Below are 115,343 nucleotides of genomic sequence, written 5' to 3' on the forward strand. Positions count from 1 at the left end.
GAAACCTCCCTTTATGTTGCTTCTTATTTTTGCGCTTGGTGAAAGCCAACTTTGAGGCATCAAACCCTTTTTAAGTTATGTTAATTCGTATACAATGAAGGTAGATTATAAATCGAAAAAAAGCAGGTAATAATGATGATACCAAATAAAATAGATAAAGATGATCATAGAGTAGCGGATGAAATTTATGCAATAATGAAGTCGGATGTGCTAAACGGGAAATACAAAATCGGCCAAGTGATTAAAGTGCAGTCTGTAGCGGCTTTATTTGGCGTGTCTGGCAATATTGCAGAACAAGCCTTACAACTAGTATGCCAACGCGGTTTGTTGACCCCGGTAGCCGAAGACGCGTTTGTCGTGAAGGAAACGCACAGCCAAGAGTTTTATTATTCTGGCAGATTTCAAGTCATTTTTTTGAATATGGAATACATTATTCAGAAGTTGAAATCTGAGAGTATTATGATTGCTAGGGAGCCACTAATCGCTTATGTAGAGGCAATGAGAGCCAATGTAGCACAGTGTCGTTATGCCGGCTATGTTGCTGGATGTGAAGGTTTTTACTGCGAATTATGTAATCAGGCAAAGATGAGCATCCTTGGAGAAACGTTAAGAAAGATGAATCATCAACTAAATGAGTTGGATGATGGTTTTGGTAAGGAGTTCATTTGGTCATCTGCGACACAAACGCTTGAATCTGTAGAACTATTACTAACCGCTTTAGAAGAACGCAATTACGATCAAGCGAAAGAAATTGTCCAGCAATTACATAAACATTATATTTCACGTCTAACCGACTAACGCATAGCTATCTTTATATTAGTCTTTTCTAGCCAATAATGCTATTAAAATATAGTGAAAGGTCCATTTTTTTATACCGGGTACAAGGAAATAACGAAAAAAAGCCAAGAAGAGAAGTCTTATTTCGAAAAAACGAAACGGGACTCTCTATCTGGGCTTTTTTAGTTTGTTTCATTAATGAGGAGGACACGCGTATTGAAAAGAACGCGATCTTCTTCGGCTAGTCTTTGTAAATGCGTTGTTAATGTACTAAGACTCACACCTGCATAGTTGGCAATCATTTTACGTGTAAAATATCTTGGTAGCTCAATCATACTTTGATTATCGAAATTTGGATTGAAACGAGATGCTAGTGTATGAATGAGTGATGCAATCATTTCTTTCGTATCAAGTGAAGCTGCCTTTTGCTTCTGTTCTAAACGACGCTGGATTGCTTGTAGCATGTGATAATGTTGGATTTGGATGTCTTGATTTTGTGCAATCATGTTAAATACTTCCGCTTGTTCGAATCTCCAAATAGTTACCTCATCTGTCAAAGCTTTACCGAAAAGTTGACTTGAGTAGACATTGTAATCTAATAAATCGCCTTCACCTGCAAAGTCAATCGCCACATTTGTTGTAGAAAAAATACCAGTAACGCCAGATACAATAACAAAGATGTAAGGCGTGTTATTCGTTGATGTCAATTCGATTTTATCATTTTTCTTTAGAGTCAATCTTTCGCGGGAAATCGTTGAGTCAAGTAATGATGTAAGGAATTTGCTGACCTGAATCTTTGTATCTAATGTATTTGTACTCATATTTTTTTCCTCCTAGTTTTTTTTCGGGCGACTGGTTAACTGCCTCTATAACTATTAAACCATGGATTCGTTTTTGGCGAAAATCAATATTGTCACGGAGAAGGACAAAAATAAAATAGAGACATAGTTGCGGCGGAAAACGGGTATTATAGAAACATGAAACTCTCTTAAAATTCTCATCGAATTCTTAAGTTTGTTTGATACAATGCGAGCAATACATACAATGATAGCGGTGTTTTAGGATGGCAATTCGCCGTATCATTTGTTATCTTTAAATTAGCGAGACTCTAAATCGAAAAGGATCTGTTAATATGGAAAATAAAACACGAATTCCGCCAGGTTTAACGAATGAGGAAGTTGCTGAGCGGGTTAAAAATGGACAGGTCAATCATGCGTTAAAACCATTGACGCGCAGTGTGTTAGGGATTATACGAGACAATACGTTTACCCTTTTTAATATGATAAATGTCGTTATCGCGAGCTTTATTATTCTCGTGGGAAGTTATAAAAATCTGCTGTTTCTTGGTGTTGCGCTCTGTAACACGGCGATGGGGATTTTTCAGGAGATTCGGGCGAAGCGAAATATTGATAAATTGACGATTTTAACGCAAGCAAAAGTGAAGGTTATGCGAAACGGCGAGCTTTGTGAGCTGGAGCAGGACGAGCTTGTGCTTGGAGATATAATGGTTTTGAATCGGGAAGATCAGATTTGTGCGGATGGAATGATTTTTCAAACGGATGGTTTGGAAGTCGATGAATCGCAGTTGACAGGGGAAGCAGAACCTGTTGTGAAACGGGCGGATGATTACGTGATGTCGGGTAGCTATATCGTGAGTGGCCAGGCGTACGTGAAGGTTTCGGCTGTTGGAGAGCATAGCTTTGTTTCAAAAATTTCGATGGAAGTGAAGCAGGAGAAGCGGCCTGATAGCGAGTTAATCCGCTCGATTAAGAAAATTATTAAAGTATTGACGTTTATCATTATTCCGATTGGTTTAGCTTTGTTTTTCTCGAAGTATTTGCAAGGGTTGCCGTTAAAGGAATCAGTGTTAGGTACGGCGGCGGCTATGATTGGGATGATTCCGGAAGGGCTTGTGCTGCTTACAAGTATTGCGCTTGCTGTCGGGGTTATTAATTTAGCCAAGCAAAAAGTGCTCGTGAAATCGATGCCGTGTATTGAGACGTTGGCGCGTGTGGATGTGCTTTGTTTGGATAAGACAGGGACGATTACAGATGGCAAATTGGATGTGACGGACATTGTTTTGAAACATCCTCATGTGACGCCTTCGCAAATTACGGCTAGTGTTGGCGCCATTGTTGGTTCGCTGGATGATAATAATGCAACGAGTATTGCACTTGGCAAACACTTTACGGAAAATCCAGATTGGCAAATCGAGAAGCGTATACCGTTTTCTTCTGCGCGTAAATGGAGCGGTTGCAGTTTTGCGGAAAAAGGAACGTTTTTGATTGGGGCGCCGGAATTTATTTTTAGAGATTTATCTGCAGAAAATCGGCAGGAGTTAGATGACTACGCGAATCAAGGTTTCCGTGTTTTGGCGGTGGCACATTCACGGGAGATGCTATCGGAGAGCGTTTTGCCAGAGCAATGTGTACTTTTAGCATTTATTTTAATTGCCGATAATATTCGCGCAGAGGCTCCTGACACATTTACATTTTTTGCGAATGAAGGCGTTTCGATTAAAGTGATTTCGGGTGATAATCCGGTGACGGTGTCAAATGTTGCGGTTCGCGCGGGTATTGCGGATGGCGATAAATATGTAGACATGAGTGAAGTTGGCGAGGACGCGGATATGTTGCGACTCATCGAAGCTTACACCGTGTTTGGACGAGTGACACCACATCAAAAGAAAGATTTGATTCAAGCGTATAAAAAAGAAGGCCACACCGTTGCGATGACTGGCGATGGCGTCAACGATGTTCTGGCTTTAAAAGAAGCGAATTGTAGTATTGCGATGGCTGAGGGAAGTGATGCGGCGCGCAGTGTTTCAGATTTTGTTTTGCTATCTAATAATTTTGATTCGATGGTAAATGTGTTGCGTGAAGGGCGTCGTGTGGTGAATAATATTGAACGCGTGGCGTCGCTGTATTTGATTAAAACGATGTATTCAACGGTTTTAGCGCTTGCTTTTATTTTTCTCGCCGGGGCGTATCCATTCCAGCCGATTCAACTTAGTCCGATTTCTTCGTTGACCGTTGGGATTCCGTCGTTCTTCCTAGCTTTGAAACCAAATTATGAGCGGATTAAAGGACAATTTTTGCATAAAGTATTGCAAACTTCGGTGCCTGCTGCGACTTGCGTTATTACGTATATCATGTTGATTTTAGGATTCGGAAATATGCTTGGCTTGAACTTCGCACAAACGTCGACGATGAATGTCATGCTTACCGGTGCCACATGTTTCGTCGCTTTGATTAGCGTTGGACACCCATTTGGACGCAAAACAAAACTGCTTGTTGGAACATTAATGGCAGCTTTCGTTTGTTTATTCTTATTCGGCGGCAGAATCTTCTCGTTAGTATCGATTTTCGATTGGCAAATGATGCTGATTTATGTACCACTACTCGTGTCATGTGGCCCGCTTTACTGGTTCATCAGACACTTAATTATGCGTTTCACATGGGCCGGTGCGAAAGACTAACAAAAAGGATTGGCGTAGGAATTCCTGCACCAATCCTTTTTGTTAATTGAAAAACTCATTGTATAATGCGCGTACGGCTTTCTTTTCTTCTTCTTCTTTCACGCCGAACATAATGCTGACTTCAGAGGAGCCTTGGTTGATCATCTCGATGTTTACTTTTGCGTCGGAAAGGGCTTTGGAGGCACGGGCGGTGATGCCGACATTGTGTTTCATTGCTTCGCCAACGACCATGACGAGCGCGATTTTATGTTCAATGACGACTTCATCGGATGATAACTCGTTTTTTAGGCGATCCAAAACGGTGTCTTCGGTATGGCGATCCATTTGATTTTCCCGAAGAATAATCGTTAAATCATCAATTCCAGACGGCATATGCTCATACGTCAAACCGGCATCTTCTAAAATTTCTAACACGCGACGACCAAAACCAATTTCGCGGTTCATCAAATATTTCGTAATGTAAATACTGCAGAAACCGCCATCACTTGCAATCCCAACAACCGGGCCGTTCGTTGTTTCACGGCGGTGAATCACGCGCGTTCCTGGTAATTCTGGACGATTCGTGTTTTTAATTTGTACAGGAATGCCTGCTTGGAAGGCTGGAACAAGTGCTTCGTCATGGAAAACCGAGAAACCAGCGTAGGACAGCTCTCGCATTTCGCGGTAAGTCAGTTCAATAATTTCATTCGGTTTATGTACAATGGCGGGATTGACCGCGTACACTGCATCGACATCCGTAAAATTCTCATATACCTCGGCTTTGACGCCATTAGCAACGATCGCTCCCGTAATATCCGAACCACTGCGCGAAAACGTACTGATTTCTCCATCTTTCGTATAGCCAAAGAAGCCAGGAAAAACAACGATGCCATCACGTTCTTGCAAACGATACAAGTTCTCATAGCTTTCAGGCAAAACTTGCGCATTTCCAGGTTCATCGGTTACAAAAAGCCCGGCATCTCGCGGGTTTACATAGTGTGCTTCCGTTCCTTGACTGCGGAAAAATGCAGCGATTAGTTTGGCGTTGTTATCTTCACCACTTGCTTTAATCCGGTCCATGTAGCGATCAGGATTTGTTTTGTCAGAGCTAAGAAGTTCCCTGAAATCTCGCTCAATTCGTCCCATCACTTCATGACCAAGCCCGAGTTCATCGGCAATCGACGCGTAACGAGCTAACACGGCTTGCTCTAATTCTGTCGCCGTTTCGCCTAAAAGATGCTTCGCGCCACAGTCAATTAATAAATCCGTTACTTTTACATCTTCTGCAAAACGTTTCCCAGGAGCTGATACAACAACGAACTTTCGCTTCGGATCATCTACCACGATTTTGTATACTTTTTTGAGTTGCGTAGCCGAGGCCAGCGAACTTCCGCCGAATTTAATAACTTTCATATCTCACACTCCTGTTAGGTTTTATTTTATATCTATCCATTATGAACGTTTTTGCCAGAAAAGACAATATGTATTTAGAATAATTGAAATAACCAGAATGAAGCATGAGATTCAATTTTAGATTCTCATGCTCCATCATATTTAATGCTGTTCTTTAATCAGGCCTTGACGATACGCGCTCAGCAGGCATTTTAGTTCGTCAACTTGTTGTAAAAGTTCTTTTCCGATGTCTGTGTCGCGAACTAATTTGCGTTCGGTTTCGGTTTCGATGACTTGGCGTGTGGATAAAATATCGGTTTCTTGGGTGATGGCGTCTTCGGTGGATGTGAACGGTTGATGCGAGACGAGTTGTAAGCCGAATGAGTTGTAGAGGAGCGTATAGCCCGCCAGTCCTGTTGTTTTTTGATAGGCCGGAGAGAAGCCACCGTCGATTACGAGCATTTTGCCGTTTGCTTTGATTGGGCTTTCGCCTTTTCCTTCTTTGACAGGTGTGTGGCCATTTATGATATGACCGCTGCTATCTAAATCGAATTCCGCTAAAATTTTCTGGCATGTTTCTTCTTCGTTGCGTAGTCGGTAATAGGCGTTTTTTTGCTCGACGTGGGTTTCTTTGTCTGCTACAAAATAACGTTCAAACGTGGTCATTTCGCTTTTTCCAAATAAGGATGAGGCGGCTCCTGTCCATAAATACCAAACGATGTCTAGGGCGTATTTCTTTTCTGGGGTGCCGCTTGGTCGGAAATAGCCTTCGCGTGCGATTTGCTCGAATTGGTTTAACAAGGCGCGTCCGGCATATTTTTCTCCTTTTAACGTCATTTCCATAAAACTGCCATCTTCATTTAGCGGAATACAGCCATGGTATAGCAAATTGTTGTTGTACGTGAGGACCATGCTTCCTTTCGAATATAAAAAGGAGACATGACGCTGTAATTTCTCGCAATTTTTGAAAGAGGCGGTGAGTTTGTCGATAAGTTCTTTTTCATCGGTTGTTAGTTCGTAAGGGTTCGCGGGATCGATGGTTGGGAAATGGGCATCTTTTAGCGGATAGGTTTTGCCTTTCATTGTCACAGTTCCGGCTTTATAATCAATCATATCTAGCAAAAGTCGGTGTTCCATCTCAAATTCGGGGTGGCGCGCGATGATTTCTCCTTCGAGCTTGAACTGGATGACGGCAATCGCTTTATGCATCCGCGCAATTTGGTTAATCTCCGTCGTGCTTTGCGGTGCTTGTTCATACTGTTGCGGCAAAAAGGCAGTACACGGATCGTCGCCGTAGTGCGCTTCGGCAAACAAGGCAAGCGGCCGGATTGAAATGCCATAACTATCTTCAATAATATCTAAATTCAAATACCTGCTGGAAATGCGGAGAACGTTCGCAAGGCAGACACGGGAACCACTCGCAGCACCCATCCAAAGCATGTCGTGGTTGCCCCACTGGAAATCAAGAGAATGATATGCCATCAATGTGTCCATAATTTTGTCAGGATAAGGGCCGCGGTCATAAACATCGCCAACGATATGTAAATGATCGACAACTAGGCGCTGAATAAGCCGAGCAAGCGCACCAATGAATTCAGCCGCGCGATCTAATGTAATAATACTTGTAATAATTTCCTGATAATAAAGCGATTTGTCCATCAAATGATGATTTTCATGCAGTAATTCTTGCAAAATATATTCAAAATCAGCAGGCATCGCTTTGCGAACTTTCGAACGGGTATACTTAGAAGAGACGTGAACGGCAAGCTCAATCAACTGAAAAAGCGTATTTCGATACCAAAAGTCCAAATTTTCTTCGGTTTCTAAGACGATATCCATTTTTTGTTCGGGATAATAAATCAGTGTTGCAAGTCCGTTTATTTCTGCGTCGGTTAGTCGGTCGCCGAACAGATCATGAATTTTGCGTTTGACAACACCAGAACCGTTGCGAATTACTTGTTCAAAAGCTTCATATTCGCCGTGCAAATCACTTAAAAAATGCTCGGTTCCTTTCGGTAAATTTAAAATAGCCTCAAGATTAATAATTTCCGTGGCAGTGCTGGCGATAGTAGGATAATTACGGGATAACAAACGTAAATACTTAAATTGGTCTGTATTCATAAATATAATTCCTCCTTTTATAAAGCCAAATATTTTTAATTGGTATGGTTTATTATAAAGAAGCGGGTACGAATTCGCAAGGCAGATGATTCGAATTTTGAAAAAGGGTTATGTACTATAAGGTAGGTAGCTCAAACTTGGAGACAGTCAAAGTAGAGAGGATGCGGTAAATCATGTCAGCAATTATTGGGATTTCTGGAACGCTTCGTAGTATGGAGTTTCCACAAAATATTTTCGAACCACGGGCAACTGTGAATGATACGTATGTGAAGGCGATTGCGAAGGCTGGTGGAGCTCCGCTTATCTTGCCGGTAACAGCGACGGCATATGCAGAGGAGATTGTAAGTCGTATTGACGGACTGGTGTTGACGGGGGGCGATGATATTTCGCCGTTCTTATATGGCGAGGAGCCACTGGCGCAACTTAGCTCGACGTTGCCAGAACGTGATTTGTACGAGATGGCGTTATTAAAAGCGACTTTAGCGCAAAACAAACCGGTACTCGCGATTTGTCGTGGGGTGCAATTAATGAACGTGGCGTTTGGCGGGACGTTATATCAAGATATTAGTTACGCGCCCAATATTGAACGCCAACATTTGCAACGCACAGATCCGGTTTTTCCGATTCATTCGATTACGACCCAACCAGAATCTGAATTACACGCGATTTTTGGCGAAAAAGCAATGGTGAATTCGTTGCATCATCAAGTCATTCGCGATGTGGCTGACGGGTTTCAGGCAACAGCTTGGGCGTCAGACGGTGTCATTGAAGGGATGGAACGAGAAGGCGATTTATTCGTTGTCGGCGTGCAATGGCATCCTGAAATTATGGTGAAACAAGACGACGAAATGTGCCCGTTATTTGAAACATTCGTTCAAAAGGTTGCTAAAAATAATAAATAAGACAAAAGCTGTATGTGTGTCGCGAAATAAAAGTGATGCATGATACAGCTTTTGACGTAGCTACTCTAAAACATGAAATTCAGCCTAGAATCTGGTACAATAAAGAACACCTGAAAGGAGATGCAACGTGAATTTTATTAAGAAATGGTCGGATAAGACACCGAAAATATTACAAGCTGTATTGAATGTAGCGTTGATTCTTGTTGCAATAACATTGGTTATTTCGATGTTTAAAGAAACGTGGGAGATTTTCCATAGTGTGTTTTATGACACTTCGGAGAACTTTTATCAAATAACAGAAGAAATTCTTGTTTTCTTTCTTTATTTTGAATTTTTGGCGTTGATTATTAAATATTTTGAGAAGGGATATCATTTCCCGTTACGTTATTTTATTTATATTGGGATTACGGCGATTGTGCGCTATATCATCATTGATCATAAGAGCGCGATGACGACACTGCTTTTATCAGGAGCGATTCTGGTACTACTCTTGTCATTGCTCGTTGCTAATACGAAAACGGTGAGACGTGATTTGAATTAGTAGAGGAGGAAGTGAAATGAAAATAGTTGTCGTTGGTGCGACGGGAACCATTGGTAAGGCGGTAGTTGGTAAACTTACGGATGCGGGGCATACGATTGTGACGGCGAGTAGAAAAGGTGCAGATGTCACGCTTGATATGACCTCACCAGAAAGCATTCGCGCGATGTACGAGGAATTGGGGCACATCGATGCGCTAGTTGTCGCGGCAGGTGCGGCTTATTTTGGACCATTGGAAACGATGACGCCAGAGCAGAATCAACAATCCATCGACGGCAAGTTAAAAGGTCAGATGAATCTTGTTCTGCTTGGTTTGGATTATGTGAACGATGGCGGCAGTTTTACGCTAGTGACAGGGATTATGATGGATGACCCGATTAAACAGGGGGCTTCTGCTGCGATGGTCAATGGCGGAATTCGTGCTTTTGTAAAATCAGCGGCAATCGAAATGCCTCGAGGAATTCGAATCAATAGTGTGAGCCCGAACGTTTTGGAGGAATCTTGGGAGAAATACAAAGACTTTTTCGTAGGTTTCAACCCAGTGCCCGCAGAAAAAGTGGCCCAAGCATTTGTGAAAAGCGTATCTGGCGGTCAAACAGGTCAGAATTATGAAGTATATTAGGAGGAATAAATAAATGGATTTAGTTAGAGGTACGAATGGTTTTGAAGTGATTCACGAAAATGGTAATTGGCAATTAAATCGCGACACAGGTTTTTCACCAACACAAGCAACGGTCGCGGCAGTCGCAGCATGTAGCGGTTATGTTTACGACACAATTTTGGAAAAGAAACGCATTGCATATACAATCGAAGGTATAAACGTGACATTCGAACAAGACCAAGAAGCAGTCATCCACGTTCTGAAAAAAATCGAGGTAACATTCACTTTAAAAGTAGCCCAAGAAGACCGTGAAAAAGCAGAGAAGGCATTGCATCTCGTGAAGAAATCATGTCCAGTAGCGATGTCTCTTGATCCGAAAATCGAGATCATCGAGAAAGTTGTGTTTTCTTAAATAAAGACGCAAGAACGATAAAAAATCAAACCACAGGCCTAGGCAATTTATGCCGTATTGGTGCATAATGAAGTATAGTTATAAACGAGCGGCAAAAAACCAAAAAGAAAAACAATTCTTTTCACTAAATTTTTGTTATAATAAGGATGAATGAATTTTTGCTAAGATAAAATAGCTTTATATAAGCAAAAACCTGTCCGTGCTTCCAAACCCCAGCGTGTCGACCAATGCCTAGTTTCTAGGCAAAAGCGAGTACCGAAGCGGAGCGTACTTGAGTACGTGAGCATCGGAACGGAGCTTTTAACGACGAAAATGGGCGTTGGTCGACACGCTGGGCTATAGCAAAGGCACGATGGTAACGTATCATGGTGTGGAGGGAAGGCGAAAACAGTGAACATAGGTATTTTTACAGATACTTTTTTTCCGCAAATTAGCGGTGTTGCAACATCAATTAAAACGATGGAAAAAGAGTTAACAAAACGAGGACACAATGTATATATATTTACGACCTCAGATCCACAGGCTGACTTGGTGGCGGAAGAAGGCAAGGTATTCCGTTTCTCAAGCATTCCGTTTGTGTTTTTTCCTGAACGGCGAATCGCGATTGCAGGAACACAGAAAGTGGCGCATTTGATTAAGCGATTGGAGATTGATGTCATTCATACCCATACGGAATTTTCGATGGGGCTAATTGGAAAGAAAATGGCGAAGAAATTCCATCTTCCTGTTTTGCATACGTACCACACGATGTATGAGGATTACTTGCACTATATCGGCAAAGGGAAATTGATTACGCAAGGTGTTGTACAGCGGCTTAGTCGGGCTTTTTGCGAATCGATGGACACCGTTATTGTACCGACAGAGAAGGTGCAGTCTTCTTTACGCCGTTACGGGGTGACAAATCATATCCGGATTATCCCAACTGGAACGGAATTCAAGTCCTTCCAAGCAGATCGTTTTAGCAAACAAGAAGTAGCCGAAACAAAGGCGCAGCTTGGCATTGCTGAGACGGATAAAGTGATTGTATCGATTGGTCGTGTTGCCCAAGAAAAAGGCATTGATATTATTGTACGCGCGTTTCCAAGTGTTTTGGAGCGGGTGCCGAATGCGAAACTGCTTATCGTGGGCGATGGTCCAGCACGCAAAGATTTGGAGGAATTGGCGTTTACAGAAGGCGTTTCAAAATCGGTTATCTTTGCGGGGGAACAAGATTGGGAAACGATTGGTCGTTTTTATCGGTTAGGACAGGTGTTTGTGAGTGCTTCGACATCGGAGACACAAGGCATGACATACATTGAGGCAATGGCTTCGGGTATTCCAGTCATCGCAAAAGCAGATCGTAGTAATGAGGATTTGATTTTGGATCGGCAAACGGGGCGTCGTTTTACGTCGGATTGGGAGTTGCCAGCGATGGTAGTCGATCTGTTGGAGCAGCCGGAAGTGGCCCGCGAATTAGTAAGCAATGCGTATCAACATATTGAGAAATTTTCAGCGGAGCAGTTTGGTGCGAATATTGAGCAATTGTATTCGGAAACGTGCGTGAATTATGGTTGGACAGAAGAGCGGATGTATGGCAGATTGGATCGTGAATATCCAATGAGCAATTACGTGTTAAGCATCCCGACGGAAGTACTTCAAAAACGTGATAAGAAAGTGAGAAAATACCATGAATAGAATTACGATGCTATCCTCTGCGGAGAAAGTGAAAGGCCAGGGGGTAGCTTCTGCTTATAGAGAATTAGTGAATTTAATGACGACGCATCATGCGGATAAGTACGATATTGCTATCAATACATATCGCGAGTCGGAGATTACGCATTACCACACGATTGATTTTCCGTTCTTTTTATCGACGTTTGCGAAGAAGAAACGCGGCGTGAAGGTTGGTTATGTCCATTTCTTGCCGGAGACGTTGGATGAGAGTTTGGAACTTCCTTGGATTGCGAAGAAGGTTTTTTATAAGTATGTGATCTGGTTTTATAAGCGGATGGACGTGCTTGTAGTGGTGAATCCGTCGTTTATTCCACAACTGGTGGCGTACGGAATTCCAGAGGAGAAAATTAAATACATACCGAATTTTGTGTCGGCAAAAACGTTTTATCCGATGGCGACAGATGAGAAAAAAGCGCTGCGCAAAGCTCACGGCATAGAGGAAGATGCGTTTATTGCGATCGGTGTTGGGCAAGTGCAACATCGTAAAGGCGTGCTTGATTTTATTGATGTGGCGAAACAGTTACCTGACATGCAATTCATTTGGGCTGGCGGCTTTTCTTTTGGTAAAATTACGGCGGGTTATAAGGAATTGAAGGAGATTTATGACCATCCACCGGCCAATGTGACATTCCCAGGTATCGTAGAGCGCGCGGATATGAATACGTATTATAATATGGCAGATGTGCTGTTTTTACCGTCTTTTAATGAGCTGTTTCCGATGGCGATTTTAGAAGGGATGAGTAGCGGGCTTCCTGTGTTGTTGCGTGATTTGGAACTGTACGAAGGCATTCTTGCGGGAAATTATTTGCAAGCGTCTGACGTGGCAGGCTTTAAGGCACAATTGGAGCGGATGGCAACAGATCATGCTTATTTACAAGACGCCAAAGAGGCAGCCGAGAAGGGTGCAGCCTATTATTCGGAAGCTAGACTAATCGGGTTATGGCAACAGTTTTATGATGGGCTTTTGAAAGGATAGAGGACAATGGGTAAAAATACAAGCCGACACGTTCTCAGTATTTTACTTGTTGTTGCGATAAGTGTTGGGTTTATTTTTTTCCAATTTCGTAATGTCAAATGGAATGTTGTTTTCGATGTGTTGAAAAATGTGAATTTAATCTATATTGGGCTGGCTTGTCTGGCGATGTTTTTATATTGGTGGTTGGAAGCTGTTGTTTTGCAACGTTTTGGGAAGCAGGCAGATCCTACGCTGAAAATGGGGACGTCATTTCGGATTACAATGATTGGCCAGTTTTTTAATTCGGTGACGCCGTTTGCGAGTGGTGGTCAGCCGGCGCAGCTTTATTTGTTAACGCGTCGTGGTATCGATATTGGTTTGGCGAGCTCGGTGTTGTTGATTAAATTTATTATTTATCAAGCGATGATTGTAGCAACGTTTATTTTCTTTTTGATTGTTGGTTTTCCGTTATTGGGACATACGACTTTTGAAATTAAGTATTTGATTTTGATTGGCTTTGTGATTAACTTAGGTGTGATCATAGGGCTAGTGACCGTTGCAAAAAGTGAGCGGGTGGCTGCGGCGATTGTGCATGTTTTGCTGAAGCCGGTCTTGCTTTTTGTGAAGAAAGAGCGTCGGGAAGGTATTCGTGAAAATGCGGATAGCAAAATTGCGTCGTTTCATGAAGAAAGTGTGCGTTTTAGTGGAAATACGCGTTTGATTTGGGAATGTGTTTTCTACACGACAGTGCAGTTATTATTTTATTTGAGTATTCCGTATTTTGTCTTGCTTAGCTTGGAAGTAACGGATGTTAGTTTAATGACGACGATGACGTATCACGCGTTTGTGATGAAGCTGTCTTCTTCTATTCCAACGCCTGGCGGGACTGGTGGCGCGGAGTATAGCTTTACATCGTTTTTTGAGATGGTGTTAAGTCCTGAGAAGCTTGTGATGGCATTGATTTTATGGCGGTTAATTACGTATTATAGCTGTACGATTTTTGGAGCGATTGCAATGATTCCGTTTAAACGTAAGAAGAGTAAGAAAAGCATTGCGTAAAAACGCAATGCTTTTCTGATATCAAGAAGTAGTGAAGTAATCGGACTGCCATCTAGCAATCAGGTTTCGCGAATCGTCGTTGGATAGTGATTTATAGCCGATGATGTGTTCTTTTGCGATTTCTAGGCTTTCAAAGTGGTCGATTAATCGTTGCGCCGTGTTGTTAATGTGGACGTCTCCGAGTAAGATGGATTGTTTTTTTTCGTCGTTTGCTAATTTGGAACCTACGATATAACCGGCTGCTGTGATGAGGAGGACATGGTTCGGGTTCATAGTTCTTCACTTCCTTTTAAATGTTTTGTCGCGGCGATTGAAAAATACATATAGACAAAAACGCAAGCTAGAGCGATGATTCCTGCTAGGATATACAGACCTTGGAAAGATAGGGCGTGATGGATTTCTCCCATGATGTAAGGTCCGATTCCTAAGCCTAAATCGAGTCCGATAAAGTAGGTAGATAAGGCAATGCCAATTCGGTGTGGTTCGCATGATTTCAAACTAACTGCTTGTCCGTTCGACATAAAAGTACCGTAGCCTAAGCCGATGAGACCGCCGGATAGAAGCAAGATAAAGCTTGTCGACGCTGTACTTAAAACAAATAGACCCACGGCTAAAAAGATGTAACTTGGATACATTACAAATTTTTCCCCTTTGGCGTCGAATATTTTTCCGGACATCGGTCTTGTGAAAGTGATGACTAGTGCGTATACGACGAAGAAGAAGGTGCTGGCGCTGACCAAGTTGATTTCTCTAGCGTAGGAAGCCAAAAAAGTAAGTACGGTGGAATAAGAGATGCCCATCAAAAAGGCGACAAAGGCGATTGGCAATACTTTAAATTCTACAAAGCTGGATAGTGTCCATGTTTTCAATGCTTTTCGATGTTCGGGTGTTAAAACGATATTTTTCACTGGGAGATAGAAACAAAGGATGGTTGTTAGGAATACAAGGATGGTAGAAAAAATGATGATGGTATAAAAACTTGTCGTGCTTAATAAAATCATACCGATAAATGGCCCGATTGCTGCTGCTAAACTGGTGCTGAGTCCGTAATAATTAATGCCTTCGCCGTTTCTTGATTTTGGGATGTAGGACGTGACGATGGCGTTTGTGGCGGTGGAAGTAGTTCCGTACGCAAACCCGTTTAAAAAGCGAATGAGGAACATGACGGAGATGGAAGGCATGTATATGTAAGCCATTGTTGTGACTAGAAAGAACAGAATGCCATATCGCAACACGCGTTTTCGACCGAATAATTCTAATTTTTTGCCCATGTAGAGTCTAGCTAGAAGTGTACCGAGGATGTAAATACCGGAGGCAAAACCTGCGGCGCCTAGTGAGGCGTTTAGTTCTTCTTGGGCGATGACGGCGATGATAACCATTAGTAAATAGTAGACAAGGTATACAACGAAGTTAATGAGTGTGATTAAAACAAAGCCTTGATTAAATAATTTTTCTTTCATACGATATAATCCCTTTCTTCTTGTAATTTGTGCTAATAACAAGCATTATTATAGGGGTATTTTCATCGGGATACTTTTTGATTTGCTAAACTGGTATGATATAAACAAAAATGTATAACAAATGTTGCGAATAAATGAGGTATAATTTTGTATGATAAATAAACAGGTGTGAAAGTTGCGAGAAAGGGAGGATGGAAAATGAATCATGATATTCTTAGTGAGTATGTGAGTGCCAATGATTTTCCAGTAGTTACGCGGGGGAAACGGAAATATTTAACCTACGAGGGATTGGAAGATTCGTATGTGTACATATTAAAAAATGGGATTATTAAGACGAGCATTATTTCAAGGGATGGCCGGGAATTTAACTTGGCGTATATTAATAAAATGGACATTGTGTCGTTGTTAAAGGATGAGTATTCTCAGTTTGCGAATGCGCCTTTTAATATTCGTGTGGAGTCAGATCGTGCGGAATTGTATCGGATTGATCGGGTTCGGTTTTGGAAAGATGTGAATGGGAATGCGGATTTGCAAATTTATGTGAAGGATTATTATCGTACGCGGTTGCTCGAGTCGATTAAGAAGATGCAGCAAATGTTGATGAATGGTAAATTGGGTGCGATTTGTACGCAACTCTATGAATTGTATAAATTATTTGGTGTGGAGATCGAGAAGGACGCGTTTTTGATTGATTTTTTGGTGAGTAATGAGGAGATTGGGCACTTTTGTGGGATTAATTCGGCGAGTAGTGTGAATCGGATTTTTCAGCAGTTGAAGGCGGAAGGTGTTATCGCGATGAAGCGGCGGTACATTATTATTAAAAAGTTAGATGTGATTCAGGAAAATGTTATTTTTTAATTGAGAACGGCTCTCAACTAGGCAGGGATGATTTTATTTGTTATAATGGTATTTCTGTGAGGAAAGGGGAGTTTTGGATGTTAAAACGGTTTTTTAGTTATTATAAGCCTTACAAGCTTTTATTTATAATCGACTTTGGTTGTGCGGTTATTGCGGCACTGCTTGAGCTTGCGTTTCCGGTGGCGGTGAATCAGGTGATTGATAAGTTGTTGCCTGACCGTGATTGGGGTTTGATTGTGACGGCGGCTTTGGCGCTTTTATTCTTTTATTTCTTGAATATGTTTATGCAGTATATTGTGACTTACTGGGGGCATATGTTGGGACTTAATATTGAGACGGATATGCGGCGGGATTTGTTTGCGCATTTGCAAAAGCAGCCGTTTGAGTATTATGACAATCAGAAAACAGGGAAGTTGATGTCGCGGATGACGACGGATTTATTTGAGATTGGCGAGGTGGCGCATCACGGGCCGGAGGATATTTTTATTTCGATTATGTCGCTTGTCGGAGCGTTCTTGTTGATGATGACAATTAATGTGAAACTCGCGGTGATGACGATTATTTTGGTGCCAATTTTGACGGTGCTAATTATTTTCTTTAATAAAAAAATGACTGGTGTGAATACGCAGATTTTCAAGGATTTGGGCAGTTTTAATGCTGGTGTGGAAAATGCGATTAGTGGTGTGCGTGTGGTGCAGGCGTTTGCGAATGAGGATTTTGAGCGTAAGCGTTTTGGCAAGTTGAATCAGACGTATCGTAAGTCGAAATTGATGTTTTATAAGGTGATGGGATTTAGTTTTTCGTTTAACTACTTTCTGATGCGCTTGATCACGTTGTTTGCGTTGTTCTTTGGGTCTTATTTTGTTATTAACGATGGGATTACATATGGGCAGTTTGTGAGTTTTATTTTGCTGACGAACGTGTTTATGCGGCCGATCGAGAAGATTAATTCGGTGATTGAGAGTTATCCGAAGGGGATTGCTGGGTTTAAGCGGTTTATTGAAGTGATTGATACGGAGCCGGCGATTAAGGATAAGGATGGTGCTGTGAATGTTGGGGCGTTGCGTGGGGACATTGTTTATGACCATGTGTCGTTTCAATATGATTCTGGCAAAACGGTGCTAGATGGGATTAATCTTCGTGTGAAGGCTGGCGAGACGGTTGCTTTTGTGGGGCCATCTGGTGCTGGAAAGACGACGATTTGTAATTTATTGCCGCGGTTTTATGATGTGACGGATGGTGCGATTACGATTGACGGGATTAATATTCAGGCGATGACGCTGGATTCTTTACGCACGCAAATTGGCGTGGTGCAGCAGGATGTGTTCTTGTTTTCTGGGACGATTCGTGAAAATATTGCCTACGGAAAACTGGATGCGACGGAAGAAGAGATTTGGTACGTTGTAAAATTAGCGCATCTGGAAAAAGTCGTGCAGGAAATGCCGAACGGTTTGGATACGATTATTGGTGAGCGCGGCGTGAAACTTTCTGGTGGTCAGAAACAGCGGCTGGCAATTGCACGGATGTTCTTGAAAAATCCGCCAATCTTGATTTTGGATGAGGCGACTTCAGCGCTTGATACGGAGACGGAATTAGTGATTCAACAGTCGCTAGATGATCTTGCAAAAGGCCGTACGACGATGATTATCGCGCATCGCTTGGCGACGATTAAACATGCGGACCGGATTATCGTGGTGAATGAGTCAGGAATCGCCGAACAGGGAACGCATGATGAATTAATGGCAAAACAAGGCGCGTATCGCAATTTGCATGATGCGCAGTTTGCTAGAAATCAATAATAATAGACACATTACATTTTTTACAAAGTGTAGTGTGTTTTTTTTGTTTTAAAAATTTTTTTCGGGGTTCAATAGTGAGCAAAAAAGTACAGTTTTACTAGTTTTATTCGGCTTATTATGATTAAAATTTACCAATTAACTAGTAGTATCGTGTTTTAAAACAAGAATAAGTGGTAATTAATGATTTCAAGGTGTTTGTAATATAAGACACAAAAGACACATATAAATGCTCAAAATTTTACAATTCATAAATAGACATTGTTAGCTTTAAGCAAGCATATTCGAAAGGGGAAAAAAGTGATGAAAAAGGTGTTAGCGGCAGTTCTTACTGTTATGCTCGTGGCTTTCACCGTTTTAACAGCTGTGCCAGCGCAATCTGAGAATTTAGAAACGGCGAAACAGGATTTCTTTACACAAGTAACAGTGGGGGACGTGGAAGGGAACGTTATAACGGAGAAGTCTAAGCCGGTTGTTTTACAGGAAAGTAAGCTAAATGTGCGATATAACTGGAAAATTGCGAGTGAGGAGAGTTTGGCAGGCAAAGAGATTTTAGTGACACTCCCAGAAGCGCTACATATGGAGGGCGACTTGCAAGCAGATTTCAAAATTGGTGATGTAGTTTACGGGAAATGGTCTGTGGATAATGAAAAGCATGTATTGCAAGTACAGTTGAATGAGGATGTGCCTGTGTTTGATGAAGATCAGGTTGGGGATATCGTGTTACGGGCAACGTTACAAAGTGATACGAAAGAGAAGCTGTTGCCACTGAACTTTGATCTTGGTTCGCAGTTGGTGACGTTGCAAGTTCCGCTACAACAAGAGGTGACGCCAGTTGCTGAGCCGGAGGTACCGACGGAAAAAGAGGCGGTGAAAGAGGATACTGTGAAGAAAGATGCGACGAAGGCTGTGACGCCAAAAGCGAAGGCGTCGGTTGCAACGGTGAATGGGGTCATTGATGAAAATATTTTGACGAATGTTATTTTTACGGATAGTGATGGGAACCCGTATACGGATGAGAATCGCCCAACGGTGGATTCGTCTGCCAAAATTCAGTTTGAATGGGCGCTTCCTGATGCGCTTAATGTGAAGAATGGGGATACGTATACGTTTGCGATACCTACTATTTTTGCGATTAATTCGCCGATTACGGGGACGCTTGGGGAGTATGGGACGTTTGTTGTGAATACGGATCATACGGTGACATTGACGTTTAATGAAAATGCGGAGACATCATCGGAGGTTCACGGGGAATTGCATTTTAATACGTATTTTGATAAGCAGCATTTGATTGGGATTACGACGAAAACAATTACGTTTCCGGTAGATGAGGGTACGATGTTTACGCTGGATTTCTTACCGACTGGTGGGACGGCGATTACGAAGACGGGTGCGGCAAATGCCACGTATAATCCTACTTCGGTTAGCTGGAAGGTGCAGGTGAATGGGAATCAGAAACTGCTTAAGAATGCGGTTTTGAAAGATCCGATGCAGGCTGGTTTATCGCTTGATCCAACGTCGATTCAAGTGTATAAGCTGAATGTGTTTATGGATGGGACGAATAGTGTGGGGGAACTGGCGGACCCGTCGGAGTACACGATTGTACCGAACGCGAATAATACGCTTGAAATTGATTTTGCGGATAGCATGATTCAGGCGTATGAGGTGCGATACACGACGACGATTACGGATTTGACGAAAACGAGTTTCACGAATAAGGCGACGTTGACTAGTACGGGGAATACAGCGGTTTCGGCTTCTTCGACGGTGAATATTAATCGTGGGAAGCGTTTGAACAAGTCAAGTACGTATGATTCGAAGACGCAAAAAATTTCTTGGACGATTAATTATAATTATGATACGGCAACGATTACGCAGGCCAATGCGATTATTCGGGATTTGTTTTCGAATACGTATGGGCTTGTGCCAGGCTCGATTGTTGTGAAAAATGTGAGCATTGATGGGACTGGTGCGGCAACGATTGGTAGCACGGTGCCTTCTACGGCTTATACAGTGACGCCGACGTCTAATGGGACGCAGAACGGGTTTAATTTGCAGTTTAATCAGGGGATTAGTGGGGCGTATGTGATTACGTATGATACGGTGCCGACTGGACTGATTACGAGTAATATTAATGTGGTCAATCAGGTGAGTTCGCCGAATACAACGACGGTGAGTTCGACGCGTGGTGTGACTCAGGGCAATATTAGTAAACGAACGACGAGCATTAATTATAATACGAAAGTGATGCAGTGGGAGCAGATTATTAATAACAACAACTATATTATGAATCATGTTTTTATTAAGGATCGTTTCACTTCGGACGGTTTAACATTGGTGCAAAATTCGGTGAAAATAGTAGACATGAATAATGCGAATAGTGTGTTGGTTCTCGGGACGGATTACGAGTTGGAGCTGAACTCGGATGGGCAAGGGTTTGTGGTGACGCTCATTGGGGCTTATGGGGAGAACATGACGCATACGTTGAAGTTGACATATGCGACGACGTTTAATTATTCGGAAGTGACGGCGCCAAATAATTTTGAAAATGTGGCTTCGATTTTCTGGACGGAGATTAATGGGGACGATACGAGTTCGGTGATTGTGAATGTGAACCCGGGAGATTATACGAAGAACAATGGGTTTAAGTCGGGGAGTTATAATGCGCAGCGGAAGGAGCTGACGTGGACGGTTGGCATGAACTATAATTTGCTGACTGTGACGGATCCAATTTTTACGGATGCTATTCCGGCGAATCAGAAGTTGTTGCCAAATACGATTGAAGTGCATAAGATGACGCTTGGTTCTGGGCAGAATGCGTATTCGGACGGCGGGATTGTGCCGAGTAGTGAGTATACGCTGGATACGACGGGAAATGTGATTACGGTGCATTTTAATCATAGTATTCAGACGGCGTATTATATTACGTATAAGACGAGCATTGCGGATACGTTGATCGTGGCTTCTTACCAAAATACGGGGACGTTAAAAGATGGCGCGCAGAATTTTGCTTCGTGGACGGGAACGGTGAACATTCCGAGTGGTGGAAGCTATGTTACGAAGTCGGGAACGCAAAATGGTAAAAATATTGATTGGACGGCGAACATTAATGCTGGGCAGTCAACGATTTCAAACGCAACGATTATCGATACGCCGACAAGTAATCAAGTGCTGATTCCATCCTCGTTCCACTTGTATAAGACGGTGGTAGCTGCCAACGGAACCTTTACGCAAGGCGCCGAGATGGTGCAAGGGACGGATTATACGCTTGAAATCACGACGGATAATGTGACGGGTGCGCAGAAATTTAAAATAACGTTTGCGAATACGATTTCGACGGCCTATATTTTGAAATATAGTTCGTTCATTGACGCGAATGATAAAGAAACGATTAGTAATGCTATCAAACTTGCTGGTAGCAACATTACGACGGAGCTAGTGGAGACGGCGTATGATGTCGTTGTTAAGGTCACAGACGGCGGAGGTAGCGCGACGGGAGTTCGTGGCACAATTACGCTAACGAAGACGAATATAGGTACTACGCCACTTGCTGGAGCTAGTATGGCATTGTATGATGCGACGGGAACTGTTGTGTTGCGTTCAGGCGTGACGGATAGCACTGGTAAAGTCGTTTTCGGAGCTTTGCGCTACGGGAATTATATTTTGAAGGAACTGGCCGCGCCGACGGGGTATGTCATTTCGGACGCTTTGGAAGTTGGTACGACGGTGAATATTGCTCAAACGGCTAAAGATGTGACGGTTAAAAATAGCTTATATGTCGGCGAAGTTACGTTGACAAAATATGAAACAAATACGACCAACGCATTGTCAGGCGCAGTTTTTCAATTGAAGAAAGGTGGCACAGTCGTTCAAGATAATCTTACAACCGACGCGAACGGAAAAATCCATTTGACGAATTTGGAGCCAGGAAGTTATTCTTTCGTGGAAGTCACTGCGCCACAAGGATATCAGCTAAATGCAACGCCATACAATTTTACAATAGGTGCAAAACAAACAACGCCAATTACTGTGACGGCGTATGATGCGCTTATTTTAGGAACGATTTCCCTGACAAAAGAAGATAGCGTGACGCACATGCCGTTATCTGGAGCAGTTTTCAAATTATTAAATAGTTCTGGGGCAACGCTGCAATCGAATTTAACGACAGATCTGCAAGGAAAACTCGTCATTCCGAACTTACCGCTTGGCAACTACTCACTCGTCGAAACAGTGGCACCAGCGGATTACAAACTAGACACCACGCCAATTCCAATTACGATTTCAAAAGCAACAACAAGCACAAACATCGTCTCCAAAACAATGACAAACACACTAAAAACAGGCGGAGTCAAGCTCACCAAGAAAGATAAGAAGTCCAAATTAGCACTTTCCGGAGCTGTCTTCTCTTTACAAAAAGCAAATGGTGATGTCGTGCAAGCCAACTTGACGAGTGATGAAAACGGCGAAATTCACGTGACCAATTTAGCACCTGGAAACTACCAATTTGTCGAAACGGCCGCACCGACAGGTTACTATTTAGATGACACAGCGATTCCGTTTACGATTGTGAAGTCGCAACAACAAGAAGTCGCCTTGACAGCGCTCGACACAGTCGTTCCAGGGACGGTTATTTTAACAAAACAAGATCACGTTTCCAAAGAGGGGCTGGCAGGAGCAACATTCCAACTACTAGACGCTGATGAGCAAGTTTTACAAACGGATTTGGAGACTGACGAATTCGGTAAGTTAACAATTGAAAACCTTGACCCAGGCGATTATTTCTTAGTTGAAACCAGCGCACCAGAGGCTTATCAGCTTGATAGCACACCGATTCCGTTCCATATCGCGCTTGCCCAACAAGAAGCATTGACAATGACACATGACAACACCTTAAAAACTGGCGGATTTACACTACACAAAGTCGACAGCGTGAACGTTCTACAAAAATTAACTGGCGCTAAGTTTGATTTAAAAGCAAGCGATACTGGTGAAATCGTTCGTAGCGACCTAGAAGTTGACGAAAATGGCGACCTCTCTATCGATGGCTTGGCTCCAGGCGATTACGATCTTACCGAAACGAAAGCACCGCAAGATTACGAGCTACCAACGAGCGATTACCATTTTACAATTACTAAAAATCAAACGAGGGCACTAGACATCAACTATTCCAACGAACTTATCAAAGGCAAGGCCAAACTAATCAAACAAGATAGCGTAAACCCGCTACAACACATTGCAGGCGCCACTTTTGACGTTCAAAATGATCAAGGGGAAGTCGTGCAATCCGGTTTAGTAACAAATAACGATGGCGAAATTACAACACAAGACTTGGCACCAGGCGATTACAGTTTTGTCGAAACAAGCGCAGCATTCGGCTATATTCTAGACGCAACCCCAGTGCCATTCACGATCGCCAAATCCCAACAAGAAACAACAGTCGTCGAAAAAACAAACATATTAACACCGGGCAGCGTTATTCTAGAAAAACTAGACAAAAAAACCAAGACACCGATTGCAGGGGCTACATTTAAACTGCTAAACAAAGACGGTGACGTCATACAAGACAATCTCGTTGGTGGTTCCGACGGTCTGATTAGCGTTAACGATTTACCACCCGGCGACTATCAATTCATCGAAACAGCTGCGCCAACAGGCTACTACCTAGACTCGACTCCAGTACTTTTTACAATCGTTAAAGGGCAGCAAGCACCGATTTCAGTAGAAGCATTCAACACGATTATTCCGGGAACTGTATCTTTATCCAAAACAGACAGTGCCTCAGGAGAAGCTTTGGCTGGAGCAGTTTATCGATTAACAGACGCCGAGGGTAGCACGATACAAGAAGACTTAACAACTGACGTATTCGGAAAAATAGTTATTCCAGGCCTTGATCCAGGCGACTATATGCTACAAGAAACAACCGCGCCGCAATATTATCAGTTAGATAGCAGTTTTATCAAATTTACGATTACAAAAGCGCAAGACAAAGCGTTACAACTAGAGGCGACGAATACACTACTCACCGGCTCCGTGCGCATTCATAAAGTGGACAGCATCAACCGCGGAGAGGCATTAAAAGGCGCTAAATTCAGCTTGAAATCGCTCCAACTAGGCGGCAAAATAGGTACCACTTTTACAACGGACGAAACAGGCGACATCCACATTGATAACCTAGTTCCAGGCGACTATGAATTGATGGAAACCGAAGCGCCAACCAACTACAAACTACCAATCACGCCACTATCATTCACCATCGAAAAAGGCCAAGAACGAACACTATTAATCAACTACGTAAACGAACTCATTCGCGGCAAAGCAATGCTTACAAAAGCAGATAGTGTGAACAAAGACAATCATTTATTCGGCGCCATTTTCAAAGTCACAGATAAAGACGGCACCACAGTACAAGAAAATTTAACAACCAATGAAGATGGCAAAATTGAAACCATAGAACTGCCTCCTGGCGACTATCAGTTCATCGAAACCCAAGCACCAATCGGCTACGAAATCGATACAACACCAGTACCATTCAATATCGTACCATCACAACAAGATGAAGTAGAAGTGGACATGCCAAACACCATGATTCCAGGATCTGTGAAGCTAACCAAAACAGATGCAGAAACAAAAGCACGATTAGCCGGTGCCATTTTTGACCTATATAATGTCAATGGTAGCATTGTAAAAGAAAATCTGGTGAGCAACGAACTAGGCGAGCTCGGCGCAACCAACTTAACACCTGGCGATTACTACTTCCAAGAGAAAACCGCGCCAAAAGGCTACTTGTTAGACACAGCACAAATTCCGTTCACCATTACATTCAATCAAACAGAAGTAAAAGAAGTCACATTCACCAACCAAAAAGACTACGGCAGCATCATCGTGCATAAAGTAGACCGCGACGATCAGAATATCTCACTAAAAGGAGCAACGTACAGCATTCTAAACAGCGACAAGAAAATAGTGAGTAAAGGAAACACAAGTACCGATGGCAAAGTACATTTTCCAAAACTAGTTCCAGGTGTGTACTACGTCAAAGAAATCAGCCCACCAAAAGGCTACACTGTTGACCCGACACCGAAGCAAGTAGCCATCCCAGAACGCAGCACAGAACCAGTAACAGTCGTCGTAACCGATGCAAAAATAGTCATACCACCAACCAAACCGACGATTCCGCCAACAAAACCAGTCATTACACCAACGACGCATCCGACAAAACCAGTGAAGCCAACAACCGTAAACACCGTCAAACCAACGCCTACAAAACTAACAGCGATTAAAACTAACCAGCAAACCCTTCCGCATACAGGCGATCTAAATGAACTGCGCTACTTACTCGCAGGAGCAATTATCATTTTTGGTACAACGTTCGCAACGGTTTGGTATGGTCGCAGGAAAAAATAGATAATTTGGGTGTTTGTTAGACACGTACAGGTTTTATAGACTTAGAAGCCCCCTCATGCCAGTTTCCATGGGCATGAGGGGGCTTCCTAGTTTATTTATTATTTACTTAGTTTCACGAGCTCAATTCCGGCTCGGTCCCACATTTCATTCATCATGTCATAATATTTATCATCCATGGCGACATCTACGAACATTTTTGTTTGGTTGCCAACGGGTTCAAATACATAATGCTCCAGCATGTCTGCAAATGCAGCGACTTCAACATATTTCCCATCAGTGATTTCACCTAAAAAGGAAAATTTGATTTCTTTTTCTGGTTCAAAAACAACTACTTTAGAAACCAAACCATTGCCCGAAGTATCGACAAAATGAACCGTTTCATCGAGTCCCATATCACCAGTGTAGGTGGAGCCTTCCTGGAAAGCTGCTGCCCACTTTTCATACTTGCTTCGATCAACAACTAATGGCCAAGCCTCAGCAGGCCCGCAATCAAGCGTGAATTCTTTTTTTATGTGTTTCATTATAAATCCTCCTTTTTAAAGCGTTAACATTATTTTAGAGTATTTTACATTTACTAACAAGCATTAAGTGCCATGATTATCAGGTGGCATCTTAAGTTATCGTTGCAATTGTCATATTTAAGTATCACGAATTAATCGCAAAAATGCTTTGGAGGCATTTGAAAAGGTTTGATTTTTTTCCAAATAATATTGACGTTGACGGTTAGGGAAGGGAAGAATGGAATAAACGTCAGGTCGGTATTAGTTGTATTTATAATCCCATCAATACAAAGCGCGCTCACCATATTTTCTTTTACTAAGAGAGAAGCATTATAAAGTAAATTATAAGTGCCAACAATATGGAGAGAATCAGAATTTTCCCCAAGCCATTCTGCTAGCTGTTTGTCAACAAAAGATTGGCTGGAAACCAGTAAAGGTATGCCCCTAATATTTATAGGAGTGATTGATTTGTTTTTGGCTAAAGGATGGGATGTATGAACTAAAAGTCCCCAGTAATCTACTAAAGGTAGTTGCAGGTAATCATATTTCTGTTTTTCTATGGGATCAATGACGAGTCCAAAGTCTAGTAATCCATGATCGATTTTTTCTAACACATCGTCGGCATTGCCACTATGCAGTTGAAAATGAATATCTGGGTGCTCGATTCTTAAATCACGCAAAAATTGACCAATGAATTCAAAAGCTCTCGTTTCTCCTGCTCCAATAGCAATCTGTCCACTTATCGTGCTATCACTGAGTAAATTTGCTGTAGTGGATTCAACTAAAGATACGATTTCTTTTCCTTTATTAGCTAAGTAAATCCCTTCCTCTGTCAACGTAATAAAACGACTTCCGCGTATAAATAATGTTACTCCTAATGTTTCCTCGAATTCTTTCAATTGCTTGGAAAGCGTTGGTTGAGATAGATGAAGTACTTCGGCAGCTCTGCTAATTGTTTTTTCTCTTGCAACGGTTAAAAAATAATTTAAAACGCGCAGTTCCATAAGCTCAGTCCTTTCTATAGATAAAATGAATGGATAAGTATGTATTATAGGTCTTAGTCAAGTATACCTTTTCTATATATAATTAGAGTAGTAAATGATTTATTTTTAGGAGGGGTTACATGTCTGAATTAGATTTACAAAGCAAATTAATCGGGAAAGATGTACTCAAAGACTCAGCGCTTTATCAAGAAATTCATTTAGTCAAACAGAATAATGAACAGTTAATCATCGAGTTGAATACACAATACCATACGAAAGAAAAAATCTTGCGTTATTTGGAAGAAATCACTGGAAAAGCAGTGGATTCTTCCGTAGATATTTCATTACCTTTTTATAGTGACTTCGGGAAACATATTACGTTTGGAAAAAACATCTTTATTAATCAGAATGTTACTTTCGTTGATTTAGGGGGGATTGTAATTGAGGATGAGGTATTAATAGGTCCAGGAGCAACACTAATCACAGTTAACCACTTACTTAATCCAGAAAATAGACGTGGCTTAAGAGTGGCACCTATTTGTATTAAAAAGAACGCCTGGATTGGAGCTAATGCAACGATACTGCCAGGAATAACAGTAGGAGAAAACTCGGTGGTGGCTGCTAGTGCAACAGTGACAAAAGATGTCCCCGATAATGTCATTGTAGCAGGAGTCCCTGCAAAACAGATCAGCAATATAGAGTAAGACGAATAAATTTGCAGTAGGCTCAAATAAATAAGCCATGTCTCGAGGTAATTGGCGACATGGCTTATTTGTACTGTTACTTTCGATATTTTTCCCGAAATTCGTGAGCGAGGATGCTCATAAGGATAGAATCGTGATATTCGTGATTATAAAATAAAGCCTCGCGCTGTACACCTTCGACCGTGAAGCCAACTTTTTCATAGGCGCGGCTGGCTTGTTTGTTGTAGGCAAAAACATTTAGTTCAATGCGGTGTAAATTCAAAATACCAAAGCCGTAATCAAGCAATAACTGCATTGCCTCTGAACCGTAGCCTTGTCCTTGGTGCGCTGCTTGGCTAATCGCGATTCGCATGTTGGCATTGCGATTCGTCGTGTCGATGTCTTGTAGCGCAATGTCACCGATAACTTCCTCACTATCTTGCAAGCAAATAAGCAGTAACACAGCGTCGCTTTCTTGCCACTTATTCGCAATATACTGCTCGATTTGAGCATACGTAAAAGCTTGTTTTGTCCCTGTTAAACGCCTAACTTCGCTATCAAAAAACATCGTATAGTACGTGTCCTGATCCGCCGCATTTAGCGGACGCAAAAACACTTTTTCGCCTTGTAAAAGTTTATCTTTTCGCATGTGTCAGCCTCCTTTCGTTGTTTCTAGAATTTTCTCGGCGCCGGCAATAATGACATCCAAACCGAATGAAAAATTTAAATCAAAGCGTTCGTGGGCCTCGGCGTGTCTTTTCATTGCTGGGATGACGCGCAAATGTTGCATATCTTCGCGCTCAAACATCGAGGTAAAGAGTCCGTGAATCTTATCGGGTCCTACTTCGGCCAGCGTGCGGTCTTGGGACGTTTCATCAATCGCGATTCCCGTGACATAATTATCAATCAAATTGCATAATGCCAGCGTCTGTTCTTCATCAAAACCCGCGTCAAAAAAGGCGCAGAACAGGCAGTCGATAATGTTTAGGCGGCTTTTGTCGATTGGAATTGTTTTCATCATGATTTCGGCACCGTCGGGAACAGCGCGCATCGCTTGGTGACTTTGCATCGCTAGCCAACGCGCCTTATCTTGCCATGAAAGTTCGGCATCGGGCAACGCAATTTGTGCGGAAATATAACTGGAAAGCCCTTGTAATAAGTCTTGTTTATTCTTGAAATGCCAGTAAAGTGCGGGCGCTTGAACGTTCATTGCATCGGCGACTTTGCGCATCGATAAGTTCTGAATACCGTGTTTTTCTAAAACTTCTAAAGAGGCTAAAATGATTTTTTCTTGCGTCAAATTTCTTTTTTTGCTCACTAAAAAATACTCCTTTAGACTGATTTTATTTTTAGATCGATAGAGATATAATTTAACAGTGTTAAATTAAGAGGATGTAGCGTATAGTTCTATTATATACGAATGCAATCAAGAAGGGTGAGGAAAATGACAAAAACAGAAACGAAAATTATTCCGGTATTAGTCGCACTAATGCTTGGAATCTTTGTTTCGTCGCTAGATAACACGATTGTAGCAGCAAGTATGGGTACAATCGTCGGCGATTTAGGGGGACTTGATAAGTATGTTTGGATTACGTCGGCATACTTAGTTGCGGAAATGGCGGGCATGCCGATTTTCGGGAAATTATCGGATATGTATGGTCGAAAACGATTTTATGTGTTCGGAATTACGTTGTTTCTAATTGGTTCGATTCTTTGTGGAACGGCGGAAACAATGACGCAACTGGCGATTTATCGGGCGATTCAAGGGGTTGGCGGTAGTGCTTTGATGCCGATTGCGTTCACGATTATTTGGGACGTTCTGCCACTGGAAAAACGTGCGAGTGTCGGCGGTTGGTTTGGCGCTGTGTTCGGCCTTTCAAGCGTTGTTGGGCCTCTACTTGGGGCGTTCATTACGGATCACATTAGTTGGCATTGGATTTTTTATATTAATATTCCGATTGGGATTGTGGCCTTATTTTTAATTAGTGTGTATTATAAAGAATCACCAAAACATAACAAAGCAAAAATTGATTGGCTGGGTGCGTTCTTCCTTGTTGGTGGAACGGTGGCGTTGATGTTTGCGCTAGAGCTTGGCGGGCATACGTATGCGTGGGATTCGATGCAGATTTTTAGTTTGTTCGGATTGTTCGTAGTAGCGATGATTGTGCTTATTTTTGTGGAGCGTCGTGCGGCGGACCCGATTTTACCGTTTTACTTGTTTAAGCGACCTGTTTATTTAGGGACGGTTTTGACGGGGATGTTGTATGGTGGCGTGTTTATGGTTGCGACGATTTATATTCCGCTGTATGTGCAAGGTGTAGACGGTGGGACGGCGACGAATTCAGGCTTGCTACTCTTGCCGATGATGGTGGGGACAAGCGTGATGGCGGCTATTTCGGGGAACTTGGCGAATCGGTTTAGCTTCCGTTCGATTATGATTTGTGCGGGGATTTTGACGTTTGGGACGACGATTTTGTTTGGAACGTTGACGCCTGACACGCCGCGGTACTTGCTGACGATTTACATGGTGATGCTCGGAGTTGGGATTGGGCCTTCGTTTTCAATTCTTGGAACGGCAAGCTTGTATAAAATTAATCCGGATGAACGCGGGACGGCGAGTGCGACGAATAACTTTATTCGTTCGTTTGGGATGACCGTGGGGATTACGATTTATGGCGTGATTCAGCGGAATTTGTTCTCAAACGGCGTACCAGAGATGTTCCAACACATGGATAGCCGCGCGATTTTGTCACCGGAGTTGCGGGCGAAGATACCAGCGGAAATTTTGGATAAGATAACGGAAATATTGTGTAGTTCGATTGCACAAACATTCTTATGGACGCTAATTCCGCTTAGCTTGGCGTTTTTTACGATGTTGCTGATGGGCAAAGCGAAGATGTCGGATTTGCATGAGAAATAAATAAGTAACTAAAAACAGAAGATTTACCTAACATCAAGGTATACGCTTCTGTTTTTTGTTCTTTCGTTTATTCCTATTTGTTTAATCTAGCCATTTTATTGATTGAAATAGAGAATATAGGCTCTGTTTGTCGTTCTTTCTGCTAGTGTATTTTCCTTCATTAACTTAATTTCTACACGGTCTTTTCCTTTGACTTGATCTGGTTTTAAATACATCATAACTTTACCATCGACGATATTTGCTTGTGCGATATCATTAATGCGCGTTATTTTGTAAATGGAGTCTTTGGTAGCCGTTCCAGTGATGTAAGGGTTGGCGAGTTGTTCGTAGTTCAGGAAATAAGGATTTAACTTCATAGTGTAGGTTTTGTTAATATTTTCTGAACCGATAATGTCGAGAATTTCTGGAGTGTTGTCTTTAAATCGGTTGCCCCAAAATTCTAATACATCTAATTTGCAGCCATTGACATATAACCATTTACTAGTTTTGATGGGCCAATCTTTTACACTGATAAGATTATTGATGAAAGTAAGGCTCTGCGTGTCGATAGAACCGCGCAAACCTGGATCGCCTTTTCTGACTTCGACGATTGTTTTGAAATAGTTCCAAATGTCACCTTGGATGTCAATCGTGTTTTCGTCGATAATGATACCGTTGCTGTTTTCGTCTGCTTCTGCATTGAAAATACGAAATGGATACATAATGGTGCCGCTACTTCCAACTGTAAAGGTATTTTGTTTGATATAAATATTTTTAGAGCCTTGTTCTAGTGTTCCTTCTGACTTTATATTGACATCTAAAAAACTGTAGGCATCTGGGGAGGTGAGCTGTACATCATTGCCAATAACCTCAGAATCTTTTGTTCCTGGTAAACGAATAGCGGAGTACATAATGGATTGTGTGTTTGTGACGCCGTATTTTGCAAGGACAGCATTATTCGGATTTTTCTTTCCTTCTGAAACGCTAAGCTGATTGTTCTTTATGAAAATGCCTTCGTTTGCTGGTCCGTATGAATAGATTCCGGAATCATTGTTAGTTGTCTGGCTAGCTTTCTCTTTCGTCATGCCCTCGTTAATGAGTTGGAAATAATGAAGCACTCCGAAGCGCTGAAGCCAGTCTTTCATATTATTATTTTCAATCGTGATGTTTTTATTTCCTAAGTACATGAAGATGGAGGATCTTCCGACGTTGGTGATTGTGTTATTTTTGATTGTGATATCGGAACTTGTTTGTAGGGAAATGCCGTTTTTTGCTCCGATGTTCTTGATGGTGTTATTGGTTACGGTTACATTTTCTGCATCGCCTAGAAATATGCCTGAATCACCTTTTAGTTCCCCATCTAGGATAAGGTTTGAGAAGGTCAGATTTTTATTTGTACGTGGTGTGTTAGGAGTATATTTTCCTGAATATTTATTGCTTATTTCGATAAATGAAAAATTCTTTTTGTTGGTATCGAGCGCGGTTCCCTTACCATATTCTTGAATGGCATCTGCGTTAATATCAATTGTTGGCACGGTATTTGGATTCATTCCCATGGACATGTTTTTCATCGTCAGGTTGCTAACGCCAAGACCTGTATCCGCTGGTATTTGAATGTACGGTGAGACAAAGCCTTTATCTATATAGAGTTTAGTGGCGTACATATCTTCCCCTTGAATTGTAATATTGGATTTTACCATGATTTCGCCGCTTAGATAGTAGGTACCTTTTGGAATCGTAATCGTTTCGCCTGTACTTGCTGCATTGATTGCTTTTTGTAGCGTTGCTTTATTTTGGGTGGCTGCGCTTTCATTGTTTGGGACTAAACTTACTGTGCTCGCATTTGCATTGATTGAAAAGAACAGTGTTGCAAATAACAAAATCATGAAGGCTCCCCAAATTTTAGCTATTGTTTTCATAAAAAAACTCCTCTCTAACTAATTAGTGTGTAAAGACTGGGCAAAGTGTTAGCAGAATAGATTACATGAAAGAGGAAAAGAGATATGCAGTGATTAAAGTGTATTAAAGGTAATATTAAGTTTAATTATGTACTTTATTAACGGCCTCCTTATTAATAATATGTATTTTATGTTACATAATGAATTGTATCTTATTCTGTTATATTTTTCAAGTTAAAATTTGAACAATAATGGATAAGTTGGAAATAGGTGTGCGGTGCTAGGAAAAGGTTCCATACTTTTTCTATATTAAAAGCGTGATGTTTTGGGTATAATGTAAGATATACTGTATAAAAAGGTGGTTGGAGTATGCACATGTATCAGAAGGAAGCCGAAGAAGTATTAGAAGAATTAGAAACTTCTGCGAAAACGGGGTTATCGACAGCGGAGGTCAAGCTGCGGTTAGAGCGGGATGGTTATAATGAATTGAAGGATAAATTGAAGGACCCGCTTTGGAAACTGTTTTTAGAAACGTTTAAGGATCCGATGGTTATTGTTTTATTGGCGGCAGCAGTCGTGCAAATTTTGCTTGGTGAAGTTGTGGAGTCGCTTATTATCTTTGCTGTGTTGATTTTGAACTCGGTGATTAGTGTGGTGCAGACACGGAAGGCGGAAGGGTCGCTTGATGCGCTGAAGGAAATGTCGGCGCCGGAAGCCAAGGTGATTCGAAATGGCGAGAAGTTGACGTTGCCGGCTCGGGAACTTGTGAAGGGCGACATTGTTTTGCTGGATGCTGGGGACTTTATTCCGGCGGATGGTCGTATTATTGAGAGCGGTTCGCTGAAAGTCGATGAAGGCATGCTGACGGGGGAATCGGAAGCGGTCGAGAAACATGTGGCGATGATTGGCGAGGAAGCGGCTTTAGGTGATCGTAAAAACATGGTATTCAGCGGGGCGCTAGTTGTGTACGGACGCGGTGCTTTTGTTGTGACGGGAACGGGCGGCGATACGGAAATCGGAAAAATCGCGGGCTTGTTGGAAAGCGCAGAAGCGAAACAAACGCCATTGCAGCAAAAATTGGAGAGCTTTAGTAAAAAACTCGGAATCGGGATTTTGCTGTTATGTATTTTGATTTTTGCGATTGAGGCTGGACGGGTTTGGCTTGGTGGCGGCAGCGGGGACATGACGAAGGCGATTTTGAATGCGTTTATGTTTGCGGTAGCGGTAGCTGTTGCGGCGATTCCGGAGGCGTTGTCTTCGATTGTGACGATTGTGCTTTCGGTTGGGACGAACAAGATGGCGAAGCGGCACGCGATTATTCGGAAGCTTCCTGCGGTTGAGACGCTGGGCTCGACGAGTGTTATTTGTACGGATAAGACTGGGACGCTGACGCAAAATAAGATGACGGTTGTGGATTATTATTTGCCAGATGGTACGCAAGAAGTTTTTCCAGATACGCCGGATACGTGGTCGGAGGGAGAGCGTCGTTTGATTCATATCGCGGTGCTTTGTAATGACTCGAATATTAACGAAGAAGGTTTGGAATTGGGGGACCCGACGGAGGTTGCGCTGATTGCGTTTAGTAATAAGAACAACAAGGATTATAATGAGATTAGAGAACGCTACATGCGTGAGGCGGAGATTCCTTTTGACTCGGAACGGAAGTTGATGTCGACGGTGCATACGTTTGATACGCAAAAAGCAATGTTGACAAAAGGTGGGCCTGATGTTGTCTTCGCGCGTTGTAGTCAAGTGTTTTTAGATGGGAAAGAGCAGCCGCTGACGGAGGAATTGAAGGCGAGTTTGATGGAGGCCAACGAGCGGTTCTCGAATCAGGCGTTGCGGGTATTGGCTTATGCGTATAAGCGTTTGGATAGTTCGCAGGCGGATATTGATTTAGACGATGAGCATGATTTGGTGTTGGTTGGTTTGACGGCAATGATTGATCCGCCACGTGAAGCGGTTTATGCGTCGATTGAGGAATCGAAGAAAGCTGGCATTCGGACGGTAATGATTACGGGTGACCATAAAACAACAGCGCAAGCGATTGGACGGGATATTGGTTTGATGGCAGAAGACGATATTGCGTTAACAGGGCAAGAGCTAGACGCATTGTCAGAACAAGAATTGGATGAAAAACTAGAACATATTTCCGTCTACGCACGTGTGTCTCCGGAAAATAAAATTCGGATCGTGAAAGCTTGGCAGAAAAAAGGTAAAGTAACATCGATGACGGGTGATGGTGTCAATGATGCGCCGGCCTTGAAACAAGCGGATATTGGTGTGGCAATGGGAAGTGGGACGGATGTTGCCAAAGATGCTTCGGCGATGGTCTTGACGGATGATAATTTTGTCTCTATTGTGAGCGCGGTAGAAGTTGGCCGTACTGTTTTTGATAATATTAAAAAAGCGATTGCGTACTTGTTTGCAGGAAATTTAGGCGCGATTATTGCGATTCTTTTCGCTCTAGTTTTTGACTGGATCAATCCATTTACAGCGCTACAATTGCTATTTATCAACTTGGTCAACGATTCCTTGCCAGCGATTGCACTCGGAATGGAAAAAGCAGAACCAGATGTGATGGAACGCAAGCCTCGGGATATTAAGGAAGGCATTTTTGCAGGCGGTACGATGCAAGCCGTTATTACGCGTGGTTTGTTGATTGGTGTGGCGGTTATTATTTCGCAATACATCGGGTTGCAACACTCGCCAGAAATTAGCGTAGCGATGGCATTTACAACATTGATTCTAGCGCGGACTTTACAAACTTTTGCGGCACGCTCGAATAAACAGACCGCTTTTGAAGCAGGATTTTTCAGTAATAAATATGTCATTTATGCCGTGCTTGTATGCTTTGTTTTATATGGTATAACAGTACTTCCAGGTGCACGCGAAATCTTCTCCATCCCAGAAACATTCGGTCTTAGCGAATGGGGAATTGCAGCAGGATTAGCCTTGGCAGCCGTTATTTTAATGGAACTTGGCAAAATTGTGAGCCGTCTTTTCAAAAAAGCATAACATGAAAAAATCGTATGTCGCGAGATTTCGCTGCATACGATTTTTTTAATTATTTACTTAACCAAGCATTCATACCGCCAATCACATTTTCGCATTGAAAACCGCGGGCGCTTAAGTATTCGCAGGCTTGTGTGGAGCGATTGCCGGAATAACAAATGATGCTGTAAATCGTGTTTGGGTCTAGCTCTTCTACGAAATTTGGTAAACCGATTAATGGGATATTGCGCACGCCTTCAATGTGTACCTCGTTAAAATCAGCCGTATCGCGTACATCGATAATATTTTCCGCCGCACGACTTTCCAGTTCTTCTACAGAAATAAGATTGAAACTCATCATAAAAACCCCTCTCGAATGCCTCCATTTTAAAGGATGAATGCGTTGAAAGACAAATCCTCTGCTTGTGAAAAACTACTGAAAATACGTATATAAGTAGAAAATGACACCGACATGCAGGACAATGGCTAGCGGTACGAGAATTTTGAACTTCCATTTATGTGTTTTGTGGTGAAAAAAATACATCCCAATCCACGAACCAATTCCGCCACCCAAAAAAGCACATAATAATAACGTTGCTTCTGGAATACGCCATTGATGTTTCTGCGCCTTCGCTTTATCAATTCCCATCGTTGCAAATCCAATCACATTTATCATTATATAATAAGCACTAGCAAGTAAAAGTAACATAAAATCCTCCTAAATAAGTAAGTTTAAAAGTGGCAATTAAATCGAAACAAGCTATAATTATACCATATTAATAAAGAAGGGAAGTGGGGATAATCAGGACACTTCGGGATTATGGTATATTTGTAGGCATGACCATTGTTCGACCAGTAAGAACGAGCATGCAAGCAGAAAAAAGACACGGCGCGTTCGGCTTACTACATATTGTATTATTTGTACTGTGCCTAACATTACAATACGCTTGGAATATGCGCGACTTAATTATTAACTCACTGCAAAACTATCCTATTTTTCAACGAGTGATTATGTCGATTTTTGTATCATCGGGGCAGGTGTTACTTTATATTTTAGTCATGATGTTGCTCAATGTGACCGTAGTATGGCTAGCGGTTCGCTATGTGATGGGAATTAGAGAGGTTAGCTTTCTAAAATGCGCAGCTGGAATCGGCGGGATGATGACGTTCCCACTCGTTCTAATGTTACTTTCACTCCTTGCTACATGGTGGATTTCAACACTTGTTTCTGTATTATTATGCATTGTAGCGCTCTTATTTTTGCCATTTGCGATGATGTATTTTATTATCGGACATTACGAAAAATCGCGCGTAGACGTTTATTGGATCAGCATCCTTGTGTTTGTTGTCGTTGCTTTTATAACGATCGAAGGCATGATTTTACTCGTACAGCTTTTTACAGCCAATGTACACCAACTGATGGCAGAAATGCACCAAGCCATTGTCAACTGGCTAGACACGATAAAAGCGCGCATACCAACAAGATAAAAATTGCAAAACTATCTGAATTCGCATACAATACAAAGATACGACATCATATTTAGGAGGATTTTTTATGACAAAAGAAATTATTCATACCGATCAAGCACCAAAAGCACTTGGTCCATACTCACAAGCAGTAAAAGTGAACGGGTTTATTTATGCATCTGGGCAGCTAGGCATTGATCCTGCAACGGGCGTTATGGCGACAGGCGTGGAAGCACAAACAAAACAAGCCTTTGCGAACATCCAAGCAGTTCTAGAAGCTGGCGGCTCAAGCCTAGATAAAATCGTAAAAACAACCGTCTTATTCAAAGACTTGAACAATTTTGTCGCAGTGAATGAAATTTACGCATCTTTCTTCGAAGGTGACTACCCAGCTCGTAGCGCATTCCAAGTAGCGAAATTACCGAACGATGCAGACATCGAAATCGAAGTTATCGCCGAAGCATAAAATAAAAATTTGGTATTAAAAGCCTTGAAGTAACGCTTTATTTCGGGGCTTTTTTACGTTTTCAGGAATCTCTTATCTGATTTGGGTATTTTCAATAAGGTTACGTTATGATAAAATCGAGAATGTGTTACAACTTGAGACAATAAACTGGAATTAATATACATAAGCACATATGGGGGAGGAAATAATGAAAAAGACAAAATTAGGACTACTACTTCTATCATTTATTGCAGTATTCGCGATGGTCGCAGGAAGCTTTGTACCAGTTGCCCATGCGGCTGACGAAAAAGTATATGAGATCGGAACAGACGAAACATTCGCACCATTTGAATTCCAAAATAAAGACGGCGAGCTTGTCGGTATCGATATGGATATTTTAAAAGCTATTGCCAAAGATCAAGATTTTAAATACAAAGTAAAGCCACTCGGTTTTAATGCCGCAGTTCAGGCGCTTTCAAGCAATCAAGTCGATGGTGTCATTGCAGGAATGAGCATCACCGACGAGCGTAAACAAAAGTTCGACTTCTCAGATCCGTATTTTGAATCCGGCGTTGTAATGGCCATCAAAAAAGGCGACGACGCAATTTCCTCATACAAAGACTTAAAAGGCAAAAAAGTAGCCGTTAAAACAGGCACAGAAGGCTACGCATTCGCAGAAGCTAACAAAGACAAATACGGTTACACATTAGTACCGTTCGACGATTCAGCGAGCATGTACGCAGACGTCCGCACAGGAAACTCAGCAGCATGTTTCGATGATTATCCAGTGCTTGCTTACGGTGTGAAACAAGGCAACGGTCTTGACATCGTAACAGATAAAGAAAAAGGAAACTCATACGGTTTTGCAGTAAACAAAGGGCAAAATCAAGAATTACTAACGAAATTCAACGCAGGACTTGCGAACATTAAAGCAAGCGGCGAATATAAAAAAATTGTCGATACATACATCGGCAGCAATGAAGCTCAGAAATCATTTTGGGATATTCTTGTAGAAAGTATGCCAGCCTTATTGTTAGGCCTGTGGTACACGATTAAATTAACGCTAATTTCTCTTGTTTTTGCAGCAATTTTAGGACTTGTATTTGGTTTCCTAAAAGTTAGCCGCAACAAGTTCTTACGCGGTATCGCGACAGTATACGTCGATATTTTCCGTGGGATTCCGTTGATTGTTTTGGCATTCTTTATTTACTTTGGGATTCCAGAGGCAATGGGCTTCAAGATGGACGCAACCGTTGCCGCTGTTATCACGCTGAGTCTGAACGCAGGGGCTTACATTACCGAAATTATCCGTGGCGGAATTCAAGCCGTTGATAAAGGGCAAATGGAAGCAGGGCGCTCACTCGGTCTACCGTACGGCAAAACAATGAGCAAAATCATTTTACCGCAAGCCGTTCGCGTTATGATTCCATCGTTCATCAATCAGTTTGTCATTACGTTGAAAGATACATCGATTATGAGTGTTATCGGTCTTGTCGAACTAACACAATCCGGTAAAATCATTATCGCGCGTACATTCGAGTCATCCACCGTTTGGCTCATTGTCGCGATTATGTACCTCATCGTGATTACCGCGCTAACAAAACTATCAAACGTGATGGAACGGAGGGTAAACAATGACTAAACTCAAAGTCACCGATTTAAAGAAAAGCTTTGGTACCAATGAAGTGTTAAAAGGCATCAATCTAGAAGTAGCAGAAGGCGAAGTGGTCTGCGTCATCGGCCCATCCGGCTCCGGAAAAAGTACCTTCTTGCGCTGCATGAATCACTTAGAAGAAATCACAGCCGGCGAAGTCATCGTAGACGATTTCAACATCACCGACAAAAAAACAGACATCAACAAAGTCCGCGAAAACATCGGCATGGTATTCCAACATTTCAACTTGTTTCCGCACATGTCCGTACTAAAAAACATCACATTAGCACCAACCGAACTAAGTAAAAAATCAAAAGCCGAAGCAGAAAAAGTTGGGATGGAACTCTTAGCCCGCGTCGGCCTATCCGATAAAGCAAATGCGTTCCCAAGCCAGCTATCCGGTGGTCAAAAACAGCGCGTAGCAATCGCCCGTGCCCTGGCGATGAATCCAGATATTATGCTGTTTGACGAACCAACATCCGCACTCGATCCAGAAATGGTCGGCGAAGTGTTAGGCGTTATGAAAGACCTTGCCAAAGAAGGCATGACAATGATGGTCGTCACACATGAAATGGGATTTGCCAAAGAAGTCGGCGATCGCGTCATCTTCATGGACGGCGGTTACATCGTTGAAGAAGGTACACCAGAGCAAGTTTTTGATGCACCGAAACACGAACGGACGATTAGTTTTTTGGAGAAAGTTTTATAAACAACAGAACCACTTGCTGCGGCGGGTGGTTTTTTGCTATTTCATCACCACACGTTTTGTGATAAAATGAACATAACGCTATTTATGACAACTAAAGGAGTGAACATTATGAAAAAGTGGAAAATTATTTTGTTAGTCATATCTCTCCTAATTGTGCTACCAATTCTCGCTTATATCGGCTACATTCATTTCCGCACAACGCAGGCAGAAAATCGGATAGACGAAACAATCGCAGCTTCAAAAATTCCAGAAGACGAGGTTATAGTTGTTGAAAAAATAATGTATAACTCAAAAGTCTTTGCCTACGAATGGTTTCCCAAATCCATTACAACTAAAAAAGATTATGCTAACTGGAAAAAAATCGTGACAGAAAAGCAACAATTTTTAAATGGAGTGAAGTTGACAAATAAAAATAAAAGCAGACTGGATTCACCGAAAAATTGTGAACTTAAGTATAGTTTTGTATACGAGTCAGATAGTAAATCTGTTAGCTCATCGTATTCCTATGCAGACAATGAAGCTATACCTAGTCAAGTGAAGGAGTACTTTTCTTATACAATACTGGCAAACAAGTCTTTTAAATAAAATAAAGGCATGATAACATTTTTCTTTTTGATGTTATCATGCTTTTCTATTAGTCCAATTACTGCTATGATAAAACCAGTTATAAATCGCAACGATAAGAAGGTGTAAAACAAATGAAACGGATTTTAGTAGTAGATGACGATCCTCATATTCGCCAGCTCGTCGGCCACCATCTGCGCGTGGAAGGATTTCATGTTCTAGAAGCAGAAAACGGTGTCCATGCTGAAACGCTATTGAATGAAGACCAAGTGCATTTAGCCATTGTCGATCTGATGATGCCGGAAATGGATGGTTTGGAATTATGCCAAAGGATGCGCGCTGATTATCCAGAAATTCCAGTTATCATGTTAACAGCCAAAGATGCACTGCTAGATAAAGCGCAAGGTTTCGAAGCGGGGACAGACGATTATGTCACGAAACCATTCGAACCGCAAGAACTGATTTTTCGCGTTCGGGCATTATTGCGGCGTTACAATCAGGCAAGCGAAGTAAAAATCAAGATTGGCCATATTACTATCGACCAGAAAAGTTATACAATCACCGCTGGAAATCGCGAGTTGATGATTCCGATTAAAGAATTCGAGCTTTTATATCAATTAGCGAGTTATCCAAATCGAACGTTCACTAGGGAAGAGCTAATCGAGCGCATCTGGAAACGCGATTACGACGGAAGCGATCGGACGGTTGATGTACATATTAAGCGCTTGCGAGACCATTTTGATGAGAAAGTGGACGGTATTCGGATTGTTTCGATTCGGGGGATTGGTTACAAATTGGAGGAAAGCCTATGAAAACATTGTATACGCGTATAGTTGTTACGATGCTAGTTGTCATTGTTTTCAGCAGTTTGCTTGGGTTTGCGATTGCGAATATTTATTATCAGGTGAACTTAAAGCCGTTTAATGATGAGAAAGTGACGAAGATGGCGGGCGAGATTCAGCAGTTTTATGAGGCGAACGATGAGGTGGCGCTGGATAGCTATTTGACGAACGTCGGCAACCTTGGCTACGAGCTGTTTGTGACGGATGGCAAAACGGAATCGCATTATTTCGGTGGTGAATTTCGTAAAAAGGACTTACCAGCAAAAACGGTGCAGCAAGTGCTTGACGGGCAGACGTATCATGGCATCGATAATTTTGACACGGGCTTGTTTATCACGGGCTTTTTTGATAATGATATTCAGAATACGATTGGTGTACCGATTAAAACTGATGGCAAAACAATGGCACTCTTTTTACGGCAAGACCCTGAACAACAATTTGGCGAACTGCGAATCTTTTTCGCGATGATTTTAGTTTTTACATCCCTTATTAGTATTATTTTAGTCTTAATTAGCGGACGTTATATTGTCCGGCCGATTGTGAAACTTACGAATGCCACGAAAAAAATTCGTAAAGGAAACTACGATGTGGCGCTGGAAGTGAAACGAAAAGACGAAATTGGACAGCTAGCGGACTCCTTCACGAAAATGGCGGGGGAACTGGAGAAATCTGAAACGGCGCGTCAAGAATTTGTCGCCAACGTCTCGCATGAACTACAATCTCCGCTGACTTCGATGCAAGGTTTTGCGACATTGCTAAGCTCGCAAACATTGACAGCCGAGGAACAAACGAAATATTTGGCCATTATGACCGAAGAAACGACGCGATTATCGACGCTGACCAAGCAATTGCTCACGCTGGCAAGCCTTGACCAAGAAGCTGAACTACGCAAGCAAGAAACGTTTGATATAAAAGCGCAATGGCAGCAACTTTTGCAGATGACCGAATGGAGCTGGCGCGACAAGTCACTCACGATTGAAACGTCGCTTGAAGACGTGACGTATCGCGGAGACGCCGAGTTAATGTATCAAGTCTGGTCCAATCTTTTGACCAATGCCATCAAATTCACGCCAGAATCGGGAATTATCAAGATTCGACTTTATGAAAATACGCGCGAAGTAGCGATAGAAGTGACCGACACAGGAATCGGAATTGCGATTGAAGCCTTGCCGAACATTTTCAACCGTTTTTACAAAGTCAACGAAAGCCGTTCGCGCGAAGCCGGTTCCAGCGGTTTAGGACTTTCCATTTGTAAAAAAATCATCGATCTACACGGCGGTACCATAACGGCAACAAGCAAAATCGGCGAAGGCACGACATTTACCGTAAAACTGCCCAAAAACTAAATTTGTAAAATCTGATTCACATTCCGTTTACAAAACTCCTCTAAACTAAGCATATGAACTTAAGAGGAGTTGAACGGAATGTTTTTAGCGTTAAGAGAATTACGACACGCCAAACTAAGGTATTTTTTAATCAGCCTAATTATGGTGTTGATCGTCTGGCTTGTTTTGTTTGTATCTGGGCTTGCGAGCGGACTTGCGAACGATAATGGCGCCGCGATTTCATCGAATAAAGCGACCTACTATGTGTTACAAAAAGACTCAGATAATCGCCTCACTCGCTCGAATTTGACCGAAGCCGAAACGAACGAGATAACGTCACAAGTCACGAAAAAAGAAGCGACAAACCTGGGCGTACAAATGGGCACCATCACACCGCCAAACGAAAATAAGAAGACTGACATTACCTATTTTGGCATTGATACGACCAGCTTTATGAAACCGGCAATCAAAGAAGGCACGATGCCAAAAGCCAAAAATGAAGTACTGGTTGATGATTCGCTACAAGAATCAGGTTATAAACTAAACGACACATTAAAAGACAGCGCAACAGGGCACATTTTTACAATTACAGGTTTCACAACGAGCAACACATTTAGCCACTCGCCTGTGCTTTTCGTTAATTGGGATGGCTGGCAACAAATTCACCAAACGAATCAGAGCGCAAAAGGAGACTATACAGCAGTTGCCATGAATGTTTCTGAAAAAACGGCAGACGATTTGAAACTGGGCAATCTAGAATTAGCCTCTAGCAAAGACGTTTTGCAAGGAATACCAGGTTATTCCGAAGAACAAGGCTCATTACTGATGATGATCGCTTTCCTATTCGTTATCGCCGCATTTGTCTTAGCTGCCTTTTTCTACGTCATTACCATTCAAAAAATCAACCAATTTGGCGTTTTAAAAGCAGTCGGAGCACGAACCGCTTATCTCGGACGCAGCATCGTTAGCCAAGTCGTTTTCCTATCCATCGTCAGTTTAATCATCGGAAATGCATTGACGTTCGGATTAGCTGCGATGCTGCCAGCTAGTATGCCATTTTCACTCAGCCCGCTACTAGCCATCGGTTGTTCCGCATTGTTCCTAGCGGTTGCCGTTATCGGCTCCTTATTATCACTATACCGCGTCGCCAAAGTAGACGCACTAGAAGCAATCGGGAGGGCAATCTAATGACATTAATCATGCAGAACATCTCAAAAAACTACCAAGACGGCGAACAAGTCGTAGAAGTTTTAAAAAATGTATCACTCGAAGTAAAGCAAGGCGAATTCGTGGCTATTGTTGGACCATCAGGCGCTGGTAAAAGCACGTTTTTATCCATCGCGGGTGCCCTATTAACACCAACATCTGGCGAAATCACAATCGGCGGCCAAGCATTGAGTAGCCTATCAACCAAGGAATTAACACGAGTACGCCTCGAAAAAGTCGGCTTCATCTTCCAAGGCGCCAATTTGATTCCATATTTAAACGTCAAAGACCAACTGCTCGTCATCGCAGAACTAGCAGGACATCGCAACAGCGAAGTAAAACAACGAGCCACGCAATTACTCGAGGAACTAGGCTTAAGCCACCGAGCCAACCAATACCCCGAGAAATTATCCGGCGGTGAAAAACAACGTGTCGCCATTGCACGGGCGATGATGAATAATCCAGATGTCATATTAGCCGACGAACCAACGGCCAGCTTAGACGCAGAACGTGGCTACAGCGTCGTCCAAATGATTGCCCAAGAAGTCAAACGCAACAATAAAGCTGCAATCATGGTCACACACGACGAACGCATCCTAGACCTGGTTGACCGCGTAGTAAGAATCGAAGACGGCCAATTACACTAAATACAAGAAGCTTACTCAAATCCATCTCGTTGAGTAAGCTTTTTATTGCTAAATATTGCAAAAATATCTGAATTGGCATACAATACTAATATATCAGATGATTGGAGTGATGTACGTGGTAAAAGCACCATTTAGAGCAGACCAAGTCGGCAGTATTTTAAGAACAGAAGCAATTAAACAAGCAAGATTAGACAAAGCTTCAGGCAAAATCACCGACACCGAATTACGCGCAATCGAGGATCAAGAAATTAAGTATATCGTGGAAAAACAAAAAGAAGCAGGATTAAAAGCCGTCACAGATGGCGAGTTCCGCCGCGCTTGGTGGCATTTCGACTTTTTGGAAGGGCTAGAGGGCGTCGAAGGATATGATGCGGATACTGGCATTCAATTTGCCAATGTGCAAACGAAGACTCATTCTGTCAAAATTGTAGCACCGATTCGTTTTGAAAATCACCCGATGCTTGCCGATTATCGTTTTTTACATAGCGTTGCAGGAGATGACGTCGTAGCTAAAATGACGATTCCGAGTCCAGCGATGTTGCATTATCGTGGTGATATCGAGTACGCGCCATATATCGCGGACAAATCGCTATTTCTAAAAGACTTAGCCACGGCCTATAAAAAAGCCATTCAAGCATTCTATGAAGCAGGTTGCCGTTACTTGCAATTAGACGACACCTCATGGAGTTACTTATGTTCCGATGAGCAAAGAGAAGTCGTGCGTTCTCGCGGGTTTGATCCCGACGAATTACAAACGGTGTATAAAGACCTCATCAATGAAGCAATCTCCGAAAAACCAGCCGACATGGTCATTACGATGCACATTTGTCGCGGTAATTTCCGTTCCACATGGATCGCATCTGGCGGTTACGAGCCAGTAGCCGAAACATTATTTGGTGGCTTAAATATCGATGGCTTCTTCCTTGAGTACGATAATGACCGTTCTGGTGACTTCGCGCCGCTTCGCTACGTGAAACGCCCAGATTTAAAAATTATCCTAGGCCTAATCACTTCCAAAAATGGCGTTTTAGAAGATCCAGATGCGATTAAAGCACGCATTCAAGAAGCATCCGAATTTGTACCACTTTCCCAACTATGCCTAAGCCCACAATGCGGTTTCGCTTCCACAGAAGAAGGCAACGTCCTAACCGAAGCCGAACAATGGGCAAAATTAGCACACGTTGTATCGATCGCGAACGATGTTTGGAACGAACAATAGTTAGCAACGACTCCTTAGCTATTCTTAGCTGGGAGTTTTTTATAATTATTCGGGTTTAAACCGTTTTCAGTTCATTTGAAATAAAAATAATTCGTAAATACATGATGTTTTTTTGAAAAAAGGGTGTTTTTGTGTGGCGATTTGTGTTAAAGTGAACCTATAGAGAAAAACTAAACGGGATAGTATCTCTATGAAAAGCGATTGGAGTGATACCATTTGCAAGAAAATAAAGAAGTATTAAATCAAGTTATGAAGCAATTAGAGAAAAAAGGTATTTTTGTAGAGAAGACAAAATCCAGACATGATATCTGGCGCAACTTACAGAAAAATCACTTGAACCTTGTGAAATTAAGCGTACGTTAACTACATAGACTTTACTTTTTTTAGGCATCGGTATCGCGGGATATCGGTGTTTTTTTGTGTGTAATGTATTAGTAACTTATATTTGAATCAATTGACACAGACAATTGGAGATAAGTGTTGTATGATGTATAAGAAGAATGTATACAAAGAGAGTAAAAGAGGATGGGTGAGAAAAGACGATGAAAAAAGAGATGTTGAAGCAGCAGTCGATTTATGTACATATGGACAGTGTCATTAATAACGTTGTGACAAGTGGGATTACTTTTTGTGATTTTATGAACGGTGTGATGTCGCCACCACAAAATATTTTGCTGTTGAAGCATCAGTTTCAAGATGCGTCTTTTAATGCGCATACGTCTTTTCATTACACAGATGTGAGAGATTTGGCGGAACTAAAGAAAGCACCTGTGTCGCAATACGGCGATTTTTGTTGGGTCGATTTTGAAGATTTGGATTTGGTGAATCAGCTAACGGCGCAGGAAGTCGCAGAACTGCTATATTTGGCGCATACAGGAAGACATTTACGTTCACCTTTTTACTATAAATTACAGAATAACTTTGTCTACTTGACAATGAACGATGGTAGGTACAATAAGGTCTATTACCGCAATTTAGACCAGTTTTATCACGTATTAGCGTATGCGATTTGGAAAAACATGATGCAGCTGACAACAGAGAAAATTGCATTACCGTTCATGAAGCGGAAGAAAATTGCCGATATTCCAGTGACTTTATTGAAGAAATTCGCTACTTACTTTAAAGAAGGTGTCTGCATTTCATTTGATGACGCGGTAAAGACACGAAATCAAATCGAAGTTCCGATTGGTTACCATTTGCAAGATGACATGCAAGAGTTGTTGCGCTCCAATGAGTTAATCGGCTACGATCGTGTAGTGGCGCACCTGAATTACGATATGAAGAAAAACGAATGGTTGTTGATTGAAGAATGAACCGTGAAAAATCGCGAAAACATAATCCTTTACGATTCGCGATTTTTTTGTTATGATAAAACTAACGATTGTTAGTTAGGAGGGTTTCTATGTCGGGAGAACGATTGAAAGAGGCGGCATTGCCGTTGTTTGCCGAACAAGGCTATGAAGGCACGGCATTGTCCGAAATTGCAAAAGCGGTAGGCATTAAAACACCGTCGATTTATGCGCACTTTGCCTCGAAGGAAGCTTTGTTTTTAGAGATTTATCGTGATGTGATAAAGCATGAGCTCACGGTACTTGGCACCATTAAAGACCAGGTTTATCCGACAGTAGACGAAGCGCTACGGGCCTTTTTTTATCAGGTGACGGATTTTAATGCGAACCCTGCGATGAAGCGGTTTTTCCAACGTGCGATTTTCTTTCCGCCACAATCCTTAGCGACGCAAATGCGTGAAGAAATGACGACATATGAAGCGATGACATCAGAAATGCTCGGCAGCCTATTACTGCAAAAGATGGACGAGACGCGAAAAAAGAAGTGGGTGCACGTATTTTATTGCTTGCTGGATGGCCTTAGTTTGGAACATGAAATCTACGACGCAAAAGAATTTGAAACGCGACGGGAAACAGCATGGGAAGCATTAGCATCTCTGATTTAACGTAAGTTTTAGAAAGGATGACCTTTCGGATACGTATATTGCGTATCTTTCACAATTTTGGGACAGCCCGATTATTTAGGAGGAAAAAATAATGGCATGGTTATATTTAGTGCTTGCCGGGTTGTCTGAAATCGTTTGGGCATTTGGTTTGAAAGAAGCACATGGGTTTACAAGACTGGGATGGAGTTTATTAACGATTGCCTTTTTGATCGTGAGTTTTTATTTATTTGCACGGGCGATGCGCAAAATCCCGATTGGCACGGCATATGCGGTATTTACAGGGATTGGCGCGGCAGGAACGGCGATTATCGGCATGTTGTTCTTAAACGAATCAGCAGGACTTTGGAAAATTGTCTCGCTTGCAGTTCTTCTCGTTGGTATCATCGGCTTGAAACTCGTTGATGGCGGGAACAAGGCAGAAAGCGCAGGTGAGAAATAATGGCATGGATTTTCTTATTAATCGCAGGTATTTGCGAAATGGGCTTTGTAGTCATGATGAAACTTTCCGAAGGCTTTAAAATTTGGAAATACACAATATTCACGATTATTTTCATGATTTTCAGCTTCTTCTTGCTATCCCTTTCTTTAAAAACAATCCCAATCGGCACAGGCTACGCAGTCTGGACGGGAATTGGCGCAGTCGGTTCGGTTCTTATGGGCATGTTCCTTTTTAAAGAAAAGAAAAGTGCACTGAAATTATTATTTATCACACTGATAATTGCCGGCGTCATCGGCTTGAAATTAACTTCCGGTGCGTAATAATGCACGGAGAGAATCACGGAGACTTTGGCGCAAAAAATAATTTTTCTACAGCTTAGCATCTATTTTTTAGGTGCTTTTTTGATGTTTCGCTTTCTTTCGGTGGAAAACATGTTAAAATAGATTGTAATTGATTTAGGGAATAGACGGAGGGGTAATATGAAAACAAAATTAGTGGTGCTTTATGGTGGGAAGTCTGCGGAACATGAGATTTCTTTACAGACGGCTTTTTCAGTCATTAATGCTTTGGCTTTTGATAAATTTAGCGTGCAACCGATTTACATAACGAACGATGGCGACTGGGTGCAAGGTCCGGTTTTAACGCAAAAAGTAGATTTTGTGGAGCAACTTCGATTTGAACAAATGGAGCAATTGCGTTTAGCGAATCAAGAGGGTGAGGCTTCGCATGGTTTAGCGATTAGTCCTGCGTCTATTCGTGAAGAACAGAGCGCGGAACCACTCGTTGTTTTCCCATTGTTGCATGGTCCTAATGGTGAAGATGGCACGGTGCAGGGCTTGCTAGAAGTGCTGAACTTGCCGTATGTTGGAAATGGCGTTCTTGCTTCTGCGGCTGCGATGGATAAAATCGTGATGAAAATGGTTTTTGCGGATGCAGGTATTCCACAAGTCGCGGCAGTGGCAGTTCGTGCGATTGAATGGGAAGAATCGCAACAGGAGATGATTGCGAAAATCGAGACAGAACTCGTTTATCCGGTCTTTGTAAAACCAGCGAACCTAGGTTCAAGTGTTGGTATTAGTAAAGCAGTGGATCGTGATTCCTTAGTTGCGGCGATGGTGGAAGCGTTGCGTTATGATCGTCGAATCGTGGTAGAGCAAGGTGTTGTGGCTCGCGAAATTGAGGTTGCTGTATTAGGAAATGATAAACCGGCTTGTTCTGTTGCGGGTGAAATTATTCCAAAAGGAGAAGTTGCTGTTTTCTATGATTATAAGGCGAAATATCAAGATAACGATACGGTGATGGCGATTCCAGCTAATTTGGAACCAGCGATTTATGAGCAATTAGTGGATTATGCAACGCGAGCTTTTACAGGTTTGGACGCAAGTGGTTTAGTCCGTGCCGACTTTTTTGTAACGGAAGACAATCAAATTTTCTTGAATGAAGTCAATACGATGCCTGGTTTCACACCGTTTAGCATGTATCCGTTGCTTTGGCAAGAAAGCGGGTTGCCATATACAGACTTGATTAGTAAATTAGTTGATTTGGCGATTGAGCGTCATGAGGCGAATAATAAGTTGAAATATACGTTAGAAGATTAAATGAGTGAAGAAAAGCAGTGCCTCGCTGGGCTGCTTTTTTCTCGGAATTTGGAGGAAATGTACGTGAAAAGAACAGTTGGCGAAATTGCAGAGATGATACCGGTTTTAAATGATATAGAAGCTTGGAAAGATGTTGTGATTACAGGTGTTTGCTTTGATACGCGTCAGATTGAGACGGGCAATTTGTTTGTGCCGTTTATTGGTGAATCGCGCGATGGACATGCTTTTGTTGGGCAGGCACATGAAGCAGGAGCAGCAGCGGCTTTTTGGCAAAAAGATGTTCCGAATCCACCGGCGGGCGTTCCTGTTTTGATGGTAGAAGATACATTGCTAGCATTGCAGAGCTTGGCGAAAGCTTATTTGAAGCAAGTAGCGCCGAAAACGATTGCGATTACAGGAAGTAATGGAAAAACGACAACGAAAGATATCATGGCGGCTATCGCTTCACAGAAATATCGTGTGCACAAAACGGGTGGGAATTTTAATAACCATATTGGTTTGCCTTATACGATTTTGAGTATGCCAGAGGACACGGAAGTTGCGGTACTTGAAATGGGCATGAATCATCGTCATGAAATCGAATTTTTGACGAAAATTGTGGAACCAGATATGGCGATTATTACGAATATCGGTGAAGCGCATTTGGAACATCTTGGTTCTAGAGAAGGAATCGCTGAGGCAAAAATGGAAGTGACGCAAGGTTTGCGCGAAACAAGTTTGCTAATTTATCCTAGTGATGAACCGCTTTTGAAGCCACTTGTAAGTAATGCTTATCGCACGGCGACGTTTGGTGAGACAGGCGACATACAGCCGGTGACGATTCAGACGGAGATGGAAGGCACGACATTTACGACAAACGTGGCGCCTGACGTAGCGATTTTTGTACCGATTGTTGGCGAACATAACGTGTTTAACACAATGGCCGCGATGCTTGCTGCGCGTGAACTGGGAATTACTCCAGAAGACGTGAAAGAAGCATTGGCGAATATGGAACGTTCCGCGAGTCGCTTGGAATGGCTTGTTGGCGCGAAAGGTAGTCAAATTTTGAACGATGCCTATAACTCGAGCCCAACAGCACTAACCGCCGTACTAAAAACATTCATGCACCTTGATTCCGCAGGCAAAAAGAAATTCGTCGTGGTAGCCGATATGTTAGAACTAGGCACAGACGCAGACAAGTTCCATTACGAAGCCGGCAAAACAATCAAAAACGGCAGTGTAGACCAAGTTTTCGCGTACGGAACACACATGACCGCTTTCGCAAAAGCCGCCGCAGAACAACTTGGCGCTGATAATGTGGCGCACTTTGAAACAAAAGAAGCCTTAAAAGAAGCATTGTTAGCAAACGTGACTGGCGATGAGTATATCATGGTAAAAGGGTCATACGGAATGGGACTAAAAGAAGTAGTAGACACATTGTTATAAAATAAAGGATAGCATTACAAAGTCGAGCAATCAGATTTTGTGGTGCTATTTTGCTAGTTGAGAGAGGCAAACAATGAAACCGCTACCGCCAAATTTATTCCATCAATCTGGCTTAAATCATTGAAAACACAAGGAATCCGTGTTATGATGGTTTGTGGAAGTTAATTAGGTTTTTACGATAAGCCTACATTATTATTAGAGGGCTTTTTTATTTTTTGCGTAAGGAGCGTGAACCCACGTTCCCATTATGTCGTGAATCATATGCTTGGATTATCCAAGCTTTTCTATTGCAGAAAAATGAAATATGCGGGCGTTAGTTTCAAAGGTACTACAGCTAGCTTGCATTAAACAGATGACTTAAAACGATGAGTAAAGATGATGAAGATGAGAAAGTGCTCTCCCAAAAAAACTTATTTTTAAAGGAGAAATGACATTGACAAAGTTTTCGGAGTTCGGTTTAGATCCGCAAATTGTTAAATCAGTAAACAGAATGGGATTTGAGGAAGCTACCCCAATCCAAGAAAAGACGATTCCACTAGGTCTCGCAGGTAAAGATATTATTGGCCAAGCACAAACAGGTACGGGTAAAACAGCAGCGTTTGGTTTGCCACTTATCAACAAAATTGATAGCAAGAAGAACGGTGTACAATCGCTTATTATCGCGCCAACACGTGAACTTGCAATTCAGGTTTCTGAAGAGCTTTACAAATTAGCTTACGACAAACGTTTGCACGTATTAGCAGTATACGGTGGTTCAGATATTAGCCGCCAAATCCGTTCATTGAAAAAGAATCCACAAATCGTTGTTGGTACGCCAGGACGTATTTTAGATCATATTAATCGTAAAACATTGCGTCTAGAAAATGTTGAGACATTAGTATTGGACGAAGCAGATGAAATGCTAAACATGGGATTCATTGACGATATTGAATCTATCTTAAAAACGGTGCCTGATGAGCGCCAAACGTTGCTATTCTCAGCAACAATGCCAAAACCAATCCAACGTATTGCAGAACGCTTCATGAAAGACCCTGAATTGGTTCGCGTGAAAACAAAAGAAATGACAGCTCTATTAATCGAGCAATTTTTCGTGAAAGTGAATGAAAGAGAGAAATTTGACGTTCTTTCTAGACTTTTAGATGTACAATCACCTGAACTTGCGATTGTTTTCGGTCGTACGAAACGTCGTGTTGACGAAGTGTCTCGTGCACTTGATATGCGTGGTTATGTTGCTGAAGGTATTCACGGTGACTTAACACAAGCGAAACGTATGAGTGTTTTGCGCAAGTTTAAAGAAGGCAAAATCGATGTGCTTGTTGCAACAGACGTAGCGGCTCGTGGCCTTGATATTTCTGGCGTAACACACGTTTATAACTTTGATATTCCACAAGACCCTGAGTCTTACGTTCACCGTATCGGCCGTACTGGTCGTGCTGGTAAAGAAGGTATGGCAGTAACATTCGTATCACCACGTGAAATGGGTTACCTAAAAATAGTGGAAGATACAACGAAAAAACGCATGACACCACTTCAACCACCAACTTGGGATGAAGCTTTCGAAGGTCAATTACGCGTAGCAACTGAAAAAATCGCTGAAATCGTTCGTGAAGGCAGCCTAGCAGATTATAAAGTTGTTGCAACGAAATTACTTGAAGAATACGATCCAACTGACATTGCAGCAGCTATGCTAAAAATGTTATCTAAAGAACCAGATCAAACACCAGTTCATATTACCGAAGAACGTCCATTACCTCATCGCGGAGGCAAAGGCGGCGGCGGTAAAGGCAAAGGTGGCGGTTATCGCGGAGGCAATAAAGGTGGCTACCGTGGTGGCGATCGTAAAGGTTCCGGCGGTGGCGGTTATCGCGGCGGCGGTAAAGGCGGTTCAGGTGGCGGCGGACGTCGTTACAGCAATGAACGCAAAGGCTCCGGCGGCGGTGGCGCAAACAGAGGCGGCACGAAATAATTTAAACACTATAAATACGGCGATGAAATCTGATTGTAGATTTCATCGCCGTGTTTTTTTATTCCTCTAGTTCTTCACTCAAAATAGTCCATTCTTCCATCAAGTCTTCGCTCAATTGCTTCAACGTATCTAATTGCTCCGTTCGAGCATACGCCGCCTCGTGGTCTTGGTAAATCGCAGGATCCAGGAGTTCATGCTCAATTTCGCTAATTTTTCCATCGGTTTCTTCCATTTGGACTTCGATTTCTTCTAATTTCCGCTTTTTCTGGCGGAGGATTTTTTGCTGTTCCTTGTCTAGGTGAAAAGCTTGTTTGGCCGTAGTTAATTGTTTTTCTTCCGCGACAACGGGTTGATTTTGCGCATCAAGACGTGCGTGTTCGCGCTGTTCCGCCAGTTTTTCCTGATAATAATCGTAATCACCAAGATAAACTTGCGCGTGATCTGGGTGCATCTCGACAATTTTTGAGGCAATGCGGTTGATAAAATAACGGTCATGCGACACAAACAAAATCGTGCCCTCAAAATCAATCAACGCGGCTTCTAAAACTTCCTTGCTCTCAATGTCTAGATGGTTGGTCGGCTCATCGAGGATTAGCAAGTTAGCGCCAATCAATGTCAATTTCGCTAAAGCAACCCGGGCTTTTTCACCACCACTTAGTGTGTTAACCACCTTCAAAACGTCATCATCAGAAAACAAGAAATTCCCAAGTGTCGTCCGGATCGCCTGCTCATCCAGCTCTGGATAATCATCCCACAACTCATGCAAAATCGATTTATTCGAGTTCAATTTCGCCTGTTCTTGGTCATAATACCCAATTTGCACATTCGTTCCAAAGTGGAAATCACCAGAAAGCGCTGGAATATCACCAATCAATGTTTTCAAAAAGGTTGATTTACCAATTCCGTTTGGACCAACAAGAGCAATGCTTTCATGTCGTTTCATATCGAAAGTGAGCTGCTGGGACACGCGTTTATCCACCGCATAACCAATCGCCAAATCCTCCACAAACAAAACATCTTTACCACTCGCGCGATCAAATTGAAAACCGAAATGTGCTGCTTTCTCATCGCCTTGCGGTCGGTCAAGTCGGTCCAGCTTATCGAGTTGTTTACGTCTGCTTTGGGCCCGTTTCGTCGTGGATGCACGGACAATGTTGCGCGCTACGAAATCCTCTAGTTTTGCGATTTTTTCTTGTTGTTTATCGAACTCTTTCCATTGTTGTTCTAATTTGGCTTGCTTCTGCACGAGATAGCGCGAATAATTGCCGACATAGCGATCGATGTGTGTTCGGCTGATTTCATACACTTGGTTCACTACTTTATCCAAGAAATAACGGTCATGAGACACGATTAACAATGCGCCTTTATAGTTTTGCAAGTAGGTTTCAAGCCAGGAAAGGGTGGCGATGTCCAAATGGTTGGTCGGCTCATCGAGAATCAGAATGTCATGTCGCGCCAACAAAAGCTTCGCAAGCGCAAGACGCGTCTTCTGCCCACCGCTGAGCGATTCAATAAGTTTCCCATAATCCTCTTCATAAAAACGCAAGCCGTGCAAAACAGAGCGAATCTCGGCCTCGTACTGGTAGCCGCCTTGTTCCTTAAACGCATGTTGCAATAAGTCGTATTCCTTCATCGTTTGGTCGTACTGTTCTTTATTCTCGTAAATTGCTGGCTCGCCAAGACGCGTCTCTAAAGCCCGCAAATCGCGTTCCATCGCTTGCAACTCGGTAAAAGCAGTGAGCATTTCATTCCAAATCGTCTTCGTTGACGCAAGGCCTGTGTTTTGCGCTAAATAGCCAATTTGGACATGTTTTGGTTTGGAAATAGTGCCACCATCGTAGCTTAGTTGCCCCGCGATGATTTTGAGCAATGTCGATTTTCCTGCACCATTTCGACCAACTAACGCAATCCGGTCGTTTGTTTGCACTTCTAATTTTATATTTTCTAATATCGTTTCAGCGCCAAAATTTTTGACAATCTGTTGTACTTGCAAAAGAATCATTGTAATTTTTCCCCTCATCTTCAAAATATCTCTGTTTCTAGTTTATCGCAAAGCAAGGGGATAAGCAATGGTCTGAGATGGGAAACGCTTACTATCATTTATTTCACAAACTCCACATTGTGAAAATACTAGCAATGTACTTTGTTTTGCGGTATAATGTATTTTATGAACCATTGTAACAAAATAGTAACATTATTTGTGAGCAAAAACATTGTGAAATCTATGTGAAATGTTTATAGTGAATAAGCAAGCATGTGAAAAGAACAACGAGTGTGAGGTAATCATTCATTTTTGTGATAGATACATGTTTTCAAGCGCAAGGATTAGACAATAATCCATTTTTAAATTCAAGAGGAAGAAGGGAAACAAACATGATCGAGGAAACAGGCAAGATTCCACAAGCCACAGCAAAGCGTTTGCCGCTTTACCATCGTTATTTGAAGTATTTACATGAATCTGGTAAGGAAAGAGTATCATCCGCGGAATTAAGTGAAGCTGTGAAGGTGGACTCCGCAACAATTCGCCGTGATTTCTCCTATTTTGGGGCACTTGGCAAGAAGGGTTATGGCTATAATGTGTCCTACATATTAGACTTCTTTAGTAAAACATTAAGCCAAGACAAACAAACAAATGTAGCGATTATTGGTGTGGGTAATTTGGGGACTGCACTATTACACTATAATTTCATGAAAAACAATAATATCAAAATTGTAGCGGCGTTCGATGTTGACGCAAACAAAGTTGGAACAGTGCAACAAAATATTCCAATTTACCATTTAAATGACATGCAAGATTTATTGAAAGAAAACAAAGTCGAAGTGGTCATCTTGACCGTACCATCCGATGAGGCGCAAACGACAGTGGACCGCTTGTTGGAAGCGGACGTGAAGGGCATTCTGAACTTTACACCAGCACGTATTAGCGTACCAAAACACGTTCGTGTGCATCATATTGATCTAACGACTGAGTTGCAAACATTAATTTACTTCTTGGAGAATTATCCGAATAAATAAGAATACGAAGCCAAGCGGTTTGCTTGGCTTCGGACTGTAGAGAAACTATATTTTAAATAAAAAATCGGTTCGTGTCACCAAACCTCAGCGTGTCGACAAATGTCTAGTTTCTAGGCAAGGATTAACCATCACTTTGTTCACGCTTATATTGGAACTGTAACTCGTTATACGTCGAACAGTTCCAACAAAATGGACGTTTGTCGACACGCTGAAGCCAAGCAATTTGCTTGGCTTTTTTGATAGGAGGAATTTTTAGTTGTTAAATGAGATGTTAGCGTGTATCATTGCGTGGGCAGAAAGTGAGGCGCGGGTTCGGGCGGTGGTTCTGGAAGGATCGCTCGCGAAAAATGAGGACGTGGATGATTTGTCTGATTTGGATGTGAACATTTGGTTTGAGGGCGATTTGGCATTTGGGAGAGGGACGGAATGGCTCGCGGATATTGGCGAGGTGCTGATTGAGAATCCGCTTGATATGATGTCGCCAGCTGGTGAAATTAGGACGCAATTAGTGATTTTTAAGAATGGCGAGAAGGTAGATTTCTCTTTTTGGCCCGTTTCGTTGCTTGAAAAGCCATTTCCGTATTATGAAAAATTTGAAATGCTTGTGGACAAAGATAACTATGTCGCGAAAATTAGTAAATGCGTGACGGAAAATAAGAAAGTGGCGCTAGCAAAAAGTGAGTTTGAGCGGATTGTGAATGAGTTTTGGTTTGAGTTGCATTATGTGGCTAAGTTTTTGAAGCGTGGAGAAGTTTGGTTTGTGCAAGGTATTCAAGCGGGAATTCGGGAAAATTATTTTTTACCACTATTTGAGGAATGTGCGCGAATCGAAGGGGTTAAAACATCTTTTTCAGGTCGGAAAATCGAGAAGTGGTTGCCGTCTGTTTTTGTTAAGCGTTTGCCGTGTCTTTTTGCGGGTTATGATGTTGCTGATGGCTGGCAGGTGATGTGGGAGGAAATCGCATTATTTGAAGAAGTATCGTTTTTTGTGGCGCGAAATCGTGATTTTGACTTGCCGATAGCGAAAATAGAAGGTATGAAAGCTTTACTTAAGCAGATTCAGGAGGCGTAACGATGTTTACAAAGGCAGAAATAACACAAATAAGGCTTAAAAAACTAGGAATGTGCGAACCTTTTTCGGAGCCGAAATCATTTATGAGACGGACCATCGCGTTGCAATCGCAAAATCATCAACCAGCGCTCGTTAATTTTGTGCAGCATGTATCGATGACTTGGGAGGACGCCGAAGCTTTTTTTGAATCGCAGCAGGTCGTTAAGATTTGGGCGAACCGGTTGACATTACATACTTTTTTGGCAGAGGATTGGGAAATGGTATTTCGCGTTTTTGGAACGCGGAGAAATATTGTGCATCGAATTTGTGAGAAGGAAGGGCTTGATTTAGAGCGGATTTTGGCGGAAATAGATGTGCTTACCCAGAGTAAAGAGATTGTGAATCGAAAGGAGTTGGAGGCGATTATTGGGGATTATTCGGCGCAGGTGAGGTCGTCGATTATTGCACAGGCCGCGATTCGAGGAATTCTTTATTTATTGCCGTCGAGTGATACGATTAGGAACTATAGCCATCGGTCGCGCTTGGGGAATTATACGGAATGGGCGCCGAATGAAGCGAAGGATTTAGAGGCAATGAAGGCGTTGATACACCGCTATTTAGCAGGTTATGGACCGGCGACTTGGAAGGATTTCAGGCATTGGAGCGGGCTCACTGCAGGGGATATAAAAGAAGCTGTGAAGGCACTCGCGAATGAGCTGGTTATTTTTACACTTGATGGTGAAGAATATGTAGCATTAAGGGATGAAAAAGTACCCGATACGGCGCAAAATGTCTTTTTGACAGGCAAGTTTGATCAAGCAGTTATCGCATACAAAGACCCAACATGGATTATGACAGAAGCACAGCGCAAGTCGGCATGGACGGTAAATGGCCATTGCTCAGCGATTATCGTAGCGGCAAACCGTGCAATTGGGCTTTGGAAATACGAATGGAAGAAAGGCGTTTTAATTTTCACAGTGTCCTATTTTGAATCTGCCTGTTTCCAAAAAGAAATCAAGGATGAGTTGGAGCGCTTTGCATCACGCATTTCACCTAAGCCATTGGAAATTCAATATAATTTAGGATAGAAAAAATCAGAGAAGGTGTTTATATGGATTTTCAAAGACTATTATTAACTAAGGATTGTGAACTGTTTAGGTTTTCTGTTGGTATCGAAAGTATCGCCTATCTTTTATTTGTTGATACTTTTTCACTAGCTCCTAAAAATTTTGGAGAAGCTATTTTTGAGGATGATTTCAATCCTAATGATAATCATATTCTTGTCCAATGTGGGATTCTGCGAGAGTTGACAACGTTGGAGCGAGAGGAGATTCTTTCTTTTGCTGAGAAATTACTCAGTTCGAAGCCAAGTATTGATTACATGGTAGATTTCTTTCACGCAGAGGCTGATTTGGAATCTGATTATCCTGAAGGCGACGGGGTATTTGATTTGGTGAGCAAAACCAACGAATTATTTAAATCCAATATTGTTATTGAGGACACGTCATCTATCAACAATATTGTCCAAAAATAAAATGAGGAAAATGTGAGCTGACCTAAAACCCAACTCACATTTTCCTCATTTTTTCTTCGTCGTTAAACCGAGCGAAACAAATTTCAACCCGGTCACAAAATTCACCGTAGCCATCGCAATCATCAAATACGTCATAATTGTCCAGCCGTTTAAGTTCACCTGGCTAATCGCAAAATAAACGAAAACAACGGCAAGCACGAGATAAATTAGTCCTTGCATTAACGCAGGATTTTTCATTACGCGTTACCCCCCATGGTGAATTGAATAATCATCGCGATAATATTCATTAGCATATGCGCTGCAATCGGCACAGCGATTCGTTTTGTCTTGGTATACATGTAACATAGCATTAAACCAATCACAACATAAACGAGCAAATACGACAATTCCATGTGCATCAACCCGAAAAACAGGGAACTAATAACAGCCGCCACATGAATATTCAACCGGGATGCCAACTCGCCAAAAATAATTTTGCGGAATACGATTTCTTCTAAAATTGGGGCTAAAACAGATGTAAATACAACAACAATTGGTACAGCGCGAGCCATTTCACCAAGCATTTCCGTGTTTTGAGAAGCTCCACCAACACCGAACATACTCATAATCGAGATCGCAATGGTCTGTCCAATCAATAAAGCGACAAAGCCAAGCACCGCATAAATGACACTGACACTAACAGAAGCCGGCTGACCTTGCTCAATTTTTGTGGAACGCGGTTGCTTCCGAAGTAGTAACCAAACAATAATTACCGCAATGACATTACTAAAAACACTCCAATACGAAGAAGCATACAACATAAGTTGCGCACTCGGCAAATCTGTAACTGCCCGCAAAATCCCCATAACAATAGGAGATCCAATCAACAGGGAGAAATAAGCAACAAAGTATGTAAGTAGTACATACCAATAACGTCTATTCAAAACTAACACGACCTTTCAAAATTAGAGGCAATACTACATTCTCTTTAAGTTTATATACTTTTCCATTGTACTAATTATCGAAACAACAATCAACAAAGGAGTGTACCGTCACGCGAAAATATTTACGCAAAATGTCACGGCACAATTTTTAAAACAGGATTTTTTAGGTGTAAATACTTGCATTTTGGCTTCATTTTTTATAATATAAGTAGTGGGTTAGCACTCTAATGTTAAGAGTGCTAAAAATCATAAACATAGACTTGAGGAGGTTGTTTTAATTGTTAAAACCATTAGGAGATCGCGTTATTATCGAAGTATTGGAAGCAGAAGAGAAAACGGCAAGTGGTATCGTGTTGCCAGATTCGGCACAAGAGAAGCCACAAGAAGGTAAAGTGGTAGCAGTAGGAAGCGGCCGCGTACTGGATAACGGGGACACAGTAGCACTAGAAGTTTCTGTAGACGATTGCATTATTTTCTCCAAATACTCAGGCACAGAAGTAACTTATGACGGCACAGACTACCTAATCGTACGCGAATCTGACATTTTAGCAGTGGTAAAATAAAAAGCTGAATCGGCTCGTCCAACTCCAATTTACAGAGGAGTTAGCCGATGAAGCTAGACTGCGAAACCAGGTGGCAAGGTAAATATAATTTTCAAACAATACACAAGGAGGCAAAATAAAAATGGCAAAAGATATCAAATTTAGCGAAGACGCTCGTCGCGCAATGCTTCGTGGCGTAGATCAATTAGCAAACGCAGTAAAAGTAACACTTGGACCAAAAGGACGTAACGTTGTTTTAGAAAAGAAATTTGGTTCTCCATTAATCACAAATGATGGTGTCACAATCGCGAAAGAAATCGAATTAGATGACGCTTTTGAAAATATGGGTGCAAAATTAGTATCCGAAGTAGCAAGCAAAACAAACGACGTTGCTGGAGACGGAACAACAACGGCTACTGTTTTAGCACAAGCAATGATTCAAGAAGGTCTAAAAAACGTAACAGCTGGCGCGAACCCAGTTGGCATTCGTCGCGGAATCGAAAAAGCAGTAGCAACAGCGATTACAGAACTAAAAGCCATTTCTAAGCCAATCGAAGGCAAAGAATCAATCGCTCAAGTTGCCGCTATTTCTTCTGGTGACGAAGAAGTCGGTACACTTATCGCAGAAGCAATGGAACGCGTTGGTAACGACGGCGTTATTACAATCGAAGAATCAAAAGGCTTTGCGACAGAACTTGACGTGGTAGAAGGTATGCAATTTGACCGCGGCTACTCAAGCCCTTATATGGTAACTGACCCAGACAAGATGGAAGCAGTTTTAGAAAATCCATATATCTTAATTACAGACAAGAAAATCAACAACACACAAGAAATCCTGCCAATTTTAGAGCAAGTGGTTCAACAAAATCGTCCGTTACTAATCATTGCAGAGGACGTAGAAGGCGAAGCGCAACAAACATTAGTACTAAACAAATTGCGCGGAACATTCAACGTTGTCGCTGTGAAAGCACCAGGATTCGGCGATCGTCGTAAAGCAATGCTTGAAGACATCAGCATCTTAACTGGCGGCCAAGTAATTACAGAAGAACTAGGCCTAGAATTGAAATCCACAACAATGGAACAACTAGGCAACGCTGTAAAAGTAATGGTTACAAAAGAAGCAACAACAATCGTAGAAGGCGCAGGAGACAGCACGCAAATCGCTACACGCGTCAACCAATTACGCGCACAAATGGAAGAAACAACTTCCGAGTTCGACAAAGAGAAATTACAAGAACGCCTTGCAAAACTAGCAGGTGGTGTTGCGGTAATTAAAGTCGGTGCAGCAACAGAAACAGAATTACAAGAACGTAAACTACGCATTGAAGACGCGCTAAACTCTACACGTGCAGCCGTTGAAGAAGGAATCGTATCCGGTGGTGGTACAGCCCTTGTCAATGTTTACAATAAAGTAGCAGCAATTGAAGCAACAGGCGATGAAGCAACAGGCGTAAAAATCGTTCTTCGCTCTCTAGAAGAACCAGTCCGCCAAATCGCGCATAACGCAGGCTTAGAAGGCTCCGTTATCGTAGAACGCTTGAAAAACGAAAAAATCGGCGTAGGCTTCAACGCAGCAAACGGCGAATGGGTAAACATGATCGAAGCTGGAATCGTTGACCCAACAAAAGTAACCCGTTCCGCACTACAAAACGCATCTTCTGTTGCGGCACTACTTCTAACTACAGAAGCAGTCGTAGCAGACCGTCCAGAAGAAAACGCTGGCGGCGGCGTTCCTGATATGGGAATGGGTGGTATGGGCGGCATGATGTAACTTTTTAGTTACAAACAGCGTTCAGCCAATAAAGAAGGAAGTTTTTGACGAGATGTCAGGAGCTTCCTTCTTTATTTTGCTTATTTTTCAATCCTATTCAAAAGCTCCATTTTTGATTTTACTTCCTAATCATTATCTTGTATAATTAAAAAAAGCTTCATTTTCAATTATACAGGAGGTGAAATAATGTTCAAATACAAATACCTACACAAAATTTTCAATAGGGAAGACACATCCACTTACGAAAAAGCAAAAAATGATCGATTATCCAGTTTTGGAGCTATTTGGTTAGATTTTAAAATGAAACCTTACAAATTTTCCGGTGAATTTCAGTTATTCTTTTACAACCATCCTGATATGATGAAAAAAGCAGAAACGATTATGAGTGACAGTGAAGAAATAAAGAAAATAGCTAGAGAGCTGCCAGGGATCGCGAAAGAATCCTACCAAATAAACACGCTTGTTGAAGAAATGCAGGGTACAAATGAAATCGAAGGTGTGAGAAGTTCCAAAGCGGAAATGAACGAAGGCTTGAGAAAAATTATCAAAGATGGCGCCGAACCGATTCGCCATAAGAGCCTTATCAAAAGCTATCTCAACCTGCAGAAAACAAAAATTGACCTACTAACAGCACCTAAAGATATTCGTGAAATCTATGATTATCTCGTTTACGAAGAAATTAAAGAACGTGATAAACCAGACGGCTTGCTTTTCCGCACAGACCCTTCCGAACTGGCTGGATCTACAAGTGGTAAAATTATTCACGTTAGTACGCTATCTGAACAATCGATTGAAGCTGAACTTGAGAAGTTGATTACCTTTTTAAACAGTGATATGTTGCCACAACTACACAAAGTTGCGATAGGACATTTCATTTTTGGCTATATACATCCCTTTTACGACGGAAATGGAAGGACGTCCAGGTACATTTCTAGTATCTATTTAAGACAAATCCTAGGCCCGATTACCGCATTGTCTCTATCCAAAGCGTGTAAAGACAACCTGAGAGTTTACCTCGACGCATTTGCCAATACAAACAGTTTTAAAAGCGCAGGAGACGTTACCTTTTTCATCGATTCCTTCTTTGACATCCTCATCGACGAGCAGAAAGTCATTATTGCCGATTTGAAAGAAAAGAAAGCACAACTCGCGCACATCGAAGAGACGCTCACCGGAAATGACGAACTGGATATAAAAGAAAAAGCAATGCTCTACCTACTCTTCCAAGAATACGTTTACGGCGAATTTTCCGAAGGCCTCACAAAAAAAGAAATCATCCAATTCTCGAATAAAAAAATCGCCACGGACTACTATTTCAACAAAGTAAAAGACTCACTACTCGCTAAAAAAGCAATAAAAATCACCAAACAAAAACCAATGGAACTAACAATCGAAGCAGCATATTTCGGCATGGCAAACTAAAAACAGCTCTAAATGACGACATAATCGCGGTTATCATTTAGAGTTGTTTTCATATCATGCACATCAAGAAAAAGCTGGCTTCTATTTTAAATACCAGATATACTAGAGCTATCAAACAAAGGAGTGTGTTCATTATGTGGTTTATCATCGCTTTAATTGCTGTTATTTTTGCACTCATGTTCTTCCTTCCTAGCCTAGGTAGCGGGAAACGCAAGAAATCTGATAATCAAGAACAACGTATCGAGGAGATTCGTAATCATATAAAACAAGATATGAATGGTCCGAAATATTAATCCCCCTTCAAGAAAAGAGGTACTATAGTGAAAAACGATTGGCAAGAACTGCTCCAAGTAGAACAAGAAAAGCCGTATTTCAAAGCGTTGCAAGATTTTATCGATGAAGAGTACGCAACAACGACGATTTATCCGCCGCGTGAAGCGATTTATCACGCGCTTGATTTAACGAGTTACGCGGACACTAAAGTCGTGATTTTAGGGCAAGACCCATACCACGGACCGAATCAGGCGCACGGACTCAGTTTCTCTGTTGCATCGAGCGAGGCTAAATTCCCACCCTCTGTCCGAAACATGTTTAAAGAACTAGACGCCGATTTAGGCATTTCCCGCACAGATATTAACTTAACTGATTGGGCAAAACAAGGGGTACTACTTTTAAACACCGTGCTCACCGTACAAGCAGGCAAAGCCGCGTCTCATCGCAAAAAAGGTTGGGAACAATTCACTGACGCCATCATTAAACTGTTAAACGAAAAAGAAGACCAGGTTATTTTCGTATTGTGGGGTGGCGATGCCAAGAAGAAACAGGCATTGATTACGAATCCGCAGCATAAAGTGATTACAGCTGTGCATCCAAGTCCGCTATCAGCTTACAATGGTTTTTTTGGAAGCAAGCCGTATAGTCAAATTAATCACTACTTAGAAGAAGACGGAAAAATGCCAATTTCTTGGTAAATGTCAATTTATTCATTCTTTATATGAGATTATTTTTACGATTTGTGGTATGATTTACATGATCGAAAAGAAGCAACGAAATCCCATGAAGGAGTTGATTAAAATGGCTTTATCAGCTGCACGGTTTGAAGAACATGAAGGATTTACTGCAGTTGCTTTTGTTTGGCAGGGCACTTTTGAAGAAGCGTTCCACGGTGAGGTGCACAAGACGATCAAGAAGATGCAAGCATGGGCAAAAGAGCAGGAGAGCTTGGATTTTGATAACACATTGCTCGGTATGTCTGTTCATAATTTAGAGGACGGCTTTACGCATTATTCAGCGGTAAAAGCCAACTGGAAACCAACAGATGTTCCTGAAGATATGGAATGGGTGGAAATCCCTGCACACACGTATTTTGTATGCGATCATATCGCGGGCACAGACATTAATGACACCTATAAAGAAGTCGCGAAACGGATAGAAGCACGCGACTATCGACCATATATTACAGCGGAATACCCGGTTTTTGACGAATTGCCATTTAAAATCGAGGTATATAGCATGATTGATACACCGCGCAATGAGCAAGGTTTTCATATTATGATTCCTGTTGTAAAACATTTAGAGTAAGACATAGGCCAGATAAGCAGCTTTGTAAGGGGTTGTTTATTTGGCGTTACATAAGCTAATACCTTCGTTGTTATGCATTTTTTTGTGAACTATTGAACATTTTTGCGTAACAGCAAGTTTGAACATATATCATAAAATAAAGACGAAAGAAGGGGTGTTTGTGGCGGCATATTATACACCACAAGAAACAGTAGAGGAAACGATTAAGAAGGGAATTGCGAAGGCTGAATCTTCCACGTTGACGCTTATTATTCTAGGTTTTCTAGGCGGGGCGTTTATTTCATTAGGATATTTGCTTTATATTCGTGCAGTTGGAACGATGCCGCATGAATGGGGAAGTTTCGCGACATTTATTGGGGCGAGCCTTTTTCCTGTGGGTCTTGTTTGTATTTTACTAGGTGGCGGCGAGTTGATCACGGGAAATATGATGGTTGTGGCGCTTGCTTGGTTTGATCGCAAAATTTCAATGGGGCAGTTGTTGCGAAATTGGGCGATTGTGACGATTATGAATTTCGTCGGAGCACTGGCTATTGCCTTTTTCTTCGGGCATTTCGTAGGCTTAACAGAAGGCGATTTCCTAGCAAAAACGATTGCGACAGCTGGAGCCAAAATTAAAGACCCGTTCTGGGTGGCGTTTGTATCAGGAATTGGCTGTAACTGGTTTGTTAGTATCGCGGTTTGGCTTTGCTACGCGGCGAAAGATTTTACTGGAAAAATTCTAGGGATTTGGTTCCCTGTTATGGCGTTCGTTGCGATTGGTTTCCAACACGTTGTCGCCAACATGTTTATCATTCCAGCAGCGATTTTTGCGGGAAGTTATTCATGGGGCGAATTTATCAGTAATGTGATTCCGGTTTATTTAGGAAATGTTGCGGGAGGCGCGATTTTTGTGGCCTTATTTTATTTCTTAGCTTATAAGAAAAATGCGCCGAAACAGAAAGAATTCGAAGCGAAAATCCCGGCAGAAGAATAAAACTGGGTTGACGTTTTTCAAAAAATGCGCTATGATGGAGCCAATAAATGTGAAAGAGGTGTCTTTTGGGCCGATGAAAATGTAATCCTTATTTCTTTAGAGAATTCGAATAGCTATCGAAGAACAGGCGTGAACCTGCTTTTTTGATAAACGAAATTTTTCTGGAATGGGATTGCTGTGTCCAAAATGATGCAGACGAATATGAAATGGGTTTGTTTGGCGTATTTGCGCTGACGGCTTATTTTCTTAGACTTCCTATTCTAGAATGAGTAGGAGGTTTTTTTATGTTAGCAATAGAGATACATGATGTGAAAAAAGAAATCGCAGATCGGGTTTTATTTGAAATTCCGCATTTGACGGCGAATCGAGGTCAGCGGATTGGGATTGTAGGTCGAAACGGACTCGGAAAGACGACCTTATTGGAGATATTGGCGGGTGTTGCGACGGCGGATCAAGGTGGGATAACGCGAAATGGCACGGTAGGGTACTTACCGCAAATTTTGCCGGAAGATGCACGGCTTTCTGGTGGTGAAAAAATGCGCAAAGCGGTACAGCGAATTTTGGCGGAGCAACCGAATTTGTTATTTGCCGATGAACCGACGTCCAATCTGGATGTAGACAGCGTGAAACACTTGGAGCGGCAATGGAAACGGTATGCCGGGACGCTTTTTGTGATTTCGCATGATCGGGCGTTTTTAAATGCAATTTGTACGACAATCTGGGAGCTCGACCAGCAAAAAATCACGGTTTATGCGGGGAATTACGAAGCTTACGAGACCGCAAAAGCAAAAGAACGCGACCAAGCAATGGCGGGCTACGAACAATACAATGCGAAGAAAAAACAATTAGAAGAAGCCAAATCCCATCGTGAAAAAACAGCACATGGCTTGAGAACGCCAAACAAACGCTTCAATTCAAAAGAAATTCGAAGCGCCAAACCTGGTAAAGGCGTGCAAGAAAAGAAGCAACACAAGCTCGTCAAAGCCATCGACCAACGCATCGAACGCCTAGAAAAAGTCGACAAACCGTTCCAACAAAAATCGATTAAAATAACACTTCCCGAAGCTAATCAAATCAAACAAGGCAACACCGTCATCCGCGCCACACAATTAGCCGCCAAAGCTGGCAAGCGAGCTTTATTCTCAGACGCCACATTCAGCCTAAAAAGCGGTGAAAAAATCGCCCTTATCGGCAAAAATGCAAGTGGCAAAACAACATTCTTACGCCAAGTCATTGCGGGAAACGTAGCTATTCAACTCGGTGAAAAAGTCAAAATCGGTTATTTTGATCAGCAATTAAAGCAAGTCGATTTAACGAAAACACTATGGGAAAACATTCAAGCAGTTAGCGTTCACGATGACCAAATGAATCGAGATTGCCTCGGTAGTTTGCAATTTACAGCAGACGATTTACCGAAAGACACGAACGTTTTATCTGGCGGCGAACGAGTGAAGTTAGCGCTTGCCATGATTCTTTTAAGCGATGCGAACGTTCTGATTTTGGATGAGCCGACGAATTATTTGGATATTAACGCCATGAAAGCATTGGAAGAGCTGATTTCGGGCTACTCTGGCACCGTTTTATTCGTTTCGCATGACCGAACTTTTGTACGAAAAGTAGCGACGAATTTGTTAGTTTTAGAAGATGAGAAATTGCAGTTATTTGCGGGAAACTATGCGGAATGGGAAGACGCAAAGCAAACGAAAACAACGCGTGTGCAAGAGGATACCTTGCTTTTGGAATTGGAAATGTCGGCAATCGCTGCGAAATTAATGGAACCACGATTGAAAGCGGCCGAAAAAGCAGAATTAGAGCAGCGATATCAAGAAGTTGCCGCGAAACGCAAGATAAGGTAATTGCAGAAACAGGTGCTTTCCGTGTACAATGGAGTAGATAAATACACATTGTATATATTTTAGGAGAGAGGTAGAAACTATGGGACAGCAGGATGTCCAAGAACGTTTAGAGATGAAAAAATTAGGCATGGAGCATTTGGCGCAGTTCAATGAATTGTTGCGTTACGTGTTTCAAGTGACCAATCAGGACCTTCAAGAAGTTGGCTGGGAGGAAGACGAAATCGAGCAGGCAAAGCGCCCAGTCTTGCGTAAAGCAGATGTGGTAGGTTGGTTTGACGGTGACAAACTTGTTTCCCAAATGGCAGTGTACCCCATGCAAGTCAATATTTTTGGAGAAATATATAAAATGGGTGGCGTTACGGGCGTTGGAACGTATCCGGAGTATGCGAACTTCGGTTTAATGCACCGCTTGATGCGTCAGAGTTTAAAAGAGATGCGCGACCGGGAGCAGACGATTTCGTATTTGTATCCTTATTCAATTCCATACTATCGCCGTAAAGGTTGGGAAATCATTTCGGATGTGATGACATTTTCGATTAAAGATACCCAACTTCCTGAAAATGTTCCAGTGAGCGGGATGGTGGAACGTTTAGATATTGAACACGAAGATGTTTTAAAAACATATAATCGTTTCGCCCAAAATCAGCACGTCGCGATGATTCGTGATTCGCTAGCATGGGAAGAATACTGGCGCTGGGAACGTGAAGAAATGATTGCCGCTGTGTATTACGATGAAGCTGGAGAGCCACAAGGTTTTATGTATTACTGGATTGCCGATGATATTTTTCATATGAAAGAAATGGTGTATTTAACGCGAGAAGCAAGACATGGCTTGTGGAACTTCATTAGCGCGCACTTTTCAATGGTGACACATGTGAAGGGCAAATTATATACGAGCGAGCCAATTGCGTTCTTAATGGAAGATAGCGATATTACAGAAACGATTCACCCGTATTATATGGCGCGAATTGTCGATGTCGAAGGATTTTTCAAGAAATACCCATTCTTAGAAAAACAAGCAGACTTCCATTTTGTTGTAACGGATAGTTTATTGGAATGGAATCAAGGCATCTTTCATTTTCAGTGGGATGCAGGCGGCAATGTAGTGCTTGGAAAAGAAGCACACGGCGAGGCTGTAGAGATTGATATCCAGACATTAACAACAATGTTCTTCGGCTATAAACGTCCCAAATATTTACGCAAAATTGGCCGAATTATAGCCAGCGACGCGACAATTAAGCAATTAGAAAAAATGATTCCGAATGAGACGCCTTACTTTTCGGACTACTTCTAAAATAGCTCAGCGTGTCGACAAATACCCATTTTCGTCGTTAAAAGCTCTGTTCCGATGCTCTTCTACGCTGCGCTACGCATAACTTCTCACATGGTCGAGGATACGACTCTCTCCCTGTTTTCAGTCAACGTACTCTAGTACGCTCCGCTTTGTTGGAACTGTTCGACGTGAAACGAGTTACAGTTCCAATATAAGCGTGAACGAAGTGAGGGGTTAGTCCTTGCCTAGAAACTGGGCATTTGTCGACACGCTGAGGTTTGTAGGCACGGACAGGTTTTTTATTTAAGATATAGTTTTTATAGCCTGACATCCGCATTTTTGCGGGTGTTTTTCATTTTATTTTCTAATTCCGAGAAAACATACTGGAATTTTCATAGATTTTCAGTATAATAAAAAGAACATAAAAATATTACTTGGAGAAATGTTAACGGAATATTCACTTAGTAATACGACAGAACGAAGCGCAATTTTTAAGGAGAAATGAGGAATGGTACATGTCAGAACCGCTTGTGAAGTGGTCCTATCAAGGGGATAAAGGGCCACATTATTGGGGACATATTTGCGATGAGTACGAGATTGCAAAGTCAGGAAAAAATCAGTCACCAGTAGATATTCACATGGAGAAAGTAATGGAAGTACAAGAAAGTTTACCGCTTGAATTAAACTATAAACCAACAACATATACGGTAAGACGCGTGGAAAATTCAGTACATCTTTTTCCAGAAAACAAGGAGCAAGGCTTGACCTTTAATGGCAAAAGGTACAATTTGATTGCTTTTCACGGGCATATCCCGAGTGAGCACACGCTAAATCAGGAATATTTCGCGATTGAATGGCATTTGGTGCACATGAATGAAGCAGGAGAGCGCCTTGTGTTAGCGATTTGGATGGACGAGGAATTAGAAGGCAGTGATTTTGGCGAATTAGCTGAGATTTTCCCGCAAGTGTTTGCCAATTTCGGCATTGAAAAACAGATTTCTTTAGATGTTTCGAACCTATTGCCAGAGAAACGAGCGTATTTTACGTACCATGGTTCTTTGACGACACCGCCAACATTTGAAGGTGTGACATGGATTGTGCTACGCGAAGCTACAACGATTTCACAAGAAGATTTCGCGGCGTTTCAAGAGGTCATTCAAGATACGAATCGACCGTTGCAAGCGTTAAATGATCGTGATATTCATCATAGTGCCTAAATTAAGCATTTGGGATACAGTATTATAGATAAAATAAGCCAAGCCTCGATTTTGTTTGAGACTTGGCTTATTTTATGATTTATATTTTCATCTTTCTTAATCGGCCTCTACACGGTAGGATTCTTTTAGTACGAAATGGAGCAACATAAATCGCATTCCCATGTGGTATTTTTTCTCTATAGAAAGGGAGCTGGGATCACTGATAAAATTTTTCATTTCAACTGGAGTAATTTCTGCGTACAATGCAAGTGCTTCAATGCTCAAATCGAAATAATGCATGAACCCATCGATAACGCCTGATAATTTAGTGTCATCGCTCGTTGCATCGAGAGCCCCTACCAAGAAAGGTAGTGCATATTCTGCATGATTTGTTTGATCAGTGTAGTGAGACATATAATCGTCATCCAATGTTGTTATATCAAGGCCTAATAATTTTGAAATGGTACCCTCGTTAAGTCTGTACTTATCTTTTAGTATGGCAACTCCTGATGGGATGGTTCCGTCATACAAGATGTTCAACTCCTTTTATAATAATTTGATTTTATGATATCCTAATGATACCATGAAAAATAAATGAAGTCTCAGGGATGGAGGAATTAAAAAATGTATCAGCGGGCAAGTGAGTTTGCAGAGAAAGCGCATCGTGGGCAGCGTCGTAAAATAACTGGTGAGCCGTATTTTTCGCATCCGCGTAATGTGGCTAATTTGTTGCGGAATGCGGGATTTCGTGAGGAAGTTGTGGCTGCTGGTTTTTTGCACGATGTGGTGGAGGATACACCTGTGACGCTGGACGAGATTAGAACTGCTTTTGGGGAGGATGTCGCGCGTTTAGTGGCTTCGCATACGGAAGATAAGTCAAAAACATGGGAAGAACGTAAAAAACATACGATTGAAACGGCACGCACTGGAACGCTTGAAGAAAAGGCGATTATTGTTGCGGATAAATTGGATAATTTGCAGTCTGTTAAATATGCGCTAAGCTCTGAGGGAAACAAGGTTTGGAGCTATTTTAACCGTGGCTATGATTTGCAAAAGTGGTACAATGAAGGGGTTGTCGCGAATATGTATGCTGGTTTGGAAGAAGATGAGATTCCGGCGTTTTTTAGAACGTATGAACGGTTATGTCGATGGATGTTTCGGAAGTAAAATTTTTGTTTGAAATAACTGATAAATTAGGTATATGTAATTAAAATGATGAGTTTTTAGACAACTACTCACGAAAGTATGCTAGAATGAAAACGATAACATTATGATGTGAGGAGTGGAATTATGGTTTTTGGAGCAGTGGAAGCTGGTGGGACGAAGTTTGTGGTGGCGATTGGTGATGAAACGGGGAAAGTAATTAAGCGGGAAACGTATCCGACGACGGAACCTGGAGAGACAATGAAGTATGTGGAGCAATTTTTCAAGCAGTATGAGGATGAGCTGGAGGCGATTGGTGTTGGGTCGTTTGGTCCGATTGATGTGCGTAAATCGAGCCCTACATATGGTTATATTACGTCGACGCCGAAGCTCGCATGGCGTAATTATGATATTGTTGGTGCGCTGAAAAATGCGTTTCATGTGCCGATTGGTTTTACGACGGATGTGAACGCGGCGGCGCTTGGGGAAGTGACGCTTGGTGCGGCAGAAGGGCTGTCGAGTTGTATGTACATTACGATTGGTACTGGGATTGGTGCTGGTGCGGTTGTGAATGGCAAAATGTTAGAAGGTTACTCGCATCCGGAAATGGGACATATTATGGTCCGTCGTCACAAACATGATCGCTATACAGGAAATTGCCCATATCATGATGATTGTTTGGAAGGTCTGGCAGCAGGCGGTGCTATTGAAAAACGCTGGGGCAAAAAGGCGGTAGAGCTTGCAGATAATGAAGAAGTTTGGAATTTGGAAGCGCATTATATTGCACAGGCATTGATGAACTACAGTTTGATTTTGTCCCCTGAACGCATTGTTATTGGCGGTGGCGTGATGAAACAGCGTCAAGTATTCCCACTTGTTCGCCAAAAGTTGAAGACATTGATCGCAGGCTACATTCAATTGCCAGATTTAGAGGAATACATCGTTCCGCCGAAGCTAGAAGATGACGCGGGAATTACAGGCTGTATTTTACTAGCGATACAGACAAAACAAGAAAATTAATTTTAGCGGGGAAACAATCATTTTGCAGTCAGGTGGTTGTTTTTTCGTGTGTATTGTGAGAAGATGTACATGGAAATGACTGATGTATCGGAGGAAAAAACAATGTCAATAACACAATTGCTTCATATTAAATACCCTATTATGCAAGGCGCGATGGCCCAAATTGCAAAGGCGCCACTTGTTGCAGCTGTATCGAACGCTGGCGGACTTGGAATTATCGCGTCAGGCGGGATGAGCGCGGAGGAGTTGCGTGCTGAGATTCGCAAAACAAAAGAACTGACAGACAAACCGTTTGGCGTCAACTTAATGTTGATGATGACGAATATCGCCGAACTGACGACGGTGATTATTGAAGAAGACGTAAAAGTAGTAACAACTGGTGCGGGGACGCCAAAAACATATATGCCGATTTGGAAAGAAGCTGGAATTATCGTTATTCCTGTCGTTCCTTCGGTGATGATTGCGCGTAAAATGGAACAACTAGGCGCGGATGCGGTTGTCGCAGAGGGCACAGAAGCAGGCGGGCATGTTGGCGAAACAACGACGATGGCTTTGTTACCACAAGTGGTAGATGCTGTTTCGATTCCGGTTATTGCAGCAGGCGGAATTGGTGACGGACGCGGGATTGCAGCAGCTTTTGCATTGGGCGCTCAAGGGGTTCAAATTGGTACGCGTTTCCTAGCAACCGATGAATGCCCAGTCCATGAGAACTTCAAGCTGGCGTGTCTGAAAGCAAAAGACCGCGATACAGTTGTGACGGGACGCCGAAATGGTGCACCAGTCCGCAGTATTAAAAACAAGATGATTAAAGAATACCAACGTCTAGAAGACGAGAACGTAGACCGCGATGTTTTAGAAGAACTGACACTTGGATCATTGCGCAAGGCGGTTCAAGAAGGCGACACAGAAAACGGTTCGGTTATGGCTGGTCAAATTACAGGTCTAATCAACGAAATAAAACCGGTAGATGCGCTGATTCAAGAAATGATGGCCCAAGCAACAACGACGGCAAGTCAGCTTGCAATTAAATAAAAATAAGATTGGATGCCAAATACATGATTCGGCGTCCAATCTTATTTTTATAAGCTTTGTTTTGCTTTTTTAATCATCGCTTTAATTTGCTCAAAACCTGTACCACCGTAAGAATTCCGTTTAGCAACGGCGGTGTGTGATGTGAGCGCATCATAAATATCGTCCTCAATCACAGGCTGAATCGCTTGATAATCCGCGAGTTTAACATCTTGTAAATAGATGCCTTTTTGCGTGCAGTCCAGTACGAGTTTACCGACAATTTCGTGCGCCTCACGGAATGGCACGCCTTTTTTCGCTAAATAATCAGCAAGTTCGGTCGCATTTGAAAAATCCTTCTGCGTCGCGTTTTCCATCACGGCTTCATTTACTTTCATCGTCTCAATCATACCTGCAAAAATATCAAGACTTGTCTTCACCGTATGCACCGTGTCAAACATACCTTCTTTATCTTCCTGCAAATCTTTGTTATAAGCGAGCGGCAAGCCTTTAAGAACCGTCAGCAAACCGAACAAATTCCCGTAAACACGCCCCGTCTTACCACGAATCAATTCCGCCATATCAGGATTTTTCTTTTGCGGCATGATGCTGCTTCCCGTCGCAAACGCATCAATCAACTCCACAAATTGAAACTCATGGCTCGTCCACAAAATCAATTCCTCACAAAACCGCGATAAATGCGTCATCAACAAGGCACTATTGCTCAAAAATTCAATAATAAAATCGCGGTCACTAACCCCGTCCAAACTATTATCATAAATCGCATCAAATCCAAGCAATTCTGCACTGTACGCCCGATCAATCGGAAACGTAGTCCCAGCAAGCGCGGCACATCCAAGCGGCGAAATATCAATCCGCTTCATGCTCTCCGTCAAACGCTCCAAATCACGACTAAACATCCCGTAATACGCAAGCAAGTGATGCGCAAAAGAAATCGGCTGTGCGTGCTGCAAATGCGTATAGCCCGGCATAATCGTCTCGACATGCTGCTCCGCCTTGGAAACCAACACCGTCCGAAGATGCGATAACGAAACAATAATCTCCGTCACAGCCTCCTTCAAATAAAGATGCATATCCGTCGCCACTTGGTCATTCCGACTCCGCGCCGTATGTAATTTCCCGGCAACAGGCCCAATCTCCTCATGTAGCAACTTCTCCATATTCAAATGAATGTCCTCATTTACCACGCTGAATTCCAAGTCACCCGTCGCCAGTTTCACCGCCAAAGCTTGCAGTCCAGACGTGATTTGCGCCGCTTCCTCCTCAGAAATAATCCCGCATTTGCCAAGCATCGCCACATGCGCCAAACTTCCCGTAATATCTTGTTTCGCTAATTTCGCGTCAAAAGAAATCGAGGCGCCGAATTCATCAATCCACGCCTCACTTTTTCCTTGAAAACGACCGCCCCATAGTTTTTCCATGTATTACACCTCGGTTTTCGTAGTTAATTTCGCATTGACTTCCGCACTAACTTTCGTTGGCAAGCCCCATAGTTTGATAAAACCAACTGCCGCATCTTGATCGAACGTGTCCGCCGATGTATACGTCGCCAAGTTCTCGTCATACAGCGAGTTCGGTGATTTTCTACCTTCCACAATCGCATGCCCTTTGAAAAGTTTCATCCGAATCGTGCCGTTGACGTATTTTTGCGTGTCTTTTAAGAAGGCAACGAGAGAGCTTGTAAGCGGTGAGTACCATAGCGCATTGTAAATGACTTCGCTGATTTTTTGTTCGATTACTGGTTTGAAATGCGCGACTTCACGAACGAACGTCAAATCTTCCAGTTCTTTATGCGCCGTAATTAAAGCAACAGCGGCTGGGCATTCGTAAACTTCCCGTGATTTAATGCCAACAAGACGATTTTCAATATGATCGATACGTCCAACGCCATGTGCGCCTGCGATACCGTTTAGTTTTTGGATAAGTGTCGCAAGGCTTAATTGTTCGCCATTTAAAGCAACAGGAACGCCCGCTAAAAATTCAATTTCGATGATTTCCGGTGTATCTGGCGTATTTTCTAAAGCTGCCGTCAAGTCATACGCCGCTTCTGGTGGAGCTGCCCATGGATCTTCTAGTACGCCGCATTCGTTAGAACGACCCCACAAGTTTTGATCGATAGAAAATGGGTTGTCTAAATCAATCGGAACTGGAATGTTATGTTTTTGTGCATATGCGATTTCTTCTTCCCGCGACCATTTCCAGTCACGAACAGGAGCTACTACTTTCAAATCCGGTGCCAGTGCATGGATCGCCACTTCGAAACGAACTTGGTCATTTCCTTTTCCGGTGCAACCGTGCGCGATAGCTGTAGCGCCTTCTTGTCTAGCCACTTCCACAAGTTTCTTCGCAATGAGTGGACGAGACAATGCCGAAATCAATGGATATTTACCTTCATAATAAGCATGAGCTTGTAGAGCAATCAACGCAAAATCTTCTGCAAATTCTTCTTTGGCATCAATTGTATAAGAAGCCGTGGCACCAACTTGAATCGCTTTATCTTTAATGAATTCTAAATCTTTGCCTTCTCCAACATCTAAACAGCACGCGATCACATCATAATTTCCTTCTACTAACCACTGAATCGCAACGGAGGTATCTAACCCACCGGAATACGCAAGAACGATTTTTTCTTTTGTCATCTCTACATCCCCTTTTATTAATAAATATACATTTCGATAAAACTAATAATAACACCACAGTAACGATTTTTCAAGTATTTTATTTATTTTTATTCATGATAATGTTTAAATATCCAGTTCAACTTGAATGAAATCGCATCAGCTTGCGGAATTTGCTGACCTATAAATTGGTTAAAATTTTTCAAAACTGCTATACTTAAGAGGTGATTTATTTGAGATTATGTATGAGGAGTGAGCGTCATTGAAACAGATATTGAAATGGATTGGAATTATTGTAGTCAGCGTCGTATTATTACCGTTAGTCGTGATTTTCTTCATCTATAAGAAGGCAGTCGGCAAGCGTGAATACGATCCGAAAGTACTCGACAATTTGGAAGAAGCAGCACAAGATTATGTGAAAAAGACAGCACCGCTATCTGATGTAGATTCACGTTACAAATACATCCGCTTAGCTCAAAAAGCACTTCCAGCAGCCAAAGAAATCGAAGTTGGCGAAGTAGAAGATAAAAAAATTGATGGTCCTGGCGGCAAAATAGGCTTGCGTATTTATACACCAGAAGCAGACGGCCCGTATCCGTTGATGGTTTATTTCCACGGTGGCGGTTTTGTAACAGGTAGCGTACAAACAACCGATGCTATCGCGCGTAAATTAGTAAAAACAACGGGATACCGCGTTATTTCTGTAGACTATCGTCTAGCACCAGAAAATCCATTCCCAGCAGCAATTGAAGACGCGTATGCAACACTTGTTTGGATTTCCAAACACTTAACAAGCTTGCGTGCTAAATCAGGTGAAATCGTAGTAGCTGGAGACAGTGCTGGTGGTAATATCGCTGCCGTTGTATCTCAAATCGCTACGTCCAAAGGTGCACCAAACGTGACGAAACAAATTTTGCTATATCCGCCAGTGGATATTTTCTCAAGAGATGCTTCGGTACTTTATCCTTCGATGGATGAGTTTGCAGAAGGTTATGTTTTGACGAAAGAATCATTGGATAAATATTTCAAACTATACTTATCAGGTGCGAACGACCGCAAATACGATCCACTTGTAGCACCAATTCGCAGTAAAGACGTTTCGAAATTACCAGCAGCATTTGTAGCTACAGCAGAATACGATCCATTGCGCGACCAAGGCGAAGCATATGCGAAGAAATTAAAAGACGCTGGCGTACCAGTTTATGCGAAGCGTTTCGAGAAAGTACCGCATGACTTCATGAGCACACCATCCGTTGCAACAGACGAGACGTTTGAATTAATCAGCGAATTTTTACAAGAGAAATTATGATAACTAAAGATAGCGATTGTGATATGTGCAGTCGCTATCTTTTTTTGCGATTTTTGGTAGGTTATGAGAAGATAATAGAAAACGAAGAAAGGTGTGTTACACATGACAAAGGGGAAAATTCTGATTGCAGAAGACGATAACGACATCAACCACTTAATCTATGAGGTGCTAACGCGCGAAGGCTACACTGTAACACAAGCATTCTCAGGAACTGAAGCCAAGCTGCACTGGAACAACGAAGCATTTGATCTCCTGCTTTGCGATTTGATGCTACCAGGAATGACTGGCGAAGAACTAATCGCAGAAATTATCGCTAAACAAAGCGCATCCATCATCGTCATATCCGCCAAAAATACAATTATGGACAAAGTCGACCTATTAAAACTAGGCGCCAGCGACTACATAACCAAGCCATTTGATATCGAAGAACTTTTAGCACGCGTAGAAGTCCAACTAAGAAAAACCACAACTGAAGAACCCGTCAACGAATCCCTATCCTGGCAAGGCCTGACTCTATCCACAGATCGATACAATGCCCAAATCGATGGGCAAGACATCCGCCTAACCGCCCGCGAATTCGGGATTCTAAAACTGCTCATCAGCAACCCAAAGAAAGTCTTCACGAAGGAGAACATCTTCTCATCCGTCTGGGGCGAAACTGAGTACATCGACGAAAACACCGTCAATGTTCACATGAGTAATATCCGTAGCAAATTGAATAAGGCCAAGCCGGATAGGGATTATATAGAGACGGTGTGGGGGATTGGGTTTAAAATGAAAAGCTGAAACAGCCCGTTTAACCCTGAAAGAGCTTGGAGCAGGCGCAATAAAAATCCTCTTTTGATTTTTATGGAGGCTGTGAAAGCTCCGAAGGGTTGGCTGTTGAAGCTAGATCGCGAAACATGAATAAGCCTACCCAACACAGAATTCCCGCCCTGCATGATCGCCGAACGTAGAAAGGCTATTAGACCAAGAACCAGAAACCTAAACAAAAGAATTCTAGCATTAAGCAAATCTAGGGAGGAAGGCATGGCTCTGCTATTTTCGGAGGGCGTGAAGTTTTCGAGGGGCTAGCCCGTGAAGCTGGATCCCATGAAAAGCTGAACACGCCCGTTTAGCCCTGACAGAGCTTGGAGCAGGCGCAGTAAAAACCCTCTTTTGGTTTTTGCGGAGGCTGTGAAAGCTCCGAAGGGCTGGCGTGTGAAGCTGGATCCGGAGGCGCCAAGCACGACGCCAAACTCAGCTAACACAAACATTGTTTACCATTACAACCCACGAAAGGAAGGCAGTTTCATTTCACTCAACTGCATATTGAGGTTCTAACTCAGCAAACGAGGCTTCGTAAGAACCACAACAAAGCTAGATCGCGAAACATGAATAAGCCTACCCGACACAGAATTCCCGCCCTGCATGATCGCCGAACATAGAAAGGCTACTAGACCAAGAACCAGCAACCCAAACAAAAAAAATCTGGCACTAAGCAAGACTAGGGAGGAAGGCATGGCTCTTGCTATTTTCGGAGAGCGTGAAGTTTTCGAAGGGCTAAGTATAAAACGAAGGTTGCTTCACTTCATCCAACTGCACATTCAGCCTCTAACTCAACAAACAACGCTTCCAGATTGGCGGCGCAACCCTTGCTTTACATAAAAGTTCCTCTCCCTCTTTTTCCTCCTCAATCCCCCAACTTAAAACCCCCAAACCCCCTCTTAATCATTTCTTAAGTTTTTATTCACACATACTTGAAACCTCCACGTTATAGTTAACCTATCGAAACAAGAAGGGGATGACAAAACATGAGAGAAAACATTTTAGAAACAGCAGCACTATCCAAAAAATTTGGTGATAATTACGCTGTCGATCATGTCAATATGACCGTACAAAAAGGCGACATATACGGTTTCATAGGAAAGAACGGAGCGGGAAAAACAACATTTATCCGCCTAATCACAGAACTAATGTACAAAAACGGAGGCGACGTATCCTTATTCGGCTCCACCCATCCAAAAGACATTCACCAAGCCCGCAAACGCATCGGCGCAGTCATCGAAGGCCCCTCATTATACCCAAACATGACGGCCCATCAAAACCTAAATTACTACTTACTACAAAAAGGTATCCCAGACAAAAATCGAATTAACGAAGTATTAGAATTCGTCGGTTTAGAAAACACCGGCCGCAAAAAGTATCGCAATTTTTCGATGGGAATGAAACAACGCTTAGGCATTGGCTTAGCCATTTTGCACCATCCAGATTTTCTAATTCTTGACGAGCCAATCAACGGTCTTGATCCAATGGGAATCATCGAGATTCGGAATATCATCTTGAAATTAAACAAAACATACGGCACAACGGTCTTCATTTCAAGCCATATCTTAACCGAATTAGCGCTTATCGCCAACCGTTACGGCATCATCAACAACGGTCGCCTAGTCAAAGAACTATCCAAAGAAGAACTAGAATCCGAAAGCCGCCGATACCTTGTTTTAAAAACACTAAACAAAGAAGCAGCCGTCCAACACTTAGAAAGCTTCCTAGAATTGTATCAATACGAAGTGCACAGCGATGGCAGTATCCGTATTTTTGAATATATTGATGAGCCAGAAAAGATTAGCCAAGTCATGTTTGATGCAGGCATTATCATTACGGAGCTCAAAGTAGTAGAGGCTAATTTGGAAGAATACTTTATTGACTTAATTGGAGGGGAACAGAAATGATAGGATTAATTCGCGCTGATAGTTACCGTTTGACGAAGGGGAAAATGTGGATGCCTTTTGCGACCTTGATTGTGATTGCAGTTGCTGTTGCAGGCTTGATTTACTTAGCATTAAATGTCGACTGGATTTCATTATCGCAGGACGGGGCAGCTTTGACGGATGCTGATAAGGCGATTCTTACAGCTTCATTAAGCGGAACACAAGTCGCCCAAATTGTACTTTCTTTCAGTATTGTTCTAGCCATGGGCTTTATCTCGATTCTAACTAACTTGTGGAGCATTGAGTTCTCTGCTGGTGTCGCTAAAAATGTCCTAGTTTCAGGCGTTTCAAGAACCACTTTCTATTTCTCAAAATTGCTAACAGGTTGGGGCGTTGCAACACTGATGCTACTTGTGTACACTGCGGCCATCGGTATTTCCTCCCAATTATTCATGGGTGGCGTTGATTTCGGAGCGCTGGCACTTAGCATGCTAGCACAAATCCCGCTATACCTAGGCTTAATCACAGTTGGCTACTTCATTTTCATCGTCATTCCAAAAGAAAGTATCGCGATTGTGACTTACATTTTAGTTTATTTATTCCTAGAACCAGTAGTTACGAATCTAGTCAATGTCTTTTTACCAAAATGGACGATCATTAAAGACATGTATTTGTTCAACAAAATCGGTGTGATGTCTGACTTATCAGCTCTAAGCCAGCACGCGATTACAACAAATATCCTTACCGGTTTTGCATATATGGCAGTCTTCGCCATTCTAGGTTGGTTAGTTTTCCGATTCAAAGAAGTCAAATAATGTGGTAGAATGAAGGCAGCGAAGGAGGCGGGAAATATGGTCTATATTTTGGGAGCAGTCATTATTGTGTTGATCGGTTGGATTGTATTAATCAAGAAACAATTGCGAACAACAACGGCACAAATACGGGACATCGCGAAACGAAACGGTTCGAATGAGCTGCTTACGATGGATGTCGCTTCTGTCGAAATCAAACAATTACTCCTCGCTGTCAACGAACTACTACAAGAAAAATCGAAAACAGAACGGCGTTTTCACACGCTAAACAAAGAATTACGCGAAACGATTGAAAATGTCTCGCATGACTTAAGAACACCACTAACTTCTTTATCCGGGTATTTGCAGCTCATGGAACGCGACACAATGACAACCGAAGAACGCCACAAATACAGCCAAATCATCAAAAATAAAATCCAAATCTTAACCGAGTTAGTCGAAAACTTCTTTGTTCTCTCGAAATTATCAAATGATGAAGGACAATTAAACCCAGAAGTTGTGCAGATTTCTGAGTTCTTGACGGAAGTTGCGACGTCGTATTATGAAGACTTCTCGAAAAAAGAGATGATACCTGAGCTTGCGATTGAGCCAGATATTATCACGCTTGTGGACCGGAGAGTCCTACAGCGCATCATCGATAATTTCATTTCGAATATGCTAAAACATGGCGAGGCGCCGATGAAGATTGCCCTCTCACGTGAAAACGGTAAACCGACAATGACTTTTGAAAATCGGGCGAGTAATTTGACGGAAGAGGATGTGCCGCGGCTCATTGAGCGTTTTTATACAGCGGATCGTGTGCGGAGTGGAAATAGCACGGGGCTTGGTCTAGCGATTATTGATTTGCTAGCGAAGCGCTCGGACGCCACGTTTGATGTAGCTTATAAAGACAAAATGCTCACTTTTACAATCACATTTAAGCAATAAAAAAATGCTGGAACGAGAGTTTTTTAAAGACTCCCATTCCAGCATTTTTTAGATGACCGGATTTTCTTTGTTTTCTGCTTCGATGCCTTGTCGTCGCAGTTTTATTAGTCGTGATAGATTGACAATTAATGTTTTTACGACTGCGTATGTTGGTACACCTAGAATCATACCGAAAATGCCGGCTAGATTTCCTGCTACAATTAAGATGATAATAATTGTGAGTGGGTGGATAGATAGTGATTTACCCATAATGTACGGTGATAGCAAGTTCGAATCAATTTGTTGCACGATCGTTACGACAACGATAACTAAAATCGCTTGTAACGGTGAATCGAAAAGTGCCACAATCACGGCTGGCGCTGCCCCAATGAATGGTCCCAAGTAAGGAATGATATTCGTAACCCCAGCAATTAAGCCAAACAGCAACGCATATGGTTCCCCAATAATGAAATACCCAATCATCGTGAAAATACCGACGAATAAACAGTCAATCGCTTGACTAGAAATGTATGTCGAAATCGTCTTGTTCATCGCTTGAATCATTTCGCGAGCCTCTTTACGAATACCAGCTGGGAAGAACTTCTCGCTTGAATCAAGGAATTTATGACCATCTTTAAACATATAGAAAAGAATGAATGGCACCGTGACAAGAATCATCACGAACCCAGAAATAAAGCCAAAAATCATGCCAAGACTTCCAGTTAAACTACTGATGACCGTATCTAAAATCTTCGGTATCGAAATGTTTAACTTCTCCATCTCTGCTTTAATATCGACGTTTTTAATATTACTGTTCTGAACTAAATTATCCCACCAATGCTGGAATTGATCCCAATATTTCGGCGCAGCGCTAACAAGTGAAGCGACCTGATCCGCTAAAATCGGCCCAAGCTGCACAACGGCAAGAACAACAGCCCCAATAAAAATAACGAAAATACTTAAAACACTAACTAACCTCGGAACCTTGCGCTTTTCTAAAAATAAGACTAACGGATTAAACATGTAAAACAAAAATCCAGAAATCAAAATAGGTAAGAAAAGTGTGGAAACAATGACTCCAATCGGCGCGAACAAGAAGCTCAGTTTATTCAATACGAATAAAATCGCAACTAACGCCAAAATTTCTACTGTCCAAAAGAATAATTTGGACTCCCTAAAACGTGACAACTTCATTATAGGTCCCCTTTCTTTATTGTTTTTTCCTATGTAGGCTATCCTTAATAGTACCATCATATAGCCCAAAACACCACTGTAATCCTACTTGACTTCTATTAGATAGTTGTTATACTATATATATAACAGTTATAGAAAGAAGGGACGGGTATGTTACTAGAAATTAATTTACAGGCAGAAGAACCAATTTATACGCAGATTATGTATCAGATTATCGAGGGAATCGCCAAGAAGGAACTAAAGCCAGGCGATGATTTGCCGTCTGTTCGTAGTTTGGCGAGCGATATCGGCATTAATTTTCATACAGTGAATAAGGCGTATCAGCTTTTAAAGCAAGAAGGATATATTTTAATTCACCGCCAAAAAGGGGTTGTCATTCATCCAGATGGTGTGGAGAAGGCAAGCGAGGCGTTTTATGCGAAATTACGTCGTAAAGTGAGACCGCTGATTGCCGAGTCGATTTGTAGGTCAGTGACGAAAGAAGAATGGGATATGCTTTGTGCGACAATCTATGAGGAAATAGCGCCTAAGGAGGAGCAATGATGGAAATGTTATATTTTATAGGGATGATGATTATAGTAGTGGGGTTACAAGCGGTGACGCCATATGTGATTCGTCGTGGGGAAAGTTTTGGGGTTATGATTGGGGAAGAGGCTGCGAAGGACCCGGTGATTCGGAAAATGAAGCGGCAGTTTGTGCAGTGGAATGTGGTTGTGGGTGCTGCGGTGACGATTGTTGTTGCGGTAATTTTAGCGATGTTAAATGGGAATGAGAACGGGCAAGCGATCGTGCTTATTATTGCGATTTTGGCTGTGTGTGTCCTTTCGTTTTTGATTTATATTCGTTTTTATCGGGCGACGCTTGCTTGGAAACGCGAGCATTTGGAAGTTGTGGCCGACAAGGTCGATATTGTGATGGTAGACACGACTTTTCACCGCCAAAAACTGACGATTTCGTACATTTGGTATTTGATTCCGCTAGCCGTGATTTTGGTGACCATTGGCTTGACGGTGATTTATTATAGTCAAATTCCGAGTCAGATTCCGATGCACTATAATTTCAATAATGAAGTGACGAATTATGCGGCAAAAAGTTATCGTACGGTGATGATGATGCCGGTGATGCAAATCGTGATGCTTGGCTTGTTTATCTTTATTAATTATATGATGACGCGAAGTAAACAAGTGATTGATAATGATAATCCGACGCTTTCTATGAAACGCAATGTGATGTTCCGCCAAATTTATAGTAAGTTCAATTTGGTGATGGGAACGTTGTTAATGCTTCTTTTCATGGTCGTTCAATTGTCGTTCATTTTTGCGATTCCGTCAGTTGTGATAGGTATTTCTGTAGCTGTTGTTCTTGTCATTATTTTTGGTGGACTCATTTTCTTGATGGTTCGCGTGGGGCAAGGCGGCAGCCGCTTGAAGCTAGAGGATACCGGTGAAGTGGATCGCAAGCCGATTCGTGATGATGATGCGAATTGGAAACTCGGCGTATTTTACGTGAACCGCCAAGACCCAGCCCTTTTTGTTGAAAAACGGTTTGGTGTTGGTTGGACGATAAATATGGCGCGGCCAGCAGCTTGGATTATGTTTGCGCTGGTTATTGGGGTTATTGTTGCCGTTAGTGTTATTTTTAGTTAAGAAAATATATCTCACACCGCGACATGAACACAATTGTGTTGAAATACAAATGTGTTCATGTTATAATCAAAGTATAAATAAAGACGTGAGGAGGGATATATATGGCTACGATTACAGTTCGCGTATCAGAAATAGAGAAGCTGTTTCTAGATAAAATGGCGAAGTTTGAAGGAAAAAGCTTGTCAGATTTATTGAAGACGACAACGCTTGAATCATTAGAAGATGAATACGATGCTCGTGTAGCTGACTATGCATATGAAGAATATTTAGAACGGCCTAAATCGCGTCCTTTATCCGATGTTATGTCAGAATACGGACTGGAGGATAATGAATGAGCTATCAGGTCAGAACAACACCAAGATTCGAAAAGCAACTGTCCAAACTAGATAAACAAGTTAGCCGTACCATTTTAAGATGGCTTGCCAAACACATTGATGGTGCCGATAATCCTCGTATAAGCGGGAAACCTTTGCTTGGAAAATACGCAGGTCAGTGGCGCTACCGGGTTGGCGATTACCGTGTTATTTGTCAGATTAATGATGGAGAACTGATCATTCTTGCTTTAGAGGTTGGTCACAGAAGTGGCATCTATGAATCATAGCAAAAAGCAGGATTTCCTATCTAATTTGTAGACGGGAAATCCTGCTTTTTTCGAACAACATGTATACACATTGTACTTTTTAATTATTTGATTTCTAGATTTTTGGCTAAGCTGTCATGTAGTTTTTGACGTTCAGCGTCGGATACGTTGTAGTACCAGATACCGTCTGAGATACCGCCATCACCAGCGACTGTCATGTTCTCCACATTGTTTCGTGCGGAAATATAGTTCTTAGCAATACGAGTAATGTCTGTCATTGTTAAATCGGTTTGCATGTTTTTGCCGACTGCAGATAAGATTTCATCGAAGTTCCATAATGTTTGTGTTGTTGCCACTTTGTTAACAACGGCTTGGATAACTTGTTGTTGACGCATTTGACGACCAAAGTCACCACGCGCATCCGTTTTACGAATACGAACATAGGCTAATGCATCGGTACCGTCTAATTTTACGTTACCTTTTTTGAAGTCTATTTCGTTGTTGTTAACATCGTTCTTACCTAGGCTGATGTCCATATCATTATAAACTTCTACGCCACCTACAGCGTCAACTAAATCTTTCAAGCCTTCCATGTTAATCTTGATGTAATAGTTAATTGGAATGCCATTTAAAAAGTGTGTTACTGTATCTTCGGCCATTTTTACACCGCCATAAGCATAGGCAGCATTGATTTTATTTGTGGAATCGTGACCAATGATTTCGGTTTTTGTATCACGAGGAATACTTAAAATTTGTGCTTTATTCGTTGTGCCATTGACGGTTGCAACCATCGTTGTATCGGAGCGCCCAACATCGCCATCACGTTGGTCAATACCAAGAATTAAAACGGAGAACGGGTTTTGGCCATCTAGTTTTACTGGGTTAGCAGCATCTTTTACAGGTTCGTAGATTTTATCCATCGTTGATTTCGTTTGGAAAACGGCATAGCCAACGATTCCTCCCAAAATTAAGAAAATACCTAAAATAGACCATAGAAAAATTCGTAAACCTGTTCGTTTTTTCTTTTTTGTGCGTTTCTCTGCGCGCATTAGCGTCTCAACCTCTCTAAAAGTTTTCTGTCATCTTCTATTCTACTACAAACTGGCATTTCTGTCACTGGCATTTCTATGAGTTTTTCATGAGAATTCAGAAAAACAGATGTTACAAGTATCTATTTCTTTTTTGAAAAGGATTTTCATTGTATTTTTTCAAAGGTTATGGGTATAATTACTGGGAGCCTTGCGAATTTTACGCGTTAGGTATCAAGTGAGAGATGGGAAATAACCATCGTAACCCCCAAAAGGAAAGGAGCACGAGACATTGATGCTTTCCGTTATTTTAATTTGTTTTCTCGCCTCGTTGCTACTAACTCCTGTGGTGAGGAAAATAGTACTTAGATTTGATATAACAGATAAACCAGATAAACGAAGAATTAATGTAGTTCCAATACCGAGCTTAGGCGGAGTTGCTATCTTTATCGCGTTTTTGATTGGGATTTTCTTATTACCGATTGATAAAACATTGATGTGGCCGCTCGTTATCGGGGCGTCCGTTGTTGTATTGACGGGGATATTGGATGATATATTTGAGCTAAAGGCGCGTTACAAGATGCTTGGTCAGGTGATTGCTGCTGGAATTATTGTGTTCTGGGGTGGCATTAATATTACGTTTATTAACTTGCCATTTGGTGGTGAAATCCATTTCGGTATTCTTTCTATTCCGCTTACAATTATTTGGATTGTGGCGATTTCGAATGCGATTAATTTGATTGATGGACTAGACGGCTTGGCTGCTGGTGTATCAACGATTGCGCTCTTAACTATCATGGGAATGGCTTTTGTGATGGGAGATCCGCTCGTTATTATGATTACGGCTGTGCTGGCTGCTTCAACGCTTGGTTTTTTACCATACAACTTCTACCCCGCCAAAATTTTCATGGGTGATACTGGGGCGTTGTTTCTCGGTTATATTATCGCGATTCTGTCGTTGATGGGGTTCAAAAACGTTACGTTTATTTCGTTGATTGTGCCCGTACTTATTCTTGGTGTGCCGATTTTTGATACGATTTTGGCAATTATTCGCCGTGTTGTTCACCGGACTCCGATTGCGATGGCCGACAAGTCGCATTTGCATCATAGTTTGATGAAACTTGGATTTACACATCGGCAGACAGTCATTTTGATTTACGGTATTTCGATGCTATTTTCATTATTTGCGCTTATTTTTACGATGTCGACGTTCTGGGGATCGTTCTTGCTCATTTTCATTTTGCTAATTGTCGTCGAGTTTTTCGTCGAGGTATTAGGATTGGTGAGTCAGAACTATCGACCTGTGATGCGTTTGTTGCGGATGGAACGTGTGGAGCATGAAGAGGAGCAAGAATAGTTTGAGAAGGAACTTGTCTTAGCGGATGGGTTCTTTTTTTGTTGTTGATGACTGGATACATCTGTGTTAATCTATTCAAGTAGGTTAAACAGATCAAAGGAGAGATTAACATGAATATTATTGCCACGGCAGAGTCAGTTATGCAAGCTGAATCGTTGCTAGGCGCGGGGGTAGACACATTGTACGTTGGAGGTAGCCGATTTGGACTGCGCATGCCGCAATCACTTTCGCTTGCCGACATACGTGAAATTACTAACAAAGCGCATGGGGCAGGGAAAAAGGTGCTCGTTGCAGTGAACGCCTTAATGCATAACGAACATTTGAAGGATTTACCTGATTATTTACGTGAATTAGCTAACATGAAAGTGGATGCGGTCACGGTTGGAGATCCTGGTGTTGTTTTTATGTTGCACGAAATGGAACTGGATTTGCCGTTTATTTATGACGCGCAAACGTTTGTGACGAGTGCAGAGCAAGTGGATTTTTGGGTGAAACAAGGGGCTGTTGGTGCGGTAATGGCGCGGGAGCTAACGTTAATTGAGCTTGAAGCGATTACGGCGAAAATGGATGTGCCGATTGAGGTGCAGGTGTACGGACCAACATGTATTCACCAATCAAAACGGAAACTGGTGACGAATTATCATAATATCGTGGAGATTAAAGATGATACGTCGAAGGAGCGCGGGCTTTATTTGCGTGAACCGAACGATGCGGACAGCCAGTTGCCCATTTATGAAGATGAGAATGGGACACATATTTTTTCAACAGAAGATTTGTCGTTGATGCCGTATTTGGAAAGAGTGTATCATGCGGGGCTTAGAACGTGGAAGCTGGACGGTGTTTTATTGCCGGGTGAGGATTTTGTCGCGATTGTCGCGCTATTTGTGAAGGCAAAAGAAGCGCTTGAAGCGGGCGAGTTTGTCGCGGAAACTTTTGTGAATAAGTTAGCAAAATTACAACCAGCCACGCGTGTACTTGGAACAGGATTCTTCTTGAAACAACCAGATGAAGTGAAATAGGAGGGCATGAACGATGAGAAAAATATTGAAAAAACCAGAAGTTTTGGCACCAGCAGGAAATCTTGAGAAATTAAAAATTGCGATTCGCTATGGCGCGGATGCTGTATATATTGGCGGGCAGGCTTTCGGGCTTCGTTCGCGTGCGGGAAACTTTTCGTATGAGGAGATGCAAGAAGGAGTTGCGTTTGCGCATGAACGTGATGCTAAAGTGTACGTGGCGGCGAATATGGTGGCGCATGACGGTGATACGGAAGGTGCGGGTGAGTTTTTCCGGACGTTGCGTGATATCGGGATTGATGCGGTAATCGTGTCGGATCCAGCGCTGATTAGTATTTGTTTTGCGGATGCGCCAGGGCTTCCAGTGCATTTATCGACGCAAGCTTCGGCGACGAACTACAAAACATTGGAATTCTGGAAACAGCAAGGTTTGGAGCGCGTTGTTTTGGCGCGTGAGGTAAGCATGAGTGAAATTCAGGAAATTGGTCAAAATACAGATGTCGAGATGGAAGCTTTCATTCATGGCGCGATGTGTATTTCTTATTCGGGGCGTTGTACGTTGTCGAACCATATGGCGAATCGTGATGCGAACCGTGGTGGTTGTGCGCAAAGCTGTCGTTGGAAATACGACCTTTTTGAAATGGATAATGGCTTGCCGCGGAATATCGTGGATGAGGATGAAGAACCGTTTTCGATGAGTGCGGTGGATCTTTCGATGATTCGCTACATTCCTGATATGGTCGAAGCAGGCGTGGATAGTTTGAAAATTGAGGGCCGGATGAAGTCGATTCACTATGTTTCGACGGTGGCTAGTGTATATCGCAAAGTTGTTGATGCTTACTGCGCGGACCCTGATAATTTTGTATTCGATCCTGCGTGGGAAGATGAACTTTGGAAAGTAGCACAGCGCGAGTTGTCGACGGGATTCTTTTACCGCGAGCCGACAGAAGACGAGCAACTATTCGGCAAAACGCGTAAAATTCCACAATATGCTTTCGCGGCACAAGTACTGGACTATGATCCAGAAACGAAAATCGCGACGCTGCAACAACGTAATAATTTTGGTGTCGGTGAGGAAATCGAATTTTACGGTCCGGGTGAAGTTGGCTTTAAACAAGTCGTGACAGAGCTTTGGAATGAATTTGATGAGCCGATTGACCGTGCGCCAAATGCAATGATGACGGTGAAAATGACCGTGGATCATCCAGTGGCTGAATTCTATTTTATGCGTAAGAAAAAAGTAGAACGTGTGCGCACAAAAGTAAAGTAGTATACAAAAATATAGAACCAGAGATTGCCTTGCAGAACAGGAGGTCATCTCTGGTTTATTCAGGCTTGCGAATGATTGTGATTAGGTAGGAAGACTGGTATAATAGTGTCAAATGAGAAAAGGAGTTGTTTGAACATGATAGGATGGATTATTGCTATCGCGGTTGTGGTCATACTTGTCTTAATTTATTTTGGCATGTATAACAGCCTTGTAAAATATCGTAACAGAGTAGAGGAAACTTGGGCGCAAATCGATGTGCAACTGAAACGTCGCTTTGACTTGATTCCGAACTTAATTGAAACGGTAAAAGGCTATGCATCACACGAAAAAGAAACATTAGCGAAAGTCGTTGAAGCACGTAACATGATGACACAAGCTCCAGCAGACGGACGCAATCAACAAATGGAAGCTGACAACATGCTAACAGGTGCGCTAAAATCTGTTTTTGCACTTGGAGAAGCGTACCCAGATCTAAAAGCCAATACATCATTTATCGAATTGCAACACGAACTAGCAACAACAGAGAACAAAGTGGCTTATTCACGCCAACTGTACAATACAACAGTCATGACATACAACACAAAGATTGAATCAGTACCTTCTAACATCGTTGCCAAAATGGGCGGTTTCACAAAACGCGACATGCTTGCAACACCAGAAGAAGAAAAAGTAGTTCCAAAAGTTCAATTCTAAAACACTGAAAGGAAGAATGCGCCATGTTATTTGAACAAATAGCGGCAAATAAGCGTAAGACAGTGTTCATTGTTTTAGGATTCTTCATTTTTGTGATGTTGGTTGGCTGTGCGATTGGGATTTTAGTTTACAACAATTACTTGAACGGTTTGATTATGGCCGCAGTCATTGGCGCGATTTACATTGCAATTATGATTTTTTCGAGTTCGAAAGTTGTTATGGCGATGAATCGTGCGCAAGAAATCACGTCTAAAGATCAAGAGCCAGTGCTTTGGGATACGGTGGAAAGCATGGCGATGGTAGCTGGTATTCCGATGCCGAAAGTATATATCGTAGAAGATAACAGCCCAAACGCGTTTGCCACGGGAATTTCCCCTGAAAAAGGTGCTGTTGCCGTGACACGTGGTTTGCTAAACAAGTTAGAGCGTTACGAGCTAGAAGGTGTTATCGCGCATGAAGTGGCGCATATTCGGAATTATGATATCCGTCTTTCCACGATTGCGATTGCCTTGGTTGCGGTAGTTGCGATTCTGTCTGATTTAGCGATGCGTATGCTTTTCTGGGGTAGTATTACTGGTGGGAATAACAACAGGAAGAGTAATGATAACAATAACGGTGGTGCACAAGCTATCATTTATATTATCGCGCTAGTTTTTGTTATTTTAGCACCGATTATTGCTACTGCGATTCAGTTCGCGCTAAGCCGAAACCGTGAATACTTGGCGGACGCAACAGCGATTGAATTAACACGTAACCCACAAGGCCTAGCAGACGCTCTTCGCAAAATTGGCGGTGACACAACGAAGATGAAACAACCAAGCGCAGCGTCCGAGTCAATCTACTTCACAACACCATCTAAAGGTGAGAAAAAGAAGAAAGAAAAAGCCGGACTGTTCGATTCCCATCCACCAATTTCAAGTCGAATTGAGCGATTGGAACATATGTAAACACTGAATAAAAAACATGTACCTACTAAAAAACTAGTAATGCTAGTGATTTAGTAGGTACATTTTTGCATTTAGCGTAATAATCGCAAGCCATTAAGAATAACTAAAATCGTGCTGCCTTCATGGCCAATAACACCAAACGGTAAATTGATAAGTTGAAAAAAATTCGAGAGTATCAAAAGAAAAATGACGCACATCGAAAAAATAATGTTTTGCCATGTGATCCGGTGTAGTCTTTTGGAAAGTTTGACAACAAAAGCAAGTTTGGATAAATCGTTTTTCATCAAGATAACATCCGCGGTTTCAATAGCGACATCGGTTCCTTCGCCCATCGCAATGCCGACATCAGCATTAGCCAAAGCGGGGGCGTCATTAATACCATCACCGAGCATGGCGACAGAGCCGTGTTTTTTTTGTAGGGCTAGAATATGGTTTACTTTATTTTCAGGTAAACAGTCAGCAATAACGGTGTCTATGCCGAGTTCTTCTGCTATTGTACCGGCGGTTTGTTTAGAATCTCCGGTAACCATAATCGTCTCTATCCCAATATGATGTAGTTCGTCAATCGTTGTTTTAGCCGCGGTTTGAGGGATGTCTTTTAGAGCAAACAAGCCGACAACTTCTTGATCGCGTGACACGAACACAAGCGTTTTCCCTTGGTTGCTGAGTGCAGCGTTATGCTCCTCCAAAAATGAAGTTGCGGCGGTTCTTCCTACGAAATCGGCTTTTCCGATGCGCCATTCTTGATTGCGATATTGTGATTTTACACCGTAACCTGGGACGTTTATGACATTGATATCAGGTAGTAGTTTGGCATCTAAGGCTTTTACAATGCTTTGCGCTAGCGGATGTGTCGATTGGTTTTCTATCGTTGCGATAATGGCAGGATCAATCGTTTTATGTAACGTAATGTCTGTCACGCTCGGTTTTCCTTGTGTCAATGTACCTGTTTTGTCAAAAGCGATAGCAGGAATGTTTTGCAGACGTTCTAAATAAATACCACCTTTAAAAAGAACGCCATTCCTTGCACCGTTAGAAATAGCCGCCAATGTCGCAGGTGTCACACTAGCTACTAGGGCGCACGGGGAGGCAACAACGAGAAGCACCATCGCACGGTAAAAAGTTTCTGTCCAGTCCCACCCAAATATAAAATGCGGTAAAAATAACATGATGCCGACAAATAAAAGCACAATTTTGACATAAGCATCTTCGAATTTTTCAATAAATCGTGCGGTTGTAGAAGGCTTGTCCTGCGCTTGTTGTACTAGCTGTATAATCTTATGAAACAATGTGTTTTCCGCGGTTTGTGTCACTTTTATGGTTAAGGCGCCGTTTAAATTAGCTGTTCCGGCATAGACTGTATCTGGCGCTTGTTTCTCAATCGGTACAGGTTCACCAGAAATAGCTGACTCGTCGATGTTGGAAGTGCCAGACACAATCTCGCCGTCAATCGGAATCGTATCACCAGGCCTTACTAGCAATGAGTCCCCAAGTCGCAATGACTCGACAGGGACTTCCTCTACCGTATTATCGGCGCGACGTAAAAATGCAGTAACCGGCTGTATCTCCAGCAAATTCGTAATTTCGCGCTTACTTTTGTTTGTTGTGTAGGTTTCGAGTGCCCCACTCAATGAAAAAATAAAAATCAGAACAGCGCCTTCCAGCCAGTAGCCAATAATAGAAGCACCAATTGCCGCGAGAATCATGAGCAACTCCACATTTAGCTTATGCGTCTGCCACGTACTTAAAATACCTTCTCGAGCTTTCGCAAAACCGCCAATAATAAAAGCACTAATAAAGATAATCGGCGTCATCGCAGTCACCGGAAGTATCCAACCTAGTAAAATAAGCAAACCACTGATGCAAGCTGCCAATAATTCAATATTTCGTTTAACAAACAACATATTACAGTCACCACCTTTTTAAATGATAATAATTATCGTTAATGAAAAATGCTTTAAATCACATATAAATAACTGATTTATTTTGGTTTCATTGTAACGCATTTTAAATATAAAATCAACTTAATTGAGAAAATAGTATACTAATTGAGAATGATAATTAGTATCAAATTCAGCGCATAAAAAAACGACCAGCTACAGGGGAATAGCTGGTCGAAAAAAGGAGTTTGTCAAGGGACAGCACAATTAGAAAAAAGGGGGGAAAACTAATTGCAGTCCTTGCTTTACATTCTCTATATTAAAGCATATGAATGAAATTCCAACGTCATTCCAATGAAAATTCGATTAGAATGCAAAAGTAAGATGCGCGACATGATAAAAAAAGATTAATCATTACCTGTCCGATTCAGCGGGATAGGCAAAGATTAATCTTTTTTTGATGCTATATTTTTATAAAGCGACGTATTTCCAAAGTGTTTGACCATCTTTAGAGTCGACCATAGTTACTTTTTGTTGTAAACGCCACTTCTTCATTTGGCGTTCTACTTGTTTCTCAGGTAAAGCATATAAACTAGCTATCTCTTTCGTCGTAGAAATCTGGACTTCTTCCATGTACTCTTCAAGTGTCGGTGCTTCTTTCGGTTCTGGGAAATGATTGAGTAGCTCAGAAAGAATATGCACATACACATCATAACGATGCAAGCCACTAATCTTTAAGCCTTCATCTTCAATATTTCGATTGAAAAAGACAACAGTCGGATTTTCGTTGATTTCCATCTCATGTGCTACTTTTTGGTCGCCTATATAGGCGCGTTTAGCGAGATTAGATTGAAGATCGCTCTTGAACTCATTTAAATCAAGCCCAACAATTCGAGCAGTTTCATATAGGACATCGGTTTGCGAAATATCTTTTTCATCGATGAAATGGGATTCTTGTAGTTTGCGCAAGAAATCAATGCCTTGGCGTTTGCCTTGTAATTCCGCGGCTTTCACGGCAAGACAAGAAACGTAGGACATGTGAGCCATTTCTGATTGTGGCAGTGTGCAGGAATCTCGCTTTTGCTTGGAAATGACGGTTTGGAGGTTGTTGTGGAGGACATAGCGCAACTTAAAATAGCTGCCATATTCCATTTGCAACCTGCGAATCGTATGTTCCATGTTCCAGCAATCCGTACACGCTGGGTCAAAAAAAAGATAAATCTCGATAGGCTTACTATTACAGACCGATTGGAGATATAAATTTTGGTTTATCATTGCTATCACCTGTTTTTTTAGATTCTAATTCTAATGGAACTAGACAGTGTATGCGTGCATGTGTTTATCAATCTGCAATGAAGTTTATCGACGATGCTTACGACACCATTCATACTACTATAACTATATTTTAGCAGTGGAAACTTAAATTAACAAATGATTGCAATCAAAAATCAAAAATTTCCTTACCCAAATTTGACGGAACTGTAACATTTCTTATTATTGCTATGTTAGGAAAAATTTTTTGAATCCGCAGTCATCGAGTGGTAGCAATGTTTTACTCTGCCTTGTGTACCGCGTTGTAAAAACGTAAAATTTTATTCGGCGTTTCTCTTTTTTTTATGCCACGTTCTTCTAAAAAACGGTCAAAAATAGTCTCACCCTTGTCAAAATCGGTCACTTCGTATTCTAATTCGAAATCGTGCGTGTCGGCGTAGAAGCTTTTGTCGAAAACGAGCAGGCCTTTTTTGTAGTTTTTTTCAGCGCGTGTTGTAGTGAGGGAGCCGAACATATGTAGTGTTTCATGGTTGATGCCAAGCGATTGCAAAGCGTCGCGAACTTGACCAACTGGGATGTTGGCGCCGTCTAGAATAGCAGTTACTTGTTCTTCAGCTAAAATCTGTGTTGTTTCTAGTAGTCCAACTTGCTCGGGTGTTTTTAAAGTAAGCTCGTAATGTAGTTCACGTTTGCGAATGCGCAAGGCACAGAGCTTTTCTTTCAACTGAAAATCAGGCGTATCAAAATAATAATTGGTTTGCGTGAAGAAATCCTCTTCTTTCAGACCGAATTCGGCAATTAAGGCGTCATATTCCTCCACGCTTAGTAGATTTTTAAATTCGATTTCTAAATCTTGACTCATTGTATTTCGCTCCTTTAATCCCAAACGGCGTCTAAATCATGCGCGTAGTTTAGAATGGCTTTTTTGTAGGCGATAATATCCGGATCATTGGATGTTTCGCCGATAATTTGAATGGCAAGCTGCATCGCTTCTTTGTAGTTTTGCGAGTTGTATAGGGCCATGCTTGCAAAAACGGTGATGGCTTTGTTGTCTGGGAAGGCTGTGCGCGCTTTGTTGAAAGTTTCGCTTGCTTTTTCGTAGTTGCCGATAGCGCGGTATGTGCTACCTAAACCGATATAGGCGTCTGCGAGGTCCGCGTCTGGAAGCCCTAGTTCGAGTGCTTTTTCATAGTAGGGAATGGCGGACGTTTCTAAGCTTAAACCGTCACAGCTCCATGCGGCATAATAATGCAGGAGTGCGTTGTTTGGATTGTCTTGCAATGCGCGTTCTGCGGCTTCTTTTGCTTCTTCGTAAGACCCGTTGTCCAGTAATTCACGTACTTTCGATGTTGGCATAATAAATCTCCTCCTAGCTTGTCTATGCCACCATTCTAACATAAATAATCAAAATCAAAAAAGATAGAGGTAAATAGAAGGAAAAGATGCACGGATATGCTAAAATAGAAGGCGAGCAAGTTTATCACATAATGAAAATCGACATATGAGGTGAGTGTTTTGAATCATTGGGAAGATTTTTTAGCGCCATATAAACAAGCAGTGGAAGAATTGAAAATTAAATTAAAGGGAATGCGATCGCAGTTCCAGTTGGCTAATAACCATTCGCCAATCGAGTTTGTAACAGGTCGTGTGAAGCCGGTTTCGAGTATTTTGGATAAGGCAAATAAGAAAGATATTCCGCTAGATCGTTTGGTGGAAGAAATGCAAGATATCGCAGGATTGCGGATGATGTGTCAGTTTGTAGACGATATTAATGTTGTCGTTTCTTTACTTCGTCAGCGCAATGATTTTCGGATTATCGAAGAGCGCGATTATATTACGAACAAGAAACCTAGCGGCTACCGTTCTTACCACGTGGTGATTGAATACCCTGTTGAGACGGTACAAGGTGAGAAGAAAATTTTAGCAGAGATTCAAATTCGCACACTGGCAATGAATTTTTGGGCGACGATTGAGCACTCGCTGAACTATAAATATCAAGGGGAATTTCCAGAAGAGATTAATGTGAGGCTAAAACGTGCGGCAGAAGCTGCATTCCGGCTTGACGAAGAGATGAGCGAGATTCGCGAGGAAGTGCAAGAAGCACAAGTTTATTTCACGAAAAATAAAGAAGTGCCAAAAGACAAGAATGCGAACCATCATACATTGCCGAAGAATTAGTAGTGTTGGAGTGGATTGGCATGTAGATGAAGATTGGGGAGACATAAAATGAAGTATGCAATCACTTCTAGAGGTGATGAGAAATCGGACGTGTTGCGTCTCAAGATGATCGGTTATTTCGATGATTTTGATATGGAATACGATGAAGCGGAACCAGAAATCGTTATTTCCATCGGTGGAGATGGCACGTTGCTTGCGGCTTTTCATGAGTATCAGCGCCGATTAGACAAAGTAACATTTGTCGGTATTCATACGGGTCATTTAGGTTTTTATGCCGATTGGCGCCCATCCGAAGCAGAGAAATTAGTGTTTGCGATTGTGGAAGGAAAATACGATACAGCGGCGTACCCACTTTTAAAAACGACGATTAAATATGGTGGTAATAAAGAAAAAATCTATTTGGCATTGAACGAATCGACTGTCAAAAGTTCGGGCGGACCATTTGTTGTCGATGTAGTGATCAATGATTCGCATTTCGAACGATTCCGCGGAGACGGGCTATGTATGTCCACACCATCAGGGACGACGGCGTACAATAAAGCGTTAGGTGGTGCGTTAATGCATCCATCGATTGAAGCGATGCAGTTAACAGAAATGGCATCCATCAACAACCGTGTCTACCGAACAATAGGTTCCCCGCTAATTTTGCCAAAACATCATTCGGTGACTTTAAAGCCGGTGAATGATAAAGATTTCCAAATATCAATTGATCACTTAAGTATTTTGCACCGCGATGTTCACGAAATTCGCTATGACGTGGCGCACCAGAAAGTGATGTTTGCACGCTTCCGCTCGTTCCCATTTTGGCGGAGGGTTCACGATTCCTTCATCGAGGAGTAACGACAATCAAAAAGAAAGGCACGGCTTACGACTTGTAAGCAAACAAGGTACACCAAAAATGCAATTAGAATGGACTGTCGCAGCGGAGGAGAACGATCTGATGTTGCGCACATTTTTACGAAATAAACATGTCTCGAAATTACTACTAACCGCAGTAAAGTTCGCAGAAGACGGCCGAATTCAAGTGAATGGCAACGAAGAGAATGTCTTATACCGCGTCAAAACGGACGACCATGTTCAGATTACTTTTCCGAAAGAACAAGAAAACGAGCGCTTACTTGCTGAATTTGGCGACTTGGAGATTGTTTTTGAAGACGATTTTATTTTGGTACTTGATAAACCAGCAGGCATGACAAGCATCCCGTCGCAGTACCATCCGAGCGGCTCTGTTGCCAACCATGTGAAGGGGCATTATCAGCAAAACGGTATCGATTCGGCGATTCATATTGTGACGCGGCTCGATAAAGAAACGTCAGGCTTAATGCTTATCGCGAAAACCCGGTTTTCTCACGGCAGGCTGAGCGCGTTGCATCAAACTGGTCATGTCACAAGGAAATATCAGGCGCTTGTCTCGGGAAATATGACGAGCAAGTCCGGCAGTATCATCGCGCCAATCGGTCGAAATCCGGACAGCCTCATTGAACGCGCTGTTGTCCAAGATGGCAAATACGCGAAGACGAACTACGAAGTCATCGCGAGCTATCCAACTTTTGACCATGTAAAAATTCAACTAGAAACTGGGCGCACCCATCAAATCCGCGTTCATTTTTCACATATTGGGCATCCGCTTGTTGGCGACAGCATGTATGGCGGTCCCCTCGAGCTTTTGCAACGCCACGCCTTGCATTCCAGCCACCTCGAACTAATCCATCCTTTCACCGAAGAAAAAATGGCGTGGGACAGCGAACTGGCGCCAGATTTAGCGCAAGTTTTGGCCGCGAGTAAAGAATAATGGTTTTAAAAATACGAGGAATCGTGTAAAATGAAGAGAATCGCGTAATTTTAAGGAGGAAATGAAACACATGAATTTATCATTAGAGGGAAAAAACTATGTCGTAATGGGCGTAGCGAATAAAAGAAGTATTGCTTGGGCGATTGCTCGGTCACTAAATGAAGCAGGGGCAAATCTGATTTTTACATATGCAGATGACCGTTCAAAACGTAGCATTGATGAACTTGTTGGTTCGCTAAATGAAAATAACCAAAACCCACTTGTTATCGAATGTGACGTTAACAAAGAAGAAGCGATTGTTGCCACATTCGAAGCAATTAAAGCCAAAGTCGGCAAAATTTCTGGTATCGCGCATTGTATCGCGTTTGCCAACAAAGATTTCTTAGCAGGCGATTATTTAGAAGTAAATCGTGAAAGCTTCTTGCAAGCACACGAAGTTAGCGCGTATTCGTTCACAGCCATTGCACGTACAGCGAAACATTTGGAAATGCTAACAGACGACGCAAGCTTGGTAACATTGACTTACCTTGGTGGCGAGCGTGTGGTGAAGAACTACAATATCATGGGTGTTGCCAAAGCAGCACTTGACGCTAGCGTGAAATACTTGGCGATGGATTTAGGAAAAGACGGCGTGCGTGTCAACGCGATTTCCGCTGGCCCAATCCGTACCGTTTCAGCACGTGGCGTTGGTAGCTTCAGCGAATCACTAGCCGTTGTCGAAGAAAAAGCACCATTAAAGCGCGCGACACAATCCGAAGAAGTAGGCGACACAGCATTGTTCCTATTCAGCGGTCTATCTCGCGGAGTAACAGGCGAAATGATCCACGTGGATAGCGGTTACCATATTATCGGATTCTAAATTCCAAATAAAAAAACCATGCCATACCTCTCTTGTTTAAAAGAGAAGTACGGCATGGTTTTTAGTTTGCTTGAACAGCAATGACATCATTTTCAAGTGTTGCAACGAGCGCTTTGGCATCTGGTTGTTCAATCATGAAGTCAGCAATCGCATCTTCCAAATGTGTTTGAATCGTTCTACGAAGCGGTCTTGCTCCGAAATTAGGATCGTAACCAATGTCCGCTAATTTTTCTTTGACCTCAGCTGGAACCGTCAATTCGATGTCTTGCGGAGCCAACATAGCATTCAAATCTGCGAGCATTAAGTCCACGATAACTAATAGATGTTCTTTATCTAAGCTTTGGAACGTGACAATCGCATCCAAACGGTTTAAAAACTCTGGTTTGAAATAGTCGCCAAGTTGGTCGAGAATTTGTGATTCTTTTTTGACTTGGTCGGCAGTTGTCGCAAAACCAACAGAAGCTTCTGTGAGCGTTGCCCCGGCGTTACTTGTCATGATAATAACCGTGTCTTTAAAGCTCACCGTTCTACCTTGACTGTCCGTTAAACGCCCATCTTCTAAAATTTGCAAGAACATGTGCTGCACGTCAGGATGTGCTTTTTCCATTTCATCTAGCAAAATGATACTGTACGGGTTGCGGCGAACTTTTTCGGTAAGTTGACCAGCTTCTTCATGTCCGACATAACCTGGAGGAGAACCGATAAGTTTGGAGACGCTGTGTTTTTCCATGTATTCACTCATATCCAGACGAATCATAGCATCCTCAGAACCGAACATTTCAGCGGCAAGTGTACGGCCAAGTTCTGTTTTACCAACACCAGTTGGACCGACAAACAAGAAGGAACCAATTGGGCGATCTTGTTGCTTCAAGCCAACACGACTACGGCGAATAGCTTTGGCAACTTTGCTGACTGCTTCGTCTTGACCGATAACTTTTGCTTGAAGGTTAGCTTCTAGATGTTTCATTTTTGATTGTTCATCAGCTTGCAAGCGACCGACTGGAATACCAGTTTTTGCTTCGATTAAGCCTTGAATATCTGCGGCGTGAATCGTCGGAACATCCATTGGTGCGCCTTCTTCTTTCAATGCCTTTAGCTTTGTAATTTCATCGCGAACCGTTGCTGCTTCTTCGTAATTTTCATTGCGGAGCGCGGCATCTTTTTGTTCTTCCAGTGTCACGATGCGCTCATTAATCGTGTTCGGATCCATGTGGTCCAACGTTAGGTTATATTTAGAACCAATTTCGTCCATCAAATCAATCGCTTTGTCCGGCAAATGACGGTCTTGAATGTAACGATCGCTCAATTTAGCAGCGGCCTCAATCGCATCATCGGCAAAACGAACATGGTGGAACGCTTCATATTTCGGCTGTAAACCTTGCAAAATAGTAATCGTTTCATCAATCGTTGGCTCATCTACAAGCACTGGTTGGAAACGACGTTCAAGCGCCGCATCTTTCTCGATTTTGCGATATTCTTTCAATGTAGTGGCACCAATCATTTGCAAGTCACCACGAGCAAGCGCAGGTTTTAGAATATTACCAGCATCCATCGAACCTTCCGCAGAACCCGCACCAACAATCGAGTGCACTTCATCGATGAACAAAATCGTCCGGTCATCCGCTTGAAGTTCACTAATTAATTGTTTCATACGCTCCTCGAATTGACCGCGAATCCCTGTATTGGAAACAAGAGAAGCAACATCGAGCAAAATAACTTCTTTGTTTTGCAATTTTGCAGGGACGTTTCCAGCTACAATCGCGTTCGCTAAACCTTCTGCGACGGCAGTTTTACCAACACCAGGTTCCCCGATAAGAACCGGATTGTTCTTGCTACGACGATTTAGAATTTCAATAACACGGCGAATTTCATCATCACGACCAATGACAGGATCGAGTTTATCCTCACGAGCCATCGCCGTTAAATTCGTACCGTATTCATCAAGCAAACCTCCACGTCCACCACCAGCCGCTTGTGTTTTGACAGCAGTTCTCTCTTGCTGAGGCGCTCTTTTTTGTTCCCCAGCCATGTTTGCGAAGAACTCATCCATTGGTGAATAGAAATTATTTTGGCCACGATTGCCAGCAGATGCGCGAAGTTGTGCGTAACAATCAGCACATAACGGCATCTCCATACGCTGCCCATTAACGCTCATATATAGTTGAATTGTAGCTTCATTTTGATTACAGTTTTGACATTTCATACATATAACCTCCTACATAATAGGTTTTTAGGTCTGACTTTGACTTTATTTGACCTTATGCTTTCATTATACTCTGACCTATTTTGACTTTCAAGCATTTTGCTCAAAAAAAAGAACTAACTTATAAAAAGTTAGTAGAAGGTAAAAAAACTATATCTAAAAGAAAAACCTGTCCGTGCCTCCAAATCTCAGCGCGTCGACAAATGCCCAGTTTCTAGGCAAGGATTAACCCCTCACTTCGTTCACGCTTATATTGGAACTGTAACTCGCTATACGTCGAACAGTTCCAACAATGGGCGTTTGTCGACGCGCTGGGGCTAGTAGATTGGTAAAAGTAATAGTAGTAGTAGATTAAACGTCCAGTGGGAGACAATAACAAGTGATAAACTTGGTCGTTTCAAGTAGATAAAGCCCCAATACACAGAGGCAAGTGTTGCTGCGAGTGCGATAATAAAGTTACCGCTAAATAACATGAAAGCTCCGTTTAGAACCGCCATAATCATAACGGCTACCCAAGGAACTAAATCGTTTTCTAATCGTTTCAAAACAAAACCGCGCCAGAAAATCTCTTCTCCTGGAATAATAGCCACAATGAGTAGAAGCCAAATATACCAAACATCTGGTTCGTATCTTGCATAACCTTTCGCGACAAGCGCGTCCATATTTCCCGGAATAAATTTCAAAATAAGTGCACCTATGTAAAACAAGATATACAAAATAATGCCACTAAAAATACCTGGAATAATATTTTTAAAGAAAGAAAAATGCTTTTTTAATTCATCGTTTAAAATAACCCAACTAATAAGAAATAACATGGATGCGCCATATAAGTACCAAAAGACGGCTTTGTACTCGAATGTCACATACATCAACCCGGCTGCTAGAATAAGTCCTAAGAACAGGCGGTAATCAATCTTGCTGCTTTTCAATATTTACACCTCTTTACTCCATTACCATCTATAAATACTTTAATGTAATTAAGCAGATTTAGCAACAAAGAACTCTATTTTTTCGGAAGATAGGACGGTAATTGATTGTAGTTTTAGGAAAATCCTTTATAATTAGGGGATAGGAGTTGAGTAATAGCATGGTAGAAAAGCGATTTCGATTTTTTGTTTGGCTGTATATGGCCTTGTTTTTTATAGCCGTGATTTTTATTGTGTTGGATATTTTGCCGGCACGGTTGACGGTGGTTCACGCTTTATTCTTCATTGTATCGGGCGTTTTTGCCGTGGTCTTTCTGATTTTACAGTACGGAAAAGGGCTTGGGTCGGCGATTACAATATTGATTTTTGTGGTCAGTACGAGTATTGAGTGGATGCAGACGAGTTTGACGAATAGCGGGCCAGGTGGCGGTTCGGTGACGACGAATTTCGGTTTAGTGATTAACGGCATACCGGTGGCATTCGGCTTTATCTGGCTCGTTCTGATTGTCGCGACGCACGTTGTTGCCCGCGAAATTACATTGAAAATCAAAATTGACTGGATTCGCGGCGGGATTTACGCTGTGATTGCGGCTACGATGGTGATGGTTTTTGAAATGTTAATTGAACCGGTGGCAATGCAAGTGAAGCAATTGGCGACGGCAAGTCCGACATTGACGATTATTCAGATGACGGATGCGGCGAATTGGTGGTTACTTGGTTTGATTTTGCATCTGATGATTTATTTCATGTTGAGTTTGACGGATCAGTGGGGAAAATTGCATTATCCATCGCTAAAATCGGAACTTGTACTCGTTTATTGGATCGTATTGTCGTTTTTCCTCGTGCTTGGTTATTTTATGGGGCTTGGCAATATTTTATTAATTACATTAGGCGGAAATGTCTTGTTTACGATTTGTTATTATTTAAGTTTAGGACCTGATGAAAAGGAAATAACTGCATGAAAAAAGCCGGGAATCTTTGATAGGGTTCTCGGCTTTTTCTGATGGTTTAATGATGTTCTTTATTGAATTTTCGAACGGCAATATTGGCGCTTTCTAGGATGAACGGGAGGCTGTTGGCTGGGTGTGTTGCGCCGCCCACGATTTGCATGTTTTTGATGGCGGGTGTTTTGCTCGGACGAAATGGGCCTAGTTGTGATAGTTGGTGTGTGAGGTTGAAAATCGCGCCTTTATAGATGTGATAATCGTTTTCCCAGTCGTAGGGCGTGATGATTTTCTCGGTTAGTATGTGGGATTCTAAATCGGGTATATTTAGTTTGCGTTCGATGGTGTCTAGAGTCTTGCGGCGCAGTGCTTGTGTTTCTTTCTCCCAGTCAATATCGCTTTCGTTATTAGGCACAGGAACGAGGATGCGAAGCGCAGACATGTCTCTTGGCGCCATCGTGCGGTCCACTGCTGTTGGATAGGAAATATGGATGGATAGGTCGTCAGGAATACGTTGCTTATGCATAATTTCGTCCATGTGTACTCGGAAATCGTCGGGGAATAGGACGGTATGTACATTGAGTGGAAGTGTTATATCCAAACCGAGATAAATGGCAAAACCAGAGCAGGAGTATTTTTTGCGTGCTAGTTTTTGCAAGCTGATAGGGGCTTTGGATTCTGAGAAAAGATGGCTCATCGTATAGGCGTAGTCGGCGTTTAGGAAGAAATAGTCGCCTTCGATGGTGTCGCCATTTGCTAATGTGATGGACGTGATTTCTTTGTGCTTCGTATGAATCTGCGTTACTTCTTGATTTAGATGAATTTCGCCGCCTTTTTCTTGTACAATCTCACTCATAGCGTGCGTCAACTGATTAATCCCGCCAATAATATGAAAAACACCAAAATAATGTTCTGCAAAAGGAATAACCGAAAAAGCACCCGGCGTTTCCCAAGGCGACATACCTAAAAACTTAGTCTCAAAAGAAAAAGCGAGGCGTAACCTGCGATCCTCGAAATATTTGGAGAGTTCGTCGATGAGGTGATTTCCTAATGTTAAGCTAGGCAAGGCGCGGAGGGTTCGCATACTGAATAATGACCAAAGCGAGGTAAATGGTTCCTGCCAAATGGGAAGTAAGTAGACCATTTTTTTGGCATTATCGTGCATAAAGCGATCATAGTTAGCCTCTTCACCAGGAAATAAGCGTGCAATTTCGCGTTTTGTTTTTTCACTATCGTGTGATGGATTAAAAACAATATCGCCAATGTGCAAGCTGTATAAAGGATCTAAAGATATTAGGTTTACATAGTCGCGAATATTACGGCCGCAATCAGCAAATAGCGTTGTGATAACATTCGGCATGTTTAGAGCGGTGGGCCCTAAATCAAAAGAGAACCCATCTTGTTTAAGAAGCGCAGTACGTCCCCCGATACTGGCAGCCTTTTCATAAATATGTACGTCATAACCTTGTCCTGAAAGTTGCATTGCAACCGCAAGTCCCCCCGGCCCTGCACCGATCACAATGACTTTTTGTCTCGTAGACATCGTTGTTCATCCCCTTAAGTAAATCTCTGTAAAAAAAGGACAGCTAAACCGTTGAAAGTTCTGCTGTCCACATGTTTGTCCCCGGTTTATTTCTCTTCATTAGCAGTATGAATGACTTTATAGTTCTTATGATTTACTACGGTTTTTTCTTCTAAAGCAAGGCTTTTGAAATTTTCCATTAGTGTTAGGTCTACGATAACAGAGTTTTCATTTATCTTTTCAACGACACCTGTAAGGCCATCTTTAAATTCGATAATATCTCCAACTTGTGCTTTTGCCATGTTTATCACTCCTAATTCATTAGAAACGTCATATTTAAATCTATCTACTAACTGATAGAACTTTGTATCCATTTTGCCTGAAATACACCAATAATGCAAATGAAAGCCCTTGTAAATATTCCTGAAAATGGCTGAAAATAGGAAGCGTTTTACTGTTTTTATGCCGTTTTTAAATAAATTGGCCTTTTTCGACATAAAATTTGCGTCAAATAGTTGTGTCGGTCGCGAAAACATGGTAATCTTTTTAATTGAGGGATAGTCTTTTTTTGCTGAATTTTTTTTTAGTGAGGAAAGTCACAATAAAATTTCTTATACGAAGGAGAATGTAATTATGGAACAAGCAAGCTTTGTAGTAATCGATGAAACAGGTATTCACGCCCGCCCGGCTACTTTATTAGTTCAAGCGGCAAGCAAATACAGCTCTGATGTACAAATTGAGTACACTGGTAAGAAAGTAAACCTTAAATCAATCATGGGCGTTATGTCTCTAGGAATTGGTAAAGGTGCTGATATCACTATTTATGCAGAAGGTAGCGATGAGAAAGACGCAATCGTTGGCTTAACAGAAGTTCTTAAAAAAGAAGGCTTGGCTGAGTAATGGTTAAGGAATTAAAAGGTATCGCAGCATCCGATGGTATCGCTATCGCAAAAGCTTATTTATTAGTGGAACCAGATTTGTCGTTTGATAAAACGGAAGTTGCTGATACAGAAGCTGAAGTTAAACGTTTTCAGGATGCAGTAGCTGTTTCAGGCACAGAGCTTGAAAAGATTCGTGATATTGCGAAAGAAAGCTTGGGCGAAGATAAAGCTCAAATTTTCGATGCGCATCTTTTGGTTCTAAATGATCCTGAACTTATCTCACCAATCTCTGAGAACATTACGAACAATAAAGTAAATGCAGAATCTGCATTACAAGAAACAACGGATATGTTTATCGGCATGTTCGAATCAATGGATAACGAATATATGCGTGAGCGTGCAGCGGACATTCGCGACGTGCGTAAACGTGTATTATCGCATCTGTTGAACGTTACTATTCCAAACCCGGCACTTATCGACGAAGAAGTTGTCGTTGTAGCAAAAGACTTAACGCCTTCTGATACAGCACAATTGAATCGTCAATTCGTTAAAGGTTTCGTAACAGATATCGGCGGACGTACTTCTCACTCGGCAATCATGGCTCGTTCACTAGAAATCCCAGCAGTAGTTGGAACTGGTGACGTAACACATGATACGAAGGAGAACCAAATGATTATCGTTGATGGCTTAGAAGGCAATGTTATCATTGACCCAACGCCAGAACAAATCGCTCATTACGAAAAAGTGAAATCTGATTTTGCCGCACAACAAGCAGAATGGGACAAACTAAAAAATGAAGCGACTGTTTCTAAAGACGGTCATCACGTGGAATTAGGTGCGAACATCGGTACGCCAGAAGATTTAACAGGTGTTATTTCAAACGGTGGGGAAGCAGTCGGACTTTACCGTACAGAATTCTTGTACATGGGCCGCGAGAATTTCCCAACGGAAGAAGAACAATATGAAGCTTACAAAGCCGTGCTTTCTGGCATGGACGGAAAAGCAGTTGTTGTTCGTACACTTGATATCGGTGGCGACAAAACATTGCCCTACCTTGACTTACCGCATGAAATGAATCCTTTCTTAGGCTTCCGTGCGATTCGTCTATGTTTTGCAAATGAAGAATTATTCCGTACGCAATTACGTGCTTTGTTGCGCGCAAGTGTTCACGGTAATCTAAAAATCATGTTCCCAATGATTGCGACAGTAAATGAATTCCGCCAAGCAAAAGCAATTTTGTTAGACGAGAAGAAGAACTTAGCGAGCGAAGGTGTTGCAGTATCTGACACTATCGAACTTGGTATCATGATTGAAATTCCAGCAGCAGCGATTCTAGCGGATCAATTTGCGAAGGAAGTAGATTTCTTCAGTATTGGAACAAATGACTTGATTCAATACACAATGGCAGCAGACCGTATGAACGAACAAGTTTCTTACTTGTACCAACCATACAACCCTTCTATTCTACGCCTTGTGAAGATGGTAATCGACGCAGCGCATAAAGAAGGCAAATGGGCTGGTATGTGTGGCGAAATGGCCGGCGATCAAACAGCTGTACCATTGTTGTTAGGAATGGGTCTAGATGAGTTCTCTATGAGCGCATCAAGCATTCTAAAATCACGTTCATTAATCAAACGCCTAGATCGCACAGAAATGGCGAAACTAGCGGACGAAGCACTACAACAAGCTACAGAAGAAGAAGTTGTAGCGTTAGTTAATAAATATACAGCGGAATAATTTCGTTGTTTGGAAGGCCCGAGGATTTTCCTCGGGTTTTTCTTTGTGGGGGAAAGATGGGATGAAAATTCTAAAAATCTGTCGACCGTCGGTAGTGTGGAAATTAGGGGGCATCGACAGATTTTTGTTAAGCGTTGGTGTGACTAGATTTGAGGCTATTTTTGGAGGTTGGGTTGTAAGGTTTGAGAGCGGGAATTTAGGATTTGGTTGTCGGTCGACAGATTTGGGTGTTTGAGGTATGATGGGAGTAGGCGTTGATGAGGTACCTGTTTTTATCTAAGTAATGTGAAATGTAAATGGCTATCAAGAAGACGGGAACCATCCCGAAAAAAGTTTTTATCTAAGTAATGTGAAATGTAAATCCAATCATTGGACAACTCCTAACACTTGCATCTTAGTTTTTATCTAAGTAATGTGAAATGTAAATTTCTACGCATATTGTCATTTAGCATCATTGCAAAGTTTTTATCTAAGTAATGTGAAATGTAAATTGGAGTTGCTGTATGATGCTGAAGGCGATGCCATACGTTTTTATCTAAGTAATGTGAAATGTAAATATCGAAAGATTGTAATTCAGCTAACGTTAGAAACGAGTTTTTATCTAAGTAATGTGAAATGTAAATTAAGAAAATAAAGTACACAAGTGTAAATGTGTACTTGTTTTTATCTAAGTAATGTGAAATGTAAATGTTTCTGGATTGATTCCTAAATACATTTTGAATAACCGTTTTTATCTAAGTAATGTGAAATGTAAATCAATTACAATCGTTCCACATGCGGTACCTATCGCGTTTTTATCTAAGTAATGTGAAATGTAAATCGTCATTACAAAAAGCCGTCAATTCAAGTCGAAAAGTTTTTATCTAAGTAATGTGAAATGTAAATATTGCTTCGCCGGTCTTGCTTTCAAGTGCAATTTTAGTTTTTATCTAAGTAATGTGAAATGTAAATAAGTTTTGGCGATTCCCCCGAGATTCCGTATACGCCGTTTTTATCTAAGCAATGTGAAATGTAAATTTTTCAAATGTTGCTTGAGTGCCTAGCTTCGGATTAGTTTTTATTTAAGTAATTATGAAATGTAAATCAAACAGATGTGGCATGGGCGGAGTTTGAAAGATGGTTTTTATCTAAGTAATATGAATCCAGACTAGATTGCCCACAGAAGCAGTGTTTCTATCCATTTTTTATAGAATCAATTATCAATCAACAATCCATAACCAACTCCATTTGCATTTTTACTCCCCCAGATGTACACTTTGTTTAGAAGCGATCTGTATAGAAGGAGGAGTTTTTGCGATGAAGAAAATTGGATTTATTGGTGTTGGGGTTATGGGCGCTAGTATGGTGCGGAATTTGATGGCGGCGGGGTTTGAGGTACATATTTATACGCGGACGAAAAGTAAGGGGGAAAGCGTGATTCAAGAGGGGGCAATCTGGCATGAGACACCGCAGGAATTGGCGCCTCAGGTCGATGTGCTTATCACGATGGTTGGATATCCGACTGATGTGGAGGAGCTTTACTTGGCGGAGGACGGGCTGTTGACTACGCTTCGTTCGGGAACTATTGCTATTGATATGACGACTTCTTCTCCGAATCTTGCGAAACAAATCGCCGAAGAGGGCAAGGCGCTGAACATTGCGGTGCTGGATGCTCCTGTTTCTGGCGGAGATATCGGTGCTAAAAATGGAACGCTAACAATCATGGTTGGTGGTGAACACGAAGCGTTTGAAGCTGCCGAGCCTGTGCTAAATGCGATGGGGCAAAGCGTTATTCTACAAGGCGCAGCAGGGGCAGGACAGCATACTAAAATGGTCAATCAAATCGCGATTGCATCCAACATGATTGGCGTAACAGAAGCGCTTTGCTACGCGAAAAAAGCGGGATTAGATCCTGAAAAAGTGCTGGCTTCAATATCTGGCGGTGCGGCAGGAAGCTGGTCTTTATCCAACTTGATTCCGCGCGTGTTACAAGACGATTTTGCACCTGGGTTCTTCATTAAGCATTTCATTAAAGATATGCGAATTGCGTTGGATGAGGCAAAACAGATGAACTTGGAGCTTCCGGGTTTGGCGCTTGCAGAGCAGATGTATCAACAATTAGCTGATGCTGGTTTTGCGGAAAATGGGACACAGGCACTAATTAAACATTATGAAAAATAGCAAAAAAGCTGTGCGAGACGTCTTAGGCGCCAAGCACAGCTTTTATTTACGCGTATTTATTCATGAAAGATGTCATCCGATCCATCGCCTCGGCCAGTTGGCTAAAGGATGCTGCGAACGATAGGCGGAAATACCGATCTCCTTTTTCGGAGAAAGCATCGCCTGGAACAACTGCGACTTTGGCTTCTTCGGCGAGTGCGATTGCCCAGTCAAAAGAATTCTCCGACACACTGTCAGGTAGCTTCGCAAAAAAGTAAAACGCGCCATCAGGTTCAATAATCGAAAAACCCATTTTGACAAGGCGTTCATGTACGAAACCAGCACGAGTATTGTATTCCGTACGCATTTGCACCGCGTCGTCTTTTCCGTTTCGCAACGCTTCTTCGGCTGCTTTTTGTGAAATCGAGGACGCGCATGTAACGGCGTACTGGTGGACTTTTATCATCTGGCTTATTAGTGCTTCTGGAGCCATTAAGAAGCCAATTCGCCAACCAATCATTGCGTGTGACTTAGATAACCCGTTGATAACAATGGTTTGCTCGCGAATCATTGTGGCAATCGAGGTGTGTGTCCCAAAAAACGTTAACTCACTATAAATTTCGTCAGCAATAACTAAAATACCTGTTTCCCGCACAACTTCTGCGATTTCCGCTAATTCCTCGGCAGTTAGTGTCACGCCAGTCGGATTAGATGGATAAGGCAAAATGAGTGCTTTGGTCTTTGGCGTAATCGCTGCGCGCAATTGTTCTGCGGTTAGCTTAAACGCGGTCTCCGTAGTATCGATTTTGACAGAAACGGCGCCCATTAAATGAATAATCGGCTCGTATCCAGGGTAAATCGGATCAGGTAGTAGAACTTCATCTCCGGCTTCCAAAATCGTCTGTATGGCAACGCTAATTGCTTCTGTAGCGCCAACAGTAACGATAATTTCTTTCGGGCTGTAAGTGAGGTCATATTTATCGTAGAAATAATGAGAGGCTGCTTGTAAGAGTTCTTGTGTCCCAGCGTTCGGTGTGTAGTTCGTAAAATCATGATGAATGGCTTCAATCGCTGCATTTTTAACGTGATCGGGAGTCGGAAAATCAGGCTCACCAAGCGTTAACCGAATCATATCGGGAATGCCTGCAACACGATTATTAAATTTGCGAATACCACTAATTTCAATTTCCTGAACGGATTGTCTTACATGTTTTTGCATGATACAACTTCCTTTCCAACATAAGGCTAGTTCTATCATAGCATTTTTTAGCGGAAATAGGGGGAGGCATTCTCATAAAATGCAGATTTTTTTAGAGGGTCAGGCTTGACGCCGGTGTAGTTCTCTAAGGTAGATTTGGCATGGGAAAGCGACATTCGTACTTGCGTCGTTGCTTTCACGGGTTGCATAGTACCCAAATGTGGCAAATCTTTCATATCTTGTTTTTGGGGCGGCAGGTGAAATAAGAAGCCGTGGCAATCAATTAATAGATTAGAATGTTGATACGATTTTTTTGGATTATTAGAATATTGTAATCCTAGCTTTTTCGCTTGGCCTTCTTGAATGAGTTTCTCGATCGCAGCTTTCTTCAAACGATACAAGTAACGCGGATCAGTGGCGGCTTTGCTATGACGATTGACAATAAAGATGGCTTCAGCAATTTTCTTGCTTGAGTCAGACATTGTGAACCTCCTTTCCAGTTATAACTAATTATAACGGAAAACCGCGCTTGAAAAAAGGGGAATAGCGAAAAAAACTAAAAAAATTCATAAATGTGTCGGCGATTTTAGCTATTTCCGTCAATAATACAACATTTCTAGAATTATCGGACAATTTTTTTACATAGGTACTTGTATTCTTTAAAATTTTCGAGTATACTATCAATAATGATAATCATTTTCAGTTAGAAGGGAAAGCTGATTTGTTTTTGGAAGGAGCTTGATGGAAATTGAATAAAACCGGCAAAGTAGAATCATTTTATTTCCCGACAAAAGACGGGATGTTGAAATTGCACGTATATGGCTTTAATCCAGTAGGTTCTTGGGGAGAAGTATACACGACGCTAAACGAGCAAACAGTGTGTGTCAAAGGGTTCCATCGTCAGAAAACAATTATGCGTTCTGTGAAAATGATGCTGGATTCGAATGTGAACAAAAAACAAGGTTAATCGTTTTAGAATAATAAATAACGCTGTAAATTAGGTTTTTTGAGCCCGATTTGCAGTTTTTTTATGCTTTCCGCGCATATTAGGTTTCAAGGCGACAGATTGGAGGAAAGCAGTAATAATGAGGAGTAAATTATTTGTTTATTATAAATTCAACAGAACACTTGCTAAATAGGTACGATATGCGATAAAATCTGTTAGTACGGTTTTAAACAAATGACAATCCATGGTTGAATAGAGAGGAGAATGTACAATGTCTCAGTTATTGGGAATTATTCAACGTTTACAAGCAATGCAGGAGGACGAATCATCCGAAACGCAATCGCGTCGATTCGAAAAAGACGGTGAACCGTTGTGCGAAGTACGGTATTTCCATGCTTCCAACTCATATGAAATTGAAATCTATGGCGATAACAACAAATATCAATTTGACGATATCGACATGACAACACTAGAAATCTACGACATCTTGCAGTAAACGACTAATACGAAACAAAACCAGTCTCCAAAGCAAAATAAAACGGAAAGATTACCAAAGACGACAAACTCTGTTGCTTTTGGTAATCTTTTTGTTTGAAAAGCCGAAAGAGCCCGTTTAACCCTGAAAGAGCTTGGAGCGGGCGCAGTAAAAATCCTCTTTTGATTTTTATGGAGGCTGTGAAAGCTCCGAAGGGTTGGCTCTTGAGGCTGGATCGCGAAACAAAGCTAAGCCTCCCCACAAGCATTCCTAGCAAACACGATAACCCAACCAAGAAAGCCCGCCAAGCCAAAGCTAAGTCTCCAAACCCACCCAATTTTGTGCCTAATCAAATTCCAAAAGAGAACCAGTCCTCTTTTGACTTTTTCGGAGGGCGTGAAGTTTCCGAAGAGCTGTATAAGGAAGGCAGTTTCACTATGTTCAACTGCATATTGAGACTCTAATTCAGCAAAATACGCTTCATAAGACCCCCAAGCCAAAGCTAAGTCCCCAACCCATTCCCTTTAGAATCCCTCCCCTTTATGGTAAAATAAACACAGACAGGTTTAACCGCTTCAATTTAAGGTTAAACATACAAAGGACTTGAAATGAACAACCAAATACACAGGTTTTCAGTGACTGCGCTGGCTTTATTTTCAAACCACCAATACGCATAGAGAAGAGGGAGATTGAAGTGATCTCTAGTAAATTAGGAAATTTTTTAAGTGATAAGTTAGATAGTTATATGATATCAGCCGAGAAAGTCGCCCATGTACAGATGGGGAACAACTTGGAGCACGCGTTATTAGTTCTTACTAAATGCGGCTATTCTGTTATCCCTGTTTTAGATTTCGAATTCAAATTACATGGACTTATCAGCTCAGCGATGATAACCGATGCCATCCTTGGCTTGGAACGAATTGAATACGAACGTCTAGATCAACTGAAAGTAGAAGACGTGATGCAAACAAAAATGCCGGTGTTAACCAATGCCACCGATGTTGAAAAAATAGTGAAATTGCTCGTAGACAACCCATTTATTTGCGTAGTAGACGAGGCTGGTATTTTTGAAGGTATTATTACGCGTCATGTGATTTTAAAACAAGTACAACGCTATATTCATGAATAGATAGGAGAGAGCCAAGTGATTGTCACCGAATATGAATTGTTAGTATGCTTAGCGGCAGAACTTAATATGCGAAAAAGTGCCGAGAAGTTATTCTTATCGCAGCCCGCGCTCTCACAACGTTTACAAACCATTGAAAGCAGATGGGAAACCAAGATTTTTTTACGTACGCAAAAAGGTTTACTATTAACGCCAGAAGGAGAAGCTATCGTTCAGCATGCCGAGCGTGTGATTGAGCGAGAGCGGCAAATTCAAGAGCGATTAGAGGCGCAAGACGGTGTTGTTCGCGGTACTTTAAAAATTGCCTGTGCCAGTATCGTCGCACAAATGTGGTTGCCTCGCGTGTTAAAGCAATTTATTAAAGCGTATCCAGACGTCAATATTTCCGTTGTGACTGGATGGAGTAGCGAAATTCATCAGGCGCTTGTTGATGGTTCGGCGCATGTCGGTATTGTCCGCGGAAACGTTGCGTGGAAAAGTGTCCACAAACCGTTATTCCAAGACAAGCTTTTCTTAGTTGATAAAGAAATTGACCGATTAGAAGATGTCTTAGATTCGGAGCGCCCGTTTATCCAGTTTCAAAGCGACTCGAATTATTACCAAGTCATTCAAGATTACTGGCAGCGAAACTACGGGAAAATGCCGCGTCAAGCGATGGTAATGGATCAGATTGAGACATGCCGCCAAATGGCTTTTAACGGTATTGGTTTTGCGATTTTGCCAGAGGTGACTTTAATTGGTGCCTCAGATGATATTCACAAAATTCCACTCGTAGATAAGACAGGAGAAGTTTTGAGCCGTGATACGTCGTTGATTGGCTATGAACAGTCGCTCGCGTTGCCTCAAGTGAAGGCGTTTTTGGAAATTGTAGATAAATATCTTGAAAGTCATAACTAGCTATGGCACTATTAGAGGTAGACACATATTTGAAAGGGGTTTTTTATTGATGGAACAAATGGATGCACACCAAATTATTGCGTTTATTCAAAATAGCAAGAAGGCAACACCCGTGAAGGTTTATGTGAAGGGCGATTTAGCGAACATTGCTTTTCCTGAAGACGTAAAAACATTTATTACTGGTGAAGTTGGAACTATTTTCGGCGAATGGGCGGTTGTTAGTGAACTGCTTGAGGCGAATAAAGATAAATTTGAGGATTTCGTGGTGGAAAATGATCGTCGTAATTCCGCGATTCCGTTATTAGATATGAAAAATATTAATGCGCGTATCGAGCCTGGTGCGGTAATTCGCGACCAAGTTGAAATTGGCGATAATGCGGTAATCATGATGGGCGCAAGTATCAATATTGGTTCTGTCATTGGTGAGGGTACGATGATTGACATGAACGTTGTCCTTGGCGGTCGTGCAACTGTCGGTAAGAACTGTCACGTAGGCGCAGGTTCTGTGTTAGCTGGCGTTGTTGAGCCACCATCCGCGCAACCAGTTATTATTGAAGACGAGGTTGTTATTGGCGCAAACGTTGTTGTTTTAGAAGGCGTACGCGTTGGAAAAGGTGCTGTCGTGGCGGCAGGTGCGATTGTGACAAAAGACGTGGCACCATACACTGTTGTAGCTGGAATTCCGGCAAAAGAAATCAAGAAAATTGACGCGAAAACACAATCAAAAACAGAAATTATGCAAGAACTTCGCGAACTATAAGAATGTATGAATCGGCGTTTGTTCCAGGCTTTTTTGCTAGGGATGGGCGCTTTTTTAGGAGGAGATAAGTATGACAGAAATCAATCCATTTATACAATTGCGACGAGAGCTTCATTTAATACCTGAGACCGGTTATGAGGAAGTGAAGACGCAGCAATTTTTACTAGATTACATAGCGAAATTACCGCAAAAGAACTTGGAAGTGAAGACGTGGCGTACGGGGATTTTGGTTCGGATAGCTGGGAGTGCTCCGACGAAAACGATAGGGTACCGGACGGATATCGATGCGTTACCAATCACAGAAGAGACGGGCTTACCTTTTGCAAGTACACATCCTGGAAAAATGCA

Annotated in this window: 107 protein-coding genes, 1 pseudogene and 1 CRISPR repeat array (1 of these 109 only partly in view); of the genes and pseudogenes, 78 read left to right on the forward strand and 30 right to left on the reverse strand. The window is 42.0% G+C overall.

Features of this window, described 5'->3' with window-relative positions:
• Nucleotides 1-132: 132 nt before the first annotated feature.
• Nucleotides 133-798, forward strand: a complete 666-nt coding sequence (locus EP57_RS09975) for a GntR family transcriptional regulator (protein WP_077916832.1) — start codon at nucleotides 133-135, stop codon at nucleotides 796-798.
• Nucleotides 799-959: 161 nt separating this feature from the next.
• Here the strand turns inward: EP57_RS09975 and EP57_RS09980 are convergent, their stop codons facing one another.
• The gene (locus EP57_RS09980; RefSeq protein ID WP_036086351.1) at nucleotides 960-1,598 is read right to left on the reverse strand and encodes a Crp/Fnr family transcriptional regulator; all 639 of its coding nucleotides are present in this window, start codon (nucleotides 1,596-1,598) and stop codon (nucleotides 960-962) included.
• Between the two features lie 311 nt (nucleotides 1,599-1,909).
• Between EP57_RS09980 and EP57_RS09985 the strand changes: the two genes are divergently transcribed.
• Nucleotides 1,910-4,255 (forward strand): cation-translocating P-type ATPase, encoded by a 2,346-nt coding sequence (locus EP57_RS09985; protein WP_036086353.1) that lies wholly within the window; start codon nucleotides 1,910-1,912, stop codon nucleotides 4,253-4,255.
• Between the two features lie 42 nt (nucleotides 4,256-4,297).
• On the opposite strand, the gene EP57_RS09990 is transcribed toward EP57_RS09985, so the two are convergent.
• Nucleotides 4,298-5,647: an aspartate kinase gene (locus EP57_RS09990; RefSeq protein ID WP_036086354.1), complete on the reverse strand. Its 1,350-nt coding sequence runs from the start codon at nucleotides 5,645-5,647 to the stop codon at nucleotides 4,298-4,300.
• A 141-nt stretch (nucleotides 5,648-5,788) separates the two neighbouring features.
• Entirely contained in the window at nucleotides 5,789-7,747 is a 1,959-nt protein-coding gene (locus EP57_RS09995; RefSeq protein ID WP_036086355.1) for a fructose-bisphosphatase class III, read from the reverse strand.
• A 173-nt stretch (nucleotides 7,748-7,920) separates the two neighbouring features.
• On the opposite strand from EP57_RS09995, the gene EP57_RS10000 reads away from it, so the two are divergent.
• The 7 genes from EP57_RS10000 to EP57_RS10030 all read left to right on the forward strand — a co-directional run bounded on the left by EP57_RS10000 (nucleotide 7,921) and on the right by EP57_RS10030 (nucleotide 13,927).
• Nucleotides 7,921-8,649, forward strand: coding sequence for a gamma-glutamyl-gamma-aminobutyrate hydrolase family protein (locus tag EP57_RS10000; protein ID WP_036086360.1), 729 nt, complete (start codon nucleotides 7,921-7,923; stop codon nucleotides 8,647-8,649).
• A 127-nt stretch (nucleotides 8,650-8,776) separates the two neighbouring features.
• Nucleotides 8,777-9,190: a phosphate-starvation-inducible protein PsiE gene (psiE, locus tag EP57_RS10005; protein ID WP_036086362.1), complete on the forward strand. Its 414-nt coding sequence runs from the start codon at nucleotides 8,777-8,779 to the stop codon at nucleotides 9,188-9,190.
• Nucleotides 9,191-9,206: 16 nt separating this feature from the next.
• The gene (locus tag EP57_RS10010) at nucleotides 9,207-9,809 is read left to right on the forward strand and encodes a short chain dehydrogenase (RefSeq protein ID WP_036086363.1); all 603 of its coding nucleotides are present in this window, start codon (nucleotides 9,207-9,209) and stop codon (nucleotides 9,807-9,809) included.
• A gap of 13 nt (nucleotides 9,810-9,822) precedes the next feature.
• Nucleotides 9,823-10,200 (forward strand): OsmC family protein, encoded by a 378-nt coding sequence (locus EP57_RS10015; RefSeq protein WP_036086364.1) that lies wholly within the window; start codon nucleotides 9,823-9,825, stop codon nucleotides 10,198-10,200.
• Nucleotides 10,201-10,590: 390 nt separating this feature from the next.
• Entirely contained in the window at nucleotides 10,591-11,874 is a 1,284-nt protein-coding gene (locus tag EP57_RS10020; protein WP_052167636.1) for a glycosyltransferase family 4 protein, read from the forward strand.
• The gene (locus EP57_RS10025; RefSeq protein WP_036086365.1) at nucleotides 11,867-12,889 is read left to right on the forward strand and encodes a glycosyltransferase family 4 protein; all 1,023 of its coding nucleotides are present in this window, start codon (nucleotides 11,867-11,869) and stop codon (nucleotides 12,887-12,889) included. Before EP57_RS10020 ends, EP57_RS10025 begins: the two co-directional genes overlap by 8 nt.
• Nucleotides 12,890-12,895: 6 nt before the next feature.
• Nucleotides 12,896-13,927, forward strand: coding sequence for a lysylphosphatidylglycerol synthase transmembrane domain-containing protein (locus tag EP57_RS10030; protein ID WP_036086366.1), 1,032 nt, complete (start codon nucleotides 12,896-12,898; stop codon nucleotides 13,925-13,927).
• A 21-nt stretch (nucleotides 13,928-13,948) separates the two neighbouring features.
• On the opposite strand, the gene EP57_RS10035 is transcribed toward EP57_RS10030, so the two are convergent.
• Both EP57_RS10035 and EP57_RS10040 read right to left on the reverse strand, forming a co-directional pair.
• Nucleotides 13,949-14,200: a hypothetical protein gene (locus EP57_RS10035; protein WP_036086367.1), complete on the reverse strand. Its 252-nt coding sequence runs from the start codon at nucleotides 14,198-14,200 to the stop codon at nucleotides 13,949-13,951.
• Nucleotides 14,197-15,387 (reverse strand): MFS transporter, encoded by a 1,191-nt coding sequence (locus EP57_RS10040; protein WP_036086369.1) that lies wholly within the window; start codon nucleotides 15,385-15,387, stop codon nucleotides 14,197-14,199. Before EP57_RS10040 ends, EP57_RS10035 begins: the two co-directional genes overlap by 4 nt.
• A 198-nt stretch (nucleotides 15,388-15,585) precedes the next feature.
• On the opposite strand from EP57_RS10040, the gene EP57_RS10045 reads away from it, so the two are divergent.
• From EP57_RS10045 to EP57_RS10055, 3 genes are all read left to right on the forward strand, one after another.
• Nucleotides 15,586-16,245, forward strand: coding sequence for a Crp/Fnr family transcriptional regulator (locus tag EP57_RS10045; RefSeq protein ID WP_036086370.1), 660 nt, complete (start codon nucleotides 15,586-15,588; stop codon nucleotides 16,243-16,245).
• 77 nt (nucleotides 16,246-16,322) lie between these two features.
• Nucleotides 16,323-18,044 carry an ABC transporter ATP-binding protein gene (locus tag EP57_RS10050; protein ID WP_036086372.1) on the forward strand — a complete coding sequence of 574 codons (1,722 nt, stop codon included), beginning with the start codon at nucleotides 16,323-16,325 and terminating at the stop codon, nucleotides 18,042-18,044.
• 300 nt (nucleotides 18,045-18,344) lie between these two features.
• Nucleotides 18,345-25,445 carry a SpaA isopeptide-forming pilin-related protein gene (locus EP57_RS10055; RefSeq protein ID WP_036086373.1) on the forward strand — a complete coding sequence of 2,367 codons (7,101 nt, stop codon included), beginning with the start codon at nucleotides 18,345-18,347 and terminating at the stop codon, nucleotides 25,443-25,445.
• Between the two features lie 98 nt (nucleotides 25,446-25,543).
• Here EP57_RS10055 and EP57_RS10060 read toward each other — a convergent pair whose 3' ends face one another.
• Together EP57_RS10060 and EP57_RS10065 are read right to left on the reverse strand one after the other, a co-directional pair.
• The gene (locus EP57_RS10060; RefSeq protein ID WP_036086375.1) at nucleotides 25,544-25,966 is read right to left on the reverse strand and encodes an SRPBCC family protein; all 423 of its coding nucleotides are present in this window, start codon (nucleotides 25,964-25,966) and stop codon (nucleotides 25,544-25,546) included.
• 117 nt (nucleotides 25,967-26,083) lie between these two features.
• Nucleotides 26,084-26,949 (reverse strand): annotated as a pseudogene (locus EP57_RS10065) (LysR family transcriptional regulator).
• 119 nt (nucleotides 26,950-27,068) lie between these two features.
• Between EP57_RS10065 and EP57_RS10070 the strand changes: the two are divergent.
• On the forward strand, nucleotides 27,069-27,632 hold the full coding sequence (locus tag EP57_RS10070; RefSeq protein ID WP_036086378.1) for a DapH/DapD/GlmU-related protein: 564 nt from the start codon (nucleotides 27,069-27,071) through the stop codon (nucleotides 27,630-27,632).
• A 76-nt stretch (nucleotides 27,633-27,708) separates the two neighbouring features.
• On the opposite strand, the gene EP57_RS10075 is transcribed toward EP57_RS10070, so the two are convergent.
• Nucleotides 27,709-28,260 carry a GNAT family N-acetyltransferase gene (locus tag EP57_RS10075; RefSeq protein WP_036086380.1) on the reverse strand — a complete coding sequence of 184 codons (552 nt, stop codon included), beginning with the start codon at nucleotides 28,258-28,260 and terminating at the stop codon, nucleotides 27,709-27,711.
• 3 nt (nucleotides 28,261-28,263) lie between these two features.
• Complete coding sequence (locus tag EP57_RS10080) at nucleotides 28,264-28,929, reverse strand: TetR/AcrR family transcriptional regulator C-terminal domain-containing protein (protein WP_036086381.1); 666 nt, start codon at nucleotides 28,927-28,929, stop codon at nucleotides 28,264-28,266.
• A 126-nt stretch (nucleotides 28,930-29,055) separates the two neighbouring features.
• Here EP57_RS10080 and EP57_RS10085 point away from each other — a divergent pair, with 126 nt between their 5' ends.
• Nucleotides 29,056-30,531: an MDR family MFS transporter gene (locus EP57_RS10085; protein ID WP_036086382.1), complete on the forward strand. Its 1,476-nt coding sequence runs from the start codon at nucleotides 29,056-29,058 to the stop codon at nucleotides 30,529-30,531.
• A gap of 95 nt (nucleotides 30,532-30,626) precedes the next feature.
• Here EP57_RS10085 and EP57_RS10090 read toward each other — a convergent pair whose 3' ends face one another.
• Nucleotides 30,627-32,429 carry a glycosyl hydrolase family 28-related protein gene (locus EP57_RS10090; protein ID WP_036086383.1) on the reverse strand — a complete coding sequence of 601 codons (1,803 nt, stop codon included), beginning with the start codon at nucleotides 32,427-32,429 and terminating at the stop codon, nucleotides 30,627-30,629.
• A gap of 348 nt (nucleotides 32,430-32,777) precedes the next feature.
• Between EP57_RS10090 and EP57_RS10095 the strand changes: the two genes are divergently transcribed.
• Entirely contained in the window at nucleotides 32,778-35,426 is a 2,649-nt protein-coding gene (locus tag EP57_RS10095) for a cation-translocating P-type ATPase (protein ID WP_036086385.1), read from the forward strand.
• Nucleotides 35,427-35,475: 49 nt separating this feature from the next.
• On the opposite strand, the gene EP57_RS10100 is transcribed toward EP57_RS10095, so the two are convergent.
• Nucleotides 35,476-35,763, reverse strand: coding sequence for a rhodanese-like domain-containing protein (locus EP57_RS10100; protein WP_077916833.1), 288 nt, complete (start codon nucleotides 35,761-35,763; stop codon nucleotides 35,476-35,478).
• A 72-nt stretch (nucleotides 35,764-35,835) separates the two neighbouring features.
• Nucleotides 35,836-36,111, reverse strand: coding sequence for a DUF1294 domain-containing protein (locus EP57_RS10105; RefSeq protein WP_036086389.1), 276 nt, complete (start codon nucleotides 36,109-36,111; stop codon nucleotides 35,836-35,838).
• A gap of 128 nt (nucleotides 36,112-36,239) precedes the next feature.
• Between EP57_RS10105 and EP57_RS10110 the strand changes: the two genes are divergently transcribed.
• From EP57_RS10110 to cshA, 18 genes are all read left to right on the forward strand, one after another.
• On the forward strand, nucleotides 36,240-36,890 hold the full coding sequence (locus EP57_RS10110; protein ID WP_143812838.1) for a hypothetical protein: 651 nt from the start codon (nucleotides 36,240-36,242) through the stop codon (nucleotides 36,888-36,890).
• Between the two features lie 67 nt (nucleotides 36,891-36,957).
• Nucleotides 36,958-37,335: a RidA family protein gene (locus tag EP57_RS10115; protein WP_036086394.1), complete on the forward strand. Its 378-nt coding sequence runs from the start codon at nucleotides 36,958-36,960 to the stop codon at nucleotides 37,333-37,335.
• 187 nt (nucleotides 37,336-37,522) lie between these two features.
• The gene (locus tag EP57_RS10120; protein ID WP_036086396.1) at nucleotides 37,523-38,956 is read left to right on the forward strand and encodes an amino acid ABC transporter substrate-binding protein/permease; all 1,434 of its coding nucleotides are present in this window, start codon (nucleotides 37,523-37,525) and stop codon (nucleotides 38,954-38,956) included.
• A complete protein-coding gene (locus EP57_RS10125) occupies nucleotides 38,949-39,677 on the forward strand; it encodes an amino acid ABC transporter ATP-binding protein (RefSeq protein WP_036086399.1) in 729 nt (242 codons plus the stop codon). Before EP57_RS10120 ends, EP57_RS10125 begins: the two co-directional genes overlap by 8 nt.
• Nucleotides 39,678-39,785: 108 nt before the next feature.
• On the forward strand, nucleotides 39,786-40,262 hold the full coding sequence (locus EP57_RS10130) for a DUF3139 domain-containing protein (RefSeq protein ID WP_036086400.1): 477 nt from the start codon (nucleotides 39,786-39,788) through the stop codon (nucleotides 40,260-40,262).
• 113 nt (nucleotides 40,263-40,375) lie between these two features.
• Nucleotides 40,376-41,053 (forward strand): response regulator transcription factor, encoded by a 678-nt coding sequence (locus EP57_RS10135; RefSeq protein WP_036086402.1) that lies wholly within the window; start codon nucleotides 40,376-40,378, stop codon nucleotides 41,051-41,053.
• Nucleotides 41,050-42,429 (forward strand): sensor histidine kinase, encoded by a 1,380-nt coding sequence (locus EP57_RS10140; RefSeq protein ID WP_036086403.1) that lies wholly within the window; start codon nucleotides 41,050-41,052, stop codon nucleotides 42,427-42,429. The genes EP57_RS10135 and EP57_RS10140 overlap by 4 nt, the downstream gene beginning before the upstream one ends.
• Before the next feature lie 78 nt (nucleotides 42,430-42,507).
• The gene (locus EP57_RS10145; protein WP_036086405.1) at nucleotides 42,508-43,596 is read left to right on the forward strand and encodes an ABC transporter permease; all 1,089 of its coding nucleotides are present in this window, start codon (nucleotides 42,508-42,510) and stop codon (nucleotides 43,594-43,596) included.
• Entirely contained in the window at nucleotides 43,596-44,261 is a 666-nt protein-coding gene (locus EP57_RS10150; protein ID WP_036086406.1) for an ABC transporter ATP-binding protein, read from the forward strand. Before EP57_RS10145 ends, EP57_RS10150 begins: the two co-directional genes overlap by 1 nt.
• Nucleotides 44,262-44,376: 115 nt before the next feature.
• Nucleotides 44,377-45,480, forward strand: a complete 1,104-nt coding sequence (locus tag EP57_RS10155; protein ID WP_376699059.1) for a 5-methyltetrahydropteroyltriglutamate--homocysteine S-methyltransferase — start codon at nucleotides 44,377-44,379, stop codon at nucleotides 45,478-45,480.
• A gap of 216 nt (nucleotides 45,481-45,696) precedes the next feature.
• Nucleotides 45,697-45,843: an Lmo0850 family protein gene (locus tag EP57_RS17280; RefSeq protein ID WP_173400786.1), complete on the forward strand. Its 147-nt coding sequence runs from the start codon at nucleotides 45,697-45,699 to the stop codon at nucleotides 45,841-45,843.
• A gap of 179 nt (nucleotides 45,844-46,022) precedes the next feature.
• On the forward strand, nucleotides 46,023-46,793 hold the full coding sequence (locus tag EP57_RS10160) for a hypothetical protein (RefSeq protein WP_036086409.1): 771 nt from the start codon (nucleotides 46,023-46,025) through the stop codon (nucleotides 46,791-46,793).
• Between the two features lie 89 nt (nucleotides 46,794-46,882).
• Entirely contained in the window at nucleotides 46,883-47,434 is a 552-nt protein-coding gene (locus EP57_RS10165; RefSeq protein WP_036086412.1) for a TetR/AcrR family transcriptional regulator, read from the forward strand.
• Between the two features lie 91 nt (nucleotides 47,435-47,525).
• Nucleotides 47,526-47,873: a DMT family transporter gene (locus EP57_RS10170; protein WP_036086414.1), complete on the forward strand. Its 348-nt coding sequence runs from the start codon at nucleotides 47,526-47,528 to the stop codon at nucleotides 47,871-47,873.
• Nucleotides 47,873-48,193, forward strand: a complete 321-nt coding sequence (locus tag EP57_RS10175; protein WP_036086416.1) for a DMT family transporter — start codon at nucleotides 47,873-47,875, stop codon at nucleotides 48,191-48,193. Before EP57_RS10170 ends, EP57_RS10175 begins: the two co-directional genes overlap by 1 nt.
• Nucleotides 48,194-48,352: 159 nt before the next feature.
• On the forward strand, nucleotides 48,353-49,471 hold the full coding sequence (locus EP57_RS10180) for a D-alanine--D-alanine ligase (protein WP_036086417.1): 1,119 nt from the start codon (nucleotides 48,353-48,355) through the stop codon (nucleotides 49,469-49,471).
• Between the two features lie 63 nt (nucleotides 49,472-49,534).
• Nucleotides 49,535-50,896: a UDP-N-acetylmuramoyl-tripeptide--D-alanyl-D-alanine ligase gene (locus EP57_RS10185; RefSeq protein ID WP_077916834.1), complete on the forward strand. Its 1,362-nt coding sequence runs from the start codon at nucleotides 49,535-49,537 to the stop codon at nucleotides 50,894-50,896.
• Between the two features lie 433 nt (nucleotides 50,897-51,329).
• Entirely contained in the window at nucleotides 51,330-52,862 is a 1,533-nt protein-coding gene (gene cshA, locus EP57_RS10190) for a degradosome RNA helicase CshA (RefSeq protein ID WP_036086419.1), read from the forward strand.
• A 58-nt stretch (nucleotides 52,863-52,920) separates the two neighbouring features.
• Here cshA and EP57_RS10195 read toward each other — a convergent pair whose 3' ends face one another.
• Nucleotides 52,921-54,864 (reverse strand): ABC-F family ATP-binding cassette domain-containing protein, encoded by a 1,944-nt coding sequence (locus EP57_RS10195; RefSeq protein ID WP_036086420.1) that lies wholly within the window; start codon nucleotides 54,862-54,864, stop codon nucleotides 52,921-52,923.
• Nucleotides 54,865-55,235: 371 nt separating this feature from the next.
• On the opposite strand from EP57_RS10195, the gene EP57_RS10200 reads away from it, so the two are divergent.
• The 4 genes from EP57_RS10200 to EP57_RS10215 all read left to right on the forward strand — a co-directional run bounded on the left by EP57_RS10200 (nucleotide 55,236) and on the right by EP57_RS10215 (nucleotide 58,462).
• Nucleotides 55,236-55,877, forward strand: coding sequence for a redox-sensing transcriptional repressor Rex (locus tag EP57_RS10200; protein ID WP_036086422.1), 642 nt, complete (start codon nucleotides 55,236-55,238; stop codon nucleotides 55,875-55,877).
• Between the two features lie 256 nt (nucleotides 55,878-56,133).
• The gene (locus tag EP57_RS10205; protein ID WP_036086425.1) at nucleotides 56,134-56,949 is read left to right on the forward strand and encodes an aminoglycoside 6-adenylyltransferase; all 816 of its coding nucleotides are present in this window, start codon (nucleotides 56,134-56,136) and stop codon (nucleotides 56,947-56,949) included.
• 2 nt (nucleotides 56,950-56,951) lie between these two features.
• Nucleotides 56,952-58,016, forward strand: a complete 1,065-nt coding sequence (locus EP57_RS10210) for a DNA glycosylase AlkZ-like family protein (RefSeq protein WP_036086428.1) — start codon at nucleotides 56,952-56,954, stop codon at nucleotides 58,014-58,016.
• A gap of 23 nt (nucleotides 58,017-58,039) precedes the next feature.
• Nucleotides 58,040-58,462: a hypothetical protein gene (locus EP57_RS10215; protein ID WP_036086430.1), complete on the forward strand. Its 423-nt coding sequence runs from the start codon at nucleotides 58,040-58,042 to the stop codon at nucleotides 58,460-58,462.
• A 45-nt stretch (nucleotides 58,463-58,507) separates the two neighbouring features.
• Here EP57_RS10215 and EP57_RS10220 read toward each other — a convergent pair whose 3' ends face one another.
• Both EP57_RS10220 and EP57_RS10225 read right to left on the reverse strand, forming a co-directional pair.
• The gene (locus tag EP57_RS10220) at nucleotides 58,508-58,699 is read right to left on the reverse strand and encodes a YdiK family protein (protein ID WP_036086433.1); all 192 of its coding nucleotides are present in this window, start codon (nucleotides 58,697-58,699) and stop codon (nucleotides 58,508-58,510) included.
• Nucleotides 58,699-59,385 (reverse strand): CPBP family intramembrane glutamic endopeptidase, encoded by a 687-nt coding sequence (locus EP57_RS10225; RefSeq protein ID WP_036086760.1) that lies wholly within the window; start codon nucleotides 59,383-59,385, stop codon nucleotides 58,699-58,701. The genes EP57_RS10220 and EP57_RS10225 overlap by 1 nt, the downstream gene beginning before the upstream one ends.
• Nucleotides 59,386-59,663: 278 nt before the next feature.
• Here EP57_RS10225 and groES point away from each other — a divergent pair, with 278 nt between their 5' ends.
• The 10 genes from groES to EP57_RS10270 all read left to right on the forward strand — a co-directional run bounded on the left by groES (nucleotide 59,664) and on the right by EP57_RS10270 (nucleotide 70,020).
• A complete protein-coding gene (groES, locus tag EP57_RS10230; protein ID WP_036086436.1) occupies nucleotides 59,664-59,948 on the forward strand; it encodes a co-chaperone GroES in 285 nt (94 codons plus the stop codon).
• Between the two features lie 121 nt (nucleotides 59,949-60,069).
• Nucleotides 60,070-61,698 (forward strand): chaperonin GroEL, encoded by a 1,629-nt coding sequence (groL, locus tag EP57_RS10235; RefSeq protein ID WP_036086437.1) that lies wholly within the window; start codon nucleotides 60,070-60,072, stop codon nucleotides 61,696-61,698.
• 186 nt (nucleotides 61,699-61,884) lie between these two features.
• The gene (locus EP57_RS10240; protein ID WP_036086440.1) at nucleotides 61,885-63,120 is read left to right on the forward strand and encodes a Fic family protein; all 1,236 of its coding nucleotides are present in this window, start codon (nucleotides 61,885-61,887) and stop codon (nucleotides 63,118-63,120) included.
• Between the two features lie 134 nt (nucleotides 63,121-63,254).
• Nucleotides 63,255-63,413, forward strand: a complete 159-nt coding sequence (locus tag EP57_RS16975) for a hypothetical protein (protein ID WP_159106425.1) — start codon at nucleotides 63,255-63,257, stop codon at nucleotides 63,411-63,413.
• 27 nt (nucleotides 63,414-63,440) lie between these two features.
• A complete protein-coding gene (locus EP57_RS10245; RefSeq protein ID WP_077916836.1) occupies nucleotides 63,441-64,091 on the forward strand; it encodes a uracil-DNA glycosylase in 651 nt (216 codons plus the stop codon).
• A gap of 103 nt (nucleotides 64,092-64,194) precedes the next feature.
• Nucleotides 64,195-64,701 (forward strand): GyrI-like domain-containing protein, encoded by a 507-nt coding sequence (locus EP57_RS10250; protein ID WP_036086443.1) that lies wholly within the window; start codon nucleotides 64,195-64,197, stop codon nucleotides 64,699-64,701.
• 160 nt (nucleotides 64,702-64,861) lie between these two features.
• Nucleotides 64,862-65,674 carry a formate/nitrite transporter family protein gene (locus EP57_RS10255; protein WP_036086445.1) on the forward strand — a complete coding sequence of 271 codons (813 nt, stop codon included), beginning with the start codon at nucleotides 64,862-64,864 and terminating at the stop codon, nucleotides 65,672-65,674.
• A gap of 284 nt (nucleotides 65,675-65,958) precedes the next feature.
• Nucleotides 65,959-67,530 carry a ribosomal protection-like ABC-F family protein gene (gene abc-f, locus EP57_RS10260; protein ID WP_036086448.1) on the forward strand — a complete coding sequence of 524 codons (1,572 nt, stop codon included), beginning with the start codon at nucleotides 65,959-65,961 and terminating at the stop codon, nucleotides 67,528-67,530.
• Nucleotides 67,531-67,609: 79 nt separating this feature from the next.
• Entirely contained in the window at nucleotides 67,610-68,824 is a 1,215-nt protein-coding gene (locus EP57_RS10265; RefSeq protein ID WP_036086450.1) for a GNAT family N-acetyltransferase, read from the forward strand.
• Nucleotides 68,825-69,318: 494 nt separating this feature from the next.
• Entirely contained in the window at nucleotides 69,319-70,020 is a 702-nt protein-coding gene (locus EP57_RS10270; protein WP_036086452.1) for a carbonic anhydrase, read from the forward strand.
• A gap of 96 nt (nucleotides 70,021-70,116) precedes the next feature.
• Here EP57_RS10270 and EP57_RS10275 read toward each other — a convergent pair whose 3' ends face one another.
• Nucleotides 70,117-70,530, reverse strand: coding sequence for an HTH domain-containing protein (locus EP57_RS10275; RefSeq protein ID WP_036086454.1), 414 nt, complete (start codon nucleotides 70,528-70,530; stop codon nucleotides 70,117-70,119).
• 93 nt (nucleotides 70,531-70,623) lie between these two features.
• Here EP57_RS10275 and EP57_RS10280 point away from each other — a divergent pair, with 93 nt between their 5' ends.
• The 3 genes from EP57_RS10280 (at nucleotide 70,624) to EP57_RS10290 (ending at nucleotide 73,194) form a co-directional block, all read left to right on the forward strand.
• Nucleotides 70,624-71,166 (forward strand): HD domain-containing protein, encoded by a 543-nt coding sequence (locus EP57_RS10280; protein WP_036086455.1) that lies wholly within the window; start codon nucleotides 70,624-70,626, stop codon nucleotides 71,164-71,166.
• A 123-nt stretch (nucleotides 71,167-71,289) separates the two neighbouring features.
• A complete protein-coding gene (locus EP57_RS10285) occupies nucleotides 71,290-72,162 on the forward strand; it encodes an ROK family protein (protein ID WP_036086456.1) in 873 nt (290 codons plus the stop codon).
• A 102-nt stretch (nucleotides 72,163-72,264) separates the two neighbouring features.
• Complete coding sequence (locus tag EP57_RS10290; protein WP_036086763.1) at nucleotides 72,265-73,194, forward strand: nitronate monooxygenase; 930 nt, start codon at nucleotides 72,265-72,267, stop codon at nucleotides 73,192-73,194.
• 47 nt (nucleotides 73,195-73,241) lie between these two features.
• Here EP57_RS10290 and argH read toward each other — a convergent pair whose 3' ends face one another.
• Together argH and EP57_RS10300 are read right to left on the reverse strand one after the other, a co-directional pair.
• Complete coding sequence (gene argH / locus EP57_RS10295; protein WP_036086457.1) at nucleotides 73,242-74,612, reverse strand: argininosuccinate lyase; 1,371 nt, start codon at nucleotides 74,610-74,612, stop codon at nucleotides 73,242-73,244.
• A 3-nt stretch (nucleotides 74,613-74,615) separates the two neighbouring features.
• Complete coding sequence (locus EP57_RS10300) at nucleotides 74,616-75,830, reverse strand: argininosuccinate synthase (protein ID WP_036086458.1); 1,215 nt, start codon at nucleotides 75,828-75,830, stop codon at nucleotides 74,616-74,618.
• A 241-nt stretch (nucleotides 75,831-76,071) separates the two neighbouring features.
• Between EP57_RS10300 and EP57_RS10305 the strand changes: the two genes are divergently transcribed.
• The 5 genes from EP57_RS10305 to EP57_RS10325 all read left to right on the forward strand — a co-directional run bounded on the left by EP57_RS10305 (nucleotide 76,072) and on the right by EP57_RS10325 (nucleotide 81,550).
• Complete coding sequence (locus tag EP57_RS10305) at nucleotides 76,072-77,118, forward strand: alpha/beta hydrolase (RefSeq protein ID WP_036086460.1); 1,047 nt, start codon at nucleotides 76,072-76,074, stop codon at nucleotides 77,116-77,118.
• 102 nt (nucleotides 77,119-77,220) lie between these two features.
• Nucleotides 77,221-77,904 (forward strand): response regulator transcription factor, encoded by a 684-nt coding sequence (locus tag EP57_RS10310; protein ID WP_036086461.1) that lies wholly within the window; start codon nucleotides 77,221-77,223, stop codon nucleotides 77,902-77,904.
• Nucleotides 77,905-78,911: 1,007 nt separating this feature from the next.
• On the forward strand, nucleotides 78,912-79,832 hold the full coding sequence (locus tag EP57_RS10315; protein ID WP_036086463.1) for an ATP-binding cassette domain-containing protein: 921 nt from the start codon (nucleotides 78,912-78,914) through the stop codon (nucleotides 79,830-79,832).
• The gene (locus EP57_RS10320; protein WP_036086465.1) at nucleotides 79,829-80,626 is read left to right on the forward strand and encodes an ABC transporter permease; all 798 of its coding nucleotides are present in this window, start codon (nucleotides 79,829-79,831) and stop codon (nucleotides 80,624-80,626) included. Before EP57_RS10315 ends, EP57_RS10320 begins: the two co-directional genes overlap by 4 nt.
• A 36-nt stretch (nucleotides 80,627-80,662) precedes the next feature.
• Nucleotides 80,663-81,550, forward strand: a complete 888-nt coding sequence (locus EP57_RS10325; RefSeq protein WP_036086467.1) for a sensor histidine kinase — start codon at nucleotides 80,663-80,665, stop codon at nucleotides 81,548-81,550.
• A gap of 48 nt (nucleotides 81,551-81,598) precedes the next feature.
• On the opposite strand, the gene EP57_RS10330 is transcribed toward EP57_RS10325, so the two are convergent.
• On the reverse strand, nucleotides 81,599-82,723 hold the full coding sequence (locus tag EP57_RS10330) for an AI-2E family transporter (RefSeq protein ID WP_036086469.1): 1,125 nt from the start codon (nucleotides 82,721-82,723) through the stop codon (nucleotides 81,599-81,601).
• Between the two features lie 150 nt (nucleotides 82,724-82,873).
• Here EP57_RS10330 and EP57_RS10335 point away from each other — a divergent pair, with 150 nt between their 5' ends.
• The 4 genes from EP57_RS10335 (at nucleotide 82,874) to EP57_RS10350 (ending at nucleotide 84,970) form a co-directional block, all read left to right on the forward strand.
• Nucleotides 82,874-83,266, forward strand: a complete 393-nt coding sequence (locus EP57_RS10335) for a GntR family transcriptional regulator (protein ID WP_036086471.1) — start codon at nucleotides 82,874-82,876, stop codon at nucleotides 83,264-83,266.
• The gene (locus tag EP57_RS10340; protein ID WP_077916838.1) at nucleotides 83,263-84,369 is read left to right on the forward strand and encodes a DUF1648 domain-containing protein; all 1,107 of its coding nucleotides are present in this window, start codon (nucleotides 83,263-83,265) and stop codon (nucleotides 84,367-84,369) included. Before EP57_RS10335 ends, EP57_RS10340 begins: the two co-directional genes overlap by 4 nt.
• Nucleotides 84,370-84,470: 101 nt before the next feature.
• On the forward strand, nucleotides 84,471-84,704 hold the full coding sequence (gene relB, locus EP57_RS10345) for a type II toxin-antitoxin system RelB family antitoxin (RefSeq protein WP_036086476.1): 234 nt from the start codon (nucleotides 84,471-84,473) through the stop codon (nucleotides 84,702-84,704).
• Complete coding sequence (locus EP57_RS10350) at nucleotides 84,701-84,970, forward strand: type II toxin-antitoxin system RelE family toxin (RefSeq protein WP_036086480.1); 270 nt, start codon at nucleotides 84,701-84,703, stop codon at nucleotides 84,968-84,970. The genes relB and EP57_RS10350 overlap by 4 nt, the downstream gene beginning before the upstream one ends.
• 83 nt (nucleotides 84,971-85,053) lie before the next feature.
• Here the strand turns inward: EP57_RS10350 and EP57_RS10355 are convergent, their stop codons facing one another.
• Complete coding sequence (locus tag EP57_RS10355; RefSeq protein ID WP_036086483.1) at nucleotides 85,054-85,998, reverse strand: LCP family glycopolymer transferase; 945 nt, start codon at nucleotides 85,996-85,998, stop codon at nucleotides 85,054-85,056.
• Between the two features lie 274 nt (nucleotides 85,999-86,272).
• Between EP57_RS10355 and EP57_RS10360 the strand changes: the two genes are divergently transcribed.
• The 5 genes from EP57_RS10360 (at nucleotide 86,273) to htpX (ending at nucleotide 91,260) form a co-directional block, all read left to right on the forward strand.
• A complete protein-coding gene (locus EP57_RS10360) occupies nucleotides 86,273-87,334 on the forward strand; it encodes a glycosyltransferase family 4 protein (RefSeq protein ID WP_375379792.1) in 1,062 nt (353 codons plus the stop codon).
• A 110-nt stretch (nucleotides 87,335-87,444) separates the two neighbouring features.
• A complete protein-coding gene (locus tag EP57_RS10365) occupies nucleotides 87,445-88,353 on the forward strand; it encodes a peptidase U32 family protein (protein WP_036086489.1) in 909 nt (302 codons plus the stop codon).
• A gap of 13 nt (nucleotides 88,354-88,366) precedes the next feature.
• A complete protein-coding gene (locus EP57_RS10370) occupies nucleotides 88,367-89,620 on the forward strand; it encodes a peptidase U32 family protein (protein WP_036086491.1) in 1,254 nt (417 codons plus the stop codon).
• Nucleotides 89,621-89,755: 135 nt separating this feature from the next.
• Nucleotides 89,756-90,313 carry a LemA family protein gene (locus tag EP57_RS10375; protein WP_036086493.1) on the forward strand — a complete coding sequence of 186 codons (558 nt, stop codon included), beginning with the start codon at nucleotides 89,756-89,758 and terminating at the stop codon, nucleotides 90,311-90,313.
• A gap of 23 nt (nucleotides 90,314-90,336) precedes the next feature.
• The gene (htpX, locus tag EP57_RS10380) at nucleotides 90,337-91,260 is read left to right on the forward strand and encodes a zinc metalloprotease HtpX (protein ID WP_036086495.1); all 924 of its coding nucleotides are present in this window, start codon (nucleotides 90,337-90,339) and stop codon (nucleotides 91,258-91,260) included.
• Nucleotides 91,261-91,331: 71 nt separating this feature from the next.
• On the opposite strand, the gene EP57_RS10385 is transcribed toward htpX, so the two are convergent.
• The 4 genes from EP57_RS10385 to EP57_RS10400 all read right to left on the reverse strand — a co-directional run bounded on the left by EP57_RS10385 (nucleotide 91,332) and on the right by EP57_RS10400 (nucleotide 95,768).
• Nucleotides 91,332-93,164 carry a heavy metal translocating P-type ATPase gene (locus EP57_RS10385; RefSeq protein WP_036086498.1) on the reverse strand — a complete coding sequence of 611 codons (1,833 nt, stop codon included), beginning with the start codon at nucleotides 93,162-93,164 and terminating at the stop codon, nucleotides 91,332-91,334.
• A gap of 447 nt (nucleotides 93,165-93,611) precedes the next feature.
• On the reverse strand, nucleotides 93,612-94,415 hold the full coding sequence (gene yjbH / locus EP57_RS10390) for a protease adaptor protein YjbH (RefSeq protein ID WP_036086499.1): 804 nt from the start codon (nucleotides 94,413-94,415) through the stop codon (nucleotides 93,612-93,614).
• A 277-nt stretch (nucleotides 94,416-94,692) separates the two neighbouring features.
• Complete coding sequence (locus tag EP57_RS10395; RefSeq protein ID WP_036086501.1) at nucleotides 94,693-95,274, reverse strand: CYTH domain-containing protein; 582 nt, start codon at nucleotides 95,272-95,274, stop codon at nucleotides 94,693-94,695.
• Nucleotides 95,275-95,288: 14 nt separating this feature from the next.
• Nucleotides 95,289-95,768 carry a tetratricopeptide repeat protein gene (locus tag EP57_RS10400; protein WP_052167638.1) on the reverse strand — a complete coding sequence of 160 codons (480 nt, stop codon included), beginning with the start codon at nucleotides 95,766-95,768 and terminating at the stop codon, nucleotides 95,289-95,291.
• A 159-nt stretch (nucleotides 95,769-95,927) separates the two neighbouring features.
• Here EP57_RS10400 and yjbM point away from each other — a divergent pair, with 159 nt between their 5' ends.
• The 4 genes from yjbM (at nucleotide 95,928) to fabI (ending at nucleotide 99,241) form a co-directional block, all read left to right on the forward strand.
• Nucleotides 95,928-96,590 carry a GTP diphosphokinase gene (yjbM, locus tag EP57_RS10405; RefSeq protein ID WP_036086503.1) on the forward strand — a complete coding sequence of 221 codons (663 nt, stop codon included), beginning with the start codon at nucleotides 95,928-95,930 and terminating at the stop codon, nucleotides 96,588-96,590.
• 48 nt (nucleotides 96,591-96,638) lie between these two features.
• A complete protein-coding gene (locus tag EP57_RS10410; RefSeq protein WP_036086505.1) occupies nucleotides 96,639-97,430 on the forward strand; it encodes an NAD kinase in 792 nt (263 codons plus the stop codon).
• A gap of 58 nt (nucleotides 97,431-97,488) precedes the next feature.
• Entirely contained in the window at nucleotides 97,489-98,382 is an 894-nt protein-coding gene (locus EP57_RS10415; RefSeq protein ID WP_036086507.1) for an RluA family pseudouridine synthase, read from the forward strand.
• A gap of 70 nt (nucleotides 98,383-98,452) precedes the next feature.
• Nucleotides 98,453-99,241 (forward strand): enoyl-ACP reductase FabI, encoded by a 789-nt coding sequence (gene fabI, locus EP57_RS10420; protein ID WP_036086509.1) that lies wholly within the window; start codon nucleotides 98,453-98,455, stop codon nucleotides 99,239-99,241.
• 61 nt (nucleotides 99,242-99,302) lie between these two features.
• On the opposite strand, the gene EP57_RS10425 is transcribed toward fabI, so the two are convergent.
• Together EP57_RS10425 and EP57_RS10430 are read right to left on the reverse strand one after the other, a co-directional pair.
• Nucleotides 99,303-101,444: an ATP-dependent Clp protease ATP-binding subunit gene (locus EP57_RS10425; RefSeq protein WP_036086510.1), complete on the reverse strand. Its 2,142-nt coding sequence runs from the start codon at nucleotides 101,442-101,444 to the stop codon at nucleotides 99,303-99,305.
• 317 nt (nucleotides 101,445-101,761) lie between these two features.
• Nucleotides 101,762-102,373: a CPBP family intramembrane glutamic endopeptidase gene (locus EP57_RS10430; RefSeq protein ID WP_036086513.1), complete on the reverse strand. Its 612-nt coding sequence runs from the start codon at nucleotides 102,371-102,373 to the stop codon at nucleotides 101,762-101,764.
• A 158-nt stretch (nucleotides 102,374-102,531) separates the two neighbouring features.
• Between EP57_RS10430 and EP57_RS10435 the strand changes: the two genes are divergently transcribed.
• Nucleotides 102,532-103,332, forward strand: coding sequence for a hypothetical protein (locus EP57_RS10435; protein ID WP_036086515.1), 801 nt, complete (start codon nucleotides 102,532-102,534; stop codon nucleotides 103,330-103,332).
• 46 nt (nucleotides 103,333-103,378) lie between these two features.
• Here EP57_RS10435 and EP57_RS10440 read toward each other — a convergent pair whose 3' ends face one another.
• Nucleotides 103,379-104,857, reverse strand: coding sequence for a phytoene desaturase family protein (locus EP57_RS10440; RefSeq protein WP_036086516.1), 1,479 nt, complete (start codon nucleotides 104,855-104,857; stop codon nucleotides 103,379-103,381).
• Between the two features lie 86 nt (nucleotides 104,858-104,943).
• Nucleotides 104,944-105,210 carry a YkvS family protein gene (locus EP57_RS10445; RefSeq protein ID WP_376701106.1) on the reverse strand — a complete coding sequence of 89 codons (267 nt, stop codon included), beginning with the start codon at nucleotides 105,208-105,210 and terminating at the stop codon, nucleotides 104,944-104,946.
• Nucleotides 105,211-105,469: 259 nt separating this feature from the next.
• On the opposite strand from EP57_RS10445, the gene EP57_RS10450 reads away from it, so the two are divergent.
• From EP57_RS10450 to EP57_RS10460, 3 genes are all read left to right on the forward strand, one after another.
• Nucleotides 105,470-105,736, forward strand: a complete 267-nt coding sequence (locus tag EP57_RS10450; protein ID WP_036058844.1) for a phosphocarrier protein HPr — start codon at nucleotides 105,470-105,472, stop codon at nucleotides 105,734-105,736.
• The gene (gene ptsP / locus EP57_RS10455; RefSeq protein ID WP_036086518.1) at nucleotides 105,736-107,454 is read left to right on the forward strand and encodes a phosphoenolpyruvate--protein phosphotransferase; all 1,719 of its coding nucleotides are present in this window, start codon (nucleotides 105,736-105,738) and stop codon (nucleotides 107,452-107,454) included. The genes EP57_RS10450 and ptsP overlap by 1 nt, the downstream gene beginning before the upstream one ends.
• A 268-nt stretch (nucleotides 107,455-107,722) precedes the next feature.
• Nucleotides 107,723-108,471: direct repeats of the CRISPR family, unit length 30 nt; unit sequence GTTTTTATCTAAGTAATGTGAAATGTAAAT.
• A 279-nt stretch (nucleotides 108,472-108,750) separates the two neighbouring features.
• Nucleotides 108,751-109,614, forward strand: coding sequence for an NAD(P)-dependent oxidoreductase (locus tag EP57_RS10460; RefSeq protein ID WP_036086521.1), 864 nt, complete (start codon nucleotides 108,751-108,753; stop codon nucleotides 109,612-109,614).
• 46 nt (nucleotides 109,615-109,660) lie between these two features.
• Here the strand turns inward: EP57_RS10460 and EP57_RS10465 are convergent, their stop codons facing one another.
• Together EP57_RS10465 and EP57_RS10470 are read right to left on the reverse strand one after the other, a co-directional pair.
• Entirely contained in the window at nucleotides 109,661-110,812 is a 1,152-nt protein-coding gene (locus EP57_RS10465) for an aminotransferase class I/II-fold pyridoxal phosphate-dependent enzyme (protein WP_036086524.1), read from the reverse strand.
• A gap of 47 nt (nucleotides 110,813-110,859) precedes the next feature.
• Nucleotides 110,860-111,273, reverse strand: coding sequence for a YkyB family protein (locus EP57_RS10470; RefSeq protein WP_036086527.1), 414 nt, complete (start codon nucleotides 111,271-111,273; stop codon nucleotides 110,860-110,862).
• Between the two features lie 266 nt (nucleotides 111,274-111,539).
• Between EP57_RS10470 and EP57_RS10475 the strand changes: the two genes are divergently transcribed.
• The 6 genes from EP57_RS10475 to EP57_RS10505 all read left to right on the forward strand — a co-directional run.
• The gene (locus tag EP57_RS10475) at nucleotides 111,540-111,758 is read left to right on the forward strand and encodes a hypothetical protein (protein WP_036086529.1); all 219 of its coding nucleotides are present in this window, start codon (nucleotides 111,540-111,542) and stop codon (nucleotides 111,756-111,758) included.
• 250 nt (nucleotides 111,759-112,008) lie between these two features.
• The gene (locus EP57_RS10480; protein ID WP_036086531.1) at nucleotides 112,009-112,233 is read left to right on the forward strand and encodes a YkuJ family protein; all 225 of its coding nucleotides are present in this window, start codon (nucleotides 112,009-112,011) and stop codon (nucleotides 112,231-112,233) included.
• A gap of 673 nt (nucleotides 112,234-112,906) precedes the next feature.
• Nucleotides 112,907-113,341 (forward strand): cyclic-di-AMP-binding protein CbpB, encoded by a 435-nt coding sequence (gene cbpB, locus EP57_RS10490; RefSeq protein ID WP_036086536.1) that lies wholly within the window; start codon nucleotides 112,907-112,909, stop codon nucleotides 113,339-113,341.
• A 15-nt stretch (nucleotides 113,342-113,356) separates the two neighbouring features.
• Complete coding sequence (locus tag EP57_RS10495) at nucleotides 113,357-114,235, forward strand: LysR family transcriptional regulator (RefSeq protein ID WP_036086538.1); 879 nt, start codon at nucleotides 113,357-113,359, stop codon at nucleotides 114,233-114,235.
• A gap of 49 nt (nucleotides 114,236-114,284) precedes the next feature.
• On the forward strand, nucleotides 114,285-114,995 hold the full coding sequence (gene dapD / locus EP57_RS10500) for a 2,3,4,5-tetrahydropyridine-2,6-dicarboxylate N-acetyltransferase (protein WP_036086541.1): 711 nt from the start codon (nucleotides 114,285-114,287) through the stop codon (nucleotides 114,993-114,995).
• Between the two features lie 70 nt (nucleotides 114,996-115,065).
• Nucleotides 115,066-115,343, forward strand: the 5' end (the start) of a protein-coding gene (locus EP57_RS10505; RefSeq protein WP_036086543.1) for an N-acetyldiaminopimelate deacetylase. The gene runs 844 nt beyond the window's last position; only the first 278 of its 1,122 coding nucleotides appear in the window; it begins with the start codon at nucleotides 115,066-115,068; its stop codon lies off the right edge, out of view.

It is taken from the genome of Listeria booriae (assembly GCF_000766865.1).
GTDB lineage: Bacteria > Bacillota > Bacilli > Lactobacillales > Listeriaceae > Listeria_A > Listeria_A booriae.

Excerpts from the sequence above, each read along its gene's own strand:
- EP57_RS10135 (WP_036086402.1), top strand. The coding sequence starts at position 40,376 with ATGAAACGGATTTTAGTAGTAGATGACGATCCTCATATTCGCCAGCTC.
- EP57_RS09990 (WP_036086354.1), bottom strand. The coding sequence starts at position 5,647 with ATGAAAGTTATTAAATTCGGCGGAAGTTCGCTGGCCTCGGCTACGCAA.
- EP57_RS10175 (WP_036086416.1), top strand. The coding sequence starts at position 47,873 with ATGGCATGGATTTTCTTATTAATCGCAGGTATTTGCGAAATGGGCTTT.
- relB (WP_036086476.1), top strand. The coding sequence starts at position 84,471 with ATGGCTACGATTACAGTTCGCGTATCAGAAATAGAGAAGCTGTTTCTA.
- EP57_RS10470 (WP_036086527.1), bottom strand. The coding sequence starts at position 111,273 with ATGTCTGACTCAAGCAAGAAAATTGCTGAAGCCATCTTTATTGTCAAT.
- EP57_RS09985 (WP_036086353.1), top strand. The coding sequence starts at position 1,910 with ATGGAAAATAAAACACGAATTCCGCCAGGTTTAACGAATGAGGAAGTT.
- EP57_RS10240 (WP_036086440.1), top strand. The coding sequence starts at position 61,885 with ATGTTCAAATACAAATACCTACACAAAATTTTCAATAGGGAAGACACA.
- fabI (WP_036086509.1), top strand. The coding sequence starts at position 98,453 with ATGAATTTATCATTAGAGGGAAAAAACTATGTCGTAATGGGCGTAGCG.
- EP57_RS10105 (WP_036086389.1), bottom strand. The coding sequence starts at position 36,111 with ATGTTACTTTTACTTGCTAGTGCTTATTATATAATGATAAATGTGATT.
- dapD (WP_036086541.1), top strand. The coding sequence starts at position 114,285 with ATGGAACAAATGGATGCACACCAAATTATTGCGTTTATTCAAAATAGC.
- yjbH (WP_036086499.1), bottom strand. The coding sequence starts at position 94,415 with ATGATAAACCAAAATTTATATCTCCAATCGGTCTGTAATAGTAAGCCT.
- EP57_RS10370 (WP_036086491.1), top strand. The coding sequence starts at position 88,367 with ATGAGAAAAATATTGAAAAAACCAGAAGTTTTGGCACCAGCAGGAAAT.
- EP57_RS10350 (WP_036086480.1), top strand. The coding sequence starts at position 84,701 with ATGAGCTATCAGGTCAGAACAACACCAAGATTCGAAAAGCAACTGTCC.
- EP57_RS10165 (WP_036086412.1), top strand. The coding sequence starts at position 46,883 with ATGTCGGGAGAACGATTGAAAGAGGCGGCATTGCCGTTGTTTGCCGAA.
- EP57_RS10320 (WP_036086465.1), top strand. The coding sequence starts at position 79,829 with ATGATAGGATTAATTCGCGCTGATAGTTACCGTTTGACGAAGGGGAAA.
- htpX (WP_036086495.1), top strand. The coding sequence starts at position 90,337 with ATGTTATTTGAACAAATAGCGGCAAATAAGCGTAAGACAGTGTTCATT.
- EP57_RS10340 (WP_077916838.1), top strand. The coding sequence starts at position 83,263 with ATGATGGAAATGTTATATTTTATAGGGATGATGATTATAGTAGTGGGG.
- EP57_RS10210 (WP_036086428.1), top strand. The coding sequence starts at position 56,952 with ATGTTTACAAAGGCAGAAATAACACAAATAAGGCTTAAAAAACTAGGA.
- EP57_RS10410 (WP_036086505.1), top strand. The coding sequence starts at position 96,639 with ATGAAGTATGCAATCACTTCTAGAGGTGATGAGAAATCGGACGTGTTG.
- EP57_RS10310 (WP_036086461.1), top strand. The coding sequence starts at position 77,221 with ATGACAAAGGGGAAAATTCTGATTGCAGAAGACGATAACGACATCAAC.
- EP57_RS10055 (WP_036086373.1), top strand. The coding sequence starts at position 18,345 with ATGAAAAAGGTGTTAGCGGCAGTTCTTACTGTTATGCTCGTGGCTTTC.
- EP57_RS10270 (WP_036086452.1), top strand. The coding sequence starts at position 69,319 with ATGTCAGAACCGCTTGTGAAGTGGTCCTATCAAGGGGATAAAGGGCCA.
- EP57_RS10015 (WP_036086364.1), top strand. The coding sequence starts at position 9,823 with ATGGATTTAGTTAGAGGTACGAATGGTTTTGAAGTGATTCACGAAAAT.
- EP57_RS10110 (WP_143812838.1), top strand. The coding sequence starts at position 36,240 with ATGACCATTGTTCGACCAGTAAGAACGAGCATGCAAGCAGAAAAAAGA.
- EP57_RS10010 (WP_036086363.1), top strand. The coding sequence starts at position 9,207 with ATGAAAATAGTTGTCGTTGGTGCGACGGGAACCATTGGTAAGGCGGTA.
- groL (WP_036086437.1), top strand. The coding sequence starts at position 60,070 with ATGGCAAAAGATATCAAATTTAGCGAAGACGCTCGTCGCGCAATGCTT.
- EP57_RS10120 (WP_036086396.1), top strand. The coding sequence starts at position 37,523 with ATGAAAAAGACAAAATTAGGACTACTACTTCTATCATTTATTGCAGTA.
- EP57_RS10460 (WP_036086521.1), top strand. The coding sequence starts at position 108,751 with ATGAAGAAAATTGGATTTATTGGTGTTGGGGTTATGGGCGCTAGTATG.
- EP57_RS10150 (WP_036086406.1), top strand. The coding sequence starts at position 43,596 with ATGACATTAATCATGCAGAACATCTCAAAAAACTACCAAGACGGCGAA.
- EP57_RS10115 (WP_036086394.1), top strand. The coding sequence starts at position 36,958 with ATGACAAAAGAAATTATTCATACCGATCAAGCACCAAAAGCACTTGGT.
- EP57_RS10130 (WP_036086400.1), top strand. The coding sequence starts at position 39,786 with ATGAAAAAGTGGAAAATTATTTTGTTAGTCATATCTCTCCTAATTGTG.
- EP57_RS10450 (WP_036058844.1), top strand. The coding sequence starts at position 105,470 with ATGGAACAAGCAAGCTTTGTAGTAATCGATGAAACAGGTATTCACGCC.
- EP57_RS10125 (WP_036086399.1), top strand. The coding sequence starts at position 38,949 with ATGACTAAACTCAAAGTCACCGATTTAAAGAAAAGCTTTGGTACCAAT.
- EP57_RS10160 (WP_036086409.1), top strand. The coding sequence starts at position 46,023 with ATGAAAAAAGAGATGTTGAAGCAGCAGTCGATTTATGTACATATGGAC.
- EP57_RS10355 (WP_036086483.1), bottom strand. The coding sequence starts at position 85,998 with ATGCGCGCAGAGAAACGCACAAAAAAGAAAAAACGAACAGGTTTACGA.
- EP57_RS10425 (WP_036086510.1), bottom strand. The coding sequence starts at position 101,444 with ATGAAATGTCAAAACTGTAATCAAAATGAAGCTACAATTCAACTATAT.
- EP57_RS09980 (WP_036086351.1), bottom strand. The coding sequence starts at position 1,598 with ATGAGTACAAATACATTAGATACAAAGATTCAGGTCAGCAAATTCCTT.
- EP57_RS10285 (WP_036086456.1), top strand. The coding sequence starts at position 71,290 with ATGGTTTTTGGAGCAGTGGAAGCTGGTGGGACGAAGTTTGTGGTGGCG.
- EP57_RS10035 (WP_036086367.1), bottom strand. The coding sequence starts at position 14,200 with ATGAACCCGAACCATGTCCTCCTCATCACAGCAGCCGGTTATATCGTA.
- EP57_RS10395 (WP_036086501.1), bottom strand. The coding sequence starts at position 95,274 with ATGAGTCAAGATTTAGAAATCGAATTTAAAAATCTACTAAGCGTGGAG.
- EP57_RS10330 (WP_036086469.1), bottom strand. The coding sequence starts at position 82,723 with ATGAAGTTGTCACGTTTTAGGGAGTCCAAATTATTCTTTTGGACAGTA.
- EP57_RS10465 (WP_036086524.1), bottom strand. The coding sequence starts at position 110,812 with ATGCAAAAACATGTAAGACAATCCGTTCAGGAAATTGAAATTAGTGGT.
- EP57_RS10250 (WP_036086443.1), top strand. The coding sequence starts at position 64,195 with ATGGCTTTATCAGCTGCACGGTTTGAAGAACATGAAGGATTTACTGCA.
- EP57_RS09975 (WP_077916832.1), top strand. The coding sequence starts at position 133 with ATGATGATACCAAATAAAATAGATAAAGATGATCATAGAGTAGCGGAT.
- EP57_RS10140 (WP_036086403.1), top strand. The coding sequence starts at position 41,050 with ATGAAAACATTGTATACGCGTATAGTTGTTACGATGCTAGTTGTCATT.
- EP57_RS10075 (WP_036086380.1), bottom strand. The coding sequence starts at position 28,260 with ATGCGAAAAGATAAACTTTTACAAGGCGAAAAAGTGTTTTTGCGTCCG.
- EP57_RS16975 (WP_159106425.1), top strand. The coding sequence starts at position 63,255 with ATGTGGTTTATCATCGCTTTAATTGCTGTTATTTTTGCACTCATGTTC.
- EP57_RS10445 (WP_376701106.1), bottom strand. The coding sequence starts at position 105,210 with ATGGATACAAAGTTCTATCAGTTAGTAGATAGATTTAAATATGACGTT.
- EP57_RS10215 (WP_036086430.1), top strand. The coding sequence starts at position 58,040 with ATGGATTTTCAAAGACTATTATTAACTAAGGATTGTGAACTGTTTAGG.
- EP57_RS10280 (WP_036086455.1), top strand. The coding sequence starts at position 70,624 with ATGTATCAGCGGGCAAGTGAGTTTGCAGAGAAAGCGCATCGTGGGCAG.
- EP57_RS10145 (WP_036086405.1), top strand. The coding sequence starts at position 42,508 with ATGTTTTTAGCGTTAAGAGAATTACGACACGCCAAACTAAGGTATTTT.
- EP57_RS10090 (WP_036086383.1), bottom strand. The coding sequence starts at position 32,429 with ATGAAAACAATAGCTAAAATTTGGGGAGCCTTCATGATTTTGTTATTT.
- abc-f (WP_036086448.1), top strand. The coding sequence starts at position 65,959 with ATGTTAGCAATAGAGATACATGATGTGAAAAAAGAAATCGCAGATCGG.
- EP57_RS10100 (WP_077916833.1), bottom strand. The coding sequence starts at position 35,763 with ATGATGAGTTTCAATCTTATTTCTGTAGAAGAACTGGAAAGTCGTGCG.
- EP57_RS10325 (WP_036086467.1), top strand. The coding sequence starts at position 80,663 with ATGGTCTATATTTTGGGAGCAGTCATTATTGTGTTGATCGGTTGGATT.
- EP57_RS10415 (WP_036086507.1), top strand. The coding sequence starts at position 97,489 with ATGCAATTAGAATGGACTGTCGCAGCGGAGGAGAACGATCTGATGTTG.
- EP57_RS10030 (WP_036086366.1), top strand. The coding sequence starts at position 12,896 with ATGGGTAAAAATACAAGCCGACACGTTCTCAGTATTTTACTTGTTGTT.
- EP57_RS10220 (WP_036086433.1), bottom strand. The coding sequence starts at position 58,699 with ATGAAAAATCCTGCGTTAATGCAAGGACTAATTTATCTCGTGCTTGCC.
- EP57_RS10400 (WP_052167638.1), bottom strand. The coding sequence starts at position 95,768 with ATGCCAACATCGAAAGTACGTGAATTACTGGACAACGGGTCTTACGAA.
- argH (WP_036086457.1), bottom strand. The coding sequence starts at position 74,612 with ATGGAAAAACTATGGGGCGGTCGTTTTCAAGGAAAAAGTGAGGCGTGG.
- EP57_RS10265 (WP_036086450.1), top strand. The coding sequence starts at position 67,610 with ATGGGACAGCAGGATGTCCAAGAACGTTTAGAGATGAAAAAATTAGGC.
- EP57_RS09995 (WP_036086355.1), bottom strand. The coding sequence starts at position 7,747 with ATGAATACAGACCAATTTAAGTATTTACGTTTGTTATCCCGTAATTAT.
- EP57_RS10375 (WP_036086493.1), top strand. The coding sequence starts at position 89,756 with ATGATAGGATGGATTATTGCTATCGCGGTTGTGGTCATACTTGTCTTA.
- EP57_RS10435 (WP_036086515.1), top strand. The coding sequence starts at position 102,532 with ATGGTAGAAAAGCGATTTCGATTTTTTGTTTGGCTGTATATGGCCTTG.
- EP57_RS10085 (WP_036086382.1), top strand. The coding sequence starts at position 29,056 with ATGACAAAAACAGAAACGAAAATTATTCCGGTATTAGTCGCACTAATG.
- EP57_RS10290 (WP_036086763.1), top strand. The coding sequence starts at position 72,265 with ATGTCAATAACACAATTGCTTCATATTAAATACCCTATTATGCAAGGC.
- EP57_RS10040 (WP_036086369.1), bottom strand. The coding sequence starts at position 15,387 with ATGAAAGAAAAATTATTTAATCAAGGCTTTGTTTTAATCACACTCATT.
- EP57_RS10045 (WP_036086370.1), top strand. The coding sequence starts at position 15,586 with ATGAATCATGATATTCTTAGTGAGTATGTGAGTGCCAATGATTTTCCA.
- EP57_RS10300 (WP_036086458.1), bottom strand. The coding sequence starts at position 75,830 with ATGACAAAAGAAAAAATCGTTCTTGCGTATTCCGGTGGGTTAGATACC.
- EP57_RS10480 (WP_036086531.1), top strand. The coding sequence starts at position 112,009 with ATGTCTCAGTTATTGGGAATTATTCAACGTTTACAAGCAATGCAGGAG.
- EP57_RS10000 (WP_036086360.1), top strand. The coding sequence starts at position 7,921 with ATGTCAGCAATTATTGGGATTTCTGGAACGCTTCGTAGTATGGAGTTT.
- EP57_RS10385 (WP_036086498.1), bottom strand. The coding sequence starts at position 93,164 with ATGTTGTTTGTTAAACGAAATATTGAATTATTGGCAGCTTGCATCAGT.
- EP57_RS10360 (WP_375379792.1), top strand. The coding sequence starts at position 86,273 with ATGCTTTCCGTTATTTTAATTTGTTTTCTCGCCTCGTTGCTACTAACT.
- EP57_RS10025 (WP_036086365.1), top strand. The coding sequence starts at position 11,867 with ATGAATAGAATTACGATGCTATCCTCTGCGGAGAAAGTGAAAGGCCAG.
- EP57_RS10440 (WP_036086516.1), bottom strand. The coding sequence starts at position 104,857 with ATGTCTACGAGACAAAAAGTCATTGTGATCGGTGCAGGGCCGGGGGGA.
- EP57_RS10335 (WP_036086471.1), top strand. The coding sequence starts at position 82,874 with ATGTTACTAGAAATTAATTTACAGGCAGAAGAACCAATTTATACGCAG.
- ptsP (WP_036086518.1), top strand. The coding sequence starts at position 105,736 with ATGGTTAAGGAATTAAAAGGTATCGCAGCATCCGATGGTATCGCTATC.
- EP57_RS10365 (WP_036086489.1), top strand. The coding sequence starts at position 87,445 with ATGAATATTATTGCCACGGCAGAGTCAGTTATGCAAGCTGAATCGTTG.
- EP57_RS10170 (WP_036086414.1), top strand. The coding sequence starts at position 47,526 with ATGGCATGGTTATATTTAGTGCTTGCCGGGTTGTCTGAAATCGTTTGG.
- EP57_RS10180 (WP_036086417.1), top strand. The coding sequence starts at position 48,353 with ATGAAAACAAAATTAGTGGTGCTTTATGGTGGGAAGTCTGCGGAACAT.
- EP57_RS10050 (WP_036086372.1), top strand. The coding sequence starts at position 16,323 with ATGTTAAAACGGTTTTTTAGTTATTATAAGCCTTACAAGCTTTTATTT.
- EP57_RS10195 (WP_036086420.1), bottom strand. The coding sequence starts at position 54,864 with ATGATTCTTTTGCAAGTACAACAGATTGTCAAAAATTTTGGCGCTGAA.
- EP57_RS10200 (WP_036086422.1), top strand. The coding sequence starts at position 55,236 with ATGATCGAGGAAACAGGCAAGATTCCACAAGCCACAGCAAAGCGTTTG.
- EP57_RS10095 (WP_036086385.1), top strand. The coding sequence starts at position 32,778 with ATGCACATGTATCAGAAGGAAGCCGAAGAAGTATTAGAAGAATTAGAA.
- EP57_RS10070 (WP_036086378.1), top strand. The coding sequence starts at position 27,069 with ATGTCTGAATTAGATTTACAAAGCAAATTAATCGGGAAAGATGTACTC.
- EP57_RS10315 (WP_036086463.1), top strand. The coding sequence starts at position 78,912 with ATGAGAGAAAACATTTTAGAAACAGCAGCACTATCCAAAAAATTTGGT.
- EP57_RS10060 (WP_036086375.1), bottom strand. The coding sequence starts at position 25,966 with ATGAAACACATAAAAAAAGAATTCACGCTTGATTGCGGGCCTGCTGAG.